The sequence below is a fragment of the Pseudomonas sp. KBN12P06040 genome (assembly GCF_037574965.1).
Classification (GTDB): domain Bacteria; phylum Pseudomonadota; class Gammaproteobacteria; order Pseudomonadales; family Pseudomonadaceae; genus Pseudomonas; species Pseudomonas aeruginosa.
Window position 1 is genome coordinate 1680053 of sequence record NZ_JBBELS010000001.1, and the last position, 110449, is coordinate 1790501.

Annotated in this window: 105 protein-coding genes (1 of these 105 only partly in view); 60 read left to right on the forward strand and 45 right to left on the reverse strand. The window is 67.7% G+C overall.

Going from position 1 to position 110449, the window contains the following annotated elements:
• The first annotated feature begins 29 nt into the window (after positions 1–29).
• From VQ067_RS07910 to VQ067_RS07940, 7 genes are all read left to right on the forward strand, one after another.
• A complete protein-coding gene (locus VQ067_RS07910) occupies positions 30–224 on the forward strand; it encodes a heavy-metal-associated domain-containing protein (protein ID WP_003092060.1) in 195 nt (64 codons plus the stop codon).
• A gap of 228 nt (positions 225–452) precedes the next feature.
• Complete coding sequence (locus VQ067_RS07915) at positions 453–734, forward strand: hypothetical protein (protein ID WP_162491999.1); 282 nt, start codon at positions 453–455, stop codon at positions 732–734.
• Positions 625–1662 (forward strand): HOASN domain-containing protein, encoded by a 1038-nt coding sequence (locus VQ067_RS07920; RefSeq protein ID WP_033991456.1) that lies wholly within the window; start codon positions 625–627, stop codon positions 1660–1662. Before VQ067_RS07915 ends, VQ067_RS07920 begins: the two co-directional genes overlap by 110 nt.
• A 32-nt stretch (positions 1663–1694) precedes the next feature.
• Positions 1695–2681 (forward strand): HOASN domain-containing protein, encoded by a 987-nt coding sequence (locus tag VQ067_RS07925; protein WP_033991455.1) that lies wholly within the window; start codon positions 1695–1697, stop codon positions 2679–2681.
• Between the two features lie 30 nt (positions 2682–2711).
• Positions 2712–4145, forward strand: a complete 1434-nt coding sequence (gene purB / locus VQ067_RS07930; RefSeq protein ID WP_033991454.1) for an adenylosuccinate lyase — start codon at positions 2712–2714, stop codon at positions 4143–4145.
• A complete protein-coding gene (locus tag VQ067_RS07935; protein WP_033991452.1) occupies positions 4145–5596 on the forward strand; it encodes a class-II fumarase/aspartase family protein in 1452 nt (483 codons plus the stop codon). The genes purB and VQ067_RS07935 overlap by 1 nt, the downstream gene beginning before the upstream one ends.
• A gap of 49 nt (positions 5597–5645) precedes the next feature.
• Positions 5646–6719 (forward strand): class I SAM-dependent methyltransferase, encoded by a 1074-nt coding sequence (locus tag VQ067_RS07940; protein ID WP_003092054.1) that lies wholly within the window; start codon positions 5646–5648, stop codon positions 6717–6719.
• A 199-nt stretch (positions 6720–6918) separates the two neighbouring features.
• Here the strand turns inward: VQ067_RS07940 and VQ067_RS07945 are convergent, their stop codons facing one another.
• The 15 genes from VQ067_RS07945 to metG all read right to left on the reverse strand — a co-directional run bounded on the left by VQ067_RS07945 (position 6919) and on the right by metG (position 25646).
• On the reverse strand, positions 6919–7098 hold the full coding sequence (locus VQ067_RS07945; RefSeq protein WP_003092052.1) for a PA3496 family putative envelope integrity protein: 180 nt from the start codon (positions 7096–7098) through the stop codon (positions 6919–6921).
• 108 nt (positions 7099–7206) lie between these two features.
• The gene (gene nth / locus VQ067_RS07950; RefSeq protein WP_003092050.1) at positions 7207–7845 is read right to left on the reverse strand and encodes an endonuclease III; all 639 of its coding nucleotides are present in this window, start codon (positions 7843–7845) and stop codon (positions 7207–7209) included.
• Positions 7842–8558, reverse strand: coding sequence for an electron transport complex subunit E (locus tag VQ067_RS07955; protein WP_003107418.1), 717 nt, complete (start codon positions 8556–8558; stop codon positions 7842–7844). Before VQ067_RS07955 ends, nth begins: the two co-directional genes overlap by 4 nt.
• Positions 8551–9195 carry an electron transport complex subunit RsxG gene (rsxG, locus tag VQ067_RS07960; protein WP_003092047.1) on the reverse strand — a complete coding sequence of 215 codons (645 nt, stop codon included), beginning with the start codon at positions 9193–9195 and terminating at the stop codon, positions 8551–8553. Before rsxG ends, VQ067_RS07955 begins: the two co-directional genes overlap by 8 nt.
• Positions 9195–10229, reverse strand: a complete 1035-nt coding sequence (locus VQ067_RS07965; protein WP_023081525.1) for an RnfABCDGE type electron transport complex subunit D — start codon at positions 10227–10229, stop codon at positions 9195–9197. The genes rsxG and VQ067_RS07965 overlap by 1 nt, the downstream gene beginning before the upstream one ends.
• Before the next feature lie 2 nt (positions 10230–10231).
• Positions 10232–12556, reverse strand: a complete 2325-nt coding sequence (rsxC, locus tag VQ067_RS07970; RefSeq protein ID WP_033991449.1) for an electron transport complex subunit RsxC — start codon at positions 12554–12556, stop codon at positions 10232–10234.
• Positions 12553–13119 (reverse strand): electron transport complex subunit RsxB, encoded by a 567-nt coding sequence (gene rsxB / locus VQ067_RS07975; RefSeq protein ID WP_003092043.1) that lies wholly within the window; start codon positions 13117–13119, stop codon positions 12553–12555. The genes rsxC and rsxB overlap by 4 nt, the downstream gene beginning before the upstream one ends.
• Positions 13116–13700, reverse strand: a complete 585-nt coding sequence (gene rsxA / locus VQ067_RS07980; protein WP_003092041.1) for an electron transport complex subunit RsxA — start codon at positions 13698–13700, stop codon at positions 13116–13118. Before rsxA ends, rsxB begins: the two co-directional genes overlap by 4 nt.
• Before the next feature lie 177 nt (positions 13701–13877).
• Complete coding sequence (locus VQ067_RS07985; protein ID WP_033991447.1) at positions 13878–14576, reverse strand: T6SS immunity protein Tli4 family protein; 699 nt, start codon at positions 14574–14576, stop codon at positions 13878–13880.
• A 428-nt stretch (positions 14577–15004) separates the two neighbouring features.
• The gene (pldA, locus tag VQ067_RS07990; RefSeq protein WP_033991445.1) at positions 15005–18304 is read right to left on the reverse strand and encodes a phospholipase D; all 3300 of its coding nucleotides are present in this window, start codon (positions 18302–18304) and stop codon (positions 15005–15007) included.
• A 3-nt stretch (positions 18305–18307) separates the two neighbouring features.
• Positions 18308–20734, reverse strand: coding sequence for a type VI secretion system Vgr family protein (gene tssI, locus VQ067_RS07995; protein WP_060853384.1), 2427 nt, complete (start codon positions 20732–20734; stop codon positions 18308–18310).
• 294 nt (positions 20735–21028) lie between these two features.
• Positions 21029–21466, reverse strand: a complete 438-nt coding sequence (gene tsi3, locus VQ067_RS08000; protein WP_033991314.1) for a T6SS effector muramidase immunity protein Tsi3 — start codon at positions 21464–21466, stop codon at positions 21029–21031.
• A complete protein-coding gene (tse3, locus tag VQ067_RS08005) occupies positions 21463–22689 on the reverse strand; it encodes a type VI secretion system effector muramidase Tse3 (protein ID WP_003092026.1) in 1227 nt (408 codons plus the stop codon). Before tse3 ends, tsi3 begins: the two co-directional genes overlap by 4 nt.
• Before the next feature lie 86 nt (positions 22690–22775).
• Complete coding sequence (locus VQ067_RS08010; protein ID WP_033991316.1) at positions 22776–23576, reverse strand: DUF4349 domain-containing protein; 801 nt, start codon at positions 23574–23576, stop codon at positions 22776–22778.
• Positions 23577–23609: 33 nt separating this feature from the next.
• Positions 23610–25646, reverse strand: coding sequence for a methionine--tRNA ligase (gene metG, locus VQ067_RS08015; RefSeq protein WP_003092021.1), 2037 nt, complete (start codon positions 25644–25646; stop codon positions 23610–23612).
• Positions 25647–25776: 130 nt separating this feature from the next.
• Between metG and apbC the strand changes: the two genes are divergently transcribed.
• The 9 genes from apbC to rarD all read left to right on the forward strand — a co-directional run bounded on the left by apbC (position 25777) and on the right by rarD (position 34641).
• Positions 25777–26871 carry an iron-sulfur cluster carrier protein ApbC gene (gene apbC, locus VQ067_RS08020; RefSeq protein ID WP_003092020.1) on the forward strand — a complete coding sequence of 365 codons (1095 nt, stop codon included), beginning with the start codon at positions 25777–25779 and terminating at the stop codon, positions 26869–26871.
• A gap of 100 nt (positions 26872–26971) precedes the next feature.
• Entirely contained in the window at positions 26972–27538 is a 567-nt protein-coding gene (gene dcd / locus VQ067_RS08025) for a dCTP deaminase (protein WP_003092017.1), read from the forward strand.
• A 423-nt stretch (positions 27539–27961) separates the two neighbouring features.
• Positions 27962–28849 carry a 3-(3-hydroxydecanoyloxy)decanoate synthase gene (rhlA, locus tag VQ067_RS08030; protein WP_003092013.1) on the forward strand — a complete coding sequence of 296 codons (888 nt, stop codon included), beginning with the start codon at positions 27962–27964 and terminating at the stop codon, positions 28847–28849.
• 65 nt (positions 28850–28914) lie between these two features.
• On the forward strand, positions 28915–30195 hold the full coding sequence (locus tag VQ067_RS08035) for a glycosyltransferase (RefSeq protein WP_034020168.1): 1281 nt from the start codon (positions 28915–28917) through the stop codon (positions 30193–30195).
• A gap of 124 nt (positions 30196–30319) precedes the next feature.
• The gene (gene rhlR / locus VQ067_RS08040) at positions 30320–31045 is read left to right on the forward strand and encodes a quorum sensing system transcriptional regulator RhlR (protein WP_003119559.1); all 726 of its coding nucleotides are present in this window, start codon (positions 30320–30322) and stop codon (positions 31043–31045) included.
• Between the two features lie 179 nt (positions 31046–31224).
• Complete coding sequence (gene rhlI / locus VQ067_RS08045; protein WP_003092004.1) at positions 31225–31830, forward strand: acyl-homoserine-lactone synthase RhlI; 606 nt, start codon at positions 31225–31227, stop codon at positions 31828–31830.
• A 154-nt stretch (positions 31831–31984) separates the two neighbouring features.
• Entirely contained in the window at positions 31985–32791 is an 807-nt protein-coding gene (gene pheC, locus VQ067_RS08050) for a cyclohexadienyl dehydratase (protein ID WP_003092003.1), read from the forward strand.
• Positions 32792–32884: 93 nt separating this feature from the next.
• Positions 32885–33745 (forward strand): carboxylate/amino acid/amine transporter, encoded by an 861-nt coding sequence (locus tag VQ067_RS08055; RefSeq protein WP_003092000.1) that lies wholly within the window; start codon positions 32885–32887, stop codon positions 33743–33745.
• Entirely contained in the window at positions 33742–34641 is a 900-nt protein-coding gene (rarD, locus tag VQ067_RS08060) for an EamA family transporter RarD (RefSeq protein WP_003091995.1), read from the forward strand. Before VQ067_RS08055 ends, rarD begins: the two co-directional genes overlap by 4 nt.
• Before the next feature lie 20 nt (positions 34642–34661).
• Here the strand turns inward: rarD and VQ067_RS08065 are convergent, their stop codons facing one another.
• On the reverse strand, positions 34662–35258 hold the full coding sequence (locus VQ067_RS08065) for a C40 family peptidase (protein WP_003103763.1): 597 nt from the start codon (positions 35256–35258) through the stop codon (positions 34662–34664).
• Between the two features lie 456 nt (positions 35259–35714).
• Between VQ067_RS08065 and VQ067_RS08070 the strand changes: the two genes are divergently transcribed.
• Positions 35715–37409 carry an NAD-dependent malic enzyme gene (locus VQ067_RS08070; protein WP_340080816.1) on the forward strand — a complete coding sequence of 565 codons (1695 nt, stop codon included), beginning with the start codon at positions 35715–35717 and terminating at the stop codon, positions 37407–37409.
• A 121-nt stretch (positions 37410–37530) separates the two neighbouring features.
• Here VQ067_RS08070 and VQ067_RS08075 read toward each other — a convergent pair whose 3' ends face one another.
• The 4 genes from VQ067_RS08075 to VQ067_RS08090 all read right to left on the reverse strand — a co-directional run bounded on the left by VQ067_RS08075 (position 37531) and on the right by VQ067_RS08090 (position 41409).
• Positions 37531–37989, reverse strand: coding sequence for an NUDIX hydrolase (locus tag VQ067_RS08075; RefSeq protein ID WP_003113894.1), 459 nt, complete (start codon positions 37987–37989; stop codon positions 37531–37533).
• The gene (locus VQ067_RS08080; RefSeq protein WP_003111057.1) at positions 37986–38528 is read right to left on the reverse strand and encodes a dihydrofolate reductase family protein; all 543 of its coding nucleotides are present in this window, start codon (positions 38526–38528) and stop codon (positions 37986–37988) included. The genes VQ067_RS08075 and VQ067_RS08080 overlap by 4 nt, the downstream gene beginning before the upstream one ends.
• Before the next feature lie 17 nt (positions 38529–38545).
• Entirely contained in the window at positions 38546–39874 is a 1329-nt protein-coding gene (locus tag VQ067_RS08085; RefSeq protein ID WP_003091979.1) for a mechanosensitive ion channel family protein, read from the reverse strand.
• A 167-nt stretch (positions 39875–40041) separates the two neighbouring features.
• On the reverse strand, positions 40042–41409 hold the full coding sequence (locus tag VQ067_RS08090) for an MFS transporter (RefSeq protein WP_003091973.1): 1368 nt from the start codon (positions 41407–41409) through the stop codon (positions 40042–40044).
• Between the two features lie 185 nt (positions 41410–41594).
• Here VQ067_RS08090 and VQ067_RS08095 point away from each other — a divergent pair, with 185 nt between their 5' ends.
• On the forward strand, positions 41595–42935 hold the full coding sequence (locus tag VQ067_RS08095; RefSeq protein ID WP_003122185.1) for a DEAD/DEAH box helicase: 1341 nt from the start codon (positions 41595–41597) through the stop codon (positions 42933–42935).
• Positions 42936–43005: 70 nt separating this feature from the next.
• Here VQ067_RS08095 and VQ067_RS08100 read toward each other — a convergent pair whose 3' ends face one another.
• On the reverse strand, positions 43006–44721 hold the full coding sequence (locus VQ067_RS08100) for an MFS transporter (protein ID WP_003103747.1): 1716 nt from the start codon (positions 44719–44721) through the stop codon (positions 43006–43008).
• A 216-nt stretch (positions 44722–44937) separates the two neighbouring features.
• Between VQ067_RS08100 and VQ067_RS08105 the strand changes: the two genes are divergently transcribed.
• Positions 44938–46263, forward strand: a complete 1326-nt coding sequence (locus VQ067_RS08105) for a phospholipase (protein WP_042853025.1) — start codon at positions 44938–44940, stop codon at positions 46261–46263.
• Between the two features lie 128 nt (positions 46264–46391).
• On the opposite strand, the gene VQ067_RS08110 is transcribed toward VQ067_RS08105, so the two are convergent.
• The 5 genes from VQ067_RS08110 to VQ067_RS08130 all read right to left on the reverse strand — a co-directional run bounded on the left by VQ067_RS08110 (position 46392) and on the right by VQ067_RS08130 (position 54327).
• Complete coding sequence (locus VQ067_RS08110) at positions 46392–46622, reverse strand: YheU family protein (RefSeq protein ID WP_003091959.1); 231 nt, start codon at positions 46620–46622, stop codon at positions 46392–46394.
• A 50-nt stretch (positions 46623–46672) separates the two neighbouring features.
• Complete coding sequence (locus tag VQ067_RS08115; protein WP_340080817.1) at positions 46673–49429, reverse strand: hybrid sensor histidine kinase/response regulator; 2757 nt, start codon at positions 49427–49429, stop codon at positions 46673–46675.
• Positions 49430–49566: 137 nt separating this feature from the next.
• Positions 49567–50763 (reverse strand): osmoprotectant NAGGN system M42 family peptidase, encoded by a 1197-nt coding sequence (locus VQ067_RS08120; protein WP_003111432.1) that lies wholly within the window; start codon positions 50761–50763, stop codon positions 49567–49569.
• The gene (gene ngg, locus VQ067_RS08125; RefSeq protein ID WP_003091949.1) at positions 50760–52517 is read right to left on the reverse strand and encodes an N-acetylglutaminylglutamine synthetase; all 1758 of its coding nucleotides are present in this window, start codon (positions 52515–52517) and stop codon (positions 50760–50762) included. The genes VQ067_RS08120 and ngg overlap by 4 nt, the downstream gene beginning before the upstream one ends.
• Before the next feature lie 40 nt (positions 52518–52557).
• Entirely contained in the window at positions 52558–54327 is a 1770-nt protein-coding gene (locus VQ067_RS08130) for an N-acetylglutaminylglutamine amidotransferase (RefSeq protein ID WP_003106635.1), read from the reverse strand.
• A gap of 142 nt (positions 54328–54469) precedes the next feature.
• Here VQ067_RS08130 and VQ067_RS08135 point away from each other — a divergent pair, with 142 nt between their 5' ends.
• The gene (locus tag VQ067_RS08135; protein WP_003091943.1) at positions 54470–54943 is read left to right on the forward strand and encodes a MarR family winged helix-turn-helix transcriptional regulator; all 474 of its coding nucleotides are present in this window, start codon (positions 54470–54472) and stop codon (positions 54941–54943) included.
• A 242-nt stretch (positions 54944–55185) separates the two neighbouring features.
• Here the strand turns inward: VQ067_RS08135 and VQ067_RS08140 are convergent, their stop codons facing one another.
• Both VQ067_RS08140 and mnmC read right to left on the reverse strand, forming a co-directional pair.
• Positions 55186–55938 carry a sulfite exporter TauE/SafE family protein gene (locus VQ067_RS08140; RefSeq protein WP_033990951.1) on the reverse strand — a complete coding sequence of 251 codons (753 nt, stop codon included), beginning with the start codon at positions 55936–55938 and terminating at the stop codon, positions 55186–55188.
• Positions 55939–56038: 100 nt separating this feature from the next.
• Positions 56039–58003: a bifunctional tRNA (5-methylaminomethyl-2-thiouridine)(34)-methyltransferase MnmD/FAD-dependent 5-carboxymethylaminomethyl-2-thiouridine(34) oxidoreductase MnmC gene (mnmC, locus tag VQ067_RS08145; RefSeq protein ID WP_033990953.1), complete on the reverse strand. Its 1965-nt coding sequence runs from the start codon at positions 58001–58003 to the stop codon at positions 56039–56041.
• Between mnmC and VQ067_RS08150 the strand changes: the two genes are divergently transcribed.
• The 4 genes from VQ067_RS08150 (at position 58002) to VQ067_RS08165 (ending at position 61768) form a co-directional block, all read left to right on the forward strand.
• Positions 58002–58121 (forward strand): hypothetical protein, encoded by a 120-nt coding sequence (locus VQ067_RS08150; protein WP_003091936.1) that lies wholly within the window; start codon positions 58002–58004, stop codon positions 58119–58121. The genes mnmC and VQ067_RS08150 overlap by 2 nt on opposite strands.
• 25 nt (positions 58122–58146) lie before the next feature.
• Entirely contained in the window at positions 58147–59637 is a 1491-nt protein-coding gene (pap, locus tag VQ067_RS08155; protein WP_003091935.1) for a polyphosphate:AMP phosphotransferase, read from the forward strand.
• Between the two features lie 152 nt (positions 59638–59789).
• Positions 59790–60974 (forward strand): thiolase family protein, encoded by a 1185-nt coding sequence (locus VQ067_RS08160; protein ID WP_003160799.1) that lies wholly within the window; start codon positions 59790–59792, stop codon positions 60972–60974.
• Between the two features lie 128 nt (positions 60975–61102).
• The gene (locus tag VQ067_RS08165; RefSeq protein ID WP_003091932.1) at positions 61103–61768 is read left to right on the forward strand and encodes a YceH family protein; all 666 of its coding nucleotides are present in this window, start codon (positions 61103–61105) and stop codon (positions 61766–61768) included.
• Positions 61769–61991: 223 nt separating this feature from the next.
• On the opposite strand, the gene VQ067_RS08170 is transcribed toward VQ067_RS08165, so the two are convergent.
• Together VQ067_RS08170 and VQ067_RS08175 are read right to left on the reverse strand one after the other, a co-directional pair.
• On the reverse strand, positions 61992–63563 hold the full coding sequence (locus VQ067_RS08170; protein ID WP_003091930.1) for a malate:quinone oxidoreductase: 1572 nt from the start codon (positions 63561–63563) through the stop codon (positions 61992–61994).
• Positions 63564–63765: 202 nt separating this feature from the next.
• Positions 63766–63975: a DUF6316 family protein gene (locus VQ067_RS08175; protein ID WP_003091929.1), complete on the reverse strand. Its 210-nt coding sequence runs from the start codon at positions 63973–63975 to the stop codon at positions 63766–63768.
• Positions 63976–64180: 205 nt separating this feature from the next.
• On the opposite strand from VQ067_RS08175, the gene VQ067_RS08180 reads away from it, so the two are divergent.
• The 10 genes from VQ067_RS08180 (at position 64181) to VQ067_RS08225 (ending at position 72597) form a co-directional block, all read left to right on the forward strand.
• Positions 64181–64819 carry a peroxiredoxin gene (locus VQ067_RS08180; protein ID WP_003091927.1) on the forward strand — a complete coding sequence of 213 codons (639 nt, stop codon included), beginning with the start codon at positions 64181–64183 and terminating at the stop codon, positions 64817–64819.
• Between the two features lie 250 nt (positions 64820–65069).
• Entirely contained in the window at positions 65070–66074 is a 1005-nt protein-coding gene (locus VQ067_RS08185; protein WP_023088137.1) for an aliphatic sulfonate ABC transporter substrate-binding protein, read from the forward strand.
• A gap of 3 nt (positions 66075–66077) precedes the next feature.
• A complete protein-coding gene (locus VQ067_RS08190; protein ID WP_340080818.1) occupies positions 66078–66902 on the forward strand; it encodes an ABC transporter permease in 825 nt (274 codons plus the stop codon).
• Entirely contained in the window at positions 66899–67648 is a 750-nt protein-coding gene (locus VQ067_RS08195; protein WP_003091922.1) for an ABC transporter ATP-binding protein, read from the forward strand. The genes VQ067_RS08190 and VQ067_RS08195 overlap by 4 nt, the downstream gene beginning before the upstream one ends.
• A 153-nt stretch (positions 67649–67801) precedes the next feature.
• Positions 67802–68395 carry an NADPH-dependent FMN reductase gene (ssuE, locus tag VQ067_RS08200; protein WP_003091915.1) on the forward strand — a complete coding sequence of 198 codons (594 nt, stop codon included), beginning with the start codon at positions 67802–67804 and terminating at the stop codon, positions 68393–68395.
• A 118-nt stretch (positions 68396–68513) separates the two neighbouring features.
• The gene (locus tag VQ067_RS08205; protein ID WP_033990955.1) at positions 68514–69485 is read left to right on the forward strand and encodes a sulfonate ABC transporter substrate-binding protein; all 972 of its coding nucleotides are present in this window, start codon (positions 68514–68516) and stop codon (positions 69483–69485) included.
• Positions 69486–69562: 77 nt separating this feature from the next.
• Entirely contained in the window at positions 69563–70711 is a 1149-nt protein-coding gene (ssuD, locus tag VQ067_RS08210) for an FMNH2-dependent alkanesulfonate monooxygenase (RefSeq protein ID WP_024946989.1), read from the forward strand.
• A 20-nt stretch (positions 70712–70731) separates the two neighbouring features.
• Positions 70732–71520 (forward strand): aliphatic sulfonate ABC transporter permease SsuC, encoded by a 789-nt coding sequence (gene ssuC / locus VQ067_RS08215; protein ID WP_003091909.1) that lies wholly within the window; start codon positions 70732–70734, stop codon positions 71518–71520.
• Positions 71517–72341 carry an aliphatic sulfonates ABC transporter ATP-binding protein gene (ssuB, locus tag VQ067_RS08220; protein ID WP_003119579.1) on the forward strand — a complete coding sequence of 275 codons (825 nt, stop codon included), beginning with the start codon at positions 71517–71519 and terminating at the stop codon, positions 72339–72341. Before ssuC ends, ssuB begins: the two co-directional genes overlap by 4 nt.
• 40 nt (positions 72342–72381) lie before the next feature.
• Positions 72382–72597, forward strand: a complete 216-nt coding sequence (locus VQ067_RS08225; protein WP_003091900.1) for a TOBE domain-containing protein — start codon at positions 72382–72384, stop codon at positions 72595–72597.
• A gap of 179 nt (positions 72598–72776) precedes the next feature.
• Here VQ067_RS08225 and VQ067_RS08230 read toward each other — a convergent pair whose 3' ends face one another.
• The 6 genes from VQ067_RS08230 to VQ067_RS08255 form a co-directional block, all read right to left on the reverse strand.
• Entirely contained in the window at positions 72777–73115 is a 339-nt protein-coding gene (locus VQ067_RS08230) for a HopJ type III effector protein (protein WP_003091899.1), read from the reverse strand.
• Positions 73116–73166: 51 nt separating this feature from the next.
• Positions 73167–73478 (reverse strand): DUF1244 domain-containing protein, encoded by a 312-nt coding sequence (locus VQ067_RS08235; RefSeq protein ID WP_003091898.1) that lies wholly within the window; start codon positions 73476–73478, stop codon positions 73167–73169.
• A gap of 128 nt (positions 73479–73606) precedes the next feature.
• Positions 73607–73978: a dihydroneopterin triphosphate 2'-epimerase gene (folX, locus tag VQ067_RS08240; protein ID WP_003091897.1), complete on the reverse strand. Its 372-nt coding sequence runs from the start codon at positions 73976–73978 to the stop codon at positions 73607–73609.
• Position 73979: 1 nt separating this feature from the next.
• Positions 73980–74540, reverse strand: a complete 561-nt coding sequence (gene folE / locus VQ067_RS08245; protein ID WP_003091896.1) for a GTP cyclohydrolase I FolE — start codon at positions 74538–74540, stop codon at positions 73980–73982.
• Between the two features lie 17 nt (positions 74541–74557).
• Complete coding sequence (gene folM / locus VQ067_RS08250) at positions 74558–75262, reverse strand: dihydromonapterin reductase (RefSeq protein ID WP_009313635.1); 705 nt, start codon at positions 75260–75262, stop codon at positions 74558–74560.
• 110 nt (positions 75263–75372) lie between these two features.
• Positions 75373–75930 carry a hypothetical protein gene (locus VQ067_RS08255; RefSeq protein ID WP_003111015.1) on the reverse strand — a complete coding sequence of 186 codons (558 nt, stop codon included), beginning with the start codon at positions 75928–75930 and terminating at the stop codon, positions 75373–75375.
• A 279-nt stretch (positions 75931–76209) separates the two neighbouring features.
• On the opposite strand from VQ067_RS08255, the gene VQ067_RS08260 reads away from it, so the two are divergent.
• On the forward strand, positions 76210–76662 hold the full coding sequence (locus VQ067_RS08260; RefSeq protein ID WP_023111494.1) for a flavodoxin: 453 nt from the start codon (positions 76210–76212) through the stop codon (positions 76660–76662).
• A gap of 240 nt (positions 76663–76902) precedes the next feature.
• On the opposite strand, the gene VQ067_RS08265 is transcribed toward VQ067_RS08260, so the two are convergent.
• A complete protein-coding gene (locus VQ067_RS08265) occupies positions 76903–77796 on the reverse strand; it encodes a LysR family transcriptional regulator (RefSeq protein WP_003143374.1) in 894 nt (297 codons plus the stop codon).
• 95 nt (positions 77797–77891) lie between these two features.
• On the opposite strand from VQ067_RS08265, the gene VQ067_RS08270 reads away from it, so the two are divergent.
• The 7 genes from VQ067_RS08270 to VQ067_RS08300 all read left to right on the forward strand — a co-directional run bounded on the left by VQ067_RS08270 (position 77892) and on the right by VQ067_RS08300 (position 83061).
• Positions 77892–78281, forward strand: a complete 390-nt coding sequence (locus VQ067_RS08270) for a CidA/LrgA family protein (RefSeq protein WP_003091885.1) — start codon at positions 77892–77894, stop codon at positions 78279–78281.
• Entirely contained in the window at positions 78268–78954 is a 687-nt protein-coding gene (locus VQ067_RS08275; protein ID WP_003102323.1) for an LrgB family protein, read from the forward strand. Before VQ067_RS08270 ends, VQ067_RS08275 begins: the two co-directional genes overlap by 14 nt.
• 128 nt (positions 78955–79082) lie before the next feature.
• Complete coding sequence (locus VQ067_RS08280) at positions 79083–79862, forward strand: class II aldolase/adducin family protein (protein WP_003091880.1); 780 nt, start codon at positions 79083–79085, stop codon at positions 79860–79862.
• Positions 79859–80755: an alpha/beta fold hydrolase gene (locus tag VQ067_RS08285; protein ID WP_014602645.1), complete on the forward strand. Its 897-nt coding sequence runs from the start codon at positions 79859–79861 to the stop codon at positions 80753–80755. The genes VQ067_RS08280 and VQ067_RS08285 overlap by 4 nt, the downstream gene beginning before the upstream one ends.
• 98 nt (positions 80756–80853) lie before the next feature.
• Entirely contained in the window at positions 80854–81147 is a 294-nt protein-coding gene (locus VQ067_RS08290; protein ID WP_003122196.1) for a hypothetical protein, read from the forward strand.
• Positions 81148–81262: 115 nt separating this feature from the next.
• A complete protein-coding gene (locus VQ067_RS08295; RefSeq protein ID WP_015649250.1) occupies positions 81263–82174 on the forward strand; it encodes an SDR family oxidoreductase in 912 nt (303 codons plus the stop codon).
• Positions 82175–82290: 116 nt separating this feature from the next.
• On the forward strand, positions 82291–83061 hold the full coding sequence (locus VQ067_RS08300; RefSeq protein WP_003091874.1) for a crotonase/enoyl-CoA hydratase family protein: 771 nt from the start codon (positions 82291–82293) through the stop codon (positions 83059–83061).
• A 19-nt stretch (positions 83062–83080) separates the two neighbouring features.
• Here the strand turns inward: VQ067_RS08300 and VQ067_RS08305 are convergent, their stop codons facing one another.
• The 3 genes from VQ067_RS08305 to VQ067_RS08315 all read right to left on the reverse strand — a co-directional run bounded on the left by VQ067_RS08305 (position 83081) and on the right by VQ067_RS08315 (position 85700).
• Complete coding sequence (locus VQ067_RS08305; protein WP_003091873.1) at positions 83081–83425, reverse strand: cupin domain-containing protein; 345 nt, start codon at positions 83423–83425, stop codon at positions 83081–83083.
• Positions 83426–83459: 34 nt separating this feature from the next.
• Positions 83460–84866, reverse strand: coding sequence for an NAD(P)/FAD-dependent oxidoreductase (locus VQ067_RS08310; RefSeq protein WP_003091865.1), 1407 nt, complete (start codon positions 84864–84866; stop codon positions 83460–83462).
• A gap of 90 nt (positions 84867–84956) precedes the next feature.
• Positions 84957–85700, reverse strand: coding sequence for an AraC family transcriptional regulator (locus tag VQ067_RS08315; protein ID WP_003119583.1), 744 nt, complete (start codon positions 85698–85700; stop codon positions 84957–84959).
• Between the two features lie 284 nt (positions 85701–85984).
• On the opposite strand from VQ067_RS08315, the gene VQ067_RS08320 reads away from it, so the two are divergent.
• From VQ067_RS08320 to VQ067_RS08330, 3 genes are all read left to right on the forward strand, one after another.
• The gene (locus VQ067_RS08320; RefSeq protein WP_015502545.1) at positions 85985–87742 is read left to right on the forward strand and encodes a DUF1302 domain-containing protein; all 1758 of its coding nucleotides are present in this window, start codon (positions 85985–85987) and stop codon (positions 87740–87742) included.
• A gap of 56 nt (positions 87743–87798) precedes the next feature.
• Positions 87799–89169, forward strand: a complete 1371-nt coding sequence (locus VQ067_RS08325) for a DUF1329 domain-containing protein (RefSeq protein WP_033990957.1) — start codon at positions 87799–87801, stop codon at positions 89167–89169.
• Positions 89170–89318: 149 nt separating this feature from the next.
• A complete protein-coding gene (locus tag VQ067_RS08330; protein WP_033990960.1) occupies positions 89319–91802 on the forward strand; it encodes a LuxR C-terminal-related transcriptional regulator in 2484 nt (827 codons plus the stop codon).
• Positions 91803–91808: 6 nt separating this feature from the next.
• Here VQ067_RS08330 and VQ067_RS08335 read toward each other — a convergent pair whose 3' ends face one another.
• The gene (locus VQ067_RS08335) at positions 91809–92621 is read right to left on the reverse strand and encodes a SirB1 family protein (RefSeq protein WP_031630736.1); all 813 of its coding nucleotides are present in this window, start codon (positions 92619–92621) and stop codon (positions 91809–91811) included.
• A gap of 245 nt (positions 92622–92866) precedes the next feature.
• Here VQ067_RS08335 and VQ067_RS08340 point away from each other — a divergent pair, with 245 nt between their 5' ends.
• The 4 genes from VQ067_RS08340 to VQ067_RS08355 all read left to right on the forward strand — a co-directional run bounded on the left by VQ067_RS08340 (position 92867) and on the right by VQ067_RS08355 (position 97255).
• Positions 92867–93892 carry a Leu/Phe/Val dehydrogenase gene (locus VQ067_RS08340; protein WP_003091859.1) on the forward strand — a complete coding sequence of 342 codons (1026 nt, stop codon included), beginning with the start codon at positions 92867–92869 and terminating at the stop codon, positions 93890–93892.
• A gap of 141 nt (positions 93893–94033) precedes the next feature.
• A complete protein-coding gene (gene pdhA, locus VQ067_RS08345; protein WP_340080819.1) occupies positions 94034–95131 on the forward strand; it encodes a pyruvate dehydrogenase (acetyl-transferring) E1 component subunit alpha in 1098 nt (365 codons plus the stop codon).
• Entirely contained in the window at positions 95124–96125 is a 1002-nt protein-coding gene (locus VQ067_RS08350) for an alpha-ketoacid dehydrogenase subunit beta (RefSeq protein WP_015502548.1), read from the forward strand. Before pdhA ends, VQ067_RS08350 begins: the two co-directional genes overlap by 8 nt.
• Positions 96126–96142: 17 nt before the next feature.
• Positions 96143–97255, forward strand: a complete 1113-nt coding sequence (locus VQ067_RS08355; RefSeq protein WP_033990962.1) for a dihydrolipoamide acetyltransferase family protein — start codon at positions 96143–96145, stop codon at positions 97253–97255.
• Here VQ067_RS08355 and VQ067_RS08360 read toward each other — a convergent pair whose 3' ends face one another.
• From VQ067_RS08360 to VQ067_RS08370, 3 genes are read right to left on the reverse strand one after another with little or no spacing between them, the layout of a single operon-like run.
• On the reverse strand, positions 97256–97654 hold the full coding sequence (locus VQ067_RS08360) for a DUF2809 domain-containing protein (RefSeq protein WP_003117551.1): 399 nt from the start codon (positions 97652–97654) through the stop codon (positions 97256–97258).
• A gap of 44 nt (positions 97655–97698) precedes the next feature.
• Positions 97699–98283, reverse strand: a complete 585-nt coding sequence (locus VQ067_RS08365; protein WP_023087121.1) for a hypothetical protein — start codon at positions 98281–98283, stop codon at positions 97699–97701.
• 35 nt (positions 98284–98318) lie between these two features.
• On the reverse strand, positions 98319–98585 hold the full coding sequence (locus tag VQ067_RS08370; protein ID WP_003091854.1) for a YebG family protein: 267 nt from the start codon (positions 98583–98585) through the stop codon (positions 98319–98321).
• A 209-nt stretch (positions 98586–98794) separates the two neighbouring features.
• Here VQ067_RS08370 and VQ067_RS08375 point away from each other — a divergent pair, with 209 nt between their 5' ends.
• The 9 genes from VQ067_RS08375 (at position 98795) to VQ067_RS08415 (ending at position 109316) form a co-directional block, all read left to right on the forward strand.
• Positions 98795–99064 (forward strand): DUF2790 domain-containing protein, encoded by a 270-nt coding sequence (locus VQ067_RS08375; RefSeq protein WP_033990758.1) that lies wholly within the window; start codon positions 98795–98797, stop codon positions 99062–99064.
• A 119-nt stretch (positions 99065–99183) separates the two neighbouring features.
• Positions 99184–99402 carry a hypothetical protein gene (locus tag VQ067_RS08380; RefSeq protein ID WP_003112066.1) on the forward strand — a complete coding sequence of 73 codons (219 nt, stop codon included), beginning with the start codon at positions 99184–99186 and terminating at the stop codon, positions 99400–99402.
• A gap of 76 nt (positions 99403–99478) precedes the next feature.
• Positions 99479–99994, forward strand: coding sequence for an RNA polymerase sigma factor (locus VQ067_RS08385; protein WP_003107536.1), 516 nt, complete (start codon positions 99479–99481; stop codon positions 99992–99994).
• Between the two features lie 64 nt (positions 99995–100058).
• Positions 100059–101045 carry a FecR family protein gene (locus tag VQ067_RS08390; RefSeq protein WP_033990756.1) on the forward strand — a complete coding sequence of 329 codons (987 nt, stop codon included), beginning with the start codon at positions 100059–100061 and terminating at the stop codon, positions 101043–101045.
• Between the two features lie 210 nt (positions 101046–101255).
• Positions 101256–103931, forward strand: coding sequence for a heme uptake receptor HasR (hasR, locus tag VQ067_RS08395; RefSeq protein WP_009313657.1), 2676 nt, complete (start codon positions 101256–101258; stop codon positions 103929–103931).
• 85 nt (positions 103932–104016) lie between these two features.
• Positions 104017–104634 carry a heme acquisition protein HasA gene (hasA, locus tag VQ067_RS08400; protein WP_003091842.1) on the forward strand — a complete coding sequence of 206 codons (618 nt, stop codon included), beginning with the start codon at positions 104017–104019 and terminating at the stop codon, positions 104632–104634.
• Positions 104635–104851: 217 nt separating this feature from the next.
• Positions 104852–106642 carry a type I secretion system permease/ATPase gene (locus tag VQ067_RS08405; protein ID WP_009877543.1) on the forward strand — a complete coding sequence of 597 codons (1791 nt, stop codon included), beginning with the start codon at positions 104852–104854 and terminating at the stop codon, positions 106640–106642.
• Entirely contained in the window at positions 106639–107964 is a 1326-nt protein-coding gene (locus VQ067_RS08410) for an HlyD family type I secretion periplasmic adaptor subunit (protein WP_017149244.1), read from the forward strand. Before VQ067_RS08405 ends, VQ067_RS08410 begins: the two co-directional genes overlap by 4 nt.
• Entirely contained in the window at positions 107961–109316 is a 1356-nt protein-coding gene (locus VQ067_RS08415; RefSeq protein ID WP_003113107.1) for a TolC family outer membrane protein, read from the forward strand. Before VQ067_RS08410 ends, VQ067_RS08415 begins: the two co-directional genes overlap by 4 nt.
• Here the strand turns inward: VQ067_RS08415 and VQ067_RS08420 are convergent.
• The gene (locus VQ067_RS08420; RefSeq protein WP_003091839.1) at positions 109309–109596 is read right to left on the reverse strand and encodes a DUF3509 domain-containing protein; all 288 of its coding nucleotides are present in this window, start codon (positions 109594–109596) and stop codon (positions 109309–109311) included. The two genes, VQ067_RS08415 and VQ067_RS08420, sit on opposite strands and share 8 nt — an antisense overlap.
• A gap of 174 nt (positions 109597–109770) precedes the next feature.
• Between VQ067_RS08420 and VQ067_RS08425 the strand changes: the two genes are divergently transcribed.
• On the forward strand, positions 109771–110256 hold the full coding sequence (locus tag VQ067_RS08425) for a phosphate-starvation-inducible protein PsiE (protein ID WP_003091838.1): 486 nt from the start codon (positions 109771–109773) through the stop codon (positions 110254–110256).
• Positions 110257–110356: 100 nt separating this feature from the next.
• Positions 110357–110449, forward strand: the start of a protein-coding gene (locus VQ067_RS08430) for an HlyD family secretion protein (RefSeq protein ID WP_003091837.1). The gene runs 879 nt beyond the window's last position; only the first 93 of its 972 coding nucleotides appear in the window; its start codon is at positions 110357–110359; its stop codon lies off the right edge, out of view.

The following is a 110449-nucleotide window of genomic DNA, read 5'->3' on the forward strand; positions in this document are numbered from 1 at the left end:
CGCAGGAGTCAACAAACCAGGAGGTTGCGATGTTTTCTTTCCATATTCCGAACATGACCTGCGGCGGTTGTGCCAAGACTGTCACCCGTATCCTGCACGGCGTCGATCCCCAGGCGCGCGTAGAGACCGATCCCCCTCGGCGCGAGGCCAGGGTCGAGAGCACTCTGGACAAGCACGCATTCCTCGAGGCGTTGAGCGAGGCCGGTTATCCGGAGGGCCGTTGAGTGCATGGGCATGACGCAGGCGTAGGGTCGGATAGTAGCGTTTCGCCCAGTGCCGGCAATAGGAAAATGATTTTCATTGAAGTTCGCGTTCCATATGCCATCAATGGCGCTTGGCTATTGTGGAAAGAACTCTTTGGAATTTGTAAATCAATATTTCAGTCGGCCGCGAGGTGACAGTTATGTGAACGGCAAGAGGCGCTGACAGGAAACCCTAAAAGTTATTCGCCGATGGATTCGCAGGCCTTTAGCTCGGGGTTTTTCGCAGCGCATCCAATGTTATCGAAGAGCACCTTTCGGCGAACTCCGTTGTCCGCCGACAAGGCCGCTGCATTGCTTGACCTTGCCACCGTGGCAAGCTTTACGGTCGCCCCGCACAACAACAAAAACAAGGGTGATCCAAATGACTTCAAATCCGTTACAGCAATGCTGCAATTCTTCCTCCGATATGAATATCCGCCACCAGCGGACAATGTCGGAACCTGCCCGAAATGCATCGGTTCTCCTGGCTGAAGCCTTGAAACCGGGTGCCTCCCTGGACCAGATCACGCTCGCGCTCGAGGCGATTCTCGCGGTCACGGCCAAAGGCCTGGGCGGCGATGCTTCGGCTTACGCGCAGTACCAGGCGTTGCTCCTGGAACTGCATGTAGGCAGCGATCCGCATACGGAGCCGACCCGCCGCTGGATGGCGAGCCAGGTCTACCTGGTCGAGGATCGTTTCGCTCCCGAGCCGGCCGGTTTCAGCGCCGTCCCGGTGGAGGAGTTCCGCAAGAAGGTCGACGCCGAGATCGAGGCGCGCAGCCGGGTGCGCCATCCCATGTCGGTCCACCTGTTCCAGGGCACGCCGCCGGTCGAGGACGTGCGCTTCTTCCTGGAACACCATTGGGTCCGTTCCTACAACTTCTACAGCCTCCTGGCGGAGCTGGCCTTCCGCTTCGAAAACATCGAGGACGCCTCGGTGTTCTACCGCAACCTCTACGGCGAGGCCGGGGCGGAGACGCCGGAGCGCTCGCACCCCGCGTTGCTGTCCCACCTGATGACCTACTTCGACATTCCGCTGCGCATCGATTTCCCGGCGCTGCATCCGCTGGAGAAGGCCTACCTCAACAACCGTATCCGTTGCGTGCGGCACACCGATGTCGCCTGGGGCCTTGCGCTCCTGTACGCGGTCGAGTCGGTGAGCTGCGTCAACCACCGGCGCATCTACGAACTCCTGCAGCGCCTGGGCGTGCCCGAGCAACCCAGCGAGTTCCATCGCCTGCACGGCACCCAGGACGAGATCGATACCGAGGAGATGTGGGCGCTGATCGCCAAGTTCGCGCCGAGCGAAGACTTCCAGCGCAAGTTCATGCAGTCGCTGGCGCGCCACTTCGAAATCAACCGGGCCTACTTCGACCTGCTCTGGGAGCAGATGCAGGCGAATTCCCTGGCCATGGCCTGATGCCTATCCAGAACAAGAACAAGGAGTACAGGATGAATACCCGCAATTTTTCCCTGCCGCAGTTGCAGAACCTGCCCATCGATGAAGCACGCAGCGTTGCCGATGCGCTGGCCGTCCACGCTACTTCCCGCCAGATCGATAGCGCCGCGAGCAAGCTGGCCGCGCTGGCCGAGGCAGGGCTCAAGGGCGACCGCCAGGCCTATGCCGCGTACCAGCAGTTGCTCTACGTCCTTTCGTTGAGCGACGACGTGGCGACCGCCCAGACCCGGCGTTGGATGGCCCGGGCGATCTATCGCGTCGAAGAGCGTTTCATGCCCGCCGCCGATCTTTCCAGGGCGCTGTCCGAGGAGGATTTCCAGAAGCGTCTCGAACAGGAAATCGCCGCGCAGTCCCGCGAGCGGCACCCGATGTCGCAGTACGTGTTCTCCGGCTCGGCCTCCCGCGCGCAGCTCCAGGTGTTCCTCCGTCACCAGTGGTTCCGCACCTTCCGCCTGTACCGCGATGCGGCCGATCTGTTGGTCAACCTGACCGATGTGGACGAGGCCGCGGCGCTCGCGCGCTACCTCTATGGCGAGTTGGGCGAGGAAGACGAAAAGGGTTCGCATCCGCGCCTGCTGGCCAAGCTGCTCGAAGCCATCGGCCTGGAGGCGGACTTCCAGGCCGTCTCGACGATGCCCGAGGAAATCGCCTACCTGAACAATCGCGCCCGTGCCTTCCGGCATGCCGAGGTCGGTTGGGGGCTGGCGGTGTTCTACATCACCGAACTGGTCGTGCCGGGGAACCACGAAAAGCTCTATCGGGCCCTGCTCCAGGCCGGCCTGAGCGAGGACCAGGCGGAGTACTACAAGGTCCACATCAGCCTCGTACCGCCGCGGGCCAAGCGCGAATGGCAACTCATCGCGCGGCGGATTCCGGACGTGCAGTTCCAGAATGCGTTCCTGACCTCGCTATCGCAGCACTTCCGTGTGGAAAGGGCCTATTACGACGCGATCTGGGAAGAGATGCAGAGCGTCAAGTGACTTCCACCGGGACAAAGCGAGCACTCGAAAATGCCAAGTCACATTACGGAATCCCGTATACACGGGGGCGCCTACTCGTCCCCGGCATTCGCCGCGATCTTTTCCGATACCAACCAGGTGCGGAGGTGGCTGGATGTCGAGCGAGCCTTGGCGGCGACCCAGGCCGAGATGGGCATCATCCCCCACGAGGCGGCGCGGGAGATCGACCGCGCCGCCCAGGTGGAGCGCTTCGACCTCACCCAACTGGGCCGCGAAAGCCTGGAGACAGGGCACCTACTGGTGCCTACCATCCGCGCCCTGGCGAGGTCGTGCGAGGGTAGCTGGGGGGAGTACGTGCACTATGGCGTGACCACCCAGGACATCCTCGACACCGGGCTGATGCTGCAGGTCAAGGAAGCCTGGGGCCATGCGCTCGGGCTCCTGCACTCGATCCGTGGCCATCTGCTGGCGCTTGCCCTGCGCCACCAGCACACGCCGATGGTTGCACGCACCCACGGGCAGCAGGCGCTGCCCACGACCTTCGGCTACAAGGTCGCCGTCTGGGTGGATGAAATCGACCGTCACCTGGCGCGCTTCGACGAAGCGCGCGAACGCGTCCTGGTCGGCAACCTGACCGGTGCCGTGGGAACCCTGGCGTCGTTCGGCGCCCAGGGCTTCGAGCTACAGCGGCGAACCCTGGCCAGGCTTGGCCTCGGCGCGCCGTCGACCAGTTGGCACAGCGCCCGGGACCGGGTGCTGGAGGTTGCCGGGTTGCTGGTCCAGGTGTCGGTGACGCTGGGCCGGGTGGCGAACGAGATCTACCACCTGCAGCGCAGCGAAATCGACGAGGTACGCGAGGGCAGCCGGCCGGGACAGGTGGGCAGCAGCACCATGCCGCACAAGCGGAACCCGTCGTCGGTCGACCTGGTCAGCGCGCTGTCGCGGCTGGTGCGGGCGCAGATGGTGGCGCTCACCGATGCCGCGTTCCAGTTGCACGAGCGCGACGGCACCGCCTGGCGCATCGAGTGGGCGGCGTTGCCGGAGCTGTTCGTCTACGCCGGAGCCTTGCTGACCCGCATGGAGGCGGTGCTGGCCGAGGGGCTCGAGGTGCGCGAGGAACGCATGCGCACCAACCTCGACCTGCTGGGTGGGCTGATCCTGTCGGAGCGGGTCATGCTCGCGCTGGCGAGGCAGTTCGGCAAGCAGACCGCCCACGAACTGCTCCATGAGATAACCCAGGCCTCCCAGCGGCAGGGCGTTCCGTTCCGCGAGGCGCTGCTCGGGCAGCCAAGGTTGCGCGGCTGTTTCAGCGCCGAGGCGCTCGAAGAACTGCTCGACCCCGTCGGCTACGTCGGCCTCGCCGCGGAGATGGTCGACCTGGTCGCCGACAAACCACGAACCGGCGCGTCGGGCGACAGGCTCGAAGGCGCCGCCTCTTCCCAAGGAAATCCCGGTCAGTCCCAGTACGTGATGGAGGATAGGTGATGGATGCTGAATCGCTGGAAATGCTTGCCCGTTCCTCGTGCACCGCGCATCCGCAGAGCTTCGGCGGCGCACCGGCCGAGTCGTCCTGCAAGCACGAACACAGTCACATCGTTGACTCTAAAACCCATGGCGGCGGCTACGCCGGTCCGGTGAGCCGACGGATCTTCTGTAGCCACTGCCGCCTGCAACGCTGGCTCGACGTGGAGGCGGCGCTGGCGCTGGCGCAGGCCGATGTCGGCGTCATTCCGCCCGAGGCCGCGCTGGAGATCGCGAAGGCCGCCAGGCTTTCGGCCGTCGACCTGCAGCAGATCACCGACGGCGTGGCCAGCACCGGGCACTCGCTGATGCCCCTGCTGGGTGCGCTGCAACGGAACTGCAGCCCCAGCGCGCGCGAGTACGTGCATTTCGGCGCGACCACGCAGGATATCCAGGACACCGCGCAGTCCCTGGAAATGCGCGATGTGCTGGATGAAACGGAGCGGGCGCTGGACATCCTCCTGGACCGGCTCTCGGTGCTGGCGAGCGGGACCCGCAATGCGCTGATGGTCGCCAGGACCCACTCGATCCCGGCGTTGCCAACCACCTTCGGGCTGAAGGTGGCCGGCTGGATCGACGAGTTGCTGCGTCACCGCGAACGCCTGGGCGAGGCGCGCAAGCGGATCCTGGTGGTGCAACTGTTCGGCGGCGTGGGCACGATGGCCGCCTTCGGCGACGAGGCCATGCTCCTGCTCGAAAGCTTCGCGCGGCGGCTGTCGCTGGACGTGCCGCTGGCGGGTTGGCACGTGTCCCGCGACCGGGTTACCGAGTTCGTCAGTACCCTGGCCATGGTCACCGCGTCCCTGGCGCGGATCGCCGACGAGATCCGCACCCTGAACCGCTGGGAGATCGGCGAGCTGGAGGTGGGCTGGACGCAGCAGCAGATCGGTAGCAGCACCATGCCCCACAAGCGCAATCCGGAAGGCTGCGAGCAGGTCGTGGTGCTGGCCCGGCTGGCCAAGGCCCAGGTCCTGCTCGCGCTGGACGCCATGATCCTCGAGCACGAGCGGGACTACCGCGGCACGCGCCTGGAATGGTGTGCGGTGGCGGACGTTTCCCACTATGCGCTGATGGCGCTGTCGCTGCTGACCGACACCATCGACGGGCTCACGGTCCACGACGAGACCATGGCGCGGACGGCGAATGCATACAGCGATGCGATCTGTACCGAGGCGTTCGTCTTCGAGATGGCCAAGCAACTGGGCAAGAGCAGCGCTTACGAAATCATCTTCGAGATCACCCAGGCCTGCCAGCGCAAGCGGATTCCGATGCGCCAGGCGCTCGAGTCGGATCCGCGGGTGGGCGCCGTCATGCCGAAGGAAACCCTGGCCAGGCTGTTCGAGCCGCGGAGCCATCTCGGCATGGCCGGGACCATCGTCGACAAGGTGCTGGACAAGGTCGCCAGCCACCACTGAATCACCCGCCGCCAGAGGCGGCGGTACTGCACATCAACGGAGAACAAGAATGACAAAGGCTAACGAGATCGAAACCGCGAAGGTCAAGCAGTTTTCAGCGCGGATCATGGAGGACTACGGCAATACCCTGCGCGGCGCGATGCTCTACATCGGCGACCGCCTGGGGCTGTTCAAGGCGCTCGCCCATGGCCAATGGGTGACCCTGGAGGAGCTGGCGCAGCAGACCGGCTACACCACCCGCTACCTGCGCGAATGGCTGGGCAGCATGGTCACCGGCAACTACCTGGCCTACGATCCGCAGAGCAGGAGCTATCGGTTGCCGGCCGAGTTCGTCCCGGTGCTCGCCGACGAGGACTCGCCTTATTTCGCCGGCGGGATCATCCAGTTGAGCGTGCCCTTCGTGAGCATGGCGCCGAAGATCATCGAGGCCTTCCGCTGCGGCGGCGGTTGCCCCGAGGAATCCTTCCCGCTGGAAACCTGGGAAGGCATGGAGCGCATGACCATGCCCTGGTACAAGCACTTCCTCGTGCAGCACTGGATCCCTTCGCTGGATGGCGTCAAGGAAAAGCTCCAGGCGGGTGGCAGCGTGCTCGATTTCGGCTGCGGCAGCGGGCTGGCCGCGATCATGATGGCCAAGGCGTTCCCCGAAGCCCAGGTCTATGGCTGTGACTTCCACGCGCCGTCCATCGAACGCGCGCGGGCGAACGCCGAGGCCGCGGGGGTCGGCGACCGGGTGCGCTTCGAGGTCAGCGATTCCGATGCGCTGGCGGGCAAGAAGTTCGACTTCGTCACGACCTTCGTGGTCATCCACGACGCGACCGACCCGCAGCAGATGATGAAGGACCTGCGCGAGTCGACCGCCGACGATGGGACCTACCTGATGGTGGAACTCAACCTGTCGCAGGAACTGCACGAGAACATGAACCTGTTCGGTCGCGTGATGTACCCGCAGAGCACGCTGTATTGCATGACCTGTTCGCTGTCCCACGGCGGCGAGGGCCTCGGCGCCTTCATGGGCGAGGACCGCGCGCGGCAGATGGCCGAGGCCGCCGGCTTCAGTCGCTTCCGCAAGGTGCCTTCGGAGTGGCCGCCGCTGCCGGCGCTGTTCGAACTGCGACCCTGACGGCGTTATCCGGGACGGCCGGGACGGCAACCGTCGGATAGCGGTTGCCGTGGCCGCCGCCCGGCGCGTGCCGGCTGGGCATGGCGGTCTCGGCTCGATCGCACTGGTGTTCAGGCCCGCTTCGGCGGGCTTTTCATGGCCGCCGGAAAAACGAAGCCCCGCCAATTGCGGGGCTTGCTTGCGGTGTGGACGGCGCTGCTCACAGGTCGAAGTCGTAGTCCGACAACTGGCGCTGCAGGCGGCGTTCTTCCAGCAGGTTGTCGATGATGCGACGCTTGGTCAGGTTGGTCTTGGCCACCTCGACGCTGGTTTCCTCGCCGTCATCCTCTTCAACGCCGGCTTCGTCGTCGATCTCGAGTTCTTCTTTGGCTTTTGCCATGACATTCACTCCAACTTATGGGGTGGTAATGGCGCACCTTATAGCGACAAAGCCGTGGCTGGTAAAAAAGATTTTTTCAATCGTAAAGATAGGATTTCGAATAGTTGATCAATCGTCTGAAGTCTTGTGCTTGTATTCGCACAGGTCCTCGATCCGGCAGCTTCCGCATTGCGGCTTGCGCGCCTTGCAGACGTAGCGGCCATGCAGGATCAGCCAGTGGTGGGCATCGAGCAGGTACTCGCGCGGCACGAACTTCAGCAGTTTCTTCTCCACCTCCAGAACGTTCTTTCCCGGTGCTATGCCGGTGCGGTTGGCGACGCGGAAGATATGCGTGTCCACCGCCATGGCCAGTTGCCGGAAAGCGGTATTGAGCACCACGTTGGCGGTCTTGCGGCCAACCCCGGGCAGGGCTTCGAGGTCCTCGCGGTTGTCGGGGACCTGGCCGCCGTGCTTTTCGATGAGGATGCGGCAGGTTTCGATGACGTTCTTCGCCTTGCTGTTGTAGAGGCCGATGGTCTTGATGTACTCCGACAGCCCCTCGACGCCGAGGGCGTGGATCGCCTCGGGGGTGTTGGCCACCGGATAGAGGCGGGCGGTGGCCTTGTTCACCCCGACGTCGGTGGCCTGGGCGGAGAGGATCACCGCGATGAGCAGTTCGAAGGGGGTGGTGTAGGCCAGTTCGGTCCTTGGCTCGGGGTTGTCTTCGTGCAGTCGGCGGAAGATCTCCGCGCGCTTGGCGGCATTCATTCAATCACTCCGGTGACGCGGACGCGCTGGCGCTGGGTGGCGGGTACGTCGCCCGCCTGCACCTTGGCGCGTTCCGCCAGGCTTTCATCGATACGGTTCTTCAGGGCGATCAGCAGGCCGAGCATGATGAACGCGCCCGGCGGCAGGATCGCCAGCAGGAAGCCCTGGTACTGTGGGAACGGCTGGATCTTCCAGTCCGCCGCCGCCGGGCCGAACAGCAAGTGCATGTCGGCCAGCAGGGTACCCTGGCCGAGCAGCTCGCGCAGGCCGCCGAGGACCAGCAGGACCAGGGCGAAGCCGAGGCCCATCAGCAGTCCGTCGAAGCTGGCGCGCAGCACGCCGTTCTTCGCCGCGAAGGCCTCGGCGCGGCCGAGGATCACGCAGTTGGTGGTGATCAGCGGGATGAAGATACCGAGGACCTGGTACAGCTCGTAGGTCCAGGCCTGCATCAGCAGTTCGATGCAGGTGGTCAGCACGGCGATGATCATGACGAACGCCGGCAGCCGGATCGCCTCGCTCACCGCGCCGCGCACCAACGATACCGCGGCATTGGAGCAGGCCAGCACGAGCATGGTGGCCAGGCCCAGGCCGAGGGCGTTGACCGTCGAGTTGCTGGTGCCCAGCAGCGGGCACAGGCCGAGCAACTGGACCAGACCCGGGTTGTTGCGCCACAGGCCGTTGCGGGCGATCTCGCGGAAATCTTGTTCACTCATGTCCGGCAGCCTCTTCGGGGGCGAGCAGGCGTTCGCGGTTGGCGTCGAAGTAGCGCAGCGCCTTGTGCACGGCGCGGACCACGGCGCGCGGGGTGACGGTGGCGCCGGCGAACTGGTCGAACGTACCGCCGTCCTTCTTCACCGCCCAGCCGGCGTCCGCCGGATCGCCCAGGCTCTTGCCGTCGAAACCGTGCACCCAGGGACTCTTGGCCAGTTCGATGCGGTCGCCGAGGCCGGGGGTTTCCTTGTGCGCGACGACCCGTACGCCGAGCAGCCGGCCCTGGGCGGTGACCCCGACCAGTAGCTGGATGGCGCCGCTGTAGCCATCCGGCGCGCTGGCCTGGAGGATCACTGCGCTGGCCTGGCCGTGCAGGCGGGCGACATAGGCCGGACGCGGCGCATCCAGGCCGAGCAGCTTCGGCGCGAAGGTTGGCACCTGGCTGTCCAGCGGATGGTTGTCGTAGCTGCCCGGCGGCAGCAGTTCCAGCAGGGCGCGGCCGCGCGCCTCGCGCTGGGCTTCGGCGATGCGCGCTTCGGTGAATTGCTGCACCAGTGCTACCAGGCCCACTCCGACCAGGGCGAAGAGCCCGAGCAGGAGGGCATTGCGCAGCATCGAACGGCGAGTCGCGGCGTCCATCAGTCGCCTGCCTTGAAGCCGCGCTCGGCCTTGCGATGGCCGTAGGTGCGCGGCCGGGTGTAGTAGTCGATGGTCGGCGCCGCCAGGTTCATCAGCAGCACGGCGAACGCCACGCCATCGGGATAGCCGCCCCAGGCGCGGATGACGTAGGTGAGGACGCCGACGCCGAGGCCGAAGACCAGCCGCCCGCGATTGCTGGTGGCGCCGGACACCGGGTCGGTGACGATGAAGAAGGCGCCGAGCATGGTCGCCCCGCTGAACAGATGGAACAGTGGCGAGCCATGGGAATCGGAGCCGGAACCATTCCAGAACAGCAGGCTCATGGCGAACAGGCCGGCGAGCATGCCCAGCGGCGCGTGCCAGGTGAACAGCCGGCGCCAGAGCAGGAACAGGCCGCCGAGGAGGAACGCCAGGTTGACCCACTCGCTGCCGGCGCCGCCGAGATGGCCGAAGGCCGGGTTGCCGGCGAACAGCTCGTCGACGGTCAGGCTGCGGTCGGTCTTCAGCACGTCGAGGGCGGTGGCGTGGGCCCAGGCGTCCGGCCGGGTAGCGAGGCCGAGGAATTCGCGGAGGCTGTCGGGCAGGCCGAGGGCGCTGTCCGGCGAGGGCCAGCGGGTCATTTCCAGGGGAAACGAGACCAGCGCCACGACGTAGCCGAGCATCGCCGGGTTGAACGGGTTCTGTCCGAGGCCGCCGTACAGGTGCTTGCCGAATACCAGGGCGAAGAAGGTCGCCACCAGGGTCAGCCACCAGGGGGCGTAGGGCGGCAGGGCGACGGCCAGCAACAGGGCGGTGACCAGCGCGCTGCCGTCCTTGAGGAACACCCCCGGCGGACGTTTGCGCAGGGCCAGCATGGCGGCTTCGCAGGCCAGCGCGACGAGGCTGGCCCAGGCCAGGTTGAGCAGGGTGCCCGGGCCGTACAGCCAGGTCAGCGTCAGCAGGCCGGGGACGCAGGCGCCGAGCACCAGGCGCATGATCGCCGGGGTACGGTTGGAGCCGCGGGCGTGGGGCGAGGTGGGGCGGGGCAGGGCCATGGTCACTCCGTACCGTGTTCGGTCAGGGCGCGCTCGGCGGCGCTCAGGCGCGCGCGGGCGGCGGCGAGTGCGGCGGGGTCGGCGTTCGCCAGGCGTTCGAGCTTCTTCAGGGCGGCGCGGGCGTAGGCCAGCTCGGTCTTCAGCTCGCGGGTGTGCGGGTCGACCGGGCGCTTGTCGATCCGCACCAGCTCCGGCGCCGGCTTGCCGCAGGCGTCCTCGGCGGCATGCAGGTCGCGCTCGGCGGCTTGCAGCTCGCCGCGCAGGCGTTCCAGCTCGCTGTCCATCACCCCGGCCTGCTCGGCCTTCTTCAAGGCCGCGCGCTTGCCGACCAGGGCGATCTTCGCCCGCTTCAGCGCCGCCTGGCCGTCGTCGCCGGGCGCCGCGGGCTTCGGCGCGTGACGCTCGAGGCGGGCCAGGGTGGCTTCGCAACGCTCGACCTCGGCGCGCAGTTCGTCGAGGGTCGCCCGCTGCTCGGCGCCGGGCGCTTCGCCGAAGGCCTTTTCCGAGCGCTTGAGCTGGGCGCGGGCCATGGCGGCCTGGGCCTTGGCCTTCTTCAGTTCGGCTTCGTCGTCGAGCGCGGCAGGCGGTGCGCTGGGTAGGTCGCGCGGCAGGCTGGCTTCGGCATCGGCCAGGGCCTTGTCGGCGGCCTCGGCGGCGGCGCGCAGTTCCGCGACCAGGCCATGCTGTTCCGGGGTGTCGTGGCTGAGCAACTGTTTCTCGGCCTTCTTCAGGGCCACCCGCGCCATGCTCGCTTCGATCTTCAGCCGCTTCAGCCGTTCGCTGCCGCTACCGGCCTGCTTGCGCGCCCTGGCCCGCTCGATCGCCGCCTGCACCGGGTCGACCGCCGTGGCGGGGGCGGCTTCCTCGCGCTCGGCCTGGGCGGCGCGCGCCAGCGCGGCCTTCTCGGCGCGTTGGGCGCGTTCTGCGGCCCGGCGCTCCTCGTCGCGGCGCAGGCGAGCCTGGCGTTGCTCGAAACGCTCACGGGATTGTTCGGCCTTCAGCAACTTCTGCCGCTGCTCGCGGATCTCCGCCTTGGACGCGCGATAGTACTGCACCAGGGGGATGCTCGACGGGCAGACGTAGGCGCAGGCGCCGCATTCGATGCAATCGAACAGGTTGTGGGCGAGCAATTGCTCGTGCTCGTCGCCCAGGGCGAAGAAATGCAGTTGTTGTGGCAGCAGGCTGACGGGGCAGACCTGGGCGCAGTCGCCGCAGCGGATACAGGGCATGGCCGGCACTGGTTCCGGCAGCTCCGTGGCATCGCCGGCGAGCAGGCAGTTGCAGGTCTTGATCAGCGGCACCGAGAGATCGGGCAGGGCGAAGCCCATCATCGGCCCGCCCATCAGCACGCGTTGCAGGCGTCCCTCGGCGAGGCCGGCGAACGCCAGCAGCTCGTGCACCGGCGTGCCGATCAGCGCCTCGACGTTCATCGGCCGCTCCAGGGCGCCGCCGGCGAGGGTGGTGATCCGCGAGATCAGCGGCCGACCGAGGACGACGGCATCGTGCACGGCGGCCAGGGTGCCGACGTTCTGGCACAGGATGCCGATGTCCGCCGGCAGGCCGTCCGCGGGGACTTCCCTGCCGGTGAGCAACTGGATCAGCTGGCGCTCGCCGCCCGAGGGATAGCGGGTCGGCAGGGCGACGATGCGATAGGGCCGTTCACCGAGGGCGGCGCCGAGGGCGGCGATGGCTTCCGGCTTGTCGTCCTCGATGCCGACCAGCACCTCTTCGGGGCGCAGGATCTGCACCAGGATATCGATGCCGCCCAGCACCTGCGTGGCGCGCTCGCGCATGAGCAGGTCGTCGGCGCTGATGTAGGGCTCGCATTCGGCGCCGTTCACCACCAGCGTATGGATCTTGTCCGCCGGGCGCGCGGCGAGCTTGGCGGCGGTGGGGAAGCCGGCGCCGCCGAGACCGCCGATGCCGGCCGCGCGGATACGTTCGAGCAGCGCCAGCGGGCTTTCGGCGCGGAAGTCCGGGCAGGGATGCAGCTCGGTCCAGCGCTCCAGGCCGTCGCTGGCGATGACGATGGCCGGCGCGGGAAGACCGGAGGCATGCGGATAGGGGTGTGCGCCGATCGCCACCACGGTCCCCGAGGTCGGGGCATGCAGCGCGGCGCTGACGGTGCCGTCCGGGAGGGCGATGGTCTGGCCTTTGAGCACGGCCTGGCCGACTTCCACGCAAGGCCGCGCCGGCGCGCCGATGTGCTGGCCGAGCGGCACGATGTAGCGCTGCGCCAGCGGCGCCTGCTGGATCGGCAGGGCGGTGGAGCGCTCCTTGTTGGCCGGCAGGCAGAGGCCACCGGGGAAGGCGTGCAGGGCGCTCATGCCGCTCGCTCCCGGTCGCTGGCGATCAGTCGCGGCGACGGCTGCGGCCATTTCCAGTGGCGCACGTCGTCTGGGGTTTCGCGCATCTCGATGCAGTCCACCGGACAGGGCTCCAGGCACAGGTCGCAACCGGTGCATTCGTCGGCGATCACCGTGTGCATCAGCCGTGCGGCGCCGACGATGGCGTCCACCGGGCAGGCCTGGATGCACTTGGTGCAGCCGATGCATTCGGCCTCGCGGATGTAGGCTACCCGCGGCGGGGTTTCCTCGGCGGCGTCGAGCGGCTCGGGCTCCAGGTCGAGCAGGTCGGCGAGGGCGCGGATGGTCGCTTCGCCGCCCGGCGGGCACTTGTTGATCTTGTCGCCGGCGGCGATCGCCTCGGCGTAGGGCTTGCAGCCGGGGTAGCCACACTGGCCGCACTGGGTCTGCGGCAACAGGGCGTTGACCTGCTCGGCGACCGGGTCGCCCTGGACGCGGAAGCGCACCGCCGCATAGCCGAGCAGCGCACCGCCGGCCAGGCAGATCGGCAGCAGCGCGCCGATCGCCAGGAACACGCCGTTCATGGCCGGACCAACCCGCTGAAGCCCATGAACGCCAGCGACATCAGGCCGGCGGTGATCATGCCGATGGCCGCGCCGCGGAACGGCGCCGGCACGTCGGCGATGGCGATGCGCTCGCGCAGGGCGGCGAACAGCACCAGCACCAGGGAAAAGCCCAGCCCGGCGCCGAAGCCCTGGGTAGTGGCCTGGAGGAAGCCGTATTCAGCCTTGTTGGCGTTGAGCAGGGCGACGCCGAGGACGATGCAATTGGTGGTGATCAGCGGCAGGAAGATGCCGAGCACCCGGTACAGCAGCGGGCTGGTCTTCTTCACCAGCATCTCGGTGAACTGCACCACCACCGCGATCACCAGGATGAAGCCGATGGTGCGCAGGTACTCCAGGTCCAGCGGGCGCAGCACGTAGCGTTGCAGGATATGGCTGCACATCGCCGCCAGGGTCAGGACGAAGGTGGTGGCGAGGGACAGGCCGATGGCCGTCTCGATCTTCCGCGACACGCCCATGAACGGGCACAGGCCGAGGAACTGCACCAGGACAAAGTTGTTGACCAGGATGGCGCTGACCAGGATCAGGGCGAGTTCAGTCATACGCGAAGCATTCGTTGCAGGGCCGGGGCCGTCGGGGAAATCCCCTATTATCGGGTGGGATTGCCCTGCAAGGCTAGCGTACCTTCGCAGTTTGGCATGGCAACCCAGTCAGTCGCAGGCGCCGCCAGGACCCATGGTCCATGGCGGAGGCTCGTGCAAGTGCCCGCGATGTGGGTTTCAGCGCGCCAGCCGCTGCTCGATGCTTTGGCTCAGGGCCTTCAGGCGGGGCAGTACTTCTTCGGGGGGCGGGGTGTAGTCGGTGAGGTCGTCGGTGCCTTTCTGGAAGGTCTGCACCTGGATCGCTACCAGCGGATCGAGGGTGCCGCCTGTATGGGCCAGGCCGAACCAGGCGCGTTCCCGTTCGCCGGAGTCGGGGCGCGGGTCGAGGCGCCAGCCTTCGAAGGCGGCCAGGCGCTTGCCGATGTGGAGGCTGTCGAGCAGCGCGCTTTTTTTCCATTTCTGCCGGTCGTAGCCGGGACGGAAGTCGCTGTCGTAGAGGCCGCTGGTGGGACGGGTCTGCCAGGGATCGTTGGCCGAGGCGGTGAGCAGGCTGAAGATCACGTTGGGCGTGCGGGTGAAACGCAGGCTGTTCTTCAGTTCGTAGGCGGTCTTGCCGTCGTCGGCGATAAAGCCGTAGGGGAAGCAGATGCCCGGTTCGTTCGGCACTTCGTAAAGCTCGCGGGTGCGGAAACGGGCGATTAGGTCCTTGATGCGCTGGGCGGAGTTCTCGGTCGGCTTGGAGAAGGTGAAGTAATAGACCCGCTGGTTGCGCCAGAGCAGGACATGGAAGGGGATATTCTTGCTGCCAAGGATATGGGATTCGGGGATGCCGAGATCGTGTTCGTAGATCTTGGCGAGAGGAATCTTGGCCTCCATTTCTGCGATTCCTTTTTTTATCCGTTCAATACTTTTCTCTTCGCTCTTGTTTTTTTGGAGCGTACTTATTGCTTTCTTGTCTAGTTTTATGTTTTCTCTAAGATGGTCTTGGTATATTTCTGCTGTTCCTTTTATGTAGTTTGAGGCGTTATGGAATTCATTTTTATCAACCTTTTCGGAAACGTAAAAAATCATACTGTCGTAGTCATAGCTGCCGTTGTCACCTACGGCGGTCACCTCGGCGGTAAAGTTATGCCCCCCCCCTTTGGATATCTGCCAGACTCGTGAGGCATCATAAGTTGCCCACTCCATCTCCTCCGGTATCTCGAAGGTCATTCGACCCAGACACTCCTGGTATTTACTTGAGGGGGCCTCTGCCCAAGTTATATTCGAGCTGCTCAATAGGATAAGCCCCATCAAAACCCTTTTCATGTGCGATGCTTTCCTTGTGCCGAGCTATCTCCATTCATGGCGACCTGGGTGGGAAGCGATCTGCTGTCCTGATGTGCCAGGATGCTTAGATTCAAGCCAGAATCATTGCGCTCACCACGGGTCCAACTGGTTGGTAGAGCCGTGATGAAACCGGAAACCCCGTTGGGTGGTGGGAAGGTTTTCACCGAAGTGAGATTAGATGAGCGCCAGAAGATTTCCTGATATGGCATCGGCTCCATCAGTTGTCCGCCCGCCCTTAACTCGCCAGGTTTTCTGTATGCCCAGGTTGGCCATATGGAGGCGGGAAATCCGTCCTCAAATCCTTTAGGCGGCTCTGGAGTCAGTTGCAGTTGAGTCTGGCTGATATTTTGGGGAATAAAATTGAAAGTCCGTTCATAGGCACGAGTATTCTCCTTGGCTAATGTTTGTATAGCTTCCCAGGCCTCTTGAGCCGCCGGGATGGACAGATAAGCACTCAACTCGCTGGCCGGCTTGACGAAACCGCCTGGCCCCTGGCTCAAGCCAAAATGCTTCTTCCACAAATTCACCCGCAACTGGTGGATGGCCTTGCCGACGATGGCGTCGTTCTTGCCGTCCAGCCTGACCGTCAGCGGCTCGCTGTCGCGCACCATCACCGCCAGCTCGGAGTCGCGCTCGCCTTGCAGGCTGCGGTCGTTGATATTGGCGCTGCCGAGGATGGCCACCCGGTCGTCGGCGATCAGCAGCTTGCTGTGCACGTAGATCTGTTCGGTGACCACCCGCCCGCCGAGCACCGCCCAGGTGCGCAGGTTGAGCAGGGTCAGGTAGCGGCTCCAGTCCTGCTGTTCGTAGACCGGGCGACCGCGAGCGTCCTTGCGCTCGATGATTTCCCGGGCCTGGGCCGGGTCGGACTTGCCTTCCAGGGCCTTGAGCGCCATCTGCCGCTGAATGCGCTTGACCAGGCTCTGTTCGCCGAACACCAGGCTCTGCTGGGTCAGGTGCACCTGGTGCATGATGTTCGGCACGTTCAGCGCGCCCTCCGGGTGCACCGGCAGGACCAGGTAGACGTGGAACGGGTGCTCGCGCTGGATGGCCCGTTCGATGCGCCGCGCCAGGGCTTCGCCGATCTCGTTGAGCAGGCCGTGCTGGGCCTCGCCGAGCTTGTGGGTGAGCCAGCCCTGGGCGTTCACGCCCCACATGGCGAGCATCGACTTGAGGAACTGGCGGGCCTCGGTGCCAGGCTCCTGGGCGATCTTCTCCACTTCGGCCCAGTCCAGCAGCCAGAGGTCGCGCTGCTCCAGGGCTTCCTCCAAGCGTATCCGGACGACGAAGTCGCGTCGCAGGCTGCCAACGTCGCGCAGACTGGCCATGGGGCCTGAAAGGGGCAGATCCTTGAAAACTTCGCCTTCCTTGCCGAACTCGCTCTGGAAGAACTGGTTCTCGATATAGATGAACTGCTGCGCCCCGGAAATCGCCAGGAGCATGGCGTCCTTGCAGTTGCTCTGGACTCCTTCGGTGGAGACGCCGACCTGCAAGGGCAGGTTCACTCCCGCGCCGAGGCGGCCGGCCTGCTCCTGTTCGAGCATGCGCGCCGCGGCGCTGCGCAGTACCTGTACGGTCATGCCGCCGCGGCGCACCTCCGGTTCTTGCGGCAACTGTTCCGGCGCGTTGATCCAGCAGGGCGTGGGTGGGTCCAGTTCGAGCCGGAGGTTGCGCTTCTCGTCCAGGTAGTTCTCCAATCCCGCGGCGGCGGCCAGGCTGTTCAGCCACTTCATCACGGCTTCCAGGGCGCTGCGTACCAGCGCCGTATCCTGTAGCGCCGGCGTCTTGGCCAGGTAGGCCTGCTGGCCGTTCCAGCGGTCGATGAAGTTGCGCGCCAGGTCGTACACCGACGGCCCTTCGATGCGGCAATGCACATCCTGCCAGGGCATGCGCGGCTGGTCGGCGGCCAGCCGGGCGTTGTCCGGCGAGGCCAATGGCTGAGGCGCTTCGTCCAGGTAGCGATAGGGTTGCTGGTGGCCTCCGGCGCGGGCCTGCAACAGCCTGTGGAGTGTCCAGAACAGCGAGCCGGCCAACTCGCCGGCCTTGCCGCTCAGGTTCTGCGGGATATCTTCGAAGCCCTTGCCGCTGATCAGGGTCAGGACCTGGCCCAGTTCGGTTTCGCTCATCCACTGGTTGATCAGGAGCAGGCTCTTGATCCGCAGGGCTTCCGGCAGGTTGAGCGCGGCCGTGCGCAGTTCCTCCAGCCAGGCGCGCAGGCGGCGTTCGAGTTCAGGCTCGATGGGCAGGGCGTCGAGGTTGTCGGCGATCAGGTTGGCAATGGCGCGGATGCTGCTGGCGACCATCTGCCGCCTGAGCGCATCGAGCCGTTCGAAGCCTTCGTCCAGGCCTTCTTTCGAGCTGTTGTAGGCGCGGCCGAGCCATTGCAGGGAGGGCAGCATCGGGCTGCGGAACAGGTCGGAAAGGTAGGCGCCGCCGTTGAGGGCGCGGGCGCGGCTGGGTGCGAGGGGAATGCTCAGCAGCGGTTCGTCGCTGGCGGCGATGTGCGGGAAGGGCGACAGGCGAAGGGTGGGCGCATGCAGCGTCAGGCTGGCGAGCGGCCTGGAAAGGTCGAACAGGGTGGCCATCATCAGGCCCATGGAGCTGACGTGTTCGTCCTCCGCCATCCAGCCAAGATGCGGTAGGCCGGGATTATAGGCGTCGTTGCCCCGGCGCCCGGAGGCGTCGAGGCTGAAATCGTTGTCGTCGCGACGGCCATAGGCAAGGTCGATCCCGCCGACATAGCCGATGCGGTTGTCGATCACCACGGATTTCTGGTGGTGGGAGAAGGCGACGCCCAGTCCCTGCATGTCGCTCTGCTGGATCGCCGGCGTACAGAAGGCGCGCGCGCCGCCCTCGAGTCCGGCGTTGAGCTGGAACACCGCGAGCATGGTTTCGAAGTCATAGGTGCCGAGGCTGCCGGAAGGGCTGAGCCAGGGCATCACGTAGACCTTCAGCGCGGGCGAGCGCTCCAGCGCCTGGCGCAGGCACTGCCAGAGGCTGCGGCGGCCGTCGAGGAGGACGTCGTAGTTGACCTGCCAGCCGGTGATGAAGATGCTCGAACTGGCGCTGTCGAGGGCGCTGGCCAGGTCGCTGAAGTAGTCCCGGCCGGTGGTGAAGAAGCGGACCCGGTTACCGGCCCGCTTTTCGGAAAAGAGGTTGGACCCCTTGATGAAACAGCCCGGTGCGGAAATGGCTACGCAGGGGCTGCCATCCTGCTGGTTGATCTGGTTGAGTTCCTTTTCGTGGAGGCCGTTGTAGGGCTTCTTCTGCAACATGGATCAGTCCTTGGCCAGTAGGTGGGAATAAAGGTCGCCTTCGCAGCAACTGTCGAGCTTGCCGCGCTGGTGTTCGAGCGGGGTGGGCGCGCGCTGGCCGCCCAGGGTGTCATGGAAGTCCAGCGCGCCCAGCGCGTGGCGCGTGGCGTCCCAACCCTCACGCTCCCGATGCGGACGGATGCCTATTCGTTGCCCCGGATACACCAGCCAGACATCGCCAGGCGCACGCTCGCAGGCGTTCGATAGCTGACGCTGTTGAGTGTCGTCCAGCACCAACCGTCCCTTCTCGTCGCTCTCGCCTTCCAATACCAGGTTGTGCTCCTTACCCTGGACGATGCGCCAGGGCGTATGAATCAAGGGGAATCCTTCGTCTCCGGGAATATCCTGCAAACGGATATCGAAGCGGTATTCGCCGTTCTGCTTCGGATCGCTGGCGTGGAGACCGGCGTTGGCGGGTTGTAGCGGGCGTCCTGCGACATCGGCGTCCGCCGCCCCCGGCGTCAACGGCATCTTGATCGCGATCCCCGAGCCGCTTCCCGGCGCGCCGCCTGCATTGATCCGTGCCAGCGGGCCGCTGATGGCGATGCCGCTTGCGTCGAGCCGGATGAAGCTGCCGCCGGCCTTCACCGTCAGTTCGCTGTCGGCCTCGATCACCATCTTCTGCCCGGCCTTCAGGTGGATCTCGCGCCCGGCCTTGGCCAGGTAGGCACGACCGAGCTTCACATGCTGGCTGTCGCCGACCGTCAGGTGGTCATCGGCCTTCAGCTCGACCTTGCGCTCTCCGCGTACGGTGTGATGCTCCTCGGCCTTGAACTCGCTGTAGCTGTTCGCCTCCACGGTGTCGTGGCGTTCGTGGCCGACGCGGATCTTCTGGTCGTGCTCGATGTTCTCGTCCCAGTCGCGCTGGGCATGGACGAAGATCTGTTCCTGGCCCTTGCGATCCTCGATGCGCAGCTCGTTGTAGCCACCGCCGCCAGGGCTGCTGAGGCTCTTGAAGACGCTGCGGGTCTGGTTCGCCGGCAACTCGTAGGGCACCGGGTGGGCGGCGTGGTAGACGCAGCCGCTGACCAGCGGCTGGTCGGGATCGCCTTCGAGGAAGTCCACCAACACTTCCATGCCGACCCGCGGAATGACGATGCCGCCATAGCCGTTGCCGGCCCAACCGCTGGCTACGCGCAGCCAGCAACTGCTCTTGTCGTCGCCCTGGCCCTCGCGGTCCCAGTGGAACTGCACCCTGACCCGGCCGTAGCGGTCGCAGTGGATTTCCTCGCCTGGCGGGCCGGTCACCACCACGGTCTGGCTGCCCAGCACGCGCGGCTTCGGGTGCTCCAGCGGCGGGCGGAAGAACACCTCCCAGGGCGTGGCGAGGAAGCGGTTGCGGTAGCCCTGCTGGAAGTCGTCCGTGCTGGCCGACGTGTCGGAGGTAACGTTCTCTTCCAGCACCTGCGGCTGCTTGCCTTCGTGGAAGACTTCGCTGAGCAGCCACAGGTCGTTCCACTCCGCGCGCGGGTGCTCGGCGATCTTCAGGAAATGCCCGCTGACCAGCAGCGGCTGGTCGCTGACCCCTTCGCCCAGGCGCCGGTCGGCGCGGTGCCGCTCCAGGGCGCGCTGGCTGAGCAGCTTGCCGCGCTGGCGATCGACGAAGCGACCGGGGTAGTCGTAGTCCTCCAGGTCCGGCTCGGCCGGGGCGTCGGCAGCGGGGCGATTGCCGGCCTCCAGCAGCAGCCGCGGCTTCTCGAAGTCGTAGTCGCGGCGAGTGGTGCGCGTGGTGCGGCTGGCCAGGCGCAGGCTGAAGCGCTTGATCACCGGTTCGTCGGCGACCAGCCCGCTGTCGTGCACGTAGGCGGTGGGACGGCCCAGGCGGGGGAACACCGTCTGGTCGTCGCCGAACACCAGCAGGTGCGCCTCGGCGCTGTGCCGGAAATGGAAATGGATGCCCTCTTCGGCACAGAGGCGCTGGACGAAATGCAGGTCGCTTTCGTCGTACTGCACGCAGTATTCGCGCTCGGGATACCGGGTGCCGAGCTGGAAGCGGTAGGCGTCGGCGAGGATGCCGTGCTCCTCGAGGATCAGGGCGACGATCTGCGGCACCGTGAGGTGCTGGAAGATCCGCTGGTTGTTGCGCTGCGCGAGGTAGGCCAGTTGCGGCACGAGGGTGAGGCGATAGCGGGTCAGGCGCTTGCCGGCATCGCCTTGGGCAGCGCCGTAGACCAGGCCGTGGACACCCTGGCCCTGCGGGGTGAAGGCGAGGAAGGCGGGCCGGTGCAGGAACGCTTCGAGGTCGAGGCCGGCGCGCGCTCCGACCAGTTCGAGTTCGAAACGATAGGGGCGACTGATGCCTTCGTGGCCGCTGAATTCGAGAACCTGCAGGTCGTGACGGAGGCCGTCGAGGCTGAGGCTGAAGTGGGTCTGGTTGGCCGGGTTGAACATCCGCTGTCCCCTGTTTCTCGAAAAACCTGCACGGCTGGCGTCCCTGTTCGCCGTGCTCGATCCGAAGTGCGTGATCGCGCGGATGCTACGTCAAAAAAACTGTGCAAATTGTTGCGCACATCGCCGGAAAACCGCGGCGCGCCTGAGTCTCAGTACTATGAAACAAAATATGTCAGGGAAAATCCGATGGGCGCAGACTGAGCGAAAAAGCGCTACCGCAACCCGAGCAGGATGCTGCTCCGCCCGGATCGACGGAGGTTCCACGGAGCGTCCGGCACTCCGCAGAGAGCGGTTCTATTGCAACCTGGCCCGCTCCAGCAGCGCCCAGGCCAGGGCGAAGGTCGGTTCGCCATCCTCGCTCTGCTCGCTGGCGCTGACCACGATCCACCGCGCGCCCGCCGGCTTGGCTGCCCACAGGCGGTATTCGCTGCCTGCGGAGCCGCCGTCGTCTTCCTCTACCTTGTAGCGCGCCTCGCCGTCGCCCAGGCGCCTGCTCGCCAGGTCGGGCGGGGGCGGCGCGTCTTGGCGCTGGACCTCCAGTTGGCGTGGGTTGCGCAGCTTGCCGCCTTCGTCGAAGCGGAAGCCCTCGGCGCTGCGCCGCGCGTCGAAGCCGACGGGGCGCTCCACCACCAGGCCGTTCGGGTGGGTCAGGGTCTTGTCGAAGTCCACCCCGGACTCCGCGGTGCAGGCCAGCAGGGCGAGGCTGGCGAGAATCAGGGTGACTGTCTTCATGGGAACCTCATTCCAGGGTCGAGGAAGGTGGCGTAGGCATCGTCGACGAACATCGGCCAGCCCGGCGACAGGTTGTCGTCCCAGGGACGCGAGGTGTATTCCGAGGCCAGCGCGCGGACATTGTCCCGCGGCCAGTTGCGCGGATTGCCGGCGTAGGCGCGGAGATCGATGGAGGGAAATGCACCGCGGGTCTTCGGCAACTTGCGCAGGTCCTGTTGCGACGCCAGGTTGGCGACGTAGCGGATGTAACGGGCGGTGGCGAAGATGTTGAATTCGTCGGAAGCCAGCAGGGTGGCGACCGCCTTGCGCGACAGGCCGCGGCGCACCGGCTGGCCGAGCAGGTCGGTGAACAGCTCGTACTTGATCGCGGTGGAGACCACCACCTGGCCGAGGCCGATGGAGGTGTTGGCGCTCTTGATGCTGACTGCCGCCTGATAGTCCTTGGCGTCTTCGTCGCGGGTTTGGTCACGCTGCTCGGCGAGGATGATCGCGCCGATCAGTTGCGGCGTCAGGTCGTACTTGCGCGCAGCCGCGGACATGACCTTGGCCCGAGACGGCGGGTTGCCCGGATAGGCGTCGGGGAACAGCGTGCTGATCGGCTGGCCGACCAGCGTCTGTGCCTGGTTCAGCTTGTCTTGCGGCGACAGTTGGCTCAGGTAGGCGCCCAGGTCGCCGAGCGGGTTGCTGTACTTGGTGACGGTCGCCGGGTCCTTGTTGAGCAGCTTGAGCTGGTCGCCGAAGGCAATGGACGGCAGGTCGGTCGGATTGACGCCGGTGGCGCCGACCCCGCTGAACGGACCCTGGATCGCCTGGCTGGCCACCCCGGTGGCGCCGGCCGCGGCGAAGCCCAGGCGACCGGCGGCGTCGGCGAGGTCGGCGCAGATGTCGAAGAAAGTGATGGTGGGGAAGTAGATCCAGTTGTCGGTCTGGGTGCCCAGGGGATTGTTGATCAGGCTGCGGATCAAGGCATTGCGTGCCTGGTAGCGCTGCATGGTGGTGCGCCCGGCGATGCTGGCGATCAGCGAGCGCGCCAGTTCCGGCGGGCCCACCCGCTGGAACAGCTTGATCAGCGAGCCGCTCTTGTCGAGTGCGGCGATGGTCGCATCGGGCACGTTGTCGTTGCGGATCGCGGCGATCACCCGGCGGGCTTCCTGGCGGGTCACCTGCCAGTCGTCCCAGCTATAGGAAATCAGTGACTCGATCAGGTCGCTGGTGGCGGTCATCGGTCTTCCTCCTTGTGAGTTGCCAGGCCCGTCAGGCGGTCCTGGGCGAAAGAGCGGACCCTCCCGGTCCGCCCGTATGCCTGGGCTCAGCGCGCCTTGTTCTTGCCGGGCCGCCGCAACCAGCGCCACAGGCCGCGCAGCAACAGGCCCAGCGGCAGCAGCACGACGAGGAACGGCAGGCTGTAGGCGAAGAACTTCATTGCGGCGATGGTGCCATCGACAAGGTCGTCGAGCAGTTGCCCGGCGGCCGTGGCGAGCTGGCCGAGGCGGCTGTCCGGCTGCGCCTCGCTGCTGAAGCTCAGGGTCAGCAGGTTGGTAGCGATGCGCCGCTGCTGCTGGGCGCCGGCCTGGGCGTTGTCGGCCAGTTGGGCTTCCACCGCGGCGATTTCCTTGGCCAGGGCCAGCAGGTCGCCAACGCTCATGTCCTTGCGCCCCTGGTATTGCTGCAGGGTCTGGTACTCGCGTTGCAGGCGCTCGCGTTGCTGGCGGGTGTCGGCGACCGCCTGGGCCAGGTCCTCGGCGCGGGTCTGCCGGCTTTCCAGCGTGCCGCCCTCGGCAGCGGCCGCGACCAGCTTTTCCACGCCGTCCGGGACGATGCGCACGGTGAGTTCGGCGTAATGGCCGATACCGCCGCGTTGTTCGATGGCGAGCACGTCGCACTGGCCGAAGCGCTCGCTGTTGCAGGCGTCGCGGCTGGCGGCGAGTTGCGCGTCGATACGCGCGGCGGGAAGGCGGATGCCGACGCGGTGTTCGTAGGCGAGGGCGGTGCCGGGTTTGCCCGTCTCGCCCTGGAAACCGGCATTGCCGGAGACGCTTTCGGCGTGTTCGGCGGAGCATCCGTAGAGCGCCGCCAGCAGGACGCCGGCGGCAAGCTTCCATGCGTTCATTCTATCGAGCCCTCCGTGGCTTCGTGGTCTGCGTTACTTGACGCGCTGGCCCGGCTTGGCGCCGCTGTCCGGACTCAGCAGGTAGATCTCCTCGCCACCCGGGCCGGCGGCCAGGACCATGCCCTCGGACACCCCGAACTTCATCTTGCGCGGCGCCAGGTTGGCCACATAGAGCGTCAGGCGGCCTTCCAGGGCGCTCGGGTCGGGATACGCGCTCTTGATCCCGGAGAATACGTTACGCTTCGCGTCGCCGATGTCCAGCGACAGGCGCAGCAGCTTGTCGGCGCCTTCGACGAACTCGCACTTCTCGATCAGGGCGATGCGCAGGTCGACCGCGGCGAAAGCGTCGAAGTCGATCTCCGCGGCGATGGGTTCCTTGACCAGCTCGCCGTTGCCGGCGGGTTGGGATGCGGCGGCGGCGAGGTCTTCCTTGGAGGCTTCGATCATGGCTTCTACTTTCGCGGGCTCGATACGGGTCATCAGGGGCTGGAACGGGTTCAGTTGGTGGTTGGCCAGCAGGGTCCGGTGGTCGGCCCAGGTCAGCGGGGCGACGTTGAGGAAGGCTTCGGCGGCGGCGGCCAGCTTCGGCAGCACCGGCTTGAGGAAGATCACCAACTGGCGGAACAGGTTGATGCCCAGGCCGCAGACGGCCTGGACCTTGTCCTGCTGGCCTTCCTGCTTGGCCAGCGCCCAGGGCGCCTGTTCGGCGATCCAGGCGTTGGCGCGGTCGGCGAGGGCCATGATCTCGCGCATGGCGCGATTGAAGTCGCGGGCCTCATAGGCCTCGGCGATGCCCGGTGCGGCCTCGCGGAAGGCGGCGAGCAGCTCCGGCGCAGGATCGGCGCCGACCAGCACGCCGGCGTTGCCCTTGTGGATGAAGCCGGCGCAGCGGCTGGCGATGTTGACGACCTTGCCGACCAGGTCGGAGTTGACCTTCTGCACGAAGTCCTCGAGGTTCAGGTCGAGGTCCTCGACGCCGCGGCCGAGCTTGGAGGCGTAGTAGTAGCGCAGGTATTCCGGGTCCAGGTGGTCGAGGTAGGTGCGCGCCTTGACGAAGGTGCCGCGCGACTTGGACATCTTCTGGCCGTTCACGGTCAGGTAGCCGTGCACGTTCAGCGCGGTCGGCTTGCGGTAGCCGGCGCCTTCGAGCATGGCCGGCCAGAACAGCGCGTGGAAGTTGACGATGTCCTTGCCGATGAAGTGGTACAGCTCGGCACTGGAGTCCTTGCCCCAGAACGCGTCGAAGTCCAGCTCGGGACGCCGCGCGCAGAGGTTCTTGAAGCTGGCCATGTAGCCGATCGGCGCGTCCAGCCAGACGTAGAAGTACTTGCCGGGAGCGTCGGGAATCTCGAAGCCGAAGTACGGCGCGTCGCGCGAGATGTCCCACTGCTGGAGGCCGCTGTCCAGCCACTCGGCGAGCTTGTTGGCCACCGACTCCTGAAGGGCGCCGCTGCGGGTCCATTGCTTGAGCATGGCCTCGAAGTCCGGCAGCTTGAAGAAGTAGTGCAGCGATTCCTTGAGCACCGGGGTGGCGCCGGAGATCGCCGATTTCGGGTCCTTCAGTTCGGTCGGGGCGTAGGTCGCGCCGCAGGCCTCGCAGTTGTCGCCGTACTGGTCGGCGGTGCCGCACTTCGGGCAGGTGCCCTTGATGAAGCGGTCGGCGAGGAACATCTGCTTTTCCGGGTCGAAGTACTGGGTCACCGGGCGGGTGTCGATGTGCCCGGCGTCGCGCAGTTTCAGGTAGATCGCGCTGGACAGCTCGCGGTTCTCTTCCGAGTGGGTCGAGTGGTAGTTGTCGAAGTCCACCAGGAAGTCGGCGAAGTCGCCCATGTGCTCGGCGCGCACGGCGTCGATCAGTTGCTCGGAGGTGATGCCCTCGCGCTCGGCGCGGAGCATGATCGCCGAACCGTGGGCGTCGTCGGCGCAGACGTAGACGGCCTGGTTGCCACGCATCTTCTGGAAGCGCACCCACATGTCCGTCTGGATGTACTCCAGCATGTGTCCCAGGTGAATGGAACCGTTGGCGTAGGGGAGGGCGCTGGTAACGAGGATCTTGCGTGGTTCGGACATGGGTTCGGCTTATCGGCTGAGAGCTAAACGGATCGGTCACTATAAAGAAGCGGCGGTTTTTTTTCATCCGCGCGCCACTCGGGTAGGATGACCGGCATCGATTCCCCGCTTAACCCTCAGGAAATCCCCCATGTCCGCTATCACTCGCCAAACGGTGGAAGCCACCCTCCGCCAGTACCAGGACCCCTATCTGAACCAGGACCCCGTCAGCGCCGGCTGCCTGCGCGAGGTGGAGATCCAGGGCGACCGCGTGCGGGTGCGCCTGGAACTGGGGTACGCCGCCGGGCTGTTCAGAAACGGCCTGGCGCAAACCCTGCAAATGGCCCTGGAGGCGCTCGACGGCGTCGCTCGCGCCGAGGTCCGGGTCGACTGCGTGATCCAGCCGCACAAGGCACAGCCGCAGGTCGAGGTGATGGGCAACGTGAAGAACATCGTCGCGGTGGCTTCCGGCAAGGGCGGCGTCGGCAAGTCCACCACCGCCGCCAACCTGGCCCTGGCCTTGGCCCGCGAGGGTGCGCGGGTGGGCATCCTCGACGCGGACATCTACGGACCCAGCCAGGGCATCATGTTCGGCCTGCCGGAAGGCACCCGGCCGAAGGTCCGTGAGCAGAAGTGGTTCGAGCCCCTGGAGGCGCACGGGGTGCAGGTGATGTCGATGGCCTTCCTCACCGACGACAGCACGCCGGTGGTCTGGCGCGGGCCGATGGTCTCCGGTGCCCTGATCCAACTGATCACCCAGACCGCCTGGGACAACCTCGACTACCTGGTGGTGGACATGCCGCCGGGCACCGGCGACATCCAGCTGACCCTGGCGCAGAAGGTGCCGGTGGCCGGCGCGGTGATCGTCACCACCCCGCAGGACCTGGCGCTGCTCGACGCGAAGAAGGGCGTGGAGATGTTCCGCAAGGTGAACATCCCGGTGCTCGGCGTGGTGGAGAACATGGCGGTGCATATCTGTTCCAACTGCGGCCATGCCGAGCACCTGTTCGGCGAGGGCGGCGGCGAGAAGCTGGCGGCGCAGTTCGGCGTCGAGCTGCTGGCGTCCATGCCGCTGTCGATCGCCATCCGCACCCAGGCCGACAGCGGCCGGCCGACGGTGATCGCCGACCCGGAAAGCCAACTGGCGATGCTCTACCAGGAAATCGCCCGCCATGTCGGCGCGCGCATCGTTCTCAGCGAGCGGGCCAGCGTCGGCCTGCCGAACATCAGCATCAGCGACGACTGAGGCGCTCGGGCAGCCGTCGGCGACGGCTGCCTTTGCCCTGGGGCGGCGGCCCCGGTAAGATTCGCGATCATTTTTCGCAGCTTTCGACAGGACACCCTCCATGACCATCAAATCGGACAAGTGGATTCGCCGCATGGCTCAGGAGCACGGCATGATCGAGCCGTTCGTCGAGCGCCAGGTGCGCGGCGCGGACGACAGCCGGGTGATTTCCTACGGGGTGTCCAGCTACGGCTACGACGTGCGCTGCGCCGCCGAGTTCAAGGTGTTCACCAACATCCATTCGGCGGTGGTCGATCCGAAGAACTTCGACGAGAAAAGCTTCGTCGACATCAACAGCGACGTCTGCATCATCCCGCCGAACTCCTTCGCCCTGGCGCGCACCGTCGAGTACTTCCGCATCCCGCGCGACGTCCTGACCATCTGCCTGGGCAAGAGCACCTACGCGCGTTGCGGCATCATCGTCAACGTCACCCCGCTGGAGCCGGAGTGGGAAGGCCATGTGACCCTCGAGTTCTCCAATACCACCAACCTGCCGGCGAAGATCTACGCCAACGAAGGCGTGGCGCAGATGCTCTTCCTGCAATCCGACGAGGCCTGCGAAGTGTCCTATAAGGACCGTGGCGGCAAATACCAGGGCCAGCGCGGCGTGACCCTGCCAAAAGCCTGACGCCAGAGCGTTTCGACACCGGAAACCGGGCCTGGCGCCCGGTTTTTTCATGCCTTTTCCGCCAACCCCTCGCTGTTCCCCGCCGGCCGCTCTGGCACGCCTTATCGCGGGCGGGCAGGGGCTTATGCGCAGGCGACCGCCCGTCCTGTGAAATCTGGCAGTTACCGTTAGCTTTCGAATTGGCTAAAAAGTGTTCATCGGCTACGCGTGAACACGGACGCCAATCGTTTGCGCAGGCCGATCTGCAAGACCCACACAAGCCCCTCGCCTGAAGGGGTACGCATCCGCCGTGGCTGGTCCGCGCGGATGGCCGCTGAGTTACTTGTCTGCCGTTCGAACAATAAGAACGAACTCTACGTAATGCCGGGATACCCGTGGCAGCGATAGCTGTTTGCCTGTTCGAAAATTTTTGGGAGGTGTGAAATGCGGCGCGAAAGTCTGTTGGTATCGGTTTGCAAGGGCCTGCGGGTACATGTCGAGCGCGTTGGGCAGGATCCCGGGCGCAGCACGGTGATGCTGGTCAACGGCGCGATGGCGACCACCGCCTCGTTCGCCCGGACCTGCAAGTGCCTGGCCGAACATTTCAACGTGGTGCTGTTCGACCTGCCCTTCGCCGGGCAGTCGCGTCAGCACAACCCGCAGCGCGGGTTGATCACCAAGGACGACGAGGTGGAAATCCTCCTGGCGCTGATCGAGCGCTTCGAGGTCAATCACCTGGTCTCCGCGTCCTGGGGCGGTATCTCCACGCTGCTGGCGCTGTCGCGCAATCCGCGCGGTATCCGCAGCTCGGTGGTGATGGCATTCGCCCCTGGACTGAACCAGGCGATGCTCGACTACGTCGGGCGGGCGCAGGCGCTGATCGAGCTGGACGACAAGTCGGCGATCGGCCATCTGCTCAACGAGACCGTCGGCAAATACCTGCCGCCGCGCCTGAAAGCCAGCAACCATCAGCACATGGCTTCGCTGGCCACCGGCGAATACGAGCAGGCGCGCTTTCACATCGACCAGGTGCTGGCGCTCAACGATCGGGGCTACCTGGCTTGCCTGGAGCGGATCCAGAGCCACGTGCATTTCATCAACGGCAGCTGGGACGAATACACCACCGCCGAGGACGCCCGCCAGTTCCGCGACTACCTGCCGCACTGCAGTTTCTCGCGGGTGGAGGGCACCGGGCATTTCCTCGACCTGGAGTCCAAGCTGGCAGCGGTACGCGTGCACCGCGCCCTGCTCGAGCACCTGCTGAAGCAACCGGAGCCGCAGCGGGCGGAACGCGCGGCGGGATTCCACGAGATGGCCATCGGCTACGCCTGAACCCTTGACCTGCGAAGACCCGGCCTGGCCGGGCTTTGCGGTTGCATAACGCACGGAGTAGCCCCATGCACGCCATCCTCATCGCCATCGGCTCGGCCGGCGACGTATTTCCCTTCATCGGCCTGGCCCGGACCCTGAAACTGCGCGGGCACCGCGTGAGCCTCTGCACCATCCCGGTGTTTCGCGACGCGGTGGAGCAGCACGGCATCGCGTTCGTCCCGCTGAGCGACGAACTGACCTACCGCCGGACCATGGGCGATCCGCGCCTGTGGGACCCCAAGACGTCCTTCGGCGTGCTCTGGCAAGCCATCGCCGGGATGATCGAGCCGGTCTACGAGTACGTCTCGGCGCAGCGCCATGACGACATCGTGGTGGTCGGCTCGCTATGGGCGCTGGGCGCACGCATCGCTCACGAGAAGTACGGGATTCCCTACCTGTCCGCGCAGGTCTCGCCATCGACCCTGTTGTCGGCGCACCTGCCGCCGGTACACCCCAAGTTCAACGTGCCCGAGCAGATGCCGCTGGCGATGCGCAAGCTGCTCTGGCGCTGCATCGAGCGCTTCAAGCTGGATCGCACCTGCGCGCCGGAGATCAACGCGGTGCGCCGCAAGGTCGGCCTGGAAACGCCGGTGAAGCGCATCTTCACCCAATGGATGCATTCGCCGCAGGGCGTGGTCTGCCTGTTCCCGGCCTGGTTCGCGCCGCCCCAGCAGGATTGGCCGCAACCCCTGCACATGACCGGCTTCCCGCTGTTCGACGGCAGTATCCCGGGGACCCCGCTCGACGACGAACTGCAACGCTTTCTCGATCAGGGCAGCCGGCCGCTGGTGTTCACCCAGGGCTCGACCGAACACCTGCAGGGCGACTTCTACGCCATGGCCCTGCGCGCGCTGGAACGCCTCGGCGCGCGTGGGATCTTCCTCACCGGCGCCGGCCAGGAACCGCTGCGCGGCTTGCCGAACCACGTGCTGCAGCGCGCCTACGCGCCACTGGGAGCCTTGCTGCCATCGTGCGCCGGGCTGGTCCATCCGGGCGGTATCGGCGCCATGAGCCTGGCCTTGGCGGCGGGGGTGCCGCAGGTGCTGCTGCCCTGTGCCCACGACCAGTTCGACAATGCCGAACGGCTGGTCCGGCTCGGCTGCGGGATGCGCCTGGGCGTGCCGTTGCGCGAGCAGGAGTTGCGCGGGGTGCTGTGGCGCTTGCTCGAGGACCCGGCCATGGCGGCGGCCTGTCGGCGTTTCATGGAATTGTCACAACCGCACAGTATCGCTTGCGGTAAAGCGGCCCAGGTGGTCGAACGTTGTCATAGGGAGGGGGATGCTCGATGGCTGAAGGCTGCGTCCTGAACGGTGCTGGCATAACAGATAGGGTTGCCATGATTTTGCCGTATCGGCAAGGCTGCGCGCTTGACAGCGTCATACCCCGGGCCAATTCTGCTGTGATGCATTTTATCGATCAGGGCTTACTGCAATGAGGAATGACGGAGGCTTTTTGCTGTGGTGGGACGGTTTGCGTAGCGAGATGCAGCCGATCCACGACAGCCAGGGCGTGTTCGCCGTCCTGGAAAAGGAAGTGCGGCGCCTGGGCTTCGATTACTACGCCTATGGCGTGCGCCACACGATTCCCTTCACCCGGCCGAAGACCGAGGTCCATGGCACCTATCCCAAGGCCTGGCTGGAGCGATACCAGATGCAGAACTACGGGGCCGTGGATCCGGCGATCCTCAACGGCCTGCGCTCCTCGGAAATGGTGGTCTGGAGCGACAGCCTGTTCGACCAGAGCCGGATGCTCTGGAACGAGGCTCGCGATTGGGGCCTCTGTGTCGGCGCGACCCTGCCGATCCGCGCGCCGAACAATTTGCTCAGCGTGCTTTCCGTGGCGCGCGACCAGCAGAACATCTCCAGCTTCGAGCGCGAGGAAATCCGCCTGCGGCTGCGTTGCATGATCGAGTTGCTGACCCAGAAGCTGACCGACCTGGAGCATCCGATGCTGATGTCCAACCCGGTCTGCCTGAGCCATCGCGAACGCGAGATCCTGCAATGGACCGCCGACGGCAAGAGTTCCGGGGAAATCGCCATCATCCTGAGCATCTCCGAGAGCACGGTGAACTTCCACCACAAGAACATCCAGAAGAAGTTCGACGCGCCGAACAAGACGCTGGCTGCTGCCTACGCCGCGGCGCTGGGCCTCATCTGAAGCGTAGGGCGCGCCGGCCGGCGCGCCCTACCAGATCTGGCAGGTTGCCTGCCGTTCATCCTCCTTTAGTCTTCCCCCTCATGTGTGTGCTGGTATGTCCTCCGACTGAGAGGGCCCAGGAGTATCAGGGTAGGGATGCCGCCTTTTTTTCTCGGCCGGCACGACACGGGGACTTGGTCATGATCGAATTGCTCTCTGAATCGCTGGAAGGGCTTTCCGCCGCCATGATCGCCGAGCTGGGACGCTACCGGCATCAAGTCTTCATCGAGAAGTTGGGCTGGGACGTGGTCTCCACCTCCAGGGTCCGCGACCAGGAATTCGACCAGTTCGACCATCCGCAAACCCGCTACATCGTCGCCATGGGCCGCCAGGGCATCTGCGGTTGTGCCCGCCTGCTGCCGACGACCGACGCCTACCTGCTCAAGGACGTCTTCGCCTACCTGTGCAGCGAAACCCCGCCCAGCGATCCGTCGGTCTGGGAGCTTTCGCGCTACGCCGCCAGCGCGGCGGACGATCCGCAACTGGCGATGAAGATATTCTGGTCCAGCCTGCAATGCGCCTGGTACCTGGGCGCCAGTTCGGTGGTGGCGGTGACCACCACGGCCATGGAGCGCTATTTCGTTCGCAACGGCGTGATCCTCCAGCGCCTCGGCCCGCCGCAGAAGGTCAAGGGCGAGACGCTGGTCGCGATCAGCTTCCCGGCCTACCAGGAGCGCGGCCTGGAGATGCTGCTGCGCTACCACCCGGAATGGCTGCAGGGCGTACCGCTGTCGATGGCGGTGTGAGGTCGTCAGCCGTTTCGCGCACTTTTTTCCGCTTCTCCTGCCGCATGCTCGGCCCGCGCCCCGGCGTCATCGGGCGTTCCCTTGCATTCCGGGATTTGGCCGCGGCTGCCGACTTGCGTAGTCTCTCTGCGGTCCGCCATCCCGAGGAGTCGCCATGCCGAAGTCATTCCGCCATCTCGTCCAGGCCCTGGCCTGCCTTGCGCTGCTGGCCAGCGCCAGCCTCCAGGCGCAGGAGAGCCGCCTCGACCGCATCCTCGAAAGCGGCGTGCTGCGCGTCGCCACCACGGGCGACTACAAGCCCTTCAGCTACCGCACGGAAGAGGGCGGTTACGCCGGTTTCGACGTGGACATGGCGCAGCGCCTGGCCGAGAGCCTGGGGGCCAAGCTGGTAGTGGTGCCGACCAGTTGGCCGAACCTGATGCGCGATTTCGCCGACGACCGCTTCGACATCGCCATGAGCGGCATCTCGATCAACCTGGAGCGCCAGCGCCAGGCGTATTTCTCGATTCCCTACCTGCGCGACGGCAAGACGCCGATCACCCTCTGTAGCGAAGAAGCGCGTTTCCAGACCCTGGAGCAGATCGACCAGCCGGGCGTGACGGCCATCGTCAACCCCGGCGGCACCAACGAGAAGTTCGCCCGGGCGAACCTGAAGAAGGCCCGGATCCTGGTGCATCCGGACAACGTGACGATCTTCCAGCAGATCGTCGACGGCAAGGCCGACCTGATGATGACCGACGCCATCGAGGCCCGCCTGCAGTCGCGGTTGCACCCGGAACTCTGCGCCGTGCATCCGCAGCAACCCTTCGACTTCGCCGAGAAGGCCTACCTGCTGCCGCGCGACGAGGCCTTCAAGCGCTACGTCGACCAGTGGCTGCACATCGCTGAGCAGAGCGGCTTGTTGCGCCAGCGCATGGAGCACTGGCTCGAATACCGCTGGCCCACCGCGCACGGCAAGTAGTACAGGGGCGGCGAGGTTGGCCGCGGGCCCGCGCGGCCTTCCTTGGCGGCGGCAAAAACGTTATGGTCGGCGCCCCATCCTGGTGCCTGGTCCATGCGTTATCTACTGTTCGTCACCGTCCTCTGGGCGTTCTCCTTCAACCTGATCGGCGAGTACCTCGCCGGCCAGGTCGACAGCTACTTCGCCGTGCTTACCCGGGTCCTTCTCGCTGGCCTGGTGTTTCTCCCGCTGACCCGCTGGCGCGGCGTCGAACCGCGTTTCGTCGGCGGGGTGATGCTGGTCGGCGCGCTGCAGTTCGGCATCACCTACGTCTGCCTGTACCTGAGCTTCAACGTGCTGACGGTGCCCGAGGTGCTGCTGTTCACCGTGCTGACGCCGGTCCACGTGGCCCTGTTCGACGACCTGCTCAACCGCCGCTTCAACTTCTGGGCCCTGGCCGCCGCGCTGGTGGCGGTGCTGGGCGCGGCGATCATCCGCTACGACGGGATCACCGGCGAGTTCCTCCAGGGCTTCCTGCTGCTGCAACTGGCCAACGCCACCTTCGCCGCCGGCCAGGTGCTGTACAAGCGCCTGGTGCGCAAGTACCCGTCCGAGCTGCCGCAGCGCCAGCGCTTCGGTTATTTCTTCGTTGGCGCGCTGCTGGTGGCGTTGCCTGCCTGGCTGCTGTTCGGCGATCCGCAGCGCCTGCCGGCCGGCGAGCTGCAATGGGGCGTACTGGTATGGATGGGGCTGCTGGCCACCGCCCTCGGCCAGTTCTGGTGGAACAAGGGCGCCACCGAGGTGGACGCCGGTACCCTGGCGGTGATGAACAACCTGCACGTGCCGGTCGGGTTGCTGCTCAACCTGCTGATCTGGAACCAGCACGCCGACCTGCCGCGCCTGGCCCTGGGCGGCGCGGTGATCGTCGCTTCGCTGTGGGTCAACCGGCTCGGCCGGCGCGAGGTGCGTGCATGAGGATTTCCGGACAGGGCGTGCTGCTGTCGCTGGCCGCCTCGGTGCTGTTCGTTACCCTGCCGGGCTACGTCCACCTGCTGGAGCCGCTGGACAGCCTGCAGGTGGTGGCGCATCGGGTGGTCTGGTCGATCCCGATGGTATTCCTGCTGGTCGTCGCCACCCGCCAGTGGCCGACCCTGCGCGCCGCCTGGCGCCGGCTGTTCGCCGAGCCCTGGCTGCTGGCCTGCTTCCCGCTGACCGCGGCGATGATGCTGCTGCAATGGGGCATCTTCATCTGGGCGCCGTTGGCCGGGAAGACCCTTGAACTGTCGCTGGGCTACTTCCTCCTGCCGCTGGCGATGGTGCTGGTGGGGCGGGTGTTCTACGGCGAGCGCCTGACGCCGCTGCAGGCTATCGCCGTGGCCTGCGCGCTGGCCGGGGTGCTCCACGAGTTCTGGCTGACCCGCGCGTTCTCCTGGGTCTCCCTGGTCACCGCGCTGGGCTATCCCCCGTACTTCATGCTGCGGCGCAGGATGGGCGTGGACGCGCTGTCCGGGTTCGTCTTCGAGATGCTCTTCCTGCTGCCGCTGGCGCTGGCCGCGCTGTACTGGCTGGGCGACGAGAGCCAGGCCTTCCGCGAGGCGCCACGCCTGTGGCTGTTGCTGCCGATGCTGGGGCTGATCAGCGCGCTGGCCTTCGGCGCGATGATGGCTTCCAGCCGACTGCTGCCGATGGGGCTGTTCGGGATTCTCAGCTACGTCGAACCGGTGCTGCTGTTCCTGGTGGCGGTACTGTTCCTCGGCGAGGCGTTCCGTCCCGAGCAGCTATGGACCTACGCGCCGATCTGGCTGGCGGTGCTGTTGACCGGCTGGGACAGCGCGCGCCTGCTGAGGAAACAGGCGCGGCGGGGCATCTGAGCGAGCCGCAGGCGCCGGAATCAGCGCTTGCGGGTGCTTTCGACCTGGGCGAGGGTGGTCGGCAGGATGCGCTTGCCGGCCAGGTAGTGGCGTTTCCAGTAGCTGCTGTTGAGGTCGGAGACGCGGACCTTCTTGCCGCGCCGCGGCGCGTGCACGAAGCGGTCGTTGCCGACGTAGATGCCGACGTGGTCGACGCTGCGGCTGCGGATCCGGAAGAACACCAGGTCGCCCGGTTGCAGCTTGCCGCGGGAGACCTTGTTGTTGTCCATGTTGTAGATGGCGCGGGCGGTCCGCGGCAGGTCGACGTCGTCGACATCCTGGAACACATAGTTGACCAGGCCGCTGCAATCGAAGCCTTTCTTCGGCGTGGTGCCGCCCCAGCGGTAGGGGGTGCCGATCATGCTGAAGGCGCGGTCGGTGACTTCGGAAGCGGCGGCCGCGACCACCGAGCGGTTGGCGGACTGGCGGGTGCTGACGACCCGGCTGGGCGACAGGGTGGAATTCTTCGACGGCTTGAAGGTGTGGGTGACCTGGTTGGAAGCCAGGCTGGGCGTCGAGAGGGCGGCCAGAAGGGCCGCGAAGCCTACAGACAGGCATGTCAAAAAGGGTGAACGCATTTCGGCATGTCTTCGCGTGCGTGAATAACGGTCCAGGCTTCCGCTGGTTCGTGGTTACTCTCTGTTCATCGGAGTGTCTTCTGGGTGACCGGAACGAGCCCTCCTGACTCTTCCGACCAGGCCGTCAAACGAAACGGCCAACTGCTTCCGGGCCTGGATGCATTCAGGTTGTCCCGGCGATAACGGGCTTCACGAAGGAAAATCGGGGACTCATCGGCGTTCCCAGCGTATTCCCCTACGAAAGCGGCGGCTATTGTGACCTATTTTGACGCCAGCCTTCTGACCATTCGTCGAATGGTCGGTTCCGGATGTGACGCGCCGGTTTCGCCGTGCAAGTGGCGATACTTGCGGGTCCGGCAATGACCTGTTGTTCGCCGTGGCCTTGGAAAGCCTCTGCGCCGGGGGTATGTTCGTGGTCCCCGTACCCGAGTGAAGCCCGTAGAAGCGAGTCCAGATATGACCGAAACAGCCAAGAGTCCCTTGTACGTTCCCCATGCCGGCCCTTCGCTGCTGGAGATGCCGCTGCTGAACAAAGGCAGCGCGTTCAGTACCCAGGAACGCATCGATTTCAACCTGCAGGGCCTGCTGCCGCACAACATCGAGACCATCGAGGAGCAGACCGAGCGCGCCTACAGCCAGTACAACCTGTGCAACACCGATCTGGACCGCCACATCTTCCTGCGCTCGATCCAGGACAACAACGAGACCCTGTTCTTCCGCCTGCTCGAGGAGCACCTGGAAGAAATGATGCCGATCATCTACACCCCCACGGTCGGCCAGGCCTGCCAGGAGTTCTCGAAGATCTACCGGACCCACCGTGGCCTGTTCATCTCCTACCCGGACCGCGAGCGGATCGACGACATCCTGCGCAGCGCCACCAAGAACAACGTGAAGATCGTGGTGGTCACCGACAGCGAGCGGATCCTCGGCCTGGGCGACCAGGGCATCGGCGGGATGGGCATCCCGATCGGCAAGCTGTCGCTGTACACCGCCTGCGGCGGTATCAGCCCGGCCTACACCCTGCCGGTGGTGCTGGACGTCGGCACCAACAACCCGGACCTGCTCAACGACCCGATGTACATGGGCTGGCGCCACGAGCGGGTGAGCGGGGCGCAGTACGAGGAGTTCGTCGACCTGTTCATCCAGGCGATCAAGCGCCGCTGGCCCAACGTCCTGCTGCAATTCGAGGACTTCGCCCAGACCAATGCCATGCCGTTGCTGGAGCGCTACAAGGACGAGCTGTGCTGCTTCAACGACGACATCCAGGGCACCGCCGCGGTGGCCGTGGGCACCCTGCTGGCGGCTTGCAAGGCCAAGGGCGAGAAGCTCAGCGAGCAGACCGTGACCTTCGTCGGCGCCGGCTCCGCCGGTTGCGGCATCGCCGAGCAGATCATCGCTGCCATGCAACTGGAGGGCCTGGACGAGGCCCAGGCGCGTCGGCGCATCTTCATGGTCGACCGCTGGGGCCTGCTCACCGACGACATGAGCAACCTGCTCGACTTCCAGCACCGCCTGGCGCAGAAGCGCGCCGATCTCGGTGCCTGGGGCGGCCAGCAGGGCGACGACCTGGCGTTGCTGGAAGTGATCCGCAATGCCCGGCCGACGGTGCTGATCGGCGTCTCCGGGCAGCGCGGGCTGTTTTCCGAAGAGGTCATCCGTGAGCTGCACAGCCATTGCAAGCAGCCGCTGGTGATGCCGCTGTCCAACCCGACCTCGCGGGTCGAGGCGACTCCGCAGGAAATCCTCAACTGGACCGACGGCCAGGCGCTGGTCGCCACCGGTAGCCCGTTCCAACCGGTGCAGGTGGGCGACAAGCGGATTCCCATCGCCCAGTGCAACAACGCCTATATCTTCCCCGGCATCGGCCTGGGGGTGATCGCCGCGCGGGCCAACCGGGTCACCGAAGGCATGCTGATGGCCGCGGCCAACGCCCTGGCCAACTGCTCGCCGATCGTTACCCGGGGCGAGGGCGCCGTGTTGCCGGCGCTGGGTGACATCCGCGAGGTCAGCAAGCGCATCGCCGTCGCCGTGGCCAAGCAGGCCCAGGCCGAGGGCAAGGCCCTGCATACCAGCGACGAGGTATTGAACGACGCCATCGAGGCGAACTTCTGGTTCCCGCGCTACCGTGCCTACCGCCGGACTTCGTTCTGAGGCTTAGCCGCAGGCTGCGCACAAGGGAGAGGCGTTAACCGCCGATATTCCGCGCGATCGGTGCGAGAACGCGAAAAGGCCACCCCGAGGTGGCCTTTTTCGTTGACGGTAGCGCTAGCGCTCAGCGCACATGATCGGGGCGCGTCCGGTGTTCGGCCTGGGTTTCCGGGTTTTCCGCCGCGCGCCGCGCCAGGGCCGGCAGGACATGATCGCGCAGCAGCGGCGCGAGATTGTCCGGCTGCGCTTGGCCGGGGACCAGCCAGGCCAGTTCCTCCAGCTCCGCCTGCGCACAGACGGCGTGGGGCAAGCGGGCGACGTAGATATCGGCATCGACGCGGGTGTTCGCCTCGTTGGCCGCCGGCGCCTGGAAGCTGCCGAGGTGCTCGAAGGTCGAGGCGCCCATCGGCAGGCGCAGTTCCTCCAGCAGTTCGCGCTGTAGCGCGGCGAGGGGCGTCTCGCCCGGCTCGCGCTTGCCGCCCGGGAGCATGAAGGCCTGGGTGCCGCGCTTGCGCACCAGCAACAGGTTGCCCTGGTCGTCGAACAGGCAGGCGGCGGAAATGCTCAGCAGGTTGTCGGTCATTGCGGGTCGTCCTCGGCGATCACCTGGTAGCGCATCTGTACGATGCCGCTGTTGTAGCCATGTTGTTCCAGCAGTTGCAGGCGCCGCTCGCGGCCGCCGGCGAACAGCGGGATGCCGGCGCCGAGCAGCTGCGGAATGACGCTGACGATCACCTCGTCGAGCAGCCCGGCAGCCAGGCAACTACCGGCCAGGCTGCCGCCGCCGGCCAGCCAGATCCGCCGGCAGCCCTGTTCGCCGAGGCGCGCGAGGCCTTCTTGGGGTGTGACGTGGCGCAACTCGACGCCTTCCGCTGCGCTTTCCTGCGGGTTGCGGGTGAGTACCTGGCAGGGTTTGCCCGGATACGGCCAGTCGCCGAAGCCGCGCACGATATCGTAGGTGCCGCGGCCCATCAGCAGGCCGTCGATGCCCTGGTAGAAGCTCTTGTAGCCGTGGTCGTTGCCGCCCTCGGCGAAACGGTCGAGCCAGTCGACGCTGCCGTCGGGGCGGGCGATGAAACCGTCCAGGCTGGCGGCGACGTAGTAGGTCAGGTGCGGTTTCATGGACGGTTTTCCTCGGTTCAGGCGGTGGCTTCGTCGCTGCGGCTCGGCGCGGCCAGCGCCTCGAACGAGCGGGCCCCGGCGTCACGCCCTTCGAGCATGCCTTGCAGCCCCTGGCGCAGGTCCTGCCCGCTGGGCTGCTGGTAGGCGCCGAGGCCGAACTCCGGCATCACCGCCAGCAGGTAGTCGAACACGTCGCCCTGGATGCGCTCGTAGTCGACCCAGGCGGTGGTGCGGGTGAAGCAGTATATCTCCAGCGGGATGCCCTGGGCTGTCGGCTGCAACTGGCGGACCATGCAGGTCATGTGCGGATGGATGTCCGGGTGGTTCTGCAGGTAGGCGAGGGCGTAGGCGCGGAACGTACCGATGTTGGTCAGCCGGCGGCGGTTGGCGGCCAGCGGGGCGACCCCGCCGTTGGCGGCATTCCACTCCTGCAACTCGGTCTGCTTGCGGGCCATGTATTCGGTGAGCAGGCGCACCTGGCTCAGGCGCCGCTCTTCCTTCTCGTCGAGGAAACGCACCTGGCTGGAGTCGACGTAGATCGCCCGCTTGATCCGCCGTCCGCCGGACTGCTGCATGCCGCGCCAGTTCTTGAACGACTCCGACATCAGGCGCCAGGTCGGCACCGAGACGATGGTCTTGTCGAAGTTCTGCACCTTCACGGTGTACAGGGTGATGTCCACCACGTCGCCGTCGGCGCCGACCTGCGGCATCTCGATCCAGTCGCCGACCCGCAGCATGTCGTTGCTGGTGAGCTGCACGCTGGCGACGAAGGACATCAGGGTGTCCTTGTAGACCAGCAGGAGGACCGCCGACATCGCGCCGAGGCCGGACAGCAGCAGGAGCGGCGAGCGGTCGATGATGATCGAGACGATGATGATCGCGCCGAACACGAACACGGCGATCTTCGCCAGTTGCACGTAGCCCTTGATCGAACGGGTGCGGGCATGCTCGGTACGCGCGTAGATGTCCAGCAGGGCATTCAGCAGCGCGGTGAGGGCGAGGATCAGGAACAGCACGGTGAAGGCCAGTGCCAGGTTGCCGAGGAAGTGCGCGGCCTTGTCCGGCATCTCCGGGATCCATGGCAGGCCGAATTGCACCAGCAGCGAGGGCGTGGTCTGTGCCAGGCGCTGGAACACCTTGTTGCGGATCAGGTCGCCGAGCCAGTGCAGCGCGGGCTGGCGGGCGAGCAGGTTGGCGGCGTAGAGGACGATGTAGCGGGCCACCCGGCCGAGAATCAGGGCGCCCACCAGCAGCAGGCCGAAGGCCAGGCCGGCGTGCAGGATAGGGTGTTGGTCGAGCGCCGACCAGTACCCGGAGAGCTGGTCGAGAAGGGATGTGGAGTCCATGGACAGGCGACTTCCTTTGTTGCGGGCGGGGGGGACGGGCCGGCCCCGCGGTTGAACGGAGATCCCGACGCGGGGGCCGGGAACGCACAAAGGAACCAAGAGTGCCCCATCGGGCGCCGGATCGCATCCCCGACGTGTCTACAAAGGTTTTCCGCCGACGCGCGGGCTCAGCCGGCAAGCTCCTCCAGGGTGCGCCCGCGGGTCTCGATGCCGAAGGCCCAGACCACCAGGGCAGCGACGCCGAAACAGAGGGCGCCGAGGGTGAACACCCCGCCCTGGCCGGTGAGCGGCAGGACCAGCCCGGTGACCAGCGGGCCGAGCAGCGAGCCGATTCGCCCGACCGCCGAGGCGAAGCCCGAGCCGGTGGCGCGCGCGGAGGTCGGATAGAGTTCCGGCGTATAGGTGTAGAGCACCGCCCACATGCCGAACAGGAAGAACTGCATGGCCAGGCCGAAGCCGATCAGCAGCGCCAGGCTGCCGCCGAACACCGCGGTCTGGCCGTAGGCGTAGGCCATCGCGCCGCCGCCGAGGAGCATCAGCACGCAGCTCGGCTTGCGGCCCCAGCTTTCCACCAGCCAGGCCGCGCAGAGGAAGCCGGGTATCCCGGCCAGAGAGATCAGCACCGTGTAGTACACCGACTGGGTGACGGCGAAGCCGGATTGCTGGAGCAGCGCGCTGAGCCAGGAGGTCAGGCCGTAGAAACCGAGCAGGGCGAAGAACCACAGGCCCCAGACGGTCAGGGTGCGGCGCCGGTAGGCTGGCGACCAGAGTTCGGCGAAGGCGCTGAAGAAGCCCGGACGGCTGCGTTCCCGCTGCGGCTGGCGCAGCGGCGGCGGCAGCTCGGTCAGGCCCAGCGAACGCATCACCCGTGCTTCTATGTCGCGCAATACCCGGTCCGCCTGTTCGCGCCGGCCGGCCTGCTCCAGCCAGCGCGGCGACTCGGGAATCAGGAAGCGGATGGCGAGGACGAACACCGCCGGCAGCGCCAGCACCAGGAAAATGCTGCGCCAGCCGGTCAGCGGCAGGAGGAAGTAGGACAGGCAGCCGGCGGCGACGAAGCCCAGCGGCCAGAAGCCGTCCATCAGCGCAATGTACTTGCCGCGGCGGCTGGCCGGGATCATCTCCGACAGCAGCGACTGGGCGATGGGAAACTCCATCCCCATGCCGATCCCCAGCAATACCCGGTAGAAGGTCAGGCTGCCGAGGTCGCCGGCGGTGGAGCACAGGTAGCTGGCCAGGCCCCAGAGCACGATGCTGGCCTGGAATACCGGCTTGCGCCCGAAGCGGTCGGCGAGCATGCCCGACAGGGCCGCCCCGATCACCATGCCGAAGAAGCTCGAGCTGGCCAGCAGCCCGGCCTGCGCCGAGTCGAGCCCGAACTCGGCTTTGATCGAGCCGAGCAGGAAGGTCATCATCGCCAGGTCCATCGAGTCGAAGAAGAACGCCAGCGCGATGATCACGAAGATCAGTCGGTGATACGGACTCAGCGGCAGCCGTTCGAGGCGTTCGGCGGCGGATGCGGGCGCGTCGGGCATGACCTGGTTCCTCTGGGCGGCGGGCGTCGAACGAGTCTGCGATCGCCGCCCGCGCCGCGCTTGCCTGGCGGCGACCCGGCGTCGAGCCGATTGCGACGCCGGCGCTGGCCGTCGCGCCGCGCGAATAAAGCCTGCGCGCCGGCGCGGCAACCGTTAGGCTATGCACCTGTCCATTTTCACGTGCAATGCCGAGGTCTCCCTTGTTCAGCCAATTTCCCCTCCACGAACGCCTGCTGAAGGCACTGGAAAGCCTGTCCTTCAGCGAGCCGACGCCGGTCCAGGCCGCGGCCATTCCCAAGGCGCTGGAGGGGCACGACCTGCGGGTCACGGCGCAGACCGGCAGCGGCAAGACCGCGGCCTTCCTGCTGCCGCTGCTGCACCGCCTGCTGGCCGAGGACAAGCCGCGCTCCCTGGCGCGCGCGCTGATCCTCCTGCCGACCCGCGAGCTGGCCCAGCAGACCCTCAAGGAAGTCGAGCGCTTCGCCCAGTTCACCTTCATCAAGGCCTGCCTGATCACTGGCGGCGAGGACTTCAAGGTGCAGGGCGCGCGCCTGCGCAAGAACCCGGAGATCATCATCGGCACCCCCGGCCGCCTGCTCGAGCAGCGCAACGCCGGCAACCTGCCGTTGCAGGACATCGAGGTGCTGGTGCTGGACGAGGCCGACCGCATGCTCGACATGGGCTTCGCCGACGACGTGCTGGCCCTGGCCAATGCCTGCCCGGCCGAGCGCCAGACCCTGCTGTTCTCCGCCACCCACAGCGGCGCCGGGTTGAACAAGGTGATCGCCGAGGTGCTGCGCGAGCCGCAAGTGCTGCGCCTGAACCAGGTCGGCGAGCTGAACGAGAACGTCCGCCAGCAGGTCATCACCGCCGACGACGTGGCGCACAAGGAACAGTTGCTGCAATGGCTGCTGAGCAACGAGACCTACACCAAGGCCATCGTCTTCACCAATACCCGGGTCTCCGCCGATCGCCTGACCGGGCGGCTGATCGCCAACCAGCACAAGGTCTTTGTCCTGCATGGCGAGAAGGACCAGAAGGACCGCAAGCTGGCCATCGAGCGCCTGAAGCAGGGCGCGGTGAAGATCCTCGTCGCCACCGACGTCGCCGCACGCGGCCTGGACGTCGAAGGCCTGGACCTGGTGATCAACTTCGACATGCCGCGCAGCGGCGACGAGTACGTGCACCGCATCGGCCGCACCGGTCGCGCCGGCGCCGAGGGCCTGGCGATCTCGCTGATCTGCCATGGCGACTGGAACCTGATGTCGAGCGTCGAACGCTACCTCAAGCAGAACTTCGAACGACGCAACATCAAGGAACTGAAGGCCGCCTACCAGGGGCCGAAGAAGCTCAAGGCCTCGGGCAAGGCCGCCGGCAGCAAGAAGAAAAAGCAGGACAGGAAGGGCGCCGCCGCCAAGCCCGCGGCCAAGCGCAAGCCCGCCGCGCGGCCGAAGGCCGGGCCGTCGGCGGTGGTCAGCGCCGACGGCATGGCGCCGCTCAAGCGCAAGAAGCCGACGGCGGAGTGATCGCGCCGGCGTTGGATTGCGGATAACGCCGCTGGCGCTGTCCGCCCCGGGGGACTGCCAGGCCCCGTTCTCAACTCCCCGCCGTCGCGCCTGCCTCGTCGTTGGCCGGCGGCGTGGCGCTCTTCACCAGCGGCGTATCGTAGCTGCTCGCCTCGTAGCTCACGCAATGGCGGATCTGCGGCGGACCGTCGCCGGCATGCAGGGCAGTGACGTTGTCGATGACGATCTTGTCGGCCAGGGTCATGCGGTCGAGCATGCGCAGGTGCTGGATCCAGTTGTCCACCAGGAACAGTTCCTGCCAGACCTCCGGGTTGCTCACGTCGCGGAACAGCGACCAGCGCTCCGCGCCGTTGCGCAGGCGCAGGCGGCGCAGCGGCTGGGCGGCGCGAACGAAGTCGCGGGTGCGCTCGGCGGGAATCCGGTATTCGATGGAGACCAGCACCATGCCCCGCCGCGTGTTGAAGACGAAGCTCGGCTGCCCGGGCATGCTCGCCGGCGCGCGGGAAATACTGGCGGCGTCCATTTCCGGCAGGCGCGAGTTGTACAGGAGGATCACCGAGGCCAGCAGCAGGCAGCCGGCGGCCAGCAGCGCACCGTGCACGGTCATGGTCTCGGCGAGATGGCCCCAGAGGAACGAACCCAGCGCCAGGCCACCGTACAGCGCGGTCTGGTACAGCGCCAGGGCGCGCGCCTTGATCCAGTCGGGGACGAGGATCTGCACCGCCGAGTTGTAGGTGGCGAGGGCGCCGATCCAGCAGCCGCCACCGAGGATCAGCACCGGGAACAGAACCCAGAGGTTGTCCACCAGGCCGAGGGTCAGCAGGATCAGCGCCAGGGTGAAGCCGGCCAGACTGATCAGCCGGCTGCTGCCGATCCGCTGGCGCAGGCGCGAGACCTGGGTGCTGCCGAGGATCGCGCCGAGGCCGAGGGCGCCGAGCATGTAGCCGTAGATCGCCGCGTCGCCGTCCGGGTTGCGGTGCGCCAGCAGCGGCAGCAGGGCCCAGACCGCGCTGGCGGAGAGGCCGAAGGCGAAGGAGCGCATCATCACCAGGCGGGTGACGGTTGAGTACTGGGTGAAGCGCAGCGCCGCGGTGACGCCTTCGAGGATGCCTTCCGGCGGCAGGCTGCGCTTGGGCACGTCGCGCCGCCACTGCCAGATCGCCCAGATCAGGGCCATGTAGCAGAAGCTGTTGAACAGGAACACCCAGGCCGGTCCCACCGCGCTCAGCAACAGGCCGCCGAGGGCCGGGCCGGCGGCGCGGGCGACGTTGTAGTTGACGCTGTTGAGCAGCACCGCGTCGCTGACCATGCGCGCCGGCACCTGCTCGTTGACCGCCGCCTGCCAGGCCGGGATGGTCACCGACCCGCCGAGGGAGATCCAGAGGATGGAGATGATCAGCAGCACCGGGTCGAGGTAGCCGAGGAAGGCCAGCAGGGTGGCGAACATCGCTCCGGTCATCTCGAAGCTGAGCCCCCAGAGCATGATCTTGCGCCGGTCGTGGTTGTCGGCGATGACCCCGGAGAGGATCGACAGCAGCACCAGCGGCAGCGCCGCGGCGACCTGGATCATCGCCACCATCAGCGGGCTGGCGTGGGCGTCGGTGACCACCCAGGCGGCGGCCACCGACTGGGCCCAGGTGCCGAGGTTGGCGAACAGGTTGCAGATCCAGATGATGCGGAAGGCCTGGATCGAGAACGGCGCCCAGGTGCCGGTGCGTTCTGGCTTGGCCGCTTGGCCTTCGGGTTTGAGGGGCAGGTCGTGCTTGGGCGAAACGGACTGGAGCATCAGATGGGTGCCTTGTATCAGCGTGCCTGATGTCGGGAAAGTCTAGCCGCCTGGCGCCTGGGCGCCATTGATGGCGGTCATGGGGCCGGCCCGGCGTGGATAGACATTGGTCCGATGGCGCTATCGGAGAGTTCCGATGTCCAGGCAGGACAGTGCCCTGGGTGTCCCGCATTGGTAGGCTTGCCGGCACCGAGTCGAGACAAGAGCGAAAAGCCGATGAAGTTGCTGTTGCGTTGCCTGCTGCTGGGGGCGTGGGTCGTCTCGCCGAGCCTGTGGGCCTGGTCCAACCATACGGTGGGCAGCTACCTGGCATTGCGCGAGCTGGCGGCCATCCGCGAGGCGCCGGAAGTCGAGGTGGAGCCGCTGGAGGCGTTCCTCGCCGCCGAGCGCGGCGGACTGGCCGCCCTGCTGGATGAGCAGGAAGCCTACGCCCGTGCGCATATCGGCAACTACCCGGCGCGTCCGGACGCCCTGCGCTTCGCCGCCGACGGCGAGGCCGGCGACTTGCGCCAGGCGTTCCTCGCGGCGCTGCGGGTCAACCCGGAGATCCGCCTGGCGCTGGCGATCCAGCCGCTTCCCGGGCAGGACCAGCCGCAGCGCCCGCACCTCAAGCCACAGGAGGTGCTGGTGTTCCAGAACCTCTCGCCGTGGACCGCCTGGCGTTTCATCCGCCTGGAGCCCGGCGAGCGAGTCGCGCCCCTGGCAGTGCTGGCCACCGCCGCCGACGAACCGGACTACGGCCACGACATCAACCTGTTCAGCGACAACCCCGGCGAGGCCGGCCAGCGCTACGGCTTCGGCACCCAGCCATTCGGCGACCCGCGCTTCGAGTTCAGCTCCCAGGCGCCGTTCCACATGGGCTTCTACCACGAGGCGGCGGTGATCTACAGCGGCGCGCCGTTCCTCGCCCGGGCCTGGCCGGAATGGCGTGCCTACCAGTACTTCGGCCTGTCCCGCTTCGCCTTCGCCAACGGTCATCCCTACTGGGGCTACCGGTTCCTTGGCTGGGGCATGCACTACATCCAGGACATCACCCAGCCCTACCACTCCACGCCGCTGCCCGGTGCCAGCCTGGCGGCGATGCTACAGATGGAGGGCAAGGCATTGCTCGGCTACCCGGAGGAAAAACAGGCGGCCATCGAGCGTGTCGCGAACCGCCATACCGCGGTGGAGAAATACCAGTTCGACTGGCTGCGCCAACTGCTCCGCGACGGCCGCCCGCAGCCGATGCTCGACGCCTACGCCGACACCCGCCGCGACGGTGCCTATCCGGCCTATTCGCCGACCTACTTGCGCGAGGTGGTGGCCGCCGAGTCGAACGCCCACGCCGCGGCCTTCGACGCCGCCATCGGCGAATGGCTGGCCGCCCGCCCGGCCTCCGCCGCGCAGGACTTCAGCGAGAGCAACCAGCCACGCCCCGAGGCCCACGACAATGCGGCGCTGAACGCGCAACTGATCGAACTGATCGGGCATTTCGGCGCGCATAGCCGGAACATCGCCAGGGCGGCGTTGGAAACGGAGGAGGGTGGGGCGAAGGAGTGAGGGGGCGGGCGGATGAGCGGCGGATAACCGCGAGCGGTTATTCGCCCTGCGGAGCAGGGGCGCTGTCCGGCGTTTCCGGGGTGTGCAGGGCGGCGAACCCGCCCCGCCAGGCGGGTTGATGCCGCGACTCAGTCGCGCAACAGCTCCGCAGGCACCTCGCTGCGCAACATCAACTGGCACTGCTGGCTCTCCGGGTCGAACAGGATCACCGCCTCGCCCCGCCGCAAGGCATGCCGGGCGCGTTCTACACGCACGTCCAGCGGGGTCTCGTCGCCATTGTCGGTGCCTTCGCGGGTGACGAAGTCTTCCAGCAGGTTGTTCAGGGTGTCGGCTTCGAGCAGGTCGTGGGGGATCAGCATGGCGGTACTCCGGTATGGCGGCGAATGCTAGCGCGACGCATCGCGTACTGTCATGCCTGTCGCGAAGGCTGGCCGAGCAGGTGTTCGAGGGTGGCATAGAGTTCCGCCCGGTCCACCGGCTTGCCGAGGTAGGCGTCCATGCCGGCCTCGATTCCGGCCCGGCGGTGTTCGTCGAGGATGTGCGCGGTCAGGGCGACGATCGGGACGCGCGGCCAGCCCTGGGCACGCTCCTCCCGGCGGATCAGGCGGGTCGCCTCGAAGCCGTCCATTTCCGGCATCTCGCCATCCATCAGGATCAACTGGATGCCGTTCGGGTCGCGCAGGTACTCGTCCAGCGCGAGCCGCCCGTTGCCGGCCAGGCGCACCGCGTAGCCGCGCTTGGCGAGGAAGCCGCGCACCACCAGCTGGTTCACCGGGTTGTCCTCGGCGACCAGGATGCATGGGGCGTCCAGGCGTTCGTCCGGGGCCGCCTCGCTGCTCCGCCCTGGCTGTCGGCGCCGCTCCCGGTACAGTTCCAGCAGGGCTTCGCGCAGGGCCTTCACCGCCACCGGCTGGGCCAGGGCCAGCAGGCGCAGGCCTTCGTGCGGCGGCAGGTCCTGGCAGTGCTGCGGCGGGCATAGCAGGAGGATGCGCTGGCCTTGCTCCAGTTGCGCATAGAGGGTGTCCAGCCAGATCGACGGCGGCCCCGGCCAGGGCGCCGCCAGGACCAGCAGGGGCGGTGCGCTGAAGTCCTCCAGGTAGGCGTTCAGCCGTCTCGGCTGCAGGCAGCGTTCGACCCGCAGCCCCCAACGCTCCAGCAATGCCTGCAGGCAGTCCAGGGTCAGGTTGTCCTCGCTGGCCAGCAGGGCCGGGCGGTGTTGCAGCAGTTGCGCCAGTTCGTCCGCTTCGCCGGCCTCGAGGGCGGGGCTGAGCGGCAGGTCGACGCTGAACCGGGTGCCCTTGCCCGGCTCGCTGCTCACCTCGATGCGCCCGCCCATCATCTGCACCAGTTCGCGGCTGATCGCCAGGCCCAGGCCGCTGCCGCCGTAGCGGCGGGTGGTGCTGGAGTCGGCCTGGGAGAAGGATTCGAACAGGGTCTTCTGCGCCTGGGCGGATATCCCGATGCCGCTGTCGCTGACGCTGTACAGCAGGCGCTCGCGTCCGCCCTCGTCGAAGCGCCGCTGCACGCGCACGGCGACATGGCCTTCGGCGGTGAACTTGAGGGCATTGCTGAGCAGGTTCATCAGTACCTGGCGCAACCGCGTCGGGTCGCCGTTGAGGCGGCGCGGCACGCCCCTGTCCAGGCCGAGGTGCAGGCGCAGGCGTTTTTCCACGGCCTGGGCGCTGAACAGCGCCAGGGTGTCGGAGAGCAGTTCCTCCAGGTCGAAGTCGATGCGCTCCAGGTGCAGCTTGCCGGACTCGATGCGAGCGTAGTCGAGGATATCGTTGATCACCGACATCAGCGCGCTGCCGGAGCTGGCGATGGTCTCCACGTAGGCCGCCTGGCCGCGATCCAGCGGGGTATCGCGGAGCAGTTGCAGCATGCCCAGCACGCCGTTCAGCGGGGTGCGAATCTCATGGCTCATCTTCGCCAGGAAGCGGCTCTTCGCCTCGTTCTCCACCCGCGCCTGCTCGGCCGCCTGGCGCGAGCGGAAGCCTTCCTCCTTGAGCGCATTGATGCGGTCGGCGAGGCCGATGGACAGGGTCACCAGTTCCACGGTCATGCCGATCTTGACCACGCTGCTGCCGAACAGGCCGAACAGTTCGAAGCCCAGCGAGGCGGCGGTGGTGACCAGGAACGACAGCAGCAGCGCGCCCCAGGCCAGGATGTAGTAGAGGCCGTAGCGCAGGCCCTGGCGCCAGACGTGGACGCCGGCCAGCAGCAGGCTGAGGGAGACCAGCATCACCGTCAGGCTGGCGAGGACGTTCCAGGCGCGCAGCCCCACCAGCGGCTCGCTGGCCAACAGGACCACGCAGGCCAGCAGCAGGCCGCGGAGGAAGCGGTCGAGGCGCGGGAAGTCGCGGCGGGTGTAGAGGTAGCCGCGGCTGAACTGGATCGACACCAGGCAGCTCAGGTACATCAGCAGGTAGATGCCGGCCGACTCCAGCGCCACGTGTCCGGGCAGCAGCTTGAACAGCAGGCCGTCGAAGCTGGCGGAAAACAGGCCGAGGCTGAGGTTGTACAGCAGGTACCAGGCGTAGGTGGCCTCGCGCAGCGAGACGAAGAGGAACAGGTTGTAGCAGAACAACCCGAACAGCACCCCGTAGAAGGCCCCGTTGAAGCCCATCAGGGTTTCCTGGCTGGCCGCGCTGGCCGCGTAGGTGCTGAAGTACAGCGGCACGTAGACGGTGCTGCTGCTCTGCACGCGCAGCAGCAGGGTGCTCTCGCCGGGCGGCAGTCGCAGCGGGAACCAGAAGTTGCGCACCTGCACCGGGCGCTGGGAGAAGGCGAACAGGTCGCCGCTCTCCTGCTGTTCGATGCGCCCATCGGCGGTCAGCAGGTAGACCTTGAGGTCGTCCAGCAGCGGGTAGTTGACCTCCAGGAAACCGGCCAGGTCGGCGCCGTTGCGGTTGTCCAGGCGCACCCTGAACCACCAGGCCGCGGCGTTCTTGCCGAAGTTCGCGTGGTCGCCGCGCAGGGCGGCGAAGGCCTGGGCCGGCAAGGCGAGGATGTCGCCCAGGCGCGCCTTGCCGCCGGCGTCGCGGTAGTACTCGGCGTATGCGCCCAGGGACAGGCGCAGGTCCTCTCCGTCCAGCGGCGCGGGCGGCTGCGCCCGGGCCGGCAGCGCGCAGCAGAGCAACAGCAGGACCAGGCAGAGTCGGGACATGCAACTACTCCATGGACACGAGTCGGCACGCATGATGCTACGGAGGAAATGAGACAGGCGAGGGAATCTGCCATCAGCCTAGCAGTTGGCTGGAGAGGAGGGCGGCCTCCCCGGGGGGCGGGGAGGCCGGCGCGGGCTCAGCCCTTGTCGCTGTTGTTGCTGCTGTCGAGCACTTCGTCCACCGGCGGGACGTGGGTGCAGCTTTCCATGTGCACCGGATGCTCGAGCTGCTTGTTGAAGCGTTCCAGCGAGGTTTCCCGGGGTTTGGCGTCGCTGGCGAAGACCGGCGGGCTGAGGATGTAGGCGGTGAGCAGCCGGCTCAGCGCGGCGAGGCTGTCGATGTGCGTGCGCTCGTAGCCGTGGGTGGCGTCGCAGCCGAACGCCAGCAGCGCGGCGCGGGTGTCGTGGCCGGCGGCGATCGCCGACTGCGCGTCGCTGTGGTAGTAGCGGAACAGGTCGCGGCGCAGGGCGATGTCGTGGCGCTCGCCGAGCCGCAGCAGGTGCCGCGACAGATGGAAGTCGTAGGGCCCGCCGGAGTCCTGCATGGCCACGCTGACGCTGTGCTCGTTGGAATTCTGGCCTTCGGCCACCGGGGCGATGTCGATGCCGACGAACTCGCTGACGTCCCAGGGCAGGGCGCCGGCGGCGCCGGAGCCGACTTCCTCGGTGATGGTGAACAGCGGGTGGCAGTCGATCGGCGGCTCCTGCCCGCTTTCCTTGACCGCCTTCAGCGCCGCCAGCAGCGCCGCGACCCCGGCCTTGTCGTCCAGGTGGCGGGCGCTGATATGGCCGCTCTCGGTGAACTCCGGCAGCGGATCGAAGGCCACGTAGTCACCCACCGAGATGCCCAGGCTCTCGCTGTCGGCGCGACTGGCGGTATAGGCGTCGAGACGCAGCTCGATGTTGTCCCAGCTGATCTTCAGGTTGTCCACCTCGGTATTGAAGGCGTGGCCCGAAGCCAGCAGCGGCAGCACGCTGCCACGGAACACGCCCTGTTCGGTGAACACCGTGACCCGGCTACCCTCGGCGAAGCGGCTCGACCAGCAGCCTACCGGGGCCAGGCCGAGGCGACCGTTGGGCTTGATCTCGCGGACCAGCGCGCCGATCGTGTCGAGGTGCGCGGAAACCGCCCGGTCGGGGGTATTCAGGCGGCCCTGGAGGGTCGCCCGGATGGTTCCCCGGCGAGTCATCTCGAAGGGCACGCCAAGTTCGTCGAGCTGCTCGGCGACATAGCGCACGATGGTATCGGTGAAGCCGGTGGGGCTGGGGATGGCGAGCATCTCCAGCAGCACCCGTTGCAGGTAGTTGAGGTCCGGTTGTGGCAGAGGGGTCATGAAGGCACCTCGCGGCTGAGGGGGAAGAGAAGATCGACGAAGCGTTCGGCGGTCGGCTGCGGCTCGTGGTTGGCCAGGCCGGCGCGCTCGTTGGCTTCGATGATCACGTAGTCGGGCTGGTCGGCGGCCTCGACCAGGAAGTCCAGGCCCACCACCGGTATTTCCAGGGCCCGCGCGGCCTGGATCGCGGCCTCGCGGAGGGCCGGATGGAGGGCGTCGGTGACGTCCTCGAGGATGCCGCCGGTGTGCAGGTTGGCGGTGCGCCGCACGGCCAGGTGTTCGCCGCTGGGCAGCACGTCGTCGTAGCCATAGCCGGCGGCCCGCAGGGTGCGCTCGGTCTCGTGGTCGAGCGGGATGCGGCTTTCCCCGCCGGTGGCGGCCTGGCGCCGGCGGCTCTGCGCCTCGATCAGCTCGCGGATGCTGTGCCGGCCGTCACCGATCACCGCGGCGGGACGACGGATGGCGGCGGCCACCACCTCGTAGCCGATCACCAGCACGCGCAGGTCGTGGCCGGCGTGGTAGCTCTCCAGCAGCACGCGCGAATCGAAATGGCGGGCGGCCTCGATGGCCTCCTCGACCTCGTCCGCGGTGCGCAGGTCCACCGCCACGCCCTGGCCCTGCTCGCCGTCCACCGGCTTGACCACCAGCGAACCGTGCTCGGCGAGGAACGCGGCGTTTTCCTCCGCGCTGCCGGCCAGGCGCTGCTGCGGCTGGCGCAGGCCGGCGTGCTGCAGGGCGCGGTGGGTGAGGACCTTGTCCTGGCAGAGGGTCATGCTTACCGCCGTGGTCAGGTCGGAGAGCGATTCGCGGCAGCGGATCTGCCGGCCGCCCTGGGTCAGGGTGAACAGGCCGCCCTCGGCGTCGTCGACGCGCACCTCGATGCCGCGCCGGTGGGCTTCGTCGACGATGATCCGGGCGTAGGGGTTGAGGTCTTCCTCCGGGCCGGGGCCGAGGAACAGCGACTGGTTGATGCCGTTCTTGCGCTTGATGGTGAAGGTCGCCAGTTCGCGGAAGCCGAGCTTGCGGTAGAGCGCCTTGGCCTGCTGGTTGTTGTGCAGCACCGATAGGTCGAGGTAGGCCAGTTCGCGGCTCATGAAGTGCTCGACCAGGTGCCGCACCAGCGCCTCGCCGACGCCCGGCCGGCTGCATTGCGGGTCCACCGCCAGGCACCAGAGGCTGGAGCCGCCCTCCGGGTCCTGGAACGCCTTGGCGTGGTTGAGGCCCATCACCGTGCCTACCGCGACGCCAGTGTCGGCGTCCTCGGCCAGCCAGTAGATCGGCCCGCCCTGGTGGCGCGGGCTGAGGCGCTCGGTCTGCACCGGAAGCATGCCGCGCGCCAGGTACAGGCGGTTGATCGCCGCCCAGTCCTCCTCGGTATGTACCCGGCGGATGCGGAAACCGCGTGGCGGACGGCGCGCCGGGCGGTAGTCGGTGAACCACAGGCGCAGGGTATCCGAGGGATCGAGGAAGAGCTGCTGCGGGGCGTGGGCCAGGACCTGCTGCGGCGCCGCCACGTAGAGCGCGATGTCGCGTTCGCCGGGGGCTTCCTGCAACAGGTCGCGGGCCAGTTCCTCGGCGTCCGGGTAGGTCTGCCCGATCAGCAGGCGGCCCCAGCCGCAGTGGATGCTCAGCGGTTTCTCGGTGGGCTCGCTGTGATCTTCGGCGAGACGCGCCTGCAGGCGTTCGTAGGTGGGCGCCTGGATACGTTGCAGGCGCTGGTTGTGCGGGTGAGGCAGATGCAAGTGGCCTTTCATGATCGCTCCTGGTTCGGGCCCCTGCGTTGGGGGCCCATTTTCAAAGTCCCTGTTCGCTGAGCCAGAGGTTGAGGGCGGCCAGCTGCCACAGCTTGGAGCCGCGCAGCGGTGTGAGGTCTCCGTCCGGATCGCTCAGCAGGCGATCGAATATCGCCGGCTGGAACAGGCCGCGGTCCTGGCTCGGGTCGAGCAGCAGTTCGCGTACCCATTCGCGGGTGCGGCCCTGCAGGTGCTTGAGACCGGGCACCGGGAAGTAGCCCTTGGGCCGGTCGATGACTTCGCTGGGAATTACCTTGCGCGCGGCGCCCTTGAGCACCTGCTTGCCGCCGTCGCCGAGCTTGAAGCGGGCGGGAATGCGCGCCGACAGCTCGGCCAGGCGGTAGTCGAGGAACGGCACGCGGGCTTCCAGGCCCCAGGCCATGGTCATGTTGTCGACCCGCTTGACCGGGTCGTCGACCAGCATGATCGTGCTGTCCAGGCGCAGCGCCTTGTCCACCGCGGCCTCGGCGCCGGGGCTGGCGAAGTGGTCGCGGACGAAGCGCCCGGCGACGTCCTCGACGCGGAAGCGCTCACCGACGGTGGCCAGGTATTCCTCGTGGTCGCGGTCGAAGAACGCCGCGCGGTACGCGGCGAAGGCGTCGTCGGCGCCATCCACCTTCGGATACCAGTGGTAGCCGGCGAACAGCTCGTCGGCGCCCTGGCCGCTCTGCACCACCTTGCAGTGCTTCGAGACTTCCCGCGCGAGCAGGTAGAAGGCGATGCAGTCGTGGCTGACCATCGGCTCGCTCATGGCGCGGAAGGCCGCCGGTAACTGCTCGATCACTTCGTGCTCGCCGATGCGCAGGCGATGGTGGCGGGTGTGGTAGCGCTCGGCGATCAGGTCGGAATACTGGAACTCGTCGCCGCGCTCGCCGCCGGCATCCTCGAAGCCGATGGAGAAGGTCAGCAGGTTGTCCACCCCGGCCTCGTGCAGCAGGCCCACCAGCAGGCTCGAATCGACCCCGCCGGAGAGCAGCACGCCGACCTCGCGGGCGGCGCGCTGGCGGATCGCCACCGCTTCGCGGAGGCCGTCGAGGACGCGCTCCTGCCAGTCGTCGAGCGTCAGCTCGCGCTCGTCCGGGCGCGGGCCGTAGTCCAGCGTCCACCAGGTGCGCTGCTCGCAGCTGCCGTCGAGGTCGACGCTCATCCAGGTCGCCGGCGGCAGCTTCTTCACGCCCTCCAGCAAGGTGTGCGGGGCGGGAACCACGGCGTGGAAGTTGAGGTAGAAATTCAGCGCCTGCGGATCGAGGTCGCTGGCGATGTCGCCGCCCTTGAGCAGGGCCGGCAGGCTCGAGGCGAAGCGCAGGCGCGAGCGGTCGAGGCTGTAGTAGAGCGGCTTGATGCCGAGGCGGTCACGGGCCAGGAACAGCCGCTGGCGATCGCGCTCCCAGACGGCGAAGGCGAACATCCCATTGAGCCGGGGCAATAAATCGGCGCCCCAGGCATGGTACCCCTTCAAGAGAACTTCGGTGTCGCCGCCGGAGAAGAACCGATAGCCAAGGCTTTCCAGTTCGCCACGCAGTTCGGGGTAGTTGTAGATGGCGCCATTGAACACCATGGCCAGGCCGAGATCGGGATCGATCATCGGTTGGCCGGAAGCTTCCGCCAGGTCCATGATCTTCAGCCGTCGATGTCCGAGGGCGATCGGGCCCTGGGCATGGAAACCCCAGGCGTCGGGGCCTCGAGGGGCCAGGTGGTGGGTGATGCGTTCGACCGCTGCGAGGTCGGCTGCCTGGTTGTCGAAACGAAACTCTCCTGATATGCCGCACATATTCCTTACCGGTTCTCCGTTGGGGAAGTGGGTTACGTACTCCTTCCGGGTACATGACTTACCTAACAGAGGACCGTTACAGTTGGAAGGAGTTCTATACGAATTTTCCGGGCCTATCAGGACCCTTAACGAAGAATTTATTATGGTTGAAAGTAATAAGACCGCTGCCGATACCTATTCGCTCGCTATTTTCCGCGCCATCCGCCGCCTCCAGCAGGCCGCTGAAATCCACTCCAAGCGTCTCAGCCGATACGGCGGCCTGACCCCTCTGCAATTGCTGATCCTGCATGTCCTGGCGGTGGAGGGAGAACTGACCGCGACGCAACTGGCCAAGCTGGTCAGCCTGTCCCAGGCATCGCTCTCCGGCGTGCTCGACCGCCTCGAAGGACGCGGCCTGCTCTATCGTCGGCGCGACGAACAGGACCGGCGCAAGTCCTGGCTGCACCTCGACCCGGCCGGCCACGAAGCCCTGGCGGAGGCGCCACCTCTGTTGCCGGAGTACGTGATCGAGCGCTTCGCCGCGTTGCCCGAGTGGGAGCGCCACGGCCTGCTGGCCGCGCTGCTGCGCGCGGCCGACCTGTTCGGCCTGCCGGAAGAGGACGTCGAAGAAGAGTGAGGGAGTCAGGTTCGCTACGAAAGACAGTCGCGTCGGCGGTCTTTACCTGGCGAACCTGCCGATGCCTTGCCGGTGCAGGCTGGTGGACAAGCGCGTTGTACGCCATGGCGTGACCTCCGCGTAGGGCGGATAACGCCGTCGGCGTTATCCGCCGACCCAGCGATATCCGCCCGACGACATGGCATGACCGTCGAGCAGGGCGCATGACGCCGCTTCCCCGGTGCCCCGGCCGCCGAGGAAAGCTACCCGCCGTAGAGCTTCTGCGCCGCCAGGGAGAAGCTCACCGCCACCAGCATCAGCGCGAACAGGCGTTGCAGGGTCGGGCCGCCGAGGCGCTGCGCCAGCAGGTTGCCGCCGAGCACGCCGACCGCGCCGCCGGCGGCGAGGCCGCCGAGCAGCGGCATCGGCGGGTGGGCGCCGGTCAGGTAGATCAGGAAGCCGCCGCCGGAGACCAGCGCGATCACCGCCATCGAGGTGGCGGTGGCGGCCATCATCGACAGCGGGGTGAACCAGAGCAGCCCCGGCACCACCAGGAAACCGCCGCCCACGCCCATCAATCCCGACAGCAAGCCGACCGCCAGGCCGATGCCGAGCAGCGGCAGGCTCCGTGCCTGGTCGCTGGCCTCGCGTTTCATCCCGGCGCCGCGCCACATGCGCCAGGCCGACCAGAGCACCAGCAGGCAGAAGGCGACGATCAGCACGCCTTCCGGGACGAAGCGGCCGAGCCATTGGCCGACGGCGTTGCTCGGCAGGCCGGCCAGCGCCAGGACCAGCACCGGCCGCCAGGCCACCTGGCCCTGGCGCGCGCGCGGGATGGCGCCGATCAGCGCCGACAGGGCGACCGCGCCGAGGCTCACGCCGATGGCGTCGCGCAGCGGCAGGTGCAGGCTGAGCAGCAGGGGCAGGGCGACCAGCGAGCCGCCGGCGCCGGTGAGGCCGAGCAGCAGGCCGAGAACGGCGCCGATGCCCAGGGATTCGAAGAGCAGTACATCCATCGTCGATCAACTGTTTCCGCGGGTGAGCCAGCCGGTGGTCCGGTATGGCCTGCGCGTGCGGCAGGCCCGAAGGGTAGCGCAAATCGGTGCGCCCGGGGCTTCAGCCGCGCTGCCCGCGCACCAGGTCGCGCAGCAGGAAGCGGTTCGGGTGGCAGGCCTCGGCCACCGCGCGCGGCAGCGGCAGCGGCTCGCCGCAGATCCACGCCGCCAGCAGTTCGCCGGACAGCGGCGCGCTGATCAGCCCGCGCGAGCCGTGGCCGCTGTTCAGGTACAGGCCTGGCAGCCAGGGGCAGGCCCGCTCCGGCACCTGGCGGGCGTCGCGGGCGAGCACCGCGTAGGCCTCGTCGAAGGCCGCGCGCTCGGCCAGCGGGCCTACCAGGGGCAGGTAGTCGGGGCTGGTGCAGCGGAATGCCGCGCGGCCTTCCAGGCGCTCCAGCGGCAGGTCGTCGGCGCCCAGGCGCTGCAGCAGGTCGGGGGATATTTCCCGCAGCAGTTCGAGGTTGCCCTGGTGTTCGGCGAGGGTCGGCGCCAGGTCTTCGCTCTTGAAGTCGAAGCTGGCGCCGAGGGTGTGTTCGTCGCCACGCGGCGGTGCGACGTAGCCCTCGGCGCAGACCACGGTGCGCAGCGCCCGACTTTGCGGGGTGGCCGGCAGGCGGGTGACCTGCCCGCGAATGCGCTTCAGCGGCAGCTCGGCGGCGGGCGGGAAGTCGCGGATGTCGGCGGCGGTGGCGAGGATCGCGAGTGGCGCGCGGGCCAGGCATTCGTCGCCGGCGTAGGCGCACCAGTCGTCGCCCTCGCGGCGCAAGCGTACCGCCCGGCCGCTCAGCAGGGTGATCCCGGGGGTGGCGGCCAGGGCCTGGCACAGCGCGGGCGGATGGACCCAGCCGGCTTCGGGATAGAACAGGCCGCCGGCGGGCAGGGCGACGCCGGCGAGGCGCTCGGCCTGCTCGCGGTCCAGGCCGTGCAGCAGGTCGGCGGGGAAGGCTGCGGCCAGTTGCGCCTGGCGTTGCGCTTCCTTGGCGTCGAAGGCCAGTTGCAGTACGCCGCAGGCGTCCCAGTCGCGGCCGCGCCGCAGGCGTTCGAGCAGCCGGCGGGTATGGCCGAAGCCGCTGAGCACCAGGCGCGACAGCGGCGTGCCGTGGGCCGAGAGTTTCAGGTAGAGCACGCCCTGGGGGTTGCCCGAGGCTTCCCGGGCGAGGCCGGGATGGCGTTCGATCAGGGTCACCTGCCAGCCGCGCGCGGCGAGGCTGGCGGCGCTGGCGCAGCCGGCCAGGCCGCCGCCGACCACCAGTGCCGCGCGGCGCCCGGCGTGGGGCGCGGGGCGTGCGTACCAGGGCTTGCCGGCGTTCGCCGGCGGCCCCTGGTAGGTGCCGCCGAGCATCTCGCGCTTCTGCCCGTAGCCCGGTACCCGTTGCATGGCGAAACCGGCCTCGATCAGCCCGCGGCGGACGAAACCGGCGCTGGTGAAGGTGCCCAGGGTCGCCTGCGGCGCCGACAGTCGCGCCAGTTCGGCGAACAGCGCGGGCGACCACATGTCCGGGTTCTTCGCCGGGGCGAAGCCGTCGAGGAACCAGGCGTCGACCCGCGCGTCGAGCTGCGGCAGGCACTCCAGGGCATCGCCCAGCAGCAGGGTCAGGCCGACCCTTCCGCCCGCGAACGCCAGGCGCTGGAAGCCCGGATGCAGGGCGAGATACTGGTCCAGCAGGGCTTCGCTCCAGGGCGCCAGTTCCGGCCATAGCGCCAGGACGCGGCGCAGGTCGGCGGCGGCGAGGGGGAATTTCTCCACGCTGACGAACTCCAGACGCGCGCCGGCCGGAGCAACCCGTTCGAACAATTGCCAGGCGCAGAGGAAGTTCAGTCCGGTGCCGAAGCCGGTCTCGCCGATGCACAGCACCTCGCCGTCGCCCAGCGCGGCGAAGCGCTCGGCCAGGCGGTTGGTGGCGAGGAACACATGGCGCGTCTCGTTGAGCCCGGAATGCCGGGAAAAATATACGTCGCCGAAGGCGCGGGATAGCGGCTGGCCGTTTTCGTCCCAGTCGAGCTGGGCATGCTGGAAGTCGGACATGGCAGAACCTGAAAAAGCGGATGGCGCATTTTACGGGGCTTTGCCGGCCAGCGGCGAGGCGCTGCGCGAACATGCCGCGGCGCCGCGCAGACAGCCGCACGCCGATCCGCTACCTTGAAGGACTCAGGTTAAGGGAGACCTCCATGTTCGAATCCGCGGAAGTTGGCCACAGCATCGACAAGGACACCTACGAGAAGGCCGTCATCGAGTTGCGCGAAGCGCTGCTCGAGGCGCAGTTCGAGCTCAAGCAGCAGGCGCGCTTCCCGGTGATCATCCTGATCAACGGCATCGAGGGCGCCGGCAAGGGCGAGACGGTCAAGCTCCTCAACGAGTGGATGGACCCGCGCCTGATCGAGGTGCAGAGCTTCCTCCGTCCCTCCGACGAAGAACTGGAGCGGCCGCCGCAGTGGCGCTTCTGGCGGCGCCTGCCGCCCAAGGGGCGGACCGGTATCTTCTTCGGCAACTGGTACAGCCAGATGCTCTACGCGCGGGTCGAGGGGCATATCAAGGAGGCCAAGCTGGACCAGGCCATCGATGCCGCCGAACGCTTCGAGCGCATGCTCTGCGACGAAGGCGCGCTGCTCTTCAAGTTCTGGTTCCATCTCTCCAAGAAACAGTTGAAGGAGCGTCTCAAGGCGCTGGAGAAGGACCCGCAGCACAGCTGGAAGCTCAGTCCGCTGGACTGGAAGCAGAGCGAGGTCTACGACCGCTTCGTGCATTACGGCGAGCGCGTGCTGCGCCGTACCAGCCGGGACTACGCGCCCTGGTACGTGGTGGAAGGCGCGGACGAGCGCTACCGCGCCTTGACCGTCGGCCGCATCCTTCTCGAAGGGTTGCAGGCCGCGCTGGCCACCAAGGAGCGCGCCAAGCGCCAGCCGCACGCCGCACCGCTGGTGTCGAGCCTGGACAACCGTGGCCTGCTGGACTCCCTGGACCTGGGCCAGTACCTGGACAAGGACGCCTACAAGGAGCAGCTCGCCGCCGAGCAGGCGCGCCTGGCCGGGCTGATCCGCGACAAGCGCTTCCGCCAGCATTCGCTGGTCGCGGTGTTCGAGGGCAACGACGCGGCCGGCAAGGGCGGCGCCATCCGCCGTGTCACCGACGCGCTGGACCCGCGCCAGTACCATATCGTGCCGATCGCCGCGCCGACCGAAGAGGAGCGCGCGCAGCCCTATCTCTGGCGCTTCTGGCGGCACATCCCGGCGCGCCGCCAGTTCACCATCTTCGACCGTTCCTGGTACGGCCGCGTGCTGGTAGAACGCATCGAGGGCTTCTGCGCACCGGCCGACTGGCTGCGCGCCTATGGCGAGATCAACGACTTCGAGGAGCAGCTCAGCGAGTACGGGATCATCGTGGTGAAGTTCTGGCTGGCGATCGACAAGCAGACCCAGATGGAGCGCTTCAAGGAGCGTGAGAAAACCCCCTACAAGCGCTACAAGATCACCGAGGAAGACTGGCGCAACCGCGACAAGTGGGACCAGTACGTGGACGCGGTGGGCGACATGGTCGACCGTACCAGCACCGAGATCGCGCCCTGGACCCTGGTCGAAGCCAACGACAAGCGCTTCGCCCGGGTCAAGGTGCTGCGCACCATCAACGACGCCATCGAGGCGGCGTACAAGAAGGACAAGTGAGGCCTGCCGGAATGCGGCGCCGTCCTCTCCAGGGGATGGCGACGCATACGCCGGATGAATGATCGGTGCCTCGCGCGATTGCCTCGCCTTATCCTCGCTCGATCCGGCCGCTGCCCCGGCGGCCGCCCGACAATAACAGCGAGGGTTCCCCCATGCGTGAAGTGGTGATCGTCGACAGCGTCCGGACCGGCCTGGCCAAGTCCTTCCGCGGCAAGTTCAACCTGACCCGGCCGGACGACATGGCCGCCCACTGTGTCGACGCGCTGCTGGCGCGCAACGACCTCGACCCGCTGCTGGTGGATGACTGCATCGTCGGCGCCGGCTCCAACGAAGGCGCCCAGGGCCACAACATCGGGCGCAACGTGGCGGTGCTCTCCGGCCTCGGCATCCAGGTGCCGGGGATGACCCTCAACCGCTACTGTTCCTCCGGCCTGCAGGCGATCGCCATCGCCGCCAACCAGATCGCTTCCGGTTGCAGCGAGGTGATCGTCGCCGGCGGCGTCGAGTCGATCACCCTGACCCTGAAGAGCGTCAACACCGACCACCTGGTGAACCCGCTGCTGCAAAGGGAGGTGCCGGGCATCTACTACCCCATGGGGCAGACCGCCGAGATCGTCGCCCGTCGCTACGGCATCACCCGCGAGGCCCAGGATGCCTACGCCCTGCAGAGCCAGCAGCGGATGGCGCGAGCCCAGGCGGACGGGCTGTTCGCCGACGAGATCGTGCCGATGACCACCCGCTACGCGGTGGAGGACAAGGCCAGCGGCGAGAAGCAGGTGCTCGACGGAGTGGTCGACCGCGACGACTGCAACCGCCCGGACACCACCCTCGAAGGCCTGGCCTCGCTGAAGCCGGCGTTCGCCGAGGACGGTTCGGTCACCGCCGGCAACGCCTCGCAACTCTCCGACGGCGCCTCGATGACCCTGCTGATGAGCCTGGAGAAAGCGCTGGCGCTGGGCCTGGAGCCGAAGGCCTTTTTCCGTGGCTTCACCGTGGCCGGCTGCGAGCCGGACGAAATGGGCATCGGTCCGGTGTTCTCGGTGCCGAAGCTGCTCAAGGCGAAGGAGCTGAAGATCGCCGACATCGATCTCTGGGAACTCAACGAAGCCTTCGCCTCGCAGTGCCTGTACTGCCGCGACCGGCTGGAGATCGACAACGAGAAGTACAACGTCAACGGCGGCTCCATCGCCATCGGCCACCCGTTCGGCATGACCGGCTCGCGCCAGGTCGGTCATCTGGTCCGCGAACTGCGCCGGCGCAACCTGCGCTACGGCGTGGTGACCATGTGCGTCGGCGGCGGCATGGGCGCCAGCGGGCTGTTCGAAGCCGTACGCTGAGCCCGTGCGCGACGGCGGGCCCCGCAGGCCGGGGTTCGCCTCATGGGTTTTATTTACATGACGCTCCGTGCCATCCCCGGCGACTCGCGCTAGGCTAGGCGCCTTTTTCCTTGCATAGGGATGTAGCGATGTCCACCGAGCCCAACTCGCCGTTCGTCGACGACCCGCTGAGCGCCGTCGATGCACGGATTCTCGGCAGCCTCGTCGAGAAGCAGGCGACCACTCCGGAAACCTATCCGCTGACCCTCAATGCCCTGGTCCTGGCCTGCAACCAGAAGACCAGCCGCGATCCGGTGATGAACCTCACGCCCGGCCAGGTCGGCCAGAGCCTGCGCCAGCTCGAGGGGCGCGGCCTGGTCAGGCTGGTGATGGGCAGCCGCGCCGACCGCTGGGAGCACACCCTGGGCAAGGGCCTGGAATTGGTGGCGCCACAGGTGGCGCTGCTCGGCCTGCTGTTCCTGCGTGGTCCGCAGACCCTCAACGAACTGCTCACCCGCAGCAACCGCCTGCACGATTTCGACGACGTCGAGCAGATCCGCCACCACCTGGAACGCCTCGCCGGCCGTGGCCTGGCCGTGCACCTGGAGCGTCGCGCCGGGCAGCGCGAGGAGCGCTACATGCACCTGCTCGGCAGCCAGGCCGACCTCGAGGCCGCCGTGGAGGCGATGGGCAGCGACCCGGAACGCGCCGCGCCGGCCGCTCTGTCGGCCGATGCGGAAGCGCGGATCGCCGAGCTGGAGACGCGCCTGGCGGCGCTGGAGGAGCGCCTGGCCAGGCTCGAAGGAGGGGCGTGATATCGCGGGTGGGCGCAATCGGTGACATGCAGGTTCCGGCGGATAACCGCGAGCGGTTGTTCGTCCTACGGCCCGCAGTGACTTTGTGGGCGGCGCTGCCTGTCGGGTAGGGCGAATAACGCCAGCGGCGTTATCCGCCGATGCGCCGCCCCGCAAGGGGAACGCCAACCCAAAAAAGCCCGGCTATTGCCGGGCTTTTTCATGCGCGCGCGTCGGTGGCCGATCAGGCCTCCGGCTGTACCGGCACGTGGATCAGTTGCAGGCGCTCGCTGCTCCAGGCACGGGTGCTGTTGGTCAGCTCGATGTCGTTGTTCAGCTTGCGCCCGTAAGACGGCACGATTTCCTTCAGGCGTGCCTGCCACTCGGGGGTGGCGACCTTGTCCTTGAAGGCCTTCTCCAGCACCGACAGCATGATCGGCGCGGCGGTCGAGGCGCCCGGCGAGGCGCCGAGCAGGGCGGCGACGGAGCCGTCGGCGGCGGTCACCACTTCGGTGCCGAATTGCAGTACGCCGCCTTTCTCGGCGTCCTTCTTGATGATCTGCACGCGCTGGCCGGCCTGCACCAGCTTCCAGTCCTCGTCGCGGGCTTCCGGGAAGTACTCGCGCAGCGAGGCCATGCGGTCGTCCTGGCTGAGCATCAGCTGGCCGATCAGGTACTGGCTGAGATCGAAGTTGTCGATGCCGGCGTTGAACATCGGGCCGATGTTGCTGCTGGTCACCGAGCCCGGCAGGTCCCACAGCGAGCCGTTCTTCAGGAACTTGGTGGAGAAGGTGGCGAACGGACCGAACAGCAGAACCGGCTTGCCGTCGATCATGCGGGTGTCGAGGTGCGGCACCGACATCGGTGGCGAACCCACCGAAGCCTTGCCGTAAACCTTGGCCAGGTGGCGCTTGACCACGTCCGGGTTGGTGGTGGCGAGGAACGAACCGCCCACCGGGAAGCCGGCATAGCCTTCGGCCTCGGGGATACCGGACATTTGCAGCAGCTTCAGCGCGCCGCCACCGGCGCCGATGAAGACGAACCTGGCCTTGACGCTGGTTTCCTTGTCGCCATTGGCCAGGTCGGCCATGGTCACGGTCCAGGTGTTATCGTCGTTGCGCTTGAGGTCGCGGACCTCATGTTGCAGGCGCAGCTTGAAGGTGTCCTTGGCCGACAGCGAGCCCACCAACTGGCGGGTGATCTCACCGAAGTTGACGTCGGTGCCGATCGACATGCGCGTGGCGGCGATCTTCTGCCCCGGCTCGCGGCCTTCCATCACCAGCGGCACCCACTGCTTGATCTGCTCGGGGTCTTCCGAGTACTCCATGCCGCGGAACAGCGAGCTGTGCTGCAGGGCGGCGTGGCGCTTCTTGAGGAAGGCGACGTTGTCGTCGCCCCAGACGAAGCTCATGTGCGGGACGTTGTTGATGAACGACTTCGGATCGTTCAGCACCTTGCGGTCGACCTGGTAGGCCCAGAACTGCTTGGAGATCTCGAAGTTCTCGTTGATCGCCACCGCCTTGCTGATATCCATCGAGCCGTCCGCGGCCTCGCTGGTGTAGTTCAGTTCGCAGAACGCCGAGTGACCGGTGCCCGCATTGTTCCAGCCGTTGGAGCTTTCCTCGGCGACCTTGTCCAGGCGCTCGACCATCTCGATGGTCCAGCCTGGTTCCAGTTCGTTCAGATAGGTACCCAGGGTGGCGCTCATGATGCCGCCACCGATCAGGAGCACGTCGACCGGTTTTTCCGATTCGACGCTGTTTTTGGAGCAACCCAGCACGCTGACGCACAAAAGCATCAATAAGATTTTTTTCATGGATTTACCGCTAGAAAACGTGGAGAAGCGTGGATACGCACGACGTGGCAGGTATTCACCGGGTGAATGATACTGGAACTCACCCCCGATGTGAGTGCGTTCACATGCGGTGACATTTGCCTCGGCGTTCCGCCGAGAATACTTGCCTTCCCTTTCTTGAACGTTTCAGCCGCCGGGAAATAAATTCCGCGCCTGTATCGTTTCAGTGGGAACCCGGCGCCTGGATTTCCGCCGATTGGCGCATCCTGCGGATATACGCGTCGATTTCCCGCTCCGCGTCGAAACGGGTGAAGTAGGGACCTTCCAGGGTCCCTTCGCGGGTGGAGAAGAAGTACTGGCCATTCACCGAACTTATGCGATCGCTGCGGAAGCGGGTGGCCGGGACGGGATCGGTGGAACGTTTCCCCAACATGGCGGCGACTCCTGGATGGCGGGCCAAGGTGATTTCAGTGTAGGCGGGGGTTGGCCGGGCGGCAGGCCGGCGGACGAAAGGAAACGGATTTCCAGGCGAAGGGTTGGGTATTCTATTTTTGGTTATAAGAAAATCTTAATTTATTCTTTTTAACGTCGAACGGCCTTGGGCATAGTGGGTTCCAACACGAACAAGGAGTGACCCCATGAGCCTCAGACTCGGCGACATCGCCCCCGATTTCGAACAGGATTCCAGCGAAGGGCGCATCCGCCTCCACGAATGGCTGGGCGACAGCTGGGGCGTGCTGTTCTCCCACCCGGCCGACTTCACCCCGGTGTGCACCACCGAGCTGGGCTTCACCGCCAAGCTCAAGGACCAGTTCGCCCAGCGCGGGGTCAAGGTCCTGGCGCTGTCGGTGGACCCGGTGGACTCGCACCTGAAGTGGATCGACGATATCAACGAGACCCAGGACACCCGGGTCAACTTCCCGATCATCGCCGACGCCGATCGCAAGGTCTCCGAACTCTACGACCTGATCCACCCGAACGCCAACGACACGCTGACCGTGCGTTCGCTGTTCATCATCGACCCGAACAAGAAGGTGCGCCTGATCATCACCTACCCGGCGAGCACCGGGCGCAACTTCAACGAGATCCTCCGGGTGATCGATTCGCTGCAACTGACCGACGAGCACAAGGTCGCCACGCCGGCCAACTGGGAGGACGGCGACGAGGTAGTGATCGTGCCTTCGCTGAAGGACGAGGAAGAGATCAAGCGGCGTTTCCCCAAAGGCTACCGCGCGGTGAAGCCCTACCTGCGCCTGACGCCCCAGCCCAACCGCTGAGGCCGGATTCGTCCCGCCTGCATGGGCAGGCACGGCAGGCGGGACCTTTTATTCGACGGTGCGTGCCGTCATGCAACGCTGTTTAGCCACGAGCAGGGTTTTTGGCCGGTTTCGACCGGCCCTCTTTTTTATGTGCGCCAGCGCGTCGCCGCGACGCTTTCTATCCGCCATCCGTTTCCGAAACCGGCTCTGACTTGCCCGCCAGACGGGGAGAAGGCTCGCTCATCCACCTCCTTCCAGGAGCAGACGCATGATCGCCGCTCTCCGTCGCTGCCGGGCCTGGCTGGCCCTGCTCGCCGTTCTTGCCGTGTTTCCCGCGGCCGAAGCCGCCGACGCCCCCGCTGAAATCCGTCTCGACTATGCCTACTACGCCCCCACCAGCCTGGCGCTCAGGAAGTTCGGCTGGCTGGAGAAAAGCCTGGACGGCAGCGGAACCCGGGTGCGCTGGGTGTTCAGCCAGGGCAGCAACCGTTCCCTGGAGTACCTCAACGCCGGCAGCGTCGATTTCGCCTCGACCGCCGGCCTCGCCGCGGTACTCGCGCGGGCCAACGGCAGCCCGGTACGTACCGTATACGTCGCCAGCCGCCCTGAGTGGACCGCGCTGCTGGTGCGCAAGGATTCGCCGATCCGCAGCCTCGCCGAACTCAAGGGTCGCAAGGTGGCTGCCACCAAGGGCACCGATCCCTACCTGTTCCTGCTCCGCAGCCTGCACAGCGTGGGCCTGGACAAGAACGACCTGCGTATCGTCCACCTGCAGCATCCCGACGGCCGGGTAGCCCTGGAGAAGGGCCAGGTCGACGCCTGGGCCGGGCTCGATCCGCACATGGCGGCCAGCGAGTTGCAGGCCGGCTCGCGGCTGCTCTACCGCAACCTCGGCTTCAACAGCTACGGCGTGCTCAATGTCCGCGAGGATTTCGCCGAAGGCCATCCGCAACTGATCCGCCAGGTGCTGGCGGCCTACGAGCAGGCGCGCCACTGGGTGATCGGGCATCCCGACGAGGCCGCGCAACTGCTTGCCGAGGAAGCCGGCCTGCCGCTGGAAGTGGCTCGCCTGCAACTGTCGCGCACCGATTTCAGCCAGCCGCTGCCGGGCGCCGAACAGGTCGCCGCGCTCAAGGCCGCGGCGCCGATCCTGGCGGACGAGCGCCTGGTGCGGCCGGGCGTGGACGTGCAGAAGGTGGTCGACGAACTGATCGCGCCGCAGTGGGCTGCCGAGGTCATCGGCGGTGCCCCGTTGGCGCGCACGGAGCCCTGAGCCATGGTCAGCCAGAGCCTGCGACTGGCCCGGCGAGTCTCGCGCCGGGCGTGGCGACTGCGCGTGCCGGGCGCCTGGCGGGCCTGGGCCTTGCCGCTGCTGGCACTATCGTCGTGGGAGGCGCTGGTGCGCCTGGGCTGGCTGCCGGCCTACCAGATGCCGGCGCCGAGCGGCATCCTGCTGACCCTGGTGGAACTGGCTCGCGGCGAGCTGTGGGGGCATGTCGGCGCGAGCCTGGCGCGGGTCGCCGCCGGCTTCGCGATCGGCAGCGGCCTGGCCCTGGCGGTCGGAACCTGGGTCGGCCTCAGTCGTCGCGCCGAAGCCTACCTCGAGCCGAGCTTCCAGGCCCTGCGGGCGATCCCCAGCCTGGCCTGGGTGCCCTTGCTGCTGCTCTGGTTCGGCATCGACGAGACGCCGAAGATCGTCCTCATCGCCCTCGGCGCCTTCTTCCCGGTCTACCTCGCGCTGGTCGCCGGGGTACGCGGGGTTGATCGCAAGTGGGTGGAACTGGGGCGGCTCTACCGTTTGTCGCGCTTCGCCCTGGTCGGCCGCATCCTCCTTCCGGCGGCGCTGCCGAACCTGTTCACCGGCCTGCGCGGGGCGCTCAGCCTGAGCTGGATGTTCCTCGTCGCGGCGGAGCTGATCGCCGCCACCCAGGGCCTCGGCTACCTGCTCAGCGACGGTCGGGAAACCTCGCGTCCGGACCTGGTGATCGCCGCGATCCTGGTCCTGGCGGCCCTCGGCAAGCTCAGCGACGGCCTGCTCCGCTCGCTGGAGCGCCGGGCCCTGCGCTGGCGCGACAGTTTCGACGGGGAGGGCGGCGCATGAGCGGCCTGCTCGACCTGCTGGAGATTCGCAAGGCCTATGGCGATACGCGGGTGCTGGAGGGCGTGGCGCTGTCGCTGGCGCCCGGCGAGGTGGTCAGCCTGCTCGGCCCCAGTGGTTGCGGCAAGAGCACCCTGCTGCGGATCGCCGCCGGACTGGACGATGACTTCCAGGGCACTGTCGAACGCAACCCGATCCTCGGCTTCGGCCCGGACGGCGAGAACGGCCGCAGCGGCGGAATCGGCGTGGTGTTCCAGGAGCCGCGCCTGTTGCCCTGGCTGACGGTGGCGCAGAACGTCGGTTTCGCCGACGGCTGGCTGGAGGACGAGCACTGGGTCGAGCGCCTGCTCGCCGATGTCGGACTGGCCGGCTGCGGAGGATTGCTGCCCAAGCAACTGTCCGGCGGCATGGCGCAGCGCGCGGCGATCGCTCGCGGTCTCTACGGACGGCCGCAGGTGCTGTTGCTCGACGAGCCGTTCAGCGCGGTCGACGCCTTCACCCGCATGCGCCTCCAGGACCTGCTGCAGGACGTGGTGCAGAACTACGAGATCAGCGTCCTGCTGGTCACCCACGATCTCGACGAGGCGTTCTATCTCGCAGACCGCGTGCTGCTGATGGGCGGCCGTCCCGGACACATCCGCCGCGAGTTCCACGTACCGCTGGCGCGTCCCCGCGATCGCCGGGCGGTGGAGCTGGCCTACTTGCGCGGCGAGGCCCTGACCGAAATGCAGCGGGCGCACGTGCTCTGAGGCAAGACCCCGAGCCGGGTTCTTATATTCTTTATGGAATAAATAAATGAATAAAAAACATTTATTGGAATATGAGGCCGCCTGTTAAGGTCTATGCAACTTGGTTAGCAAGCCAAACGAATATTCTGTTTTCCGGTTATAAGGAATCCCCCCATGCTCGTCGTTTCCATCGCCGGAAGTCCCAGCGTACGCTCCCGCTCCGGGGTGTTGCTGGAGCGTGCCAGGGACTGGCTGAGCCGTCGCGGCGTCGAGGTGGCCAGCCACCAGGTGCTGGATTTTCCCGCCGAGGACCTGCTGCGTGCCCGCCTCGACAGTCCGCCGGTACTGGCGCTGGCCGAGCAGATCGGCCGCGCCGACGGCCTGCTGGTCGCCACCCCGGTGTACAAGGCCTCGTTTTCCGGCGCGCTGAAGGTCCTGCTCGACCTGTTGCCCGAGCGCGCCCTGGAGCACAAGGTGGTGCTGCCGTTCGCCACCGGCGGCAGCAGCGCGCACATGCTGGCCGTGGACTACGCATTGAAGCCGGTACTGGCCGCGCTCAAGGCCCAGGAGGTGCTGCACGGCGTATTCGCCGTGGACAAGCAGATCGCCTACGCCACCGAGAGCGACCCGGCGCGCCTGGAGCCGGTCCTCGAGCAGCGCCTGGAAAACGCCCTGGAAACCTTCCACCTGGCCCTCTCGCGACGGCCGCAGCCGATCGACCCGCAGTTGCTCAACGAGCGCCTGGTGAACGCCCGCTGGAGCATCTGATCCGTCCGCCGCCAGCGCACGCGCGCCGCGGCCCGATTGCACAACGCACACACGACGACCTCACTGTTCCGTCAACGGCGCGGCAGGTTCGGCACCCACAACGACAAAGGAGAGCGCCATGCGCACCATCGCTTTGCGTCGTGGACTGGCGGCCCTGCTGGTGGCGGCCCTGTCCTACGGCGTCCTGGCCGACGAGAAGTCGGCCAACACCCTGCGGATCGGTTATCAGAAATACGGCACCCTGGTCCTGCTCAAGGCCCGCGGCACCCTGGAGAAACGTCTCGCCGAAGACGGCGTGAAGGTGCAATGGACCGAGTTTCCCGGCGGCCCGCAATTGCTCGAGGGACTCAATGTCGGCAGCATCGACTTCGGCGTGACCGGGGAAACCCCGCCGGTATTCGCCCAGGCCGCCGGCGCCGACCTGCTCTACGTGGCCTACGAACCGCCGGCGCCGACCAGCGAGGCGATCCTCCTGCCGAAGGACTCGCCGATTCGTTCGGTGGCCGAGCTGAAGGGCAGGAAAGTCGCCCTGAACAAGGGCTCCAACGTGCATTACCTGTTGGTCCGCGCCCTCGAGCAGGCCGGCCTGAAGTACAGCGACATCCAACCCGTCTACCTGCCGCCGGCCGACGCCCGCGCCGCCTTCGAGCGTCACAGCGTCGACGCCTGGGTGATCTGGGACCCCTACCAGGCCGCCGCCGAGAAGCAGTTGTCCGCGCGGGTCCTGGTGGATGGTCGCGAGCTGGTCGACAACCACCAGTTCTACCTCGCCACCCGGACTTACGCGCAACGGCATCCGCAGGTGCTCGACAAGCTGGTGGACGAGATACGCCAGGTCGGCGACTGGTCGCGGGCCAACCCGCAGCAGGTGACCGAGCAGGTCGCGCCGCTGCTCGGGCTGCCCGCCGACATCACCCTGACCGCGGTGAAGCGCCAGGGCTACGGCGCGCAGTTGATCACCCCGGCGGTGGTCGAGGCGCAGCAGAAGATCGCCGACACCTTCACCCAGCTGAAGCTGATTCCCAAACCGCTGAGCATCAAGGACGTGATCTGGACGCCATCGGCCGGCAAGGTCGCCAGCGCACCCTGAGCCCGTACCGCCCACATACCGATACGATCATCGCGCGGCTACGCCACGCCGGCGCGCTCACCCTGGAGTCAATTGCGATGAGCCTCGAGATTTTCTGGTTCCTTCCCACCCACGGCGACGGCCACTACCTGGGCACCACCCAGGGCGCCCGTGCCGTCGACCACGGCTACCTGCAGCAGATCGCCCAGGCCGCCGACCGCCTGGGCTTCGGCGGCGTACTGATCCCCACCGGACGTTCCTGCGAGGACTCCTGGCTGGTCGCCGCCTCGCTGATCCCGGTAACCCAGCGCCTGAAGTTCCTCGTCGCGCTGCGTCCCGGGATCATTTCGCCGACCGTCGCCGCGCGCCAGGCGGCGACCCTGGACCGGCTGTCCAACGGCCGCGCGCTGTTCAACCTGGTCACCGGCGGCGATCCCGACGAACTGGCTGGCGACGGCCTGCACCTGAGCCACGCCGAACGCTACGAGGCGTCGGTCGAATTCACCCGCATCTGGCGTCGCGTGCTGGAGGGCGAGACCGTCGACTACGCCGGCAAGCACATCCAGGTGAAGGGCGCCAAACTGCTCTATCCGCCGTTGCAGCAGCCGCGTCCGCCGCTGTACTTCGGCGGCTCCTCGGAGGCCGCCCAGGACCTCGCCGCCGAGCAGGTCGAGCTGTACCTGACCTGGGGCGAGCCGCCGGCGGCGGTTGCCGAGAAGATCGCCCAGGTACGCGAGAAGGCCGCCCGCCTGGGCCGCCAGGTGCGCTTCGGGATCCGCCTGCACGTGATCGTCCGAGAGACCAGCGAGGAAGCCTGGCAGGCCGCCGATCGCCTGATCGCGCACCTCGACGACGACACCATCGCCCGCGCCCAGGCCTCCCTGGCGCGCTTCGACTCGGTCGGCCAGCAACGCATGGCCGCGCTGCACGGCGGTTCGCGCGACAACCTGGAAGTCAGCCCCAATCTCTGGGCCGGTGTCGGCCTGGTGCGTGGCGGCGCCGGCACCGCGCTGGTCGGCGACGGGCCGACGGTGGCGGCGCGGGTCAGGGAGTACGCCGAGCTGGGCATCGATACCTTCATCTTCTCCGGCTATCCGCACCTGGAAGAGTCCTACCGGGTCGCCGAACTGCTGTTCCCGCACCTCGACGTGCAGCGCCCGGCGCAGCCCGAGGGACGCGGCTATGTCAGCCCGTTCGGCGAGATGGTGGCCAACGACATCCTGCCCCGGCAGGCCGCGCAGAGTTGAGAGCGGTCGGAGCGAACGACATGAGCATTTCCAAACGACTGGCCGAGCGCCTGGCGCCCTGGGCGCTGCCGCTGGTCCTGCTGGCGGTGTGGCAGGCGGCGGTTGAGTTCGGCTGGCTGTCCAGCCGCATCCTCCCCGCGCCCAGCGCCGTGCTCGAGGCCGGCTGGGCGCTGCTGCGCAGCGGCGAGATCTGGCAGCACCTGGCGATCAGCGGCTGGCGCGCGGCGATCGGCTTTCTCATCGGCGGCACCATCGGCCTGGTGCTTGGCTTCGTCACCGGTCTGTCGAAGTGGGGCGAACGCTTCCTCGACAGTTCGGTGCAGATGATCCGCAACGTGCCGCACCTGGCGCTGATCCCGCTGGTGATCCTGTGGTTCGGCATCGACGAGTCGGCGAAGATCTTCCTGGTCGCCCTCGGCACGCTGTTCCCGATCTACCTGAACACCTACCACGGCATCCGCGGCATCGACCCCGGCCTGCTGGAGATGGCGCGCAGCTACGGGTTGTCCGGCTTCGCCCTGTTCCGCCAGGTGATCCTGCCCGGCGCGCTGCCGTCGATCCTGGTCGGGGTGCGCTTCGCCCTCGGCTTCATGTGGTTGACCCTGATCGTCGCCGAGACCATTTCCGCCAGCTCTGGCATCGGTTACCTGGCGATGAACGCCCGCGAGTTCCTGCAGACCGACGTGGTGGTCCTGGCGATCCTGCTCTATGCCGTCCTCGGCAAGCTCGCCGACCTCGCCGCCCGCGGTCTGGAACGCGTCTGGCTACGCTGGCACCCGGCCTACCAGGTCAAGGGAGGTGGCGCATGAATGCCCACAACGCCGCCCTTGGCGGCACTCCGCAGCGCCTCAAGCGCGGTATCCCGCTGGCCCTGCGCGGAGTGGCGCGGCGCTTCGGCGAGCGCGAGGTGCTCAAGGACATCGACCTGCTGGTTCCGGCCGGGCAGTTCGTCGCCATCGTCGGCCGCAGCGGCTGCGGCAAGAGCACCTTGCTGCGCCTGCTGGCCGGCCTCGACCAGCCCAGCCGCGGCGAGTTGCTGGCCGGCTCGGCGGCGCTGGCCGAGGCCCGCGAGGACACCCGGCTGATGTTCCAGGACTCGCGCCTGCTGCCGTGGAAGCGGGTGATCGACAACGTCGGCCTCGGCCTGCGCGGCGACTGGCGGGCGAAGGCCCTGCAGGCGCTGCGGGCGGTCGGCCTGGCCGAGCGTGCCAACGAGTGGCCGGCGGCCCTGTCCGGCGGGCAGAAGCAACGCGTCGCGCTGGCTCGCGCGCTGATCCACGAGCCGCGCCTGCTGTTGCTCGACGAGCCGCTCGGCGCGCTCGATGCGCTGACCCGGATCGAGATGCAGCACCTGATCGAAGGACTCTGGCGCGAACACGGTTTCACCGTCCTGCTGGTCACCCACGACGTCAGCGAGGCGGTGGCGGTGGCCGACCGGGTGATCCTTATCGAGGACGGCGAGATCGGCCTCGACCTGCCGGTGGAACTGCCCCGGCCGCGCTCGCGTGGCTCGGCGCGACTGGCCGCGCTGGAAGCCGAAGTGCTCAACCGGGTGCTGGCGCAGCCGGAGCTGCCGCCGCAACCCGAACCCGTTTCACCCCTGCCCACGCAACTGCGCTGGGCGCTCTAAGCAACCATGCCTCGTTCCGAATCCCCCCAGGAGAAACGCCATGACCATCAAAGCCATCAACGTTCGTAACCAGTTCAAGGGCACCGTGAAGGAAATCATCGAAGGGCCGGTGCTCTCCGAGATCGACGTGCAGACCGCCGCCGGGATCGTCACTTCGGTGATCACCACGCGTTCGGTGAAGGAACTGGAGCTGGCCATCGGTAGCGAAGTGATCGCCTTCGTCAAGTCCACCGAGGTCTCCATCGCCAAGCTGTGACGCTGGCTGCGCCGCGCTTGCGGCGGCGAGAAGGGCGGGGACCCCGATGGGGCCCCGCCTTTTTTCGTCGCGTATCGGCAAGGCCGGCCGGTGGCGACGGCTGGCGTGGGTCGCTATGGAGCGGTCGGTAGGGCGAATAACCGCTCGCGGTTATCCGCCGTGGGGGCGACCGGGACTTCTCAGCCCCGGCGCGACAGGGGCTGGCGCTCGAAATGCACGCCGGCCAGGCCGGTCTGTTGCAGGGCGCGGATGTTGGCGTGGTCGTCGCCTTCCGGGTTGTCGCGCACCGCACGGTAGTGCTCGCCGAAGGCCAGCAGGGTTTCCTCGAGGCTGAGGCCTTCGAGGATGGCGAAGCCCAGGGTCTTGCAGGAACCTTCGTTCTGCCCGGCCGGGTTGCTCACGCTGCCGTTGTCGAAGGCGCTCGGCGTGTAGCTGTAGTGCTCGGCGATGAACGCCAGGGTGTCGGTGAACAGGTGGTGTTCGCTGCGCAGACGCGCGCGGAAGTCGGTCAGGGTCATCGAAACAGGCTCATGGTGTCTGGGGCAGGGTTGGCAAGGGGCCCGGTGGCCTCAGGCGTTGCCCTGGCTCTTGGCGAAGGCGGCCTGTTGTTCCGGGCTCGCTTCTTTCTGGTACTTGGCTTTCCACTCGGCATAGGGCATGCCGTAGATCTCTTCGCGGGCCTGGTCATTGCTGACTTCCACCCCGAGGTCGTCGGCGGCGGCCTTGTACCACTTGGACAGGCAGTTGCGGCAGAAACCGGCGAGGTTCATCAGGTCGATGTTCTGCACGTCCTTCCGGGTCTGCAAATGATGGACCAGGGTGCGGAAGGCGGCGGCTTCGAGTTCCAGGCGTTGCTGTTCGGTGAGGTTGGCTGCGGTCATGGCGGTGTTTCTCGACGATGGCTCGGGGCAGGGTGAAGGCACAGGGCCAGGTCCGGCGATGATAAGAGTTGGCGCGGCCGGCGGGCAACGCTTGTGCGCGTCTTCGCGCGGTTCGCTCGTCGGCCGCCTCAGCGGTGGCCGGCGAGGGTGATCGAGACCGACTCGGCGAAGCGCAGCGCGTGCGGCTTGTCCACTTCCACCTCGGCGTAGCGCACCGCCGGGTTCTCCATCACCAGGTCGAGGATTTCCTGGGTCATCCGTTCGAGCAGGGCGAAGCGGTTCTCCTCGACGTGGCGGATGATCGCCTTGGTGATGGTGCGGTAGTTCAGCGCGTGCTCGATGTCGTTGACCTCCACGGCGTCCGCGGCCGGGTAGAGGATGGTCAGGTTGATCAGCACGTCCTGCTTGTTGAGGATTTCCTCCTCCTTGATCCCGATGAAGGTGCGCAGGCGCAGGTCCTTGACGCGGATTCGCGCCATTCCCGGTTCCAGTCGCGGCATGTCACTTGCTCCTTCCGATCAATTGCAGAAATTCCTGGCGGGTGGTGTTCGAGTCGCGGAACGCGCCGAGCATCACCGAGGTGAACATCTGCGAGTTCTGCTTCTCCACCCCGCGCATCATCATGCACATGTGCTGGGCCTCGATCACTACCGCCACGCCGGCGGCGCTGGTCACCTGGCGGACCGCCTCGGCGATCTGCCGGGTGAGGTTCTCCTGGATCTGCAGGCGGCGGGCGAACATGTCGACGATCCGCGCCACCTTCGACAGGCCGAGCACCTTGCCGGTGGGAATGTACGCCACATGAGCCTTGCCGATGAAGGGCAGGAGGTGGTGTTCGCACAGGGAGTACAGCTCGATGTCGCGGACGATGACCATTTCATCGTTGTCCGAGGCGAACAGCGCGCCGTTGACGATTTCCTCCAGGGTCTGGCCATAGCCGTGGCAGAGGTACTGCATGGCCTTGGCCGCGCGCTTCGGGGTGTCGAGCAGGCCTTCGCGCTGCGGGTCTTCGCCGAGACCGACGAGGATCTCCCGGTAATGCTGGGAAAGTGCTGGGTTCATAAGGGGTCCTTGGCGCCTCACTTGACGTGGCGGCCGCCGTTCACGGTCAGGGTGGTCCCGGTGACGTAGGGGTTGTCCAACAGGTAGCGAAGGCTCTGGTAGATGACTTCCGGCCCCGGCTCGATGCCGAGGGCGGATTTCGCCAGGGTGCGGGCGCGGTATTCGGCGTCGTCCCCGTCGTTGAACATCACCAGCGCCGGTGAAATGGCGTTGACCTTGATCCTCGGCGCGAAGCGCGCGGCGAACGACAGGGTCAGGTTGTCCAGCCCGGCCTTGCTCGCGCAGTAGGCGATGCGCCGGGCGCTGCCCTTGCGCGCCACGTCGTCGGTGAGGTGGACGATGTCGGCGGGCTGCGAGCGTTCCAGCAGCTCGGCGCAGTGCAGGTTGATCAGGTAGGGCGCGAGCATGTGCACGCTGAACAGTTGCTGGAACGCCTCGGCTTCGTGGCCGGGCGTCTCGGCGACCCAGTCCGAGGCGTTGTGGACGATCGCTCGCAGGCTGTCGGTATGCTGCCGGAGGGACCCGATGAAGGCGAAGATGCCGGCCTCGCTGGCGAAGTCGGCGTGCAGGGTCAGCGCGCCGGCCTGGCGCAGTTCGTCCAGCGCCGGGCGCTCGCTGCGGTAGCTGACGATCACCGACTCGCCGTCGGCCAGCAGGCGGCGGGCGCAATGCAGGCCGACACGCTGGCTGGCGCCGGTGATCAGGATCGGGGCTGTCGCCATGGGACTCTCACAGCAGGCGAAGGGAATCGGATGGATGCAGGGTACCCGACTGAGCCAGTCGGGCAAAGCCTTGCGCTACGGCCCACCCCGCCGGGGTGGGCGGCAAGCCGTCAGTGCGCTTCCGGCAGGCTGGCGGCGCGCTGCGGGCGGCGGTGCAGCCAGGGGGCGAGCAGGCGGCTGGAGAGAGGGATGAACCAGTAGGTCATCAACGGGGTGAGGACCAGGGTGCTGAGCAGCACCCGCGCGGCCAGCGACAGCTCGCCGAGGTAGGGGCCGGCGCCGAGGTTGAAGGCCAGCGAGACCGGGAAGAACGCCAGCCAGATCGCCACGCTCTGCTTCCAGCGCGGCGGTTTGCGGTTGTCGTCGAACCAGGCGGCGAGGCCGTGGGCGCGGTGCTCGCGCGGTTCGTCGAAGAGTCCCTGGCCGCGTTCGAGCCAGGCCTGGCGCGAGGCGGAGTGGGCCCAGGCGGCGAGGGTGGCGTCGTCGGCGAAGCGAAAGATCATCTGGAATTCGTCTCCGCCAGCGGGCGGCGCCAGCGCCCCGGAGCCGAGGTAGCCGGGGAAGTCGGCGGCGAGGGCTTCGCCTTCGCGCTGCCAGGCGAGGAAGTCGCGGTAACGGCCGGCGGCGACGCGGCGGGCCACCAGCAGGGTAACGGGAGCGGTAGACATCGTGTATCTCCTGGAACGGTTGAGCGCGCTTCGTGGGCGCCCTCGGACAACGGCGCAGCGCCGGGGGTGGTGGGCTGCGTCGGAGGACAGGCAAGGATCGTTCCCGCCGTGGTGGCGAAGGTTCGCTGCCGTGTCTACGGCAGCGCGATGACATCCCGATGACAGGATATGCACCGAAATGGTGCTTGCGCGGCCTGTCTGCATTGATTCGGTGCGTCCCGCTCGGCGAGCGCATGCGGCATAATGCCCGGCTTACCCCTGTTGGCTTACGGAGTGTTCATGAAAGTCGCCATTCTCTCCGGCTCGGTCTACGGCACCGCCGAAGAAGTCGCCCGGCACGCCCAGAAATTGCTGTCCGCGGCCGGCCTCGAGGCCTCCCATCTGCCCCGCGCCAGCCTCGACGAACTCAAGGCCTTCGCCCCCGAGGCATTCCTGGTGGTGACCTCGACCACCGGCATGGGCGAACTGCCGGACAACCTGCAACCGCTGTACTACGCGATCCGCGACCAACTGCCGGCCTGGCACGGCCTGCCGGGTGGGGTCATCGGCCTGGGCGATTCGAGCTACGGCGACACGTTCTGCGGTGGCGGCGAGCAGGTTCGCGAACTGTTCGGCGAACTGGGCGTGCGCGAAGTGCTGCCGATGCTGCGCCTGGATGCCAGCGAAACCGTTACCCCCGAGGCCGACGCCGAGCCCTGGCTGGCCGAGTTCGCCGCCGCCCTCAAGGGCTGATCCCGGGCGTACCCCGCCGAGGCGGCGGATAACCGCGAGGCGGTTATTCGCCCTGCACGGAGAAGGAGCAAACGGTAGGGCGAATAACGCCCCAGGCGTTATCCGCCGAAACGCCTGCCCAGGCGGCGGATAACCGCGTAGCGGTTATTCGCCCTACACGGGGAGGGGACAAGCGGTAGGGCGAATAACGCCTCCAGGCGTTATCCGCCGTAGCCTCTGCCGAGCTGGTGGTTATTCGTCCTACGCCGGGCTTTCCTCCAGCGGCTGCTCGCGCAGCAGCTCCAGCCAGGCCTGCGCCGCCCGCGACAGGTAGCCGCCCCGGCGCCAGATGAAGGCGATGTCCCAGCGCAGGTCCGGCTCCCTGAGCAGGACCCGCACCACTCCCGGGCGTTCGATCTCGCGAGCGATCGCCCGCGGTAGCAGCACCACCCCCTGGTTGGCCGCCACCAGCGCGCCGAGGAAGTCGGCCTGGCCGCTGCGGCCGCCTTCGCGCGGGCTGAAGCCGGCCTCCAGGCAGGCGCGCAGCAGGCGGTCGTTGAGGGTGAAGCTCTGCTGGTAGAGCAGGAACGGGCTGTCCGCCAGTTCGCCGAGGGCGACGCTGGCGGCAGCGGCCTTGGGATGCCCGGCCGGCAGCAGCACGTCCAGCGGTTCGTTGCAGAACGGCTGGTAGTCGAAGCCGTCGTCCGCCGGGGTGAGGCTGCCGGCCAGTTCCAGCTCGCCGGCCAGCACCGCCTGCTCCATGGTCTTGCTGCCGCCTTCCACCAGGTGCACGGCGATGTTCGGATAGCGCCGCCGGTATTCGGCGAAGCGTTGGGCGAACAGCGCGTCGGCACCGAGCAACGGCAGGCCCAGGCGCAGTTCGCCGCGGTTGAGTTGGCTGAGGTCGTCCAGTTCGCTGAGCAGGTCGCGGCGCAGCCGCAGCATCTCCTCGGCGCGGCGAAACACCACGGCGCCGGCGTCGGTCAGGCGCACGTGCGGCCCGTTGCGTTCCAATACCTGCACGCCCAGGCTCTGCTCCAGTTGGGCGACCTGCTTGCTGATGGTCGACTGGCTGGCGTGGCGGACCTGCGCCGCCTGGGTGAAGCTGCCCTGGCGGACCACTTCGACGAAGCTGCGGAGTTGACGGAATTCCATTCTGGAATGGCTCTCATGCGGACAATTCGCTTTGGGGATGATAGGCCGGGCCTTATCCTTTCTCCATCCCCGATTTCCCAGCCAAGGCCTTTCCCATGTTGCCCCCGCTCGTCCGCCGTCTGTCCCGCCTTGCCGCCGAACTGGCGGTACTCATCGCCTTCTGGTGGGCCGGCGGCTGGCTGGCGAAGGCCATCGGCCTGCCGCTGCCGGGCGGGGTGGTCGGCCTGGCGGCGCTGTTGCTGCTGTTCGCCAGCGGCCTGCTGCGTCCGGCCTGGCTGCAGGCCGGCGCCGGCCTGTTGCTGGCGGAGATGTTGCTGTTCTTCATCCCGGCGCTGATGAGCCTGCTCGACTACGGCGCGCTGCTACGCAGCGAGGGCTGGCGCATCCTCCTGGTGATCATGCTCAGCACCCTGCTGGTGATGCTGGTCACCGCGGTGTCGGTGGAGTGGATGTGCCGCTGGAGGGCGCGCCATGAGTCTCGATAAGCAAGCCCTGTTCTGGTTGGCGGCGACCGTCGGCGGCTACCTGCTGAGCCGCCAGCTGTACCGCCGGGTGAAGTGGTACTGGCTGTCGCCCATCGTGTTCGTCCCGGTGCTGCTCTATGCCCTGGCGATTCCCACCCATACCCGCTACGCCGACTACGCCCGCGACACCAATTGGCTGGTGGCGCTGCTCGGTCCGGCGACGGTGGCCTTCGCCATCCCGATCTGGCAGCAGCGCGAGCTGCTGATGCGCCACTGGCCGGCGCTGCTGGCCGGGATGTTCGCCGGCACCGCAGTGGCCATCGGCAGCTCCTGGGCGCTGGCCCAGGCCCTGGCGCTGGACGGCCAGGTCACGCTGTCGTTGCTGCCGCGCTCGATCACCACGCCGTTCGCCATGGAGATGTCCCACGACCTGGGTGGCGTGCCGGAACTGACCGCCGCCTTCGTGATGATCACCGGGGTGTTCGGCGCGGTGATCGGCGGCACCCTGCTGCGCGTCCTGCGCTTGCGCACGCCGCTGGCCCGCGGCGCGCTGTTCGGCGTCGGCGCGCACGGCGCCGGCACCAGTCGGGCCTACGAGTTCGGCGGCGAGGAAGGTTCGGCGGCCGGTCTGCTGATGGTTCTCACCGGGCTGTTCAACCTGCTGGTCGCACCCCTGGTCGCCCACTGCCTGTAGCCTGCGCGCATAGGCCGGCTGAATCCTCCGCCATTCAGCCGGCGCGCGAGTGTAAGCCCGGCGACAGTCGCCGGAGGAGGGCGGGGCTAGACTGCGGGCATCCGATAACGACAAAAGAGGATGCCGCCGTGACCGCCGTTCACTCCCTGCCCGCCGATGTGCAAGCCCAGGTCTCCGCCGCCGAATGGCAGACCCGCGTCGATCTCGCTGCCTGCTACCGGCTGGTCGCCCTGCACGGTTGGGACGACCTGATCTTCACCCACATCTCGGCCAAGGTGCCGGGCACCGAGGACTTCCTGATCAACCCGTTCGGCCTGATGTTCCACGAGATCACCGCCTCCAGCCTGGTGAAGGTGGACGCCAGCGGCAAGAAGCTGATGGACAGCCCCTACGAGATCAACCCGGCCGGCTACACCATCCACAGCGCGGTGCACGAGGTCCGCCACGACGTCGAGTGCGTGCTGCACACCCATACCGCCGCGGGGATCGCGGTGTCCTGCCAGAAGCAGGGCCTGTTGCCGCTGTCGCAGCAATCGTTGTTCGTGCTCTCCAGCCTGTCCTACCACGCCTACGAGGGCGTCGCCCTGAACCATGAGGAAAAGGCCCGCCTGCAGGCCGACCTGGGGACCAGCAACTTCCTGATCCTGCCCAACCACGGCCTGCTCACCTGCGGCGGTTCCATCGCCGATACCTTCCTCATGATGTTCACCCTGCAACGCGCCTGCGAGGTACAGGTGATGGCGCAGAGCGGCGGCGCCGAGCTGATCCACATCCCGGGGCAGATCCTCGCCGGCGCGCGCGACATGATCGCCGGGGTGATGCGCAGCAAGACCGGCATGGGCGGCCAGCTCGCCTGGCCGGCGCTGCTGCGCAAGCTCGACCAGCAGAACCCGGGCTACCGCCAGTGACCGCGGCGCTGCCCGGCATTCCCCTGGAGGCCTGGCGGAGGCGGGGCCGCACCCTGGATTTCAAGGGCTTCCCGATCCGCTACTGGGAAGCCGGGCAGGGGCGGCCGTTGCTGCTGATCCACGGTTTTCCCAGCGCCGCCTGGGACTGGCACTACCTCTGGGAGCCGCTGGCGCAGCGCTACCGCGTGCTGGTCTGCGACCTGCTCGGCTTCGGCGATTCGGCCAAGCCGCGCGCCCATCGCTACAGCCTGCTGGAGCAGGCCGACCTGCAACAGGCGCTGCTCGGCCGCCTGGGAGTCGACGAGCCGCTGCACGTGCTGGCCCACGACTACGGCGACAGCGTCGCCCAGGAACTGCTCGCCCGCCATCACGAAGGCCGGCTGCGGCTCGCTTCCTGCGTGTTCCTCAATGGTGGGCTGTTCCCGGAAACGCACCGCCCGGTGCTCAGCCAGAAGCTGTTGCTGAGCCCGTTGGGCGGGCTGTTCGGCCGGCTGTTCGACCGCCGCGCCCTGGCGCGCAACTTCGCCAAGGTCTTCGGCCCGCGCAGCCAGCCCGGCGAGACCGAGCTGGATGCCTTCTGGAGCCTGATCGAAAGCAACCAGGGGCAGCGGGTGATGCATCGCCTGATCCGCTACATCGTCGACCGCCGCGAGCAGCGTGAGCGCTGGGTGGCGGCGTTGCAGCACGGCGGGGTGCCGTTGCGGGTGATCGACGGCGCCGTCGACCCGATCTCCGGGGCGCACATGGTCGAGCGCTACCGGCAACTGGTCGCCGATGCCGACTGCGTGCTGCTCGATGGCATCGGCCACTATCCGCAGATCGAAGCGCCGGCGGCGGTGCTCGAACATTACCTGGCGTTTCGCGCCCGACTGGATGATTCAGAGTTTTCTTAAGCGAGTTTGAGATTGCAGCAAGTGCCATCGCGCAAGGATCGGGGCTAGGGTGCTGGCGCCTCGCTGGACGAGGCGTTTCGTCACCCATGGAGGTCTCCATGCACGATCCCGTTTCTCCCTTGCGCGTGTTCGACGAGGGCTCCTGGTTGTTCCGCCAGATGGTGCAGGCGCAGCCGTTCATCCGCCAGTCCGGGATGGTCCTCGCCGAACTCGGCCTGCTGCTGGCGCTCGGGCTCGGCTACCTGTGCTGGCAGGAAGGCAGTCGCTGGTACGCCGTCGGCGCCGGCTTCGCGTTGCTCGGCAGCCTGCTGCTGGTGGTGGTCCGGCACAACTACGACTGGTGGCTGTTCAAGCTCGGCCCGCGTGGCCGGCTGTACATTCCGTTCGACTGAAGCGGAACATCCCGCTGCCTTATCGGGCGCCATTCATGGTGGCGCGAAGCCTTGTCCCCGCCGGCGGGCTGGCCGACACTCGGGCAATCCTTCCTACTGCCCTGGAGTCCCGAACATGAGCGATGCCCTGCGTTTCGACGACCAAGTCGTGATCGTCACCGGAGCCGGCGGCGGCCTTGGCCGCGCCCATGCCCTGCTGTTCGCGAAGCATGGCGCCAGGGTGGTGGTCAACGACCTCGGCGGCAGCACCCATGGCGAAGGCGCCAGTGCCTCGGCGGCGGACAAGGTGGTGGCGGAGATCCGTGCCGCCGGCGGCACCGCGGTGGCCAACCACGACTCGGTCACGGACGGCGGCAGGATCGTGGAGAACGCGCTGGACGCCTTCGGCCGCGTCGACGTGGTGGTCAACAATGCCGGCATCCTGCGTGACAAGACCTTCCACAAGATGGAGGACGCCGACTGGGACCTGGTCTACCAGGTGCATGTCGAAGGCGCCTACAAGGTCACTCGCGCCGCCTGGCCGCACTTGCGCGAGCAGGCCTACGGGCGGGTGGTGTTCACCTCCTCGACCTCGGGCATCTACGGCAACTTCGGCCAGAGCAACTACGGCATGGCCAAGCTCGGCCTCTACGGCCTGACCCGCACCCTGGCCCTGGAAGGGCGCAAGAACAATATCCTGGTCAACGCCATCGCCCCCACCGGCGGTACGCGGATGACCGAGGGGCTGATCCCGCCGCAGGTCTTCGAGCAGCTCAAGCCGGAGCTGGTCAGCCCGCTGGTGGTCTACCTCGGCAGCTCGGCCTGCGAGGATACCTCGGGGCTCTATGAGGTCGGCGGTGGCTGGATCGGCAAGGTGCGCTGGGAGCGCAGCCTGGGCTTCGGCTTCGATCCGAAGGCCGGCTTCGATGCCGAGGACGTGGCCGCGCACTGGCAGCAGATCTGCGACTTCGAGAACGCCGCGCACCCGGCGGACAACGTCGAGGCGCTCCGTGAAATGATGGCCAACCTGCAGAGGCACGCGCTCTGAGACGCCCGGCGGATGCGGCGCGGCCGCGGGAAAAGGACTAAGGTGAAGACCGGCTGACGCCGGTCTTCTGCCATCCGGCCGGTGTCTTTTTTCGCTTTTTCCGCAGGGAGTCTGTCATGAGTGTCATCGTCGAACGCAACGGCCCGGTCACCACCCTGGTCATCGCTCGCCCGGAGCGGCGCAATGCGGTGGACCGGCCGACCGCCCAGGCCCTGGCCGACGCCCTGCGCGAGTTCGAAGCGGACGATACGGCGCGGGTCGCGGTACTCACCGGCAGCGGCGGCAATTTCTGCGCCGGCGCCGACCTGGCGGCGGTAGCCGAGGATGGCGAGCGGCGCAATCGCCTGGAGGCGGAGGGCGACGGACCGATGGGGCCGAGCCGCATGCAGCTCGGCAAGCCGCTGATCGCCGCCATCGAAGGCTATGCGGTGGCCGGCGGGCTGGAGCTGGCGCTGCTCGCCGACCTGCGGGTGATGGCCGAGGACGCCATCTGCGGAGTGTTCTGCCGGCGTTTCGGGGTGCCGCTGATCGATGGCGGCAGCGTGCGCCTGCCGCGGATCGTCGGGCAGGGCCGGGCGCTCGACCTGATCCTCACCGGGCGTCCGGTGAAGGCCGACGAAGCGTTGCAGATCGGCCTGGCCAACCGGGTGGTGCCGAGCGGTTCGGCGCGAGCCGAGGCCGAGGAGCTGGCGGCGGAACTCGCCGCCTTCCCGCAGACCTGCATGCTCGCCGACCGCGCCAGCGTATATGCGCAGTGGGAACTGTCCTTCGACGTGGCCCTGGCCAACGAATTCCAGGGCGGGCTGGCGGTGATCGAGAGCGGCGAGACCCTGGAGGGCGCGCAGCGCTTCAAGGACGGCGAGGGGCGCCACGGGCGCTTCGAGTGACGCCGTCGCGCCGCCCGGGCTAGCGGTGGATGATCACGTAGCTCTTGCGCACGGTTTCCTGCACATCCCACACGCCGAGACTGTTCTCCGGCAGCAGCAGGGCATCGCCGGCCTCGATGCGGATGGTCTCGCCGCCGTCCGGGGTGAAGGTGCAGCGGCCTTGCAGGAAGTGGCAGAACTCCTGCTCGACGATCTGCCGCCGCCAGCGTCCGGGGGTGCATTCCCAGATGCCGGTTTCCACCTGGTCGGTGCGCTCCACGGCGTAGGCGCGGGTCTGCGCGACCGGCTCGCCAAGGGGCACCGCGACCGGGCTGGCGGCGCCAAGATCGGCGCCGGCGGTATTTTTCAGAAGGGTCAGGGCCATGCGGTTTTTCCTCTGTGGGAGGTGGAGGGGATTCTCAGCGCATCAGGCTTTCCATGCCGGCCGCGAGGGTTTGCGCCAGGCTGCGGCGCCAGGGCGCGCTGTGCGGGTCGGCAAGGACCCGGTCCTCATGGACGAAACTGCGGATGATCGCGTTGTAGCCGAGCCAGCGGCAGGGTTCCGGTTCCCAGCGGGCCAGGCTGTCCAGTGGACGCTCGCCCAGCACCCAGGGCTGCCGCAGCAGCTCGCTGTCCTCGCCGAGGATCAGCGCGGCCAGGGTGCGGCCGCCGAGGTTGCTGGCGCCGACCCCTTCGCCGCCGTAGCCACCGGAGAGGGCGATGCCGCTGGCGCGGTCGAGCAGCATGTGCGGGCGGAAGCGCCGGGCCATGCCGAGGTTGCCGCCCCAGGTGTGGCTGATCCTGGCGTCCTTGAGCAGCGGGAAGAGTTCGCCGAACAGGTAGCGACGCAGGCCGACTTCCTCGTCGTCGAGGCTGAAGTCGTTGCGCAGCTTGCCGCCGAAGCGGTAGCCGCCCCGCGCGCCGAAGGCCAGGCGGTCGTCGGCGGTGCGCTGGCCGTAGGTGACCTGGCGGCTGAATTCGCTGAAGGCCTGGCCGCGCTCCAGGCCGATCTCCGCCCAGACCGACGACGGCAGCGGCTCGGTGGCCACCAGCAGGCTCTGCACCGGCAACTGGTAGTGGCCCAGCGGCGGTAGGCTGGCGGCATAGCCTTCCACCGCCGGCACGATCCATTCGGCGCGCAGTTCGCCGCGCTCGGTGCGCAGCAGGCCGCGTTGCCAGTGCAGCACCCGGCTCTTCTCGAACAGCCGCACGCCCAGGCGCTCCACCGCGCGGGCCAGGCCGCGCGCGAGCCTGGCCGGCTGGATGGTGGCGCAGTGCGGCGAATGGATCGCCCCGTAGCTGCCGGGGATGCGCAACTGCTGGTCGAGTTCCTGCGGCGTCAGCCAGCGGTAGTCGCTTTCGTCCAGGCCTTCGGCATAGAGATCATGCAGATAGGCGCGCAGGCGGCGTTCCTGTTCCGGGTAGCGCGCCGCGCAGTAGAGCACGCCGCCCTTGCGGTAGTCGCAGTCGATGCCTTCCTCTTGCAGCACCCGCGCGACCTCGTCGGGAATCCCGTGCAACAGGTCGTAGCCGGCCCGGCGCCGTTCCGGCGGCAAGCCGGCGAGCAGGCCGTCCTCGCCGAGCAGGTTGCCCATCAGCCAGCCGCCGTTGCGCCCCGAGGCGCCGAAGCCGGCGGTTTCCGCCTCGACGATGGCGACGCGCAACTGCGGCGCCCGGCGCTTCAGGTAATAGGCGGTCCAGAGGCCGGTGTAGCCGGCGCCGACGATGGCTACGTCGACCTCGAGGGATTCTTCCAGGGACGGGCGCGCTTCGAGCGGATCGTCCAGTTGATTCATCCACAGGCTGAGGTGGCGCCAGGCCGACATAGAGGGCTCCATCGCGAGAGGGAAGGGGGAATGCGGCGAGAGTAGGAAGATGCCGTGCGCCTGTCGTGCGCGCGGGTCCGCTGGGAAATCTCAGCGGCGCGACGACAGGCGCTTCAGGTATTCGCGCGGAGACTGGCCGGTGTGCTGGCGGAAGCAGCGGTAGAAGGCCGACAGCGAATTGAAGCCGGCGGCGAAGGCCAGTTCGTCGACCCGTCCGGGCAGCTCGCCGGAAAGCTGGCCGAGCAGGTGTTGCAGGCGGGTCTGGTTGACGTACTGGTAGAAGCTCAGGCCGAGCACCTGGTTGAGCAGGTAGGAAATCTGGTTGCGCGTATAACCGGTGGCGTTGGCCACCTGGGTCAGGTCCAGGTCCGGATCGAGATAGGGCTGGGCCTGCTGGAAGTAGTGCTCCAGGTCGCGCGCCAGCAGGCTCAGCTGCTTGGCCGAAAGCCCCAGGCGGCTGGCCGGCGGCCGGCCGTCGCCGCCGGCCTGGGCTCCGCCGCCGCTTTCGTGGACCAGCGAGGCGTATTCGTTGATGCGCCAGATCAGGCCGTCGCGCACGGTGATCGCCTCGCTGGCGCGGAACGAAGCCAGGCGGCCGCTGAGGGTCACCCGCAGGCGGTACTGGATGAAGGCGGTATCGCCGTCGAAGCGGATACGGTCGGTGTGCTCCAGCGACTCGTCGGGGCCCTTGGGCATGGTCGCCTCGACGTACTCGCGGAGATCGGCCAGGCGCATCCGGCGGTTCTGGAAGAAGTCGTTGTATTCGACCTCGGGATGATAGAGCGCCATCACCGCGTCGATGTCGCGGTGTTTCCAGCTGAGGTGGTAGCGCATGACCGTCTCGCGGGTGGCGTCGGCGAGGTCGCGGTCGGCGGGAATGGTCTGTTCGGGCTGCATGCAGCGAAGGATGCCATCGCCGCCGCCGGCGGAACAGTGCCGCGCCGTCATCCATGCACTGGATGACGGCGTATCCATCCTGCATATGGCGTTCGCCGAGGCGCTTTCCAGGGCCCCTGTTCACTCTTTCGGGCGACAGCCGGAATACCTCCTTGGTGCGCTTACCGCCGTTCGGGTCGCTGGGTAGGGTGTAGCCACCTCGACCCTGTCAGGAGAGCCGCATGACAACAACAAAAAGGCGCGGAATCTTCCCTCTGCACGCACTCGCTGCGGCCACAGCCCTGGGTTGCGCCACCCAGGCCTCGGCCGTGTCATTCAACATCGGGGAGATCGAAGGGCAATTCGACTCGTCGCTGTCGGTGGGGGCCAGCTGGTCCATGCGTTCCGCCGACAAGGACTACATCGGCACCCGCAACGGCGGCCACGCCTCGTCGCAGACCTCCGACGACGGCCGGCTCAACTTCAAGAAGGGCGAAACCTTCTCGAAGATCTTCAAGGGCATCCACGATCTCGAACTCAAGTACGGCGACACCGGCGCGTTCTTCCGTGGCAAGTACTGGTACGACTTCGAGCTGAAGGACGAACACCGCCTGCTCTACGACATCGACGACCACAACCGCAAGGAGGGCGCCAAGTCCTCCGGGGCGCAGCTGCTCGATGCCTTCCTCTACCACAACTACAGCATCGGCGACCTGCCCGGCAGCGTGCGGGTCGGCAAGCAGGTGGTGAGCTGGGGCGAGAGCACGTTCATCCAGAACTCGATCAACAGCATCAACCCGATGGACGTCGCCGCGTTCCGCCGGCCCGGCGCGGAGATCAAGGAAGGCCTGATCCCGGTGAACATGCTCTACCTGTCCCAGGGCATCAGCGACGCGCTGACCGTCGAAGGCTTCTACCAACTGGAATGGGACCAGACGGTGATCGACAACTGCGGTACCTTCTTCTCCACCACCGACGTGGTCGCCGATGGCTGCGAGCGGATGGTCTACGCCGGCAGCGACTTCGACCCGAACCCGGCCAACGGCTACCGCTACCTGCCACGCGCCGGCGATCGCGATGCCCGCGACAGCGGCCAGTGGGGCCTGGCCCTGCGCTGGTACGCGGCGGAGCTGAACGACACCGAGTTCGGCCTGTACGCGATGAACTACCACAGTCGCAACCCGTACTACAGCGTGATTGCCGGCAACGGCCTGGCCACCTCCGACCCGGTCACCGGGCGCTCCACCGGCTATTACTTCATCGACTATCCCGAGGACATCCGCCTCTACGGCCTGAGCTTCCAGACCAACATCGGCAGCACCTCGGTGGCCGGCGAGCTGAGCTACCGGCCGAACATGCCGCTACAAATCAACAGCACCGACATGTCGATCGCCGCGATCTACCCGACCACCCTGTTCGGTAACCCGATCTACGACAGCGGCTTCGCCACCCCGCGCGCCGGCGAGGTGATCAACGGCTACGTGCGCAAGCCGGTGACCCAGGCACAGGTGACCGTCACCCAGTTCTTCGACCGGGTACTGGCGGCCGACCGCCTGACCGTGGTCGGCGAAGTCGGCTACAACCACCTCAGCGGGGTCGACGGCGACGACCTGCGCTACGGCCGCGACGCCATCTACGGCATCGGCGAACTGCCGAACAACGCCTTGTGCACCGGCGCGCTCAACGTGGCCAACCCGCAGGAGTGCAACGGCCACGGCTTCTACACCCGCAACTCGTGGGGCTACCGCCTGCGCGGGATCCTCGAATATCCCAACGTGTTCGCCGGGGTCAACCTGAAGCCGAACCTGGCCTGGTCGCACGACGTCGAGGGCTACGGGCCGAACTTCAGCGAGGGCGCCAAGGCCGTCAGCGTCGGCCTCGATGCCGACTACCAGAACACCTATACCGCCAGCATCAGCTACACCGACTTCTTCGGCGGCAACTACAACCCGATCAACGACCGCGACTTCCTCGCGGTGAGCTTCGGGGTGAACTTCTGAGGTCCGCCGCCCCTCGGGGCGGCCGCTTTCGCGGATACGAACAAGGATAACGACGCATGAAAACAGCACGACTCCTGTCCTCCGGGGCGCTGGCCCTCAGCCTGCTGGCCGGTTCGGTGACGGCGGCGGTTTCGCCCGACGAGGCCGCCAAGCTCGGCAGCAGCCTGACCCCCATCGGCGCGCAGAAGGAAGGCAACGCCGACGGCAGCATCCCGGCCTGGACCGGCGGCCTTGCGGCCAGCGCCGGCAAGGTCGACGGCAAGGGTTTCCTTTCCGATCCCTTTGCCGACGAGAAGCCGCTGTTCACCATCACCGCGCAGAACGTCGAGCAATACAAGGACAAGCTCTCCGACGGCCAGTTGGCGATGTTCAAGCGCTACCCCGAGACCTACCGGATCCCGGTGTACAAGACCCATCGCACGGTGGCCCTGCCGGCCGAGATCGACGAGGCGGTCAGGCAGAGCGCGCTGAACGTGCAGCCGATCAACGACGGCAACGGCCTGTCGAATTTCGAGAAGAGCCGCTACTACGCCTTCCCGATCCCGAAGAACGGTGTCGAAGTGCTCTGGAACCACATCACCCGCTACCGCGGCGGCAACCTCAAGCGCATCATCGTCCAGGCCACCCCGCAGACCAACGGCAGCTTCACGCCGATCCGCTTCGAGGAGTCGGTGGCGTTCCCGCAGAACATGCCTGACCTCGACCAGAGCAAGGCGGCCAACATCCTCACCTTCTTCAAGCAGCAGGTGACCGCGCCGGCGCGCCTGGCGGGCAACGTGCTGCTGGTCCACGAGACCCTCGACCAGGTCAAGGAGCCGCGCCTGGCCTGGGTCTACAACGCCGGCCAGCGCCGCGTGCGGCGCGCCCCGCAGGTGGCCTACGATGGCCCGGGCACCGCCGCCGACGGCCTGCGCACCTCGGATAACTTCGACATGTTCTCCGGCGCCCCGGACCGCTACGACTGGAAGCTGGTCGGCAAGCGCGAGATGTACATCCCCTACAACGCCTACAAGCTCAACGACCCGACCCTGAAGTACGGCGACATCATCAAGGCCGGGCACATCAACCAGGACCTGACCCGCTACGAGCTGCACCGGGTGTGGGAAGTGGTCGGCACGGTGAAGCCGGGTGAGCGGCACATCTACGCCAAGCGCCACATGTACATCGACGAGGACAGCTGGCAGATCGCCCTGGTCGACCACTACGACGGTCGCGGCCAGCTCTGGCGGGTCGGCGAGGGCCACGCGCAGTACCACTACGACCAGAAGGTCGCCGGCTACACCCTGGAGGCGCTCTACGACGTGATAGCCGGTCGCTACCTGGCGCTGGGCATGAGCAATGAGGAGAAGCGCGGCTACGAGTTCGGCTTCAAGGCCTCGTCCGCCGACTACACGCCGGCCGCCTTGCGCAACGCAGGGGTACGCTGAGTCCCGCCCAGTCGCGACGAGCGTGGCGGCTTGTGCCGACGCGCTCGTTCGTTATGACGGCCCATCACCCGGCGCAATCATCGTTCAGCAGCGGGGCAGGCGCGGTCTAGGCTCCCGGCAAGGCGCTTCGACAGAACAAGAGCACTGCCATGACCGAGCCGACCGAGCTGCCCGCCGCCTTGCCGCGGCTGCCGCCGCAGCACCTGCCGCGGCCCCGTTTGCACCAGCCGCTGCTGCGCGGCGAATGCCGCCTGCGACTGCTCTGCGCGCCCGCCGGCAGCGGCAAGACCGTCCTCCTCGGAGAATGCGCGCGGCGGGCGCCGCCTGGCGTGCAGGTGGTCTGGCTGGCGCTGGGCGGGGAAGCGCTGGACCCCGCGACCTTCCGCCGCCGCCTGGCCGGCGCCCTCGGCTTGGCCGAGGACAGCGACGAAGCGCAGCTGTGCCGGCGGCTGCGCAACGCTTCCGCGCTGTGGCTGCTGCTCGACGATTACCCACGGCATCCCGATCCCGCCCTCGACGCCTGCCTCGATCGCCTGTTGAGCGCGGCCTCGCCACGGGTGGGCTGGTGGCTGGCGAGCCGGCGGCGGCCGCAGTGCAACCTGGCGCGGTTGCTGCTGGAGGGGGAGTTGCTGGAGGTCGACGGCGGCCTGCTGGCGTTCGATGCCGACGAGGTCGCCGAACTGCTCCGCCTGCACGGCCGCAGCGCCGATGCCGCTGCGGCCGGGGCACTGCTGGAACGCAGCGGCGGTTGGTGCGCCGCGTTGCGCTTGCGCCTGCTGGTCGGCGAAGAGACGGCCGGACCGTTGTTGCAGGAATACCTCCAGCACGAGTTGCTCGACGAGCTGCCGCCGCCGCTGGCCGACGCTGCGCGCGCCCTGGCCTGGCTGCCGCAAGTCGGTCCGGAGCTGTTCCGCCGGCTGTTCGAGGAGCTGCCCCACGGGCTGGACGACCTGTTGGCGCGGGGCTTCCCCCTGCTGGCCGATACGAACCAGCGCTACAGCCTGCCGCCGGCGATCCGCGAGGCCTGGCGCGAAGCGCCGCAGCGCCCGCAGCGGGACTTCCACCGGGAAGCCTGCGAATGGTTCGCCGAACACGGCGAGACCCGCGAGGCGGTCGACCAGGCGCTGGCCGCCGATGAACCGGAAACCGCCGCCGGATTGTTGCAGAAGCTCACCGAGGAGCAATTGCTGCACGGCCACAACATCGGCATGGTCCTGGCCCTGCGCGACGAACTGCCGGCGGCGCTGCTGGCCAGCACGCCGCGCCTGGTGATCCTGAACGCCTGGGCGCTGCTCTACGCCGGACGCCTGGCCGAAGCCGAGGACTGCATCGGCCAGTTGGCGCGCTTCCTGCCGATGCCCTCGGCGTCCCGCCAGCGGGTGCTGCTGGCGCAATGGCAGGGCTTGTTCGGGATCCTTCTGCACTGCCGTGGCGAGCGCGGCGCCGCCGACTACCTGCGCGAGGCGCTGGAGCAACTGCCGGAGGACGCCTGGTCGCAGGGACTGATCTGCCGCTCGGCGCTGATGCAACTGGCGATGATCGAGGGGCGAATGGACCAGGCGCGGTTGATCGGCCGCGATGCCTTGCGCCTGGCGCGCGAGCACGACAGCCTGATCTTCGAGGCGCTGATCGAACTGGAGCGGGCGCAGTGGCTGGAGCAGCGCGGCGAACTGCTGCGCGCGGAAGGCGTCCTCGATCGCGCCCAGCGCTACCTGGAGGACCTCGGCCAGCAGGGCAGCCCGATGCTCGGCCGGATCGCCCTGCGCCGCGCGCGCCTGTGCCTGCAGCAGGGTCGCGAGGTCGAGGCCGGGCACTGGTATCGGCTGGGGCTGGAGCAGGCACGGGAGAATCTCGATCCCTGGGTGCTCTACGGCTACCTGGGACTGGCCTTGCTGGAAGCCGGGCAGGGCGACCTGGACGCGGCGTTCAACCGCCTGCTGGAGGTCGAGCGGCTGATGCAGCAGCGCCATGTCCCCGATCCGCTGTATCGCGGCGCGTTACTGCTGGTCAGCTCCGCCCTGACCCTGCAGCAGGGAAGGCCGGCGCAGGCGCGGGAGATCCTGCTGCGGGTCCGCGCCTACTTCCAGCCGGGACGGGCGCGCCTGTCGCCGCCCTCCGAACCGGAGCTGGAAGCGCGGGTAGAGCACCAATTGGCGCTGGCCGAACTCTACAGCGGTGAGGCTGCCGCCGCCGAAGCGCGGCTGCGCGGGCTGCTCGCCATTCTCGAGGCGCAGGGGCGGCAGACGCTGCTCTGCGAAGTGCGCATGGGTATCGCCGAGTGCCAGTTCCTCTCCGGACAATTGCCCCAGGCCCAGCAAACCCTGCGCAGCGGCCTGGAACTGGCGGAGCGGCTAGGCCTGCAACTGCCGCAGCGGCGACTGCGGGATCGCCAGCCGCAACTGTTCGCCGCCCTGCCGGGGGAAGAAGAGGAGGGGCTCAGTCCGCTCAGTTGCCGGGAGCTGGCGGTGCTCGGCCTGATCGCCCAGGGCTGTTCCAACCAGGAGATCGGCGAGCAACTGTTCATTTCCCTGCACACGGTGAAGACCCACGCCCGGCGGATCAACGGCAAGCTCGGGGTGGCCCGCCGGACCCAGGCGGTGGCGCGGGCCAAGGCCCTCGGCCTGCTCGCCTGAGCGGCCTCAGTGCAGGGCGCGGCCGGTCGGCGGGGCGAGTTCGCCCAGGCGCTGGCCGAGGCGCAGTTGCTCGGTGGGATCGTCGCTGAGCAAGAGCGCGCGTTCCAGGTCGTAGCGTTCCGCCTGCGGGCAATCCAGTTGCCGATAGAGGCCGGCGCGGGCCTCGTGGTCGGCGGCGCCCACCGGGCCGAGTTCGATCACCCGCTGGGCATCCTTCAGCGCGGCCAGCGGCTCGCCGGCGGCGCTGTGCAGTTGTCGCAGGTTGCGCGACAGACGCTGGAGGATTTCCCCGGGAGAGGCCTGCTTCAGGTAGGCGGCCTGCAGCTCGCTCTTCGGCCCCTGCAGGCGCAGCAGCAGTTCGCGGCAGTCGGTGGGATAGAGGCGCCGTCCGGTGGCCGGGTCGAGCAGATGGTCGGCCTGCGGCACGCGCAGCAGGAAGCGTCCCGGGAAGTTCACTCCGACCAGCGGAATGTCCAGCCGCCGCGCCAGTTCCATGGCCACCAGCGCCAGCGACAACGGCTGTCCCTGGCGCCGCTGCAGCACCAGCGGAAGCAGGGCCGAGCGCGGTTGCAGGGGGAAGTCGTCGTCCTCGCAGAAACCCTGTTCGCTCATTCGCCGCAGCAACCCCTGGGCGCGCTCGCTGGCCGAGGCGCGATCGTCCAGGCTGGCGCCGATCTGCCGGACGAGTTCGTCGAGCTCCCGCAGGGACTGTGCGGGCGAATACGCCGGAAGGTGCTCCGCGGCAATCCACAGGGCCGCCTCGAACAGCGCTGGCGGTTCCTGGGCGAGACAATCGAGGCAGGCTTGACGCGGGTCCATGGCTTTCCTCCTGGTGCGCCTGGATCGCTGCGGACGGGCCGTTCGGAGCACGCCGGGGCCGGTTTCGAGCGGGCGGACCCCAAGGTTGTAACCGTCCGCCGAAGCTTCGTCCAGTACCCGGCTCGGCGAGCGCCGCCGCCTGGTCGTCGGCCTTGCGGGCGTTTCGCCGACGCCTGCCTATACTGAAGGTGCCGGGCGGCAACGGCCCGGCCCGGACAACAAGCAGCAAGCAGGGGAGCCCCAGCATGTTCGACATGATGGACGCGGCCCGGCTCGAGGGTCTCCACCTCGCCCAAGACCCGGCCACGGGACTCAAGGCCATTATCGCCATCCACAGCACGCGACTCGGCCCGGCGCTGGGTGGTTGTCGCTACCTGCCTTACCCCAACGACGAAGCCGCCATCGGCGACGCCATCCGCCTGGCCCAGGGCATGAGCTACAAGGCGGCCCTGGCCGGGCTGGAGCAGGGCGGCGGCAAGGCGGTGATCATCCGCCCGCCGCACCTGGACAATCGCGGCGCGCTGTTCGAGGCCTTCGGGCGCTTCATCGAAAGCCTCGGCGGACGCTACATCACTGCGGTGGACAGCGGTACCTCCAGCGCCGACATGGACTGCATCGCCCAGCAGACCCGCCACGTCACCAGCACCACCCAGGCCGGCGACCCCTCGCCGCATACCGCCCTCGGCGTGTTCGCCGGGATTCGCGCCAGTGCCCAGGCGCGCCTCGGCAGCGACGACCTGGAAGGCCTGCGGGTCGCGGTGCAGGGGCTCGGCCACGTCGGCTACGCATTGGCCGAGCAACTGGCGGCGGTCGGCGCCGAGTTGCTGGTCTGCGACCTCGATCCCGGCCGGGTGCAACTGGCCGTCGAGCAGCTCGGCGCCCATCCGCTGGCGCCGGAGGCATTGCTTTCCACCCCATGCGACATCCTCGCGCCCTGCGGCCTGGGCGGCGTGCTCACCAGCCAGAGCGTCAGCCAGTTGCGCTGCGCGGCGGTGGCCGGGGCGGCGAACAACCAGTTGGAGCGGCCGGAGGTCGCCGACGAGCTGGAGGCGCGCGGCATCCTCTATGCGCCGGACTACGTGATCAACTCCGGCGGCCTGATCTACGTCGCCCTCAAGCACCGCGGCGCCGATCCGCACAGCATCACCGCGCACCTGGCGCGGATTCCCGCGCGGCTCACCGAGATCTATGCCCATGCCCAGGCCGACCACCAGTCGCCGGCGCGGATCGCCGACCGTCTGGCGGAACGGATTCTCTACGGCCCGCAGTGACGGGCCGGCGTTTCCGGCGAGGCCGCCAGCGGGCCTCGCCAGCGGCAGTGCGGGCCACCCCCGCGGTGCCGCGCGTGCACGCCGCCACCCGCGGCGCGACCCTGAGCGGCACGCCTACCCGGCGTGCGGAGGAGGTTTGCGATGGTTCACAACCGGATCGACCCGCCTTTCACCCGCTACCTCGACAGCGACGGTCGGCCCCTCGGCGAGTTGCCCGCCTGGGCCGGCGACAGCGACGCGCTGGTCGGCCTCTACCAGCAGATGCTCCTGACCCGCCTGTTCGACCAGAAGGCGGTGGCCCTCCAGCGTACCGGACGGATCGGCACCTATGCGCCAACCCTCGGCCAGGAAGCCATCGGCGTGGCCATCGGCAGCCAGATGCGCGCCGAAGACGTGCTGGTGCCCTATTACCGCGATACCGCGGTGCAATTGATGCGCGGTGTGCGCATGGAGGACATCCTCCTCTACTGGGGCGGCGACGAGCGCGGCAGCGACTACGCCGAACCGCTGGCGGCGCAGGACTTTCCCATTTGTGTGCCGATCGCCACCCAGGCCCTGCATGCCTGCGGGGTCGCCTCGGCGTTCCGCATCCGCGGCGAGCACCGGGTGGCGGTGACCACCTGCGGCGACGGCGCCACCAGCAAGGGCGATTTCCTCGAGGCGCTGAACGTGGCGGGCGCCTGGCAGTTGCCGGTGCTCTTCGTGGTCAACAACAACCAGTGGGCGATCTCGGTGCCGCGGCGCATCCAGTGCGGCGCGCCGACCCTGGCGGAGAAGGCGGTGGGTGCCGGCTTCCCCGGCGAACAGGTGGACGGCAACGACGTGCTGGCGGTCGCCGAACGCGTCCGCGCGGCCCTGGAGCGCGCGCGCCAGGGCAAGGGGCCGACCCTGCTGGAGTGCATCAGCTATCGCCTGTGCGACCACACCACGGCCGACGACGCCAGCCGCTACCGTTCCGCCGAGGAGGTCAACCAGGCCTGGCGCGAGGAGCCGATCAAGCGCCTGCGCGCCTTCCTCGCCGGCCGCGGCCAGTGGGACGAGGAGCGCGAGCAGGCGCTGGTGGGCGAGTGCCAGGCGCGGGTGCAGGAGGCGGTGGAGTGTTTCGAGACGTTCGCCGCGCAGGCGCCGCAGGCACTGTTCGAGCATGTCTACGCGCGCTGGCCGGCGGCCCTGGAGGAGCAGCGCGAGCAATTGCTGGAACGCGCCGCGCGGCGGCAGGGAGGGGCCGAACATGAATGAGCGCAACGGCGAAGCGAAACGCCTGGCCCTTCTGGAGGCGGTCAACCTGGCGTTGCACCGGGCCATGGCCGAGGACGAGGCGGTGGTGGTGCTGGGCGAAGACGTCGGGGTCAACGGCGGGGTGTTTCGCGCCACCCTCGGCCTGCGCGAGCGCTTCGGCTTCAAGCGGGTGCTGGATACGCCGCTGGCGGAGAACATGATCGCCGGGCTGTCCATCGGCATGGCCGCCCAGGGCCTGAAGCCGGTGATGGAGATCCAGTTCATGGGCTTCATCTACGCCGCCATGGAGCAACTGGTGTCCCATGCCAGCCGCCTGCGCAATCGCACCCGCGGCCGCCTGGCCTGCCCGTTGGTGCTGCGCACGCCGATGGGCGCGGGAATCCGCGCGCCGGAGCACCACAGCGAGGCGACCGAGGCGATGTTCGCGCACATCCCCGGCGTCCGCGTGCTGGTGCCGTCGTCGCCGGCGCGGGCCTACGGCCTGCTCCTGGCGGCGATCGACGATCCCGATCCGGTGATCTTCCTCGAACCGACCCGGCTCTACCGGATGAACCCGCAGCCGCTGGCGGACGACGCCCGGCGCCTGCCGCTGGACAGTTGCTTCACCCTCCGCGAAGGCGGCGACCTGACCCTGGTCAGCTGGGGCGCCAGCGTCCACGAGACCCAGCAGGCCGCCGAGCGCCTGGCGCAGCGCGGCATCGAGGCCGAAGTGATCGACGTCGCCTGCCTCAAGCCGCTCGACCTCGACACCCTCGAAGCTTCGGTGCGCAAGACCGGTCGCTGCGTGATCGTCCATGAGGCGCCGAAGAGCGGCGGCCTCGGCGGGGAAATCGCCGCGAGCCTCTACGAGCGTGTCCTGTTCGATCTGCGGGCGCCGATCCAGCGGGTCGCCGCGGCCGATATCCCGCCGCCGCTGTACCGCCTGGAACCGCTGTACATGCCCGCCGTGGAGGACATCCTGGCGGCCTGCGACACCGTGCTCGGCTACGCCTGAGCCGAGGGGAGACGACCATGAAGCACTTCAAGCTGCCCGACCTGGGCGAGGGCCTGCAGGAAGCGGAAATCGTCGAATGGCACGTCAAGGCCGGCGACAGCGTGCGCGCCGACCAGCGCCTGGTCTCGGTGGAAACCGCCAAGGCGCTGGTGGACATCCCCGCGCCCTACGACGGGGTGGTGGGCAAGCTGTTCGGCGCCGAGGGCGACATCCTCCACGTCGGCGAACCGCTGGTGGGCTTCGAGGGCGAGGAGGCGGACGCCGGTACCGTGGTGGGGCGCCTGGAGGGCGGCGGTAGCGCCCTGGAGGACCGTTTCTTCATCGGCGCCGCACCATCCACCCGCGAGCACCTGGCACCGCGCGCGACCCCGGCGGTGCGCCAGTTCGCCCGCCAGCAGGGCGTCGAGCTGGCCGGCCTGAGCGGCTCCGGCCCGGATGGCCTGATCACCCGCGGCGACGTCGAGGCCGCTGCCCAGGGCGCCCGCGAACGCTTCGGCGGCGAGCGCTTGCGCGGGGTACGGCGGAGCATGGCGCTGAACATGGCGCGCTCGCATGCCGAGGTGGTGCCGGTGACGATCTACGGCGACGCCGACCTGCATCGCTGGAAGACCGCACGCGACCCGTTGATCCGCCTGGCCCAGGCGCTGGCCGAGGCCTGTCGCGCCGAGCCGACCCTCAACGCCTGGTTCGATGGCGCCTCGTTGTCGCTGAAACTGCATGAGCGGCTCGACCTGGGGATCGCCGTGGACACCCCGGACGGCCTGTTCGTGCCGGTGCTGCGCGACGTCGGTGCGCGTTCGGCGGAGGACCTGCGCGCCGGTATGCGGCGCCTGCGCGAAGACGTCCAGGCACGCTCGATCCCGCCGACGGAAATGCTCGGCGCGACCCTGACCCTATCCAACTTCGGCACCCTGTTCGGCCGCTACGCCAACCCCGTGGTGGTGCCGCCGCAGGTGGCCATCCTCGGCGCCGGCGGCATCCGCGACGAAGTAGTGGCCTGGCGCGGCGAGATGGCGATCCACCCGATCCTGCCGCTCTCGCTGACCTTCGATCACCGCGCCGCCACCGGTGGCGAGGCGGCGCGTTTCCTCAAGGTACTGGTGAACGCCCTGGAGCAACCCGACGGCTGATCAGCGCCGGTGCTCCAGCCACCACGCCAGCAGCGCGCCGAGGGCGTAGGCGAGCAGGTCGAAGCCGTCGGCGGTGCTGCCGAGAACGATGCGCAGCACGGGGCTGGAGAATTGCCAATGCAGTTGCGCCGCCAGGTACTGGCCCAGTTCCAGCAGCGCGCCGACGGCAAAGGCGGCGGATGCCAGCCAGGCGGCCGGCGCCCTGAGCGCACTGCCCATCAGGTAGTAGAGCCAGACCACCGCCAGCAGGTCGCCGCCGAAGCTGCGTATCCAGCCCCAATGCCGGCCCAGGGTGGCGAGCAGGACCAGCAGGCCGAACAGCAGCAGTGCCAGCAGCAGGCTGCGCCGGTCCAGGCGCCAGCGTCGGGAGCGGACGGGGGAGGCGGGGAGAGCGGGCATGGGGCCTTCCTGGTCGATGGGGGTCGGACAAGCGCCGCGCGGACTCAGCGGCGTCGCAGGCTGGCGAGCAACTGCTCGATGAAGGCGTCGCTGCCGGAGCTGTCGAGGTAGTGCACCTGGGGACCGTCGAGCAGGTAGAGCGCGTGGTAGGGCTTGCCGGCCTGGCTGCCGCGCAGGCGATAGACCTCGGTGCCGGCCACGCGGTAGCGGCTGGCGCTGGCGCGCCGGTCGCACAAGCCGAGGGCCTGGCGCTGCGCCTGGAGACGCTCGCGCTCGGCGTCGGGCAGGCCGTCCAGCGGCAGGGCTCCGAAGAGCAGGCGAACCTGTCGCGGAAGGTCGAGCCGTTCGCCCTCGTCCGCGCCCATCTCGTTGCCTTCGAGCAGGCGATGGGCGAGGTAATGACCCTCGGCGTAGCGGGCGATCAGCAGGTCGCCGCTGTGCAGCAGGGTGGCGGGGGCCCGTTGCAGGTCGAGTTGCAGTCTGCCGGTGCCGCCCAGGGCCAGGACCTGCGCGGCGCCGGCAGAGGCTGCCGGTGTCTCGGCGTCCGTGGCCCGGAATGGGCAGGCGAGGGCAGGGGCGCCGGCGAGGCCGAGGAGGACGCACAGCAGGCCGGCAAGTTGTCGCGGCATGTTTCGGCTCCTTGCGCTTTGCTTGCAGCGGCGGCTCATTCGTCCGCGGCGTTTTCCTCGAACAGTTCGTTGAGGGCGTCCGGCTGGTTCTTGAAGGCGCGGGCGAAGGCGTCGCGGTTCTTCGCCATGAAGATGCCGAGTTCTTCCACCTGTTCCTCCTTCAGCGACGGCACCGCCTTCTGCAGCACCTCGGCCAGCGTTTCCGCCAGCTCCAGCATCTTGTCGTAACGATCGGCTTCAGCCTTGTCCATGAACAAACGCTCCTGATCCCGGCTGCTGCGGTACACCACTTCGACGGCCATTCATCACCTCTGTGCCTTCTGAGTCGCAAGGTTGCTTTGACTGGTTATCCATACAGTATATGGCGTCTTGCCGTCCGTGGATAGCGCCAGGATTGCTGGCGCATTGCCGGGGCGGTCGTCGTCTGACAGAAATGTCACGCCGGGCTCATGAGCCTGACAGTCTCCGCAGCGTAGTTTCAGGCTGAACGTTCTACCAAGGAGACATCCTCATGAGAGTGATCCCGTTGGCACTTGTCGCGCTGCTCGGCCTGGCACCGCTGGCCCAGGCGCAGCAGCAGCCCTACGGACCCAACCCGGACTCGAAATCGCTCCGCCAGCATTACGTGGAAGGGCGCCTGGACATCGCCCGGGTGATCTACAAGACCGACCTGTGGAGCTCCTGTGGGATCGTCCCGGCGCGCCTGGTCTACGAGGACTCGCAGGGCGAGCGGCATACCGTCGAGTACAAGGCCTGGGGCAGCGGTTGCAGCGGCAATTGAGCGAACCCGGCGCGGCACGGGCCGCGCCGGGTTTTCCTCGGCTCCCGCGCTTCTGCTAAGGTTGCGCGCCTGCCGCCCGTTGCGCGGCGCATACCTTCCGCCCCGCAAGGATGCCCGGCATGCAAGACCTCGGTTTCGCCCTCCTGCTCATCGGCTACGTCTGGTCCGTGGCCAGCGGCGGCCGCCGTTCGATCCCCTGCGCATTGCTCTGCCTGCTGCTGTTTCCGCTGGCGCAACTGGCCTTCGCCATCAACGACGCGCCGATGCGCCCGCCGCTGGCGCTGGCGGCCTTTGGCGCGGGCCTGGCCTACCTCGGCGGCGGCTCGGTGTTCGGCTGAGCCCGGCATCTCACAAGAATACGATTGAAAATCATTATCATAAAAAATATGCTGCTGCCCTTCTGAAAGGACGTGGGTGGATGCGCCGTTGGCGGAGCAGGATCTCAAGGCACTGTTTCTCAGGCATGCCCGGCAGTTGCAGTCGTATCTGTTGCGCAAGACCCGCGATCCGCACCTGGCGGCGGACCTGGCGCAGGAAAGCTTCCTGCGCCTGGCCGAGCAGCGGCACAAGGAGCCGATCGAGCATGTCGACGCCTATCTCTACCGCACCGCGCACAACCTCACCATCGACCATTACCGGCAGGAACGGCGGCGCCGCACCGAGACCCGCCCCAACGACGACCTCGCCGGGTTCGTCGCCGACCAGCCCGGCCCCGAGGAGTCCGCGGTGGATGCCGATGCGCTTGCCCGCCTGCGCGAGATAGTCGCCGAACTGCCGCCGCGCACCCGTGAGATCTTCCGTCTCAACCGTCTGGAGGGGCTGACCCATGCCGAGGTGGCGAGACGCCTGGAAATCTCCGATAGCTCGGTGCAGAAGCACCTGGCCCGCGCCCTGGCCCATGTGATGCAGGCACTCGAGGATTCCCGCTGAATGGATTACCGAGTCTTGCCGGTTCGCGCGTCTGAACCTCTATAACGACCAACGAGAGCCGCACGTGAACAGCCCCCAGGAACAACAGCAGATCCGCCAGCAGGCCGCCGAATGGGCGATCCGCCTGGACGGCGGCGACCTCGACCGGTCCCGGCGCGAAGCGCTGGACGGCTGGCTGGCGGCCGACCCCCGGCACCCGGCCGCGCTGGCGCTGGCGCAACGGACCTGGAAACAGCTGGGATCGTTGGCCGAACCGCGGACGATGGTTCAGACGCCGGTCGCCAACGCGCCGCGCCGCGCCGGGGGGCGGCGCAAGGGCTGGCGCGGCTGGGCCGCGGCGGCGGCGGTGCTGCTGGCCCTGGGCAGCGCCTGGAACGAACGCGACGCCGGCGTGAGCTGGCTGGCCGACCACGCCACCGGCAAGGGCGAGGTGCGCATCCTGCGGCTGGTGGATGGCAGCGAGGTCGAGCTGGACGCACAGAGCGCCATCGATGTCGCCTACGACAGCCGCGAGCGACGGGTGCGCCTGCTCGAAGGCAGCGCGATCTTCCGCGCCGCCCCCCGCGCGGGCCGGGAGACCCGGCCCTTCGTGGTGGAAAGCGCCGGCGGCAGCACTCGCGCGCTGGGCACTCGGTTCCTGGTCAGCCGCAACGACGACGGCAGCGTCCAGGTCGGGGTGCTCGAACACCGCGTCGCGGTGGCCCTGGCGCATCCGCGCACGGGGACCGTCGGGCGCCGCGAGCTGGGCGAGGGCGAGAGCCTGCGCTACAGCGCGGAGGGCGGCGTCGAGGCGCCGCTGGGCGGTCGCCTCGACGACCTGACCAGTTGGCGGCGCGGCCTGCTGGTCTTCGACGAGCAGCCGCTGGGCGAGGTGGTGGCGCGCCTCAATCGCTACCGGCCGGGGCATTTGCTGGTGGCTCCCGGTGCGTTGGCGCAGCGGCGGGTCAGCGGGGTATTCCGGGTCGCCGACCTGGAAGCCTCGTTACAGTCGATCAGCGATGAGCTGGGGGTGCGCAGCCTGAGCCTGGCGGGAGTGACGCTGCTGTACTGAGCGGCGTGATCGCTTCCGAGAGCCTCGACCACGGGCCGGGCAGTCGTCCCGTGCGCTTGTTCCGGCAGGGGCCGGGAAGCGCATTTTCGAGCCGTGGATCCCGCCGGCGAAAAATTTTCTCGATTTCCGTTACTGACTTTCCCTGCCTCCATCGTTCTCTTAACGAGACTGATTCTTATTACACAAAAACGATGGAGTGTAGGCGCTGTCATGAAACATCGTGGATGGAGTGCCGTGCGAGGCGGTCGCAAGGGGGCGCAACTGGCCCTGGGGCTGGGCCTGGTCCTGCTGGGAACGGCCGCGCTACCGCTGCATGCGCAAGACGGGGCGGACTCGGCGAGCCAGCAGCAGACCGCGTTGCGCCGGGTCCGGCTGGACATCCCGGCACAACCGCTGAACCGCGCCCTGCTGCGATTCGCCGAGCAGGCCGGGGTCCAGGTGTTCTTCGACAGCCAGCGTTTCGCCGGTCTCGGCAGCGCAGCGGTGCACGGCGAATATGTGCTGGCCGACGGCCTGAGCCAGATGCTCCAGGGCAGCCCGGTGGAATACCGCTTCTCCGGCAAGGACCAATTGAGCCTGATCCGCGTCAGCCAGGACGACCTGGTGCAGATGTCGCCCTCGGTGATCTCCGCCGCGCGTCCGGACGACTGGGTCTACCAGACGCCGCATTCGGTCAGCGTGATCGGCCGCGAGCAGATCGAGCGCAACCCGCCGCGGCATGCCGCCGACATGCTCGAGGAAACCCCCGGGGTGTACTCCTCGGTGAGCCAGCAGGATCCCGGCCTGTCGGTGAACATCCGTGGCATCCAGGACTACGGGCGGGTCAACATGTCGGTCGACGGCATGCGCCAGAACTACCAGCAGAGCGGCCACCAGCAGCGCAACGGGACGCTCTACGTCGATCCCGAGCTGCTCAGCGAGGTGGTCATCGACAAGGGCGCCAGCTCGGCCATGGGCGGCGCCGGGGTGATCGGCGGGATCGCCAACTTCCGCACCCTGGAGGCCCGCGACCTGGTCAAGCCGGGCAAGCAGGTCGGTGGCCGGGTGCGCCTCACCAGCGGCCTGGGCGGCGACGCCAACGGCACCCACTTCATCGGCAGCGCGGCCTTCGCCATCGGCACCGAGGCCTGGGACATGCTGGTCGCCGCCAGCGAGCGCCACCTGGGCGACTACGACCCGGGGACCAAGGGCAGCATCGGCGAGCTGCGCACCGGCGCCTGGTTCAATCCCGAGGCCGGGCAGCGGGTCAAGCATTCGCCGGTGGCCTACTCCGGCTACGTGATGCGCTCGCGACTGGCCAAGCTTGGCGTCGCTCTGCCGCAGGACCAGCGCCTGCAGTTCAGCTACCTGACCACCCAGGTGTCCTACGACGACGCCAACATGCTCAACACCGAGAACCAGGCGCTCTGGGAAAAGCTCGGCAGCAGCGACGTGCGTGCGCAGAACTTCGCCATCGACTACGGCTACGCGCCGGACAACCCGCTGGTGGACTTCAAGGCCAAGCTCTACTACGTCGACAACCGCAACCGCCAGCAGACCTTGCAACGCGGTATCACCCCCGGCTACTCGATCACCTACCAGACCGACACCTACGGCGCGCAGGCGCAGAACACCTCGACCTTCGCTCTCGACGATCTCTCCACGCTGCGCGCCAACTATGGCCTGGAGTTCTTCTACGACAAGGTGCGGCCGGACTCCAGCCAGCCGCGGGCGAGCACCTCGGCGGTCGGCTTCCCTGCGGCCGAAGGCATGACCCCCAAGGGCGACCGCGCCCTCGGTAGCCTGTTCGCCCGTCTCGACTACGACTACGACGACTGGCTCAACCTCAACGCCGGGCTGCGTTACGACCGCTACCGCCTGCGCGGCGACACCGGCTTCAACGCGCGCACCTTCATCCTTGGCACCACCCGGCAGACCGACATGCCGCTGCAATACGCCGTCGACCGCGAGGAGGGGCGCTTCTCGCCGACCTTCGGCCTGTCGGTCAAGCCCGGTGTCGACTGGTTGCAGCTGTTCGCCACCTACGGCAAGGGCTGGCGCCCGCCGGCAGTGACCGAGAGCCTGATCACCGGCCGCCCCCACGGCGGCGGCGCGGAAAACATGTACCCCAACCCGTTCCTCAGTCCGGAGCGCTCGAAGGCCTGGGAAGTCGGCTTCAACGTGCTGAAGGAGAACCTCTGGTTCAGCGACGACCGCCTGGGCCTGAAGGTCGCCTACTTCGACACCCGGGTCGACGACTTCATCTTCATGGGCATGGGCATGCAGCCGCCGGGCTACGGCATGGCCGGGATCGGCAACAGCGCCTACGTCAACAACCTCGACAGCACGCGCTTCCGTGGCGTCGAGTACCAGCTCGACTACGATGCCGGGCTGGCCTACGGGCAGCTCTCCTACACGCACATGATCGGCAGCAACGACTTCTGTTCGAAGACCGCCTGGCTCGGCGGCGTCACCCAGACGGTGAAGGGCAGCGGTCGCCGCCCGCCGGTGATCGACATGCGGCCGGACGAGCAGGCTAACGCCGCCACCCATTGCAGCGCGGTGCTCGGCTCCGCCGAACACATGCCGATGGACCGCGGCTCGCTGACCCTGGGCATGCGCTTCTTCGACCGCAGGCTGGACGTCGGCGCCCGTGCCCGCTACAGCGAAGGCTACTCGGTGGCTGGCGGCGCCACGGTGTCGCAGGCCGGCGTGTACCCGGCGGACTGGAAGGAATACACCGTCTACGACCTGTACGGCAGCTACCGGGTGAGCGACGAACTGACCCTGCGCCTGGCCATGGAGAACGTCACCGACCGCGCCTACCTGGTGCCGCTGGGCGACGTGCTGGCCTTCACCCTCGGCCGCGGGCGGACCCTGCAAGGCACCCTCGAATACCAGTTCTGACCCCCGTTTTGCCCAGTGAAGGGCAAAACCGGAGCGGGCATCCGTGCGCTCCGGCATTCACCACTCGTTGAATTGGAGTTTTGGCATGAGCATTTCGATTTCCTACAGCACCACCTACAGCGGCTGGACCGTAGCGGATTACCTGGCGGACTGGTCGGCCTACTTCGGCGACGTCAACCATCGTCCGGGCCAGGTGGTGGACGGCAGCAATACCGGCGGCTTCAACCCCGGTCCGTTCGACGGCAGCCAGTACGCGCTGAAGAGCACCGCCAGCGACGCGGCCTTCATCGCCGGCGGCGACCTCCACTACACCCTGTTCAGCAACCCCAGCCACACCCTGTGGGGCAAGCTGGACAGCATCGCCCTCGGCGACACCCTGACCGGCGGCGCCTCCAGCGGTGGCTACGCCCTGGACAGCCAGGAGGTGAGCTTCAGCAACCTGGGCCTGGATTCGCCGATCGCCCAGGGCCGCGACGGCACCGTGCACAAGGTGGTCTACGGCCTGATGAGCGGTGACAGCAGCGCCCTGCAGGGGCAGATCGACGCGCTGCTGAAAGCGGTCGACCCGAGCCTGTCGATCAACTCCACCTTCGACCAGTTGGCCGCGGCCGGCGTCGCCCATGCCACCCCGGCTGCGGCAGCGGCGGAAATCGGCGTGGTCGGCGTGCAGGAACTGCCGCACGACCTGGCCCTGGCGGCCTGAGCAACTGTCCACGATAGCGTTCGTGGACTGCTTGCGCTAAAGGCCGGAGAGGAGTTGGCGCTCCTCTCCGGCGCACGAACCGCCGTCGTTGCGCCTCGCACCCGTGGCGACGGCGGCCCCCGGATTGTTCCTCCGCCGGCCGTGCCCGGCAAGCGGAGACTGCCGCAATGTCCTCCGGGCCCGCTCGCGGCCCGGACACCCACAGGACCCGACTCCGATGAAGCTCCGGCCGGCCTCGCCGCGCAATGAAATCCTCGCCACCCTCGGCCGCTTCCGCCCGGCGCTGCGCAGCGTCGCGCTGTTCACCGCGGTGATCAACCTGCTGATGCTGGCGCCGTCGCTGTACATGCTGCAGGTCTACGACCGGGTGCTCGGCTCCGGCAACCACATGACCCTGCTGATGCTGACCCTCATGGTGCTCGGCCTCTACCTGCTGCTCGGCGCCCTGGAGTGGGTGCGCAGCCTGGTGGTGATCCGCCTCGGCGGCCAGCTCGACATGCAACTCAACCAGCGCATCTACGACGCCTCGTTCCGCGCCAGCCTGGAGCGCGGCGAGCAGGCCGCCGGGCAGGCGCTGAACGACCTGACCAGCCTGCGCCAGTTCCTCACCGGCAACGCCCTGTTCGCCTTCTTCGACGCGCCCTGGTTCCCGCTCTACCTGCTGGTGATCTTCCTCTTCAGTCCCTGGCTCGGCCTGCTCGCCCTGGTTGGGGCGCTGCTGCTGGTGCTGCTCGCCTGGGTCAACGAAAGCCGCTCGCGCGAACCGCTGGCCGAGGCCGGGCAACTGTCGATCCTCGCCACCCAGCAGGCCTCGGCCAACCTGCGCCAGGCGGAAACCCTGGCGGCAATGGGCATGTTGCCGGCCATGCGCGCGCGCTGGTTCGCCCAGCACCAGGCCTTCCTTGCCCGGCAGAACCTCGGCAGCGAGCGCAGCGCGGCGATCGGCGCGACCTCCAAGGGCGTGCGCCTGGCCTTGCAGTCGCTGGTGCTCGGCCTCGGCGCCTGGCTGGCGGTGGAAGGCCTGATCACCCCGGGGATGATGATCGCCGGCTCGATCCTGATGGGCCGCGTGCTCAGCCCCATCGACCAGTTGATCGCGGTCTGGCGCCAGTGGAGCGGCGCGCGGCAGGCCTACCAGCGACTGGCGCGGCTACTCGAGGAGAATCCGCCGGCTGCCCTGGGCATGCCGCTGCCGGCGCCGCGCGGCGCGTTGCGCGTCGAGCGGCTCTGCGCGGCCGCGCCGGGACGCGAGCAGGCATTGTTGCAGGACCTCGGTTTCGCCCTGGAGCCTGGCGAAGCGCTCGGCGTGATCGGGCCGTCCGGTTCCGGCAAGTCGACCCTGGCGCGCTTGCTGGTGGGCGCCTGGCAGCCGCTGTCTGGCGCGGTGCGCCTGGACGGCGCCGACCTGCGGCAGTGGAGTGCGGCGGCACTGGGGCCGCACATCGGCTACCTGGCCCAGGACGTGCAACTGTTCGCCGGCAGCATCGCCGAGAACATCGCGCGCTTCGCCGAGGTGGATGCCGAGAAGGTGGTGGCGGCAGCGCGCCTGGCCGGCGTACACGACCTGGTGCTGCGCCTGCCGCAGGGCTACGACACGCGCCTTGGCGACGGCGGCGCTGGACTCTCCGGCGGCCAGCGCCAGCGCATCGGCCTGGCCCGCGCGCTGTACGGGCGACCGGCGCTGATCGTGCTCGACGAACCCAATGCCAGCCTCGACGAGGCGGGTGAGGCGGCCCTGGCCGAGGCCATCGCGGCGATGCGCCGGCACGGCAGCAGCCTGGTGCTGGTCACCCACAAGCCGGCGGTGCTGGCGCTGACCGACAAGCTGTTGTTGCTGCATGGCGGACGCCTGCAGCGTTTCGGCGCGACCGCCGAGGTGCTTGCCAGCGCCTCGCCGCCGGCCGCTGCGGCCCCGGCGCCGACACGGCCGACGCCGGCGTTCGGTTTCGGCTACCGGCCGGGACCGGGGATGCCGGTCGGCGGTGTGCCGGGAGGAGCGGCGCGATGAGCGGGCAGGCGCGGTTGCGCGAAGTCGGCGGCGCGGCGCTGGAACTGGACGAGAAGCGTTTTTCCCGGCTCGGCTGGGGGTTGGTGCTGCTCGGCTTCGTCGGCTTTCTCCTGTGGGCCGGGTTGGCCCCGCTGGACAAGGGTGTCGGGGTCTCCGGCACGGTGATGGTGGCCGGTAGCCGCAAGGCCGTGCAGCACCCTACCGGTGGCCTGGTCAGGCACATCCGCGTGCACGAAGGCGAGCGGGTGGAGGCAGGACAGGTGCTGCTGGAGATGGACGCTACCCAGGCCCGGGCCCAGGCCGATGGCCTGTTCGCCCAGTACCTGGCGGCGCTGGCGAGTCTGGCGCGGCTGAGCGCCGAGCGCGATGAAAAGGCGCGGATCGAGTTTCCCGCCGAGCTGCTGGCGCTGGACGACCCGCGCCTGCCGACCCTGCTGGAACAGCAGCGGCAGTTGCACGACAGCCGTCGGCGGGCGCTGCGCCTGGAACTCGATGGTCTCGCCGAGACGGTCGCCGGCAGCCAGGCGCAACTGGACGGCCTGCAAGCCGCGCTGCGCAGCAAGGAGCAGCAGCGCGCCGCCCTCGAGGAACAGTTGCGCGGCCTGCGCCAACTGGCCAGCGAGGGCTACGTGCCGCGCAACCGCCTGCTCGACAGCGAGCGCCTGCTGGCCCAGGTCAACGGCGAGATCGCCGGCGACCTCGGCAGCCTCGGCAGTACCCGCCGGCAGATCCTCGAACTGCGCCTGCGCATGGCCCAGCGGCGGGAGAAGTTCCAGGAAGAGGTGCGCGCCAGCCTGGCCGACGCCCAGGTGCGCGCCGAGGAGTTGCGCAATCGCCTGGCCAGCGCGCGCTTCGACCTGGCCAACAGCGAGGTACGGGCGCCGGTCGCCGGCCTGGTGGTCGGCCAGGAAGTGTTCACCGAGGGCGGCGTGATCGCGCCCGGCCAGCAACTGATGGAAATCCTCCCGGAGCGCCAGCCGCTGCTGGTGGACGCTCGGCTGCCGGTGGAGATGGTCGACAAGGTCCGCGTCGGCCTGCCGGTGGAGCTGATGTTCAGCGCCTTCAACCAGAGCACTACGCCGCGGGTGGAGGGCGAAGTGACCCTGGTCTCGGCCGACCGCCTGCTGGACGAGCGCAGCGAGGCGCCGTACTACCGGGTGCGCATCCGCGTAGGCGAGGAGGGCGTACGTCGCCTGGCCGGCCTGGAGATCCGCCCGGGGATGCCGGTGGAGGCCTTCGTTCGCAGCGGCGAGCGCTCGCTGTTGAACTACCTGTTCAAGCCGCTGGCCGACCGTACCCACCTGGCGCTGGGGGAAGAATGAATCGCCTGCGAGCCTGCCTGCTGTCCTCCGCGCTGCTTTCGGCCTCCTCGGCCCAGGCGCTGGGCCTGCTGGACGCCTACCAACTGGCGGTGCGCCACGACCCGACCTTCCAGGCGGCGCTCCACGAGCGCCGCGCCGGCAGCGAAAACCGCGCCATCGGCCGTGCCGGCCTGCTGCCGAGCCTGCGCTACGACTACAACAAGGCGCGCAACGACTCCACCGTCAGCCAGGGCGACGCCCGCGTCGAGCGCGACTATCGCAGCTACGCCTCGACCCTCAGCCTGGAGCAGCCGCTGTTCGACTACGAGGCCTACGCGCGCTACCGCCAGGGCGAGGCCCAGGCGCTGTTCGCCGACGAACAGTTCCGCGGGCGCAGCCAGGAACTGGCGGTGCGCCTGTTCGCCGCCTACAGCGAAACCCTGTTCGCCCGCGAGCAGGTGGTCCTGGCCGAAGCCCAGCGGCGCGCCCTGGAAACCCAGCTGGCGTTCAACCAGCGTGCCTTCGAGGAAGGCGAGGGCACCCGCACCGACCTGCTGGAGACCCGCGCCCGGCTGAGCCTGACCCGCGCCGAGGAGATCGCCGCCAGCGATCGCGCGGCGGCGGCGCGGCGTACGCTGGAGGCGATGCTCGGGCAGGCACTGGAGGATCGCGAACTGGCCGCGCCCATCGAGCGCTTCCCGGCGCTGCGCCTGCAACCGGCGACCTTCGAAGGCTGGCGCCAGGTGGCCCTGCAACGCAGCGCCGAGCTGGGCGCCCAGCGCCATGCGCTGGAGGCGGCAGCCTACGAGGTGGAGCGCAATCGTGCCGGCCACTTGCCCAGGCTCAGCCTCTACGCCAGCAGCAGCAAGACGCACTCGGCTTCGGAAAGCACCTACGAGCAGAAATACGACACCGACAGTGTCGGCCTGCGTCTCAGCCTGCCGCTGTTCGAGGGCGGGCGGGTGTCGGCGGCGACCCGCCAGGCCGGCGACAAGTACGCCCAGGCCCAGGCCGAGCTGGATGCCCAGGTGGCCAGTGTGATCAATGACCTGCACAGCCAGTTCGACCTGACCGCCAGCAGCCTGGCCAAGGTGCGTGCCTACGAGATGGCGGTGGCGGCGGCGCGCGAACAGGTGACAGCGACGCGGCGCAGCGTCGCCGGCGGGGAGCGGGTCAATCGCGACGTGCTGGACGCCGAACAGCAGTTCTACGGCGCCCGCCGCGACCTGGCGGAAGCGCGCTACGCCTACCTCAACGCCTGGCTGCGCCTGCGCCAGCTGGCGGGGGTGCTGGAAGACCGCGACCTGGCGGTGCTGGCTGCCTATTTCGGCGCCGGCGAAGGACGCGCGCAGGTCACCGCTGCCATCAGATAGCTATCGGCCAGCGTGCCTTGCCTTGGGTCATCGCCTGCAACAGTTGCGGCGCGCTGGTGCCGTTTTCGATGGCGATGCCGAAGCGGATGCTCTCGATCATCCGCTGCAACTGTTCCAGGTCATGCAGTTGCGCCGGTCGGATCAGGCGCTTGGCGGCGACCCCGCGTTCGTTGGAGAGGGTGAGGACGATGCTGCCGTCCGGCCGCTCCAGGCTGAGGTTGACCCGGTACTCGGCCTGGAAGGCCTCGGTGAGGAGCTGGAAAGGGCTGCTGTCGGTCATGGTGGACCACCTGAATGCTGTCGTGCTGGTTGGGACTGGGTACCGCCCGGAAAGTTCTTTGTCACCGCCGGGCTGTACCCTGCGCCGACGTGCGGACGTCTATCTGCGCACGTGCCTTGGCCTGGGCCTTGCACGCTTCGGGCCAGGTGGCCGTCGTCTTTGTCGGGAGAAGCTATGAAACAGAATTGGGCCGAGCGCCTGCGCGCAAGCATGCACCACCAGGCGGAGAGCCTCGGCAACCTGCTGGTGGAGGCCTTCCACTACCTGGCCCTGTTCGCCATCGGCGCCACGGTGTTCTGGGCGGCGGGCGCGGCTTTCCTGGGGATGGTGAACAAGGGGCATGCGTCGATCGACGACATCCTCCTGCTGTTCATCTACCTCGAGTTGGGCGCGATGGTCGGTATCTACTTCAAGACCAACCACATGCCGGTACGCTTCCTGATCTACGTGGCGATGACCGCGCTGACCCGCCTGATGATCGCCGACATCCAGCACAACCATACGCCGGACGATGGCATCATCCTGGTCTCGGTGGCGTTGCTCCTGCTGGCGCTGGCGATCCTGGTGGTGCGCTTCGCCTCGGCGCGCTTCCCTTCGGCGAAGTCCGACGGCGCCGCCGCGCGGCGGGTGGCGAGCGAGGACGCCGAAGGGGAAGCCTGATTCGTCGCCGCGCCGGAGCCGGTCTCCGGCGCGCTTCCGGCCAGCGCAACGGCCTGGCAATGTACTACCATCGCCCGGTCGTGTTCAGGAAGCCTGCCCCATGAAGGGATGGAAACTCTTTACCCCGCTGCTGATCCTCGCGATCGTCGCCATCACCCTCTACCTGCGCCTGCACAATCCGCCCCTGCTGTTG

What these genes read in the sequence shown, in the direction of transcription:
- ssuC (WP_003091909.1), top strand. Translation starts at nt 70,732, where the DNA reads ATGAGCATTTCCAAACGACTGGCCGAGCGCCTGGCGCCCTGGGCGCTG.
- VQ067_RS08115 (WP_340080817.1), bottom strand. Translation starts at nt 49,429, where the DNA reads ATGTCCCGACTCTGCCTGGTCCTGCTGTTGCTCTGCTGCGCGCTGCCG.
- VQ067_RS08055 (WP_003092000.1), top strand. Translation starts at nt 32,885, where the DNA reads ATGCGTTATCTACTGTTCGTCACCGTCCTCTGGGCGTTCTCCTTCAAC.
- nth (WP_003092050.1), bottom strand. Translation starts at nt 7,845, where the DNA reads ATGAATGCCGCCAAGCGCGCGGAGATCTTCCGCCGACTGCACGAAGAC.
- metG (WP_003092021.1), bottom strand. Translation starts at nt 25,646, where the DNA reads ATGTCCGAACCACGCAAGATCCTCGTTACCAGCGCCCTCCCCTACGCC.
- VQ067_RS08235 (WP_003091898.1), bottom strand. Translation starts at nt 73,478, where the DNA reads ATGACCGCAGCCAACCTCACCGAACAGCAACGCCTGGAACTCGAAGCC.
- VQ067_RS07945 (WP_003092052.1), bottom strand. Translation starts at nt 7,098, where the DNA reads ATGGCAAAAGCCAAAGAAGAACTCGAGATCGACGACGAAGCCGGCGTT.
- VQ067_RS08100 (WP_003103747.1), bottom strand. Translation starts at nt 44,721, where the DNA reads ATGCTCCAGTCCGTTTCGCCCAAGCACGACCTGCCCCTCAAACCCGAA.
- VQ067_RS08335 (WP_031630736.1), bottom strand. Translation starts at nt 92,621, where the DNA reads ATGGACCCGCGTCAAGCCTGCCTCGATTGTCTCGCCCAGGAACCGCCA.
- VQ067_RS08165 (WP_003091932.1), top strand. Translation starts at nt 61,103, where the DNA reads ATGTCCACCGAGCCCAACTCGCCGTTCGTCGACGACCCGCTGAGCGCC.
- VQ067_RS08010 (WP_033991316.1), bottom strand. Translation starts at nt 23,576, where the DNA reads ATGAACGCATGGAAGCTTGCCGCCGGCGTCCTGCTGGCGGCGCTCTAC.
- VQ067_RS08205 (WP_033990955.1), top strand. Translation starts at nt 68,514, where the DNA reads ATGCGCACCATCGCTTTGCGTCGTGGACTGGCGGCCCTGCTGGTGGCG.
- pldA (WP_033991445.1), bottom strand. Translation starts at nt 18,304, where the DNA reads ATGTTGCAGAAGAAGCCCTACAACGGCCTCCACGAAAAGGAACTCAAC.
- VQ067_RS08095 (WP_003122185.1), top strand. Translation starts at nt 41,595, where the DNA reads ATGCCGAGGTCTCCCTTGTTCAGCCAATTTCCCCTCCACGAACGCCTG.
- rsxA (WP_003092041.1), bottom strand. Translation starts at nt 13,700, where the DNA reads ATGACTGAACTCGCCCTGATCCTGGTCAGCGCCATCCTGGTCAACAAC.
- VQ067_RS08360 (WP_003117551.1), bottom strand. Translation starts at nt 97,654, where the DNA reads ATGCCCGCTCTCCCCGCCTCCCCCGTCCGCTCCCGACGCTGGCGCCTG.
- VQ067_RS08375 (WP_033990758.1), top strand. Translation starts at nt 98,795, where the DNA reads ATGAGAGTGATCCCGTTGGCACTTGTCGCGCTGCTCGGCCTGGCACCG.
- VQ067_RS08170 (WP_003091930.1), bottom strand. Translation starts at nt 63,563, where the DNA reads ATGAAAAAAATCTTATTGATGCTTTTGTGCGTCAGCGTGCTGGGTTGC.
- VQ067_RS08085 (WP_003091979.1), bottom strand. Translation starts at nt 39,874, where the DNA reads ATGGACTCCACATCCCTTCTCGACCAGCTCTCCGGGTACTGGTCGGCG.
- pap (WP_003091935.1), top strand. Translation starts at nt 58,147, where the DNA reads ATGTTCGAATCCGCGGAAGTTGGCCACAGCATCGACAAGGACACCTAC.
- rhlR (WP_003119559.1), top strand. Translation starts at nt 30,320, where the DNA reads ATGAGGAATGACGGAGGCTTTTTGCTGTGGTGGGACGGTTTGCGTAGC.
- VQ067_RS08175 (WP_003091929.1), bottom strand. Translation starts at nt 63,975, where the DNA reads ATGTTGGGGAAACGTTCCACCGATCCCGTCCCGGCCACCCGCTTCCGC.
- VQ067_RS08120 (WP_003111432.1), bottom strand. Translation starts at nt 50,763, where the DNA reads ATGACCCCTCTGCCACAACCGGACCTCAACTACCTGCAACGGGTGCTG.
- VQ067_RS07955 (WP_003107418.1), bottom strand. Translation starts at nt 8,558, where the DNA reads ATGAGTGAACAAGATTTCCGCGAGATCGCCCGCAACGGCCTGTGGCGC.
- VQ067_RS08140 (WP_033990951.1), bottom strand. Translation starts at nt 55,938, where the DNA reads ATGGATGTACTGCTCTTCGAATCCCTGGGCATCGGCGCCGTTCTCGGC.
- VQ067_RS08090 (WP_003091973.1), bottom strand. Translation starts at nt 41,409, where the DNA reads ATGCCCGACGCGCCCGCATCCGCCGCCGAACGCCTCGAACGGCTGCCG.
- VQ067_RS08340 (WP_003091859.1), top strand. Translation starts at nt 92,867, where the DNA reads ATGTTCGACATGATGGACGCGGCCCGGCTCGAGGGTCTCCACCTCGCC.
- VQ067_RS08415 (WP_003113107.1), top strand. Translation starts at nt 107,961, where the DNA reads ATGAATCGCCTGCGAGCCTGCCTGCTGTCCTCCGCGCTGCTTTCGGCC.
- VQ067_RS08305 (WP_003091873.1), bottom strand. Translation starts at nt 83,425, where the DNA reads ATGGCCCTGACCCTTCTGAAAAATACCGCCGGCGCCGATCTTGGCGCC.
- ssuB (WP_003119579.1), top strand. Translation starts at nt 71,517, where the DNA reads ATGAATGCCCACAACGCCGCCCTTGGCGGCACTCCGCAGCGCCTCAAG.
- VQ067_RS07925 (WP_033991455.1), top strand. Translation starts at nt 1,695, where the DNA reads ATGAATACCCGCAATTTTTCCCTGCCGCAGTTGCAGAACCTGCCCATC.
- VQ067_RS08420 (WP_003091839.1), bottom strand. Translation starts at nt 109,596, where the DNA reads ATGACCGACAGCAGCCCTTTCCAGCTCCTCACCGAGGCCTTCCAGGCC.
- VQ067_RS08275 (WP_003102323.1), top strand. Translation starts at nt 78,268, where the DNA reads ATGAGTCTCGATAAGCAAGCCCTGTTCTGGTTGGCGGCGACCGTCGGC.
- VQ067_RS08350 (WP_015502548.1), top strand. Translation starts at nt 95,124, where the DNA reads ATGAATGAGCGCAACGGCGAAGCGAAACGCCTGGCCCTTCTGGAGGCG.
- VQ067_RS08370 (WP_003091854.1), bottom strand. Translation starts at nt 98,585, where the DNA reads ATGGCCGTCGAAGTGGTGTACCGCAGCAGCCGGGATCAGGAGCGTTTG.
- purB (WP_033991454.1), top strand. Translation starts at nt 2,712, where the DNA reads ATGCCAAGTCACATTACGGAATCCCGTATACACGGGGGCGCCTACTCG.
- VQ067_RS08255 (WP_003111015.1), bottom strand. Translation starts at nt 75,930, where the DNA reads ATGTCTACCGCTCCCGTTACCCTGCTGGTGGCCCGCCGCGTCGCCGCC.
- VQ067_RS08330 (WP_033990960.1), top strand. Translation starts at nt 89,319, where the DNA reads ATGACCGAGCCGACCGAGCTGCCCGCCGCCTTGCCGCGGCTGCCGCCG.
- dcd (WP_003092017.1), top strand. Translation starts at nt 26,972, where the DNA reads ATGACCATCAAATCGGACAAGTGGATTCGCCGCATGGCTCAGGAGCAC.
- VQ067_RS08110 (WP_003091959.1), bottom strand. Translation starts at nt 46,622, where the DNA reads ATGCTGATCCCCCACGACCTGCTCGAAGCCGACACCCTGAACAACCTG.
- VQ067_RS08190 (WP_340080818.1), top strand. Translation starts at nt 66,078, where the DNA reads ATGGTCAGCCAGAGCCTGCGACTGGCCCGGCGAGTCTCGCGCCGGGCG.
- VQ067_RS08260 (WP_023111494.1), top strand. Translation starts at nt 76,210, where the DNA reads ATGAAAGTCGCCATTCTCTCCGGCTCGGTCTACGGCACCGCCGAAGAA.
- folX (WP_003091897.1), bottom strand. Translation starts at nt 73,978, where the DNA reads ATGCCGCGACTGGAACCGGGAATGGCGCGAATCCGCGTCAAGGACCTG.
- hasR (WP_009313657.1), top strand. Translation starts at nt 101,256, where the DNA reads ATGAAACATCGTGGATGGAGTGCCGTGCGAGGCGGTCGCAAGGGGGCG.
- mnmC (WP_033990953.1), bottom strand. Translation starts at nt 58,003, where the DNA reads ATGTCCGACTTCCAGCATGCCCAGCTCGACTGGGACGAAAACGGCCAG.
- apbC (WP_003092020.1), top strand. Translation starts at nt 25,777, where the DNA reads ATGTCCGCTATCACTCGCCAAACGGTGGAAGCCACCCTCCGCCAGTAC.
- VQ067_RS08150 (WP_003091936.1), top strand. Translation starts at nt 58,002, where the DNA reads ATGGCAGAACCTGAAAAAGCGGATGGCGCATTTTACGGGGCTTTGCCG.
- folM (WP_009313635.1), bottom strand. Translation starts at nt 75,262, where the DNA reads ATGGCGACAGCCCCGATCCTGATCACCGGCGCCAGCCAGCGTGTCGGC.
- VQ067_RS08075 (WP_003113894.1), bottom strand. Translation starts at nt 37,989, where the DNA reads ATGACCGACAACCTGCTGAGCATTTCCGCCGCCTGCCTGTTCGACGAC.
- VQ067_RS08225 (WP_003091900.1), top strand. Translation starts at nt 72,382, where the DNA reads ATGACCATCAAAGCCATCAACGTTCGTAACCAGTTCAAGGGCACCGTG.
- VQ067_RS08315 (WP_003119583.1), bottom strand. Translation starts at nt 85,700, where the DNA reads ATGCGCTACCACCTCAGCTGGAAACACCGCGACATCGACGCGGTGATG.
- VQ067_RS07910 (WP_003092060.1), top strand. Translation starts at nt 30, where the DNA reads ATGTTTTCTTTCCATATTCCGAACATGACCTGCGGCGGTTGTGCCAAG.
- rsxB (WP_003092043.1), bottom strand. Translation starts at nt 13,119, where the DNA reads ATGAACGGCGTGTTCCTGGCGATCGGCGCGCTGCTGCCGATCTGCCTG.
- tssI (WP_060853384.1), bottom strand. Translation starts at nt 20,734, where the DNA reads ATGTTCAACCCGGCCAACCAGACCCACTTCAGCCTCAGCCTCGACGGC.
- VQ067_RS08105 (WP_042853025.1), top strand. Translation starts at nt 44,938, where the DNA reads ATGAAGTTGCTGTTGCGTTGCCTGCTGCTGGGGGCGTGGGTCGTCTCG.
- VQ067_RS08135 (WP_003091943.1), top strand. Translation starts at nt 54,470, where the DNA reads ATGGTTGAAAGTAATAAGACCGCTGCCGATACCTATTCGCTCGCTATT.
- pdhA (WP_340080819.1), top strand. Translation starts at nt 94,034, where the DNA reads ATGGTTCACAACCGGATCGACCCGCCTTTCACCCGCTACCTCGACAGC.
- VQ067_RS07920 (WP_033991456.1), top strand. Translation starts at nt 625, where the DNA reads ATGACTTCAAATCCGTTACAGCAATGCTGCAATTCTTCCTCCGATATG.
- ngg (WP_003091949.1), bottom strand. Translation starts at nt 52,517, where the DNA reads ATGAAAGGCCACTTGCATCTGCCTCACCCGCACAACCAGCGCCTGCAA.
- pheC (WP_003092003.1), top strand. Translation starts at nt 31,985, where the DNA reads ATGCCGAAGTCATTCCGCCATCTCGTCCAGGCCCTGGCCTGCCTTGCG.
- rhlI (WP_003092004.1), top strand. Translation starts at nt 31,225, where the DNA reads ATGATCGAATTGCTCTCTGAATCGCTGGAAGGGCTTTCCGCCGCCATG.
- VQ067_RS08270 (WP_003091885.1), top strand. Translation starts at nt 77,892, where the DNA reads ATGTTGCCCCCGCTCGTCCGCCGTCTGTCCCGCCTTGCCGCCGAACTG.
- folE (WP_003091896.1), bottom strand. Translation starts at nt 74,540, where the DNA reads ATGAACCCAGCACTTTCCCAGCATTACCGGGAGATCCTCGTCGGTCTC.
- VQ067_RS08065 (WP_003103763.1), bottom strand. Translation starts at nt 35,258, where the DNA reads ATGCGTTCACCCTTTTTGACATGCCTGTCTGTAGGCTTCGCGGCCCTT.
- VQ067_RS08265 (WP_003143374.1), bottom strand. Translation starts at nt 77,796, where the DNA reads ATGGAATTCCGTCAACTCCGCAGCTTCGTCGAAGTGGTCCGCCAGGGC.
- VQ067_RS08410 (WP_017149244.1), top strand. Translation starts at nt 106,639, where the DNA reads ATGAGCGGGCAGGCGCGGTTGCGCGAAGTCGGCGGCGCGGCGCTGGAA.
- rhlA (WP_003092013.1), top strand. Translation starts at nt 27,962, where the DNA reads ATGCGGCGCGAAAGTCTGTTGGTATCGGTTTGCAAGGGCCTGCGGGTA.
- VQ067_RS08180 (WP_003091927.1), top strand. Translation starts at nt 64,181, where the DNA reads ATGAGCCTCAGACTCGGCGACATCGCCCCCGATTTCGAACAGGATTCC.
- VQ067_RS08325 (WP_033990957.1), top strand. Translation starts at nt 87,799, where the DNA reads ATGAAAACAGCACGACTCCTGTCCTCCGGGGCGCTGGCCCTCAGCCTG.
- VQ067_RS08425 (WP_003091838.1), top strand. Translation starts at nt 109,771, where the DNA reads ATGAAACAGAATTGGGCCGAGCGCCTGCGCGCAAGCATGCACCACCAG.
- VQ067_RS08070 (WP_340080816.1), top strand. Translation starts at nt 35,715, where the DNA reads ATGACCGAAACAGCCAAGAGTCCCTTGTACGTTCCCCATGCCGGCCCT.
- VQ067_RS08320 (WP_015502545.1), top strand. Translation starts at nt 85,985, where the DNA reads ATGACAACAACAAAAAGGCGCGGAATCTTCCCTCTGCACGCACTCGCT.
- tse3 (WP_003092026.1), bottom strand. Translation starts at nt 22,689, where the DNA reads ATGACCGCCACCAGCGACCTGATCGAGTCACTGATTTCCTATAGCTGG.
- VQ067_RS08365 (WP_023087121.1), bottom strand. Translation starts at nt 98,283, where the DNA reads ATGCCGCGACAACTTGCCGGCCTGCTGTGCGTCCTCCTCGGCCTCGCC.
- rarD (WP_003091995.1), top strand. Translation starts at nt 33,742, where the DNA reads ATGAGGATTTCCGGACAGGGCGTGCTGCTGTCGCTGGCCGCCTCGGTG.
- VQ067_RS08355 (WP_033990962.1), top strand. Translation starts at nt 96,143, where the DNA reads ATGAAGCACTTCAAGCTGCCCGACCTGGGCGAGGGCCTGCAGGAAGCG.
- VQ067_RS08160 (WP_003160799.1), top strand. Translation starts at nt 59,790, where the DNA reads ATGCGTGAAGTGGTGATCGTCGACAGCGTCCGGACCGGCCTGGCCAAG.
- VQ067_RS08405 (WP_009877543.1), top strand. Translation starts at nt 104,852, where the DNA reads ATGAAGCTCCGGCCGGCCTCGCCGCGCAATGAAATCCTCGCCACCCTC.
- VQ067_RS08195 (WP_003091922.1), top strand. Translation starts at nt 66,899, where the DNA reads ATGAGCGGCCTGCTCGACCTGCTGGAGATTCGCAAGGCCTATGGCGAT.
- VQ067_RS07915 (WP_162491999.1), top strand. Translation starts at nt 453, where the DNA reads ATGGATTCGCAGGCCTTTAGCTCGGGGTTTTTCGCAGCGCATCCAATG.
- rsxC (WP_033991449.1), bottom strand. Translation starts at nt 12,556, where the DNA reads ATGAGCGCCCTGCACGCCTTCCCCGGTGGCCTCTGCCTGCCGGCCAAC.
- ssuD (WP_024946989.1), top strand. Translation starts at nt 69,563, where the DNA reads ATGAGCCTCGAGATTTTCTGGTTCCTTCCCACCCACGGCGACGGCCAC.
- VQ067_RS08300 (WP_003091874.1), top strand. Translation starts at nt 82,291, where the DNA reads ATGAGTGTCATCGTCGAACGCAACGGCCCGGTCACCACCCTGGTCATC.
- VQ067_RS08230 (WP_003091899.1), bottom strand. Translation starts at nt 73,115, where the DNA reads ATGACCCTGACCGACTTCCGCGCGCGTCTGCGCAGCGAACACCACCTG.
- VQ067_RS08290 (WP_003122196.1), top strand. Translation starts at nt 80,854, where the DNA reads ATGCACGATCCCGTTTCTCCCTTGCGCGTGTTCGACGAGGGCTCCTGG.
- VQ067_RS07965 (WP_023081525.1), bottom strand. Translation starts at nt 10,229, where the DNA reads ATGGCCCTGCCCCGCCCCACCTCGCCCCACGCCCGCGGCTCCAACCGT.
- VQ067_RS07940 (WP_003092054.1), top strand. Translation starts at nt 5,646, where the DNA reads ATGACAAAGGCTAACGAGATCGAAACCGCGAAGGTCAAGCAGTTTTCA.
- VQ067_RS08130 (WP_003106635.1), bottom strand. Translation starts at nt 54,327, where the DNA reads ATGTGCGGCATATCAGGAGAGTTTCGTTTCGACAACCAGGCAGCCGAC.
- VQ067_RS08310 (WP_003091865.1), bottom strand. Translation starts at nt 84,866, where the DNA reads ATGTCGGCCTGGCGCCACCTCAGCCTGTGGATGAATCAACTGGACGAT.
- tsi3 (WP_033991314.1), bottom strand. Translation starts at nt 21,466, where the DNA reads ATGAAGACAGTCACCCTGATTCTCGCCAGCCTCGCCCTGCTGGCCTGC.
- rsxG (WP_003092047.1), bottom strand. Translation starts at nt 9,195, where the DNA reads ATGGACGCCGCGACTCGCCGTTCGATGCTGCGCAATGCCCTCCTGCTC.
- VQ067_RS08080 (WP_003111057.1), bottom strand. Translation starts at nt 38,528, where the DNA reads ATGAAACCGCACCTGACCTACTACGTCGCCGCCAGCCTGGACGGTTTC.
- VQ067_RS08035 (WP_034020168.1), top strand. Translation starts at nt 28,915, where the DNA reads ATGCACGCCATCCTCATCGCCATCGGCTCGGCCGGCGACGTATTTCCC.
- ssuE (WP_003091915.1), top strand. Translation starts at nt 67,802, where the DNA reads ATGCTCGTCGTTTCCATCGCCGGAAGTCCCAGCGTACGCTCCCGCTCC.
- VQ067_RS07935 (WP_033991452.1), top strand. Translation starts at nt 4,145, where the DNA reads ATGGATGCTGAATCGCTGGAAATGCTTGCCCGTTCCTCGTGCACCGCG.
- VQ067_RS08185 (WP_023088137.1), top strand. Translation starts at nt 65,070, where the DNA reads ATGATCGCCGCTCTCCGTCGCTGCCGGGCCTGGCTGGCCCTGCTCGCC.
- VQ067_RS07985 (WP_033991447.1), bottom strand. Translation starts at nt 14,576, where the DNA reads ATGGAGGCCAAGATTCCTCTCGCCAAGATCTACGAACACGATCTCGGC.
- VQ067_RS08380 (WP_003112066.1), top strand. Translation starts at nt 99,184, where the DNA reads ATGCAAGACCTCGGTTTCGCCCTCCTGCTCATCGGCTACGTCTGGTCC.
- hasA (WP_003091842.1), top strand. Translation starts at nt 104,017, where the DNA reads ATGAGCATTTCGATTTCCTACAGCACCACCTACAGCGGCTGGACCGTA.
- VQ067_RS08295 (WP_015649250.1), top strand. Translation starts at nt 81,263, where the DNA reads ATGAGCGATGCCCTGCGTTTCGACGACCAAGTCGTGATCGTCACCGGA.